At 59.3% G+C, this 115,343-nt stretch carries 102 protein-coding genes, 6 pseudogenes and 3 riboswitches (1 of these 111 running past the window's edge); of the genes and pseudogenes, 28 read left to right on the top strand and 80 right to left on the bottom strand.

Annotated elements, in window-relative coordinates; all coding sequences use genetic code 11:
* Positions 1 to 551 carry the 3' end of an HD domain-containing phosphohydrolase gene (locus H522_RS0101990; protein WP_026961021.1) on the top strand. Its footprint begins 910 nt before the window's first position, so 551 of the gene's 1,461 nt are visible here — the last part of the coding sequence; its start codon lies beyond the left edge, outside the window; it ends in the stop codon at positions 549 to 551.
* A 59-nt stretch (positions 552 to 610) separates the two neighbouring features.
* On the opposite strand, the gene H522_RS0101985 is transcribed toward H522_RS0101990, so the two are convergent.
* The 7 genes from H522_RS0101985 to ahlS form a co-directional block, all read right to left on the bottom strand.
* Complete coding sequence (locus H522_RS0101985; RefSeq protein WP_026961020.1) at positions 611 to 1,048, bottom strand: response regulator transcription factor; 438 nt, start codon at positions 1,046 to 1,048, stop codon at positions 611 to 613.
* Positions 1,041 to 2,408: a FapA family protein gene (locus H522_RS0101980; protein ID WP_081411786.1), complete on the bottom strand. Its 1,368-nt coding sequence runs from the start codon at positions 2,406 to 2,408 to the stop codon at positions 1,041 to 1,043. The genes H522_RS0101985 and H522_RS0101980 overlap by 8 nt, the downstream gene beginning before the upstream one ends.
* Positions 2,360 to 2,845, bottom strand: coding sequence for a hypothetical protein (locus H522_RS0101975; RefSeq protein WP_026961018.1), 486 nt, complete (start codon positions 2,843 to 2,845; stop codon positions 2,360 to 2,362). The genes H522_RS0101980 and H522_RS0101975 overlap by 49 nt, the downstream gene beginning before the upstream one ends.
* A 60-nt stretch (positions 2,846 to 2,905) precedes the next feature.
* Positions 2,906 to 3,832, bottom strand: coding sequence for an EAL domain-containing protein (locus H522_RS0101970; protein WP_051343671.1), 927 nt, complete (start codon positions 3,830 to 3,832; stop codon positions 2,906 to 2,908).
* A gap of 137 nt (positions 3,833 to 3,969) precedes the next feature.
* Positions 3,970 to 4,056, bottom strand: a riboswitch (cyclic di-GMP riboswitch).
* A gap of 134 nt (positions 4,057 to 4,190) precedes the next feature.
* Positions 4,191 to 5,636, bottom strand: a complete 1,446-nt coding sequence (locus tag H522_RS0101965; protein ID WP_026961016.1) for an NAD-dependent succinate-semialdehyde dehydrogenase — start codon at positions 5,634 to 5,636, stop codon at positions 4,191 to 4,193.
* A gap of 148 nt (positions 5,637 to 5,784) precedes the next feature.
* Positions 5,785 to 6,912, bottom strand: coding sequence for a zinc-dependent alcohol dehydrogenase family protein (locus H522_RS0101960; RefSeq protein ID WP_026961015.1), 1,128 nt, complete (start codon positions 6,910 to 6,912; stop codon positions 5,785 to 5,787).
* A gap of 135 nt (positions 6,913 to 7,047) precedes the next feature.
* The gene (gene ahlS / locus H522_RS0101955; RefSeq protein WP_026961014.1) at positions 7,048 to 7,893 is read right to left on the bottom strand and encodes an AhlS family quorum-quenching N-acyl homoserine lactonase; all 846 of its coding nucleotides are present in this window, start codon (positions 7,891 to 7,893) and stop codon (positions 7,048 to 7,050) included.
* Between the two features lie 371 nt (positions 7,894 to 8,264).
* On the opposite strand from ahlS, the gene H522_RS0101950 reads away from it, so the two are divergent.
* Complete coding sequence (locus H522_RS0101950) at positions 8,265 to 9,632, top strand: sigma-54 interaction domain-containing protein (protein ID WP_245577977.1); 1,368 nt, start codon at positions 8,265 to 8,267, stop codon at positions 9,630 to 9,632.
* Between the two features lie 137 nt (positions 9,633 to 9,769).
* Here H522_RS0101950 and H522_RS17025 read toward each other — a convergent pair whose 3' ends face one another.
* The 5 genes from H522_RS17025 to bcaP form a co-directional block, all read right to left on the bottom strand.
* The gene (locus H522_RS17025) at positions 9,770 to 10,120 is read right to left on the bottom strand and encodes an RpnC/YadD family protein (protein ID WP_155836125.1); all 351 of its coding nucleotides are present in this window, start codon (positions 10,118 to 10,120) and stop codon (positions 9,770 to 9,772) included.
* A gap of 273 nt (positions 10,121 to 10,393) precedes the next feature.
* On the bottom strand, positions 10,394 to 11,311 hold the full coding sequence (prpB, locus tag H522_RS0101940; RefSeq protein WP_026961012.1) for a methylisocitrate lyase: 918 nt from the start codon (positions 11,309 to 11,311) through the stop codon (positions 10,394 to 10,396).
* 14 nt (positions 11,312 to 11,325) lie between these two features.
* On the bottom strand, positions 11,326 to 12,738 hold the full coding sequence (locus H522_RS0101935; protein WP_026961011.1) for a bifunctional 2-methylcitrate dehydratase/aconitate hydratase: 1,413 nt from the start codon (positions 12,736 to 12,738) through the stop codon (positions 11,326 to 11,328).
* Between the two features lie 186 nt (positions 12,739 to 12,924).
* On the bottom strand, positions 12,925 to 14,040 hold the full coding sequence (gene mmgD, locus H522_RS0101930; protein ID WP_026961010.1) for a citrate synthase: 1,116 nt from the start codon (positions 14,038 to 14,040) through the stop codon (positions 12,925 to 12,927).
* A gap of 195 nt (positions 14,041 to 14,235) precedes the next feature.
* A complete protein-coding gene (gene bcaP, locus H522_RS17020) occupies positions 14,236 to 15,669 on the bottom strand; it encodes a branched-chain amino acid transporter BcaP (RefSeq protein ID WP_035452254.1) in 1,434 nt (477 codons plus the stop codon).
* A 198-nt stretch (positions 15,670 to 15,867) separates the two neighbouring features.
* On the opposite strand from bcaP, the gene H522_RS0101920 reads away from it, so the two are divergent.
* Positions 15,868 to 16,575, top strand: a complete 708-nt coding sequence (locus H522_RS0101920) for a pseudouridine synthase (RefSeq protein WP_035452251.1) — start codon at positions 15,868 to 15,870, stop codon at positions 16,573 to 16,575.
* Positions 16,576 to 16,692: 117 nt separating this feature from the next.
* On the opposite strand, the gene H522_RS0101915 is transcribed toward H522_RS0101920, so the two are convergent.
* The 9 genes from H522_RS0101915 to H522_RS16995 all read right to left on the bottom strand — a co-directional run bounded on the left by H522_RS0101915 (position 16,693) and on the right by H522_RS16995 (position 31,074).
* The gene (locus H522_RS0101915; protein WP_026961008.1) at positions 16,693 to 20,625 is read right to left on the bottom strand and encodes an AAA family ATPase; all 3,933 of its coding nucleotides are present in this window, start codon (positions 20,623 to 20,625) and stop codon (positions 16,693 to 16,695) included.
* On the bottom strand, positions 20,622 to 22,100 hold the full coding sequence (locus H522_RS17015) for an exonuclease SbcCD subunit D (protein WP_081411784.1): 1,479 nt from the start codon (positions 22,098 to 22,100) through the stop codon (positions 20,622 to 20,624). Before H522_RS17015 ends, H522_RS0101915 begins: the two co-directional genes overlap by 4 nt.
* A gap of 3 nt (positions 22,101 to 22,103) precedes the next feature.
* Positions 22,104 to 23,294: an acyl-CoA dehydrogenase family protein gene (locus H522_RS0101905; protein WP_026961007.1), complete on the bottom strand. Its 1,191-nt coding sequence runs from the start codon at positions 23,292 to 23,294 to the stop codon at positions 22,104 to 22,106.
* A gap of 19 nt (positions 23,295 to 23,313) precedes the next feature.
* Positions 23,314 to 25,152: a putative bifunctional diguanylate cyclase/phosphodiesterase gene (locus tag H522_RS17010; protein WP_051343665.1), complete on the bottom strand. Its 1,839-nt coding sequence runs from the start codon at positions 25,150 to 25,152 to the stop codon at positions 23,314 to 23,316.
* Between the two features lie 124 nt (positions 25,153 to 25,276).
* Positions 25,277 to 26,476, bottom strand: coding sequence for an MFS transporter (locus tag H522_RS20255; RefSeq protein WP_026961006.1), 1,200 nt, complete (start codon positions 26,474 to 26,476; stop codon positions 25,277 to 25,279).
* A gap of 179 nt (positions 26,477 to 26,655) precedes the next feature.
* The gene (locus H522_RS0101890) at positions 26,656 to 28,023 is read right to left on the bottom strand and encodes an MFS transporter (protein ID WP_026961005.1); all 1,368 of its coding nucleotides are present in this window, start codon (positions 28,021 to 28,023) and stop codon (positions 26,656 to 26,658) included.
* A gap of 59 nt (positions 28,024 to 28,082) precedes the next feature.
* Positions 28,083 to 29,012 (bottom strand): hydroxymethylglutaryl-CoA lyase, encoded by a 930-nt coding sequence (locus tag H522_RS17000; protein ID WP_081411783.1) that lies wholly within the window; start codon positions 29,010 to 29,012, stop codon positions 28,083 to 28,085.
* On the bottom strand, positions 29,009 to 30,265 hold the full coding sequence (locus tag H522_RS0101880) for a CaiB/BaiF CoA transferase family protein (RefSeq protein ID WP_245577976.1): 1,257 nt from the start codon (positions 30,263 to 30,265) through the stop codon (positions 29,009 to 29,011). Before H522_RS0101880 ends, H522_RS17000 begins: the two co-directional genes overlap by 4 nt.
* Positions 30,262 to 31,074 (bottom strand): IclR family transcriptional regulator, encoded by an 813-nt coding sequence (locus H522_RS16995; RefSeq protein WP_051343663.1) that lies wholly within the window; start codon positions 31,072 to 31,074, stop codon positions 30,262 to 30,264. The genes H522_RS0101880 and H522_RS16995 overlap by 4 nt, the downstream gene beginning before the upstream one ends.
* 239 nt (positions 31,075 to 31,313) lie before the next feature.
* On the opposite strand from H522_RS16995, the gene H522_RS0101870 reads away from it, so the two are divergent.
* The gene (locus H522_RS0101870) at positions 31,314 to 32,144 is read left to right on the top strand and encodes a TSUP family transporter (RefSeq protein ID WP_081411781.1); all 831 of its coding nucleotides are present in this window, start codon (positions 31,314 to 31,316) and stop codon (positions 32,142 to 32,144) included.
* A 7-nt stretch (positions 32,145 to 32,151) separates the two neighbouring features.
* Here the strand turns inward: H522_RS0101870 and H522_RS16990 are convergent, their stop codons facing one another.
* The 5 genes from H522_RS16990 to H522_RS16980 all read right to left on the bottom strand — a co-directional run bounded on the left by H522_RS16990 (position 32,152) and on the right by H522_RS16980 (position 36,633).
* Entirely contained in the window at positions 32,152 to 33,333 is a 1,182-nt protein-coding gene (locus H522_RS16990) for a M14 family zinc carboxypeptidase (RefSeq protein WP_162143467.1), read from the bottom strand.
* Between the two features lie 400 nt (positions 33,334 to 33,733).
* Positions 33,734 to 33,979, bottom strand: a complete 246-nt coding sequence (locus H522_RS16985) for an SDR family oxidoreductase (protein ID WP_026961002.1) — start codon at positions 33,977 to 33,979, stop codon at positions 33,734 to 33,736.
* Between the two features lie 131 nt (positions 33,980 to 34,110).
* Entirely contained in the window at positions 34,111 to 35,103 is a 993-nt protein-coding gene (gene lplA, locus H522_RS0101855) for a lipoate--protein ligase (protein WP_026961001.1), read from the bottom strand.
* A gap of 5 nt (positions 35,104 to 35,108) precedes the next feature.
* Complete coding sequence (locus H522_RS0101850) at positions 35,109 to 35,867, bottom strand: Cof-type HAD-IIB family hydrolase (RefSeq protein WP_026961000.1); 759 nt, start codon at positions 35,865 to 35,867, stop codon at positions 35,109 to 35,111.
* A 61-nt stretch (positions 35,868 to 35,928) separates the two neighbouring features.
* Positions 35,929 to 36,633, bottom strand: a complete 705-nt coding sequence (locus H522_RS16980) for an MOSC domain-containing protein (protein ID WP_051343659.1) — start codon at positions 36,631 to 36,633, stop codon at positions 35,929 to 35,931.
* 149 nt (positions 36,634 to 36,782) lie between these two features.
* Here H522_RS16980 and H522_RS21705 point away from each other — a divergent pair, with 149 nt between their 5' ends.
* From H522_RS21705 to H522_RS0101810, 6 genes are all read left to right on the top strand, one after another.
* On the top strand, positions 36,783 to 37,454 hold the full coding sequence (locus H522_RS21705; RefSeq protein WP_026960999.1) for a tetratricopeptide repeat protein: 672 nt from the start codon (positions 36,783 to 36,785) through the stop codon (positions 37,452 to 37,454).
* Positions 37,455 to 37,863: 409 nt separating this feature from the next.
* Positions 37,864 to 39,453 (top strand): spore germination protein, encoded by a 1,590-nt coding sequence (locus H522_RS16975; RefSeq protein ID WP_081411778.1) that lies wholly within the window; start codon positions 37,864 to 37,866, stop codon positions 39,451 to 39,453.
* A complete protein-coding gene (locus H522_RS0101825) occupies positions 39,450 to 40,670 on the top strand; it encodes a Ger(x)C family spore germination protein (RefSeq protein WP_081411777.1) in 1,221 nt (406 codons plus the stop codon). The genes H522_RS16975 and H522_RS0101825 overlap by 4 nt, the downstream gene beginning before the upstream one ends.
* Positions 40,667 to 40,891, top strand: a complete 225-nt coding sequence (locus tag H522_RS0101820; RefSeq protein ID WP_026960997.1) for a hypothetical protein — start codon at positions 40,667 to 40,669, stop codon at positions 40,889 to 40,891. The genes H522_RS0101825 and H522_RS0101820 overlap by 4 nt, the downstream gene beginning before the upstream one ends.
* A gap of 15 nt (positions 40,892 to 40,906) precedes the next feature.
* Complete coding sequence (locus H522_RS0101815) at positions 40,907 to 41,995, top strand: GerAB/ArcD/ProY family transporter (protein WP_035452165.1); 1,089 nt, start codon at positions 40,907 to 40,909, stop codon at positions 41,993 to 41,995.
* A gap of 249 nt (positions 41,996 to 42,244) precedes the next feature.
* A complete protein-coding gene (locus tag H522_RS0101810) occupies positions 42,245 to 42,721 on the top strand; it encodes a hypothetical protein (RefSeq protein ID WP_026960995.1) in 477 nt (158 codons plus the stop codon).
* A 227-nt stretch (positions 42,722 to 42,948) separates the two neighbouring features.
* Here H522_RS0101810 and H522_RS0101805 read toward each other — a convergent pair whose 3' ends face one another.
* The 12 genes from H522_RS0101805 to H522_RS0101750 all read right to left on the bottom strand — a co-directional run bounded on the left by H522_RS0101805 (position 42,949) and on the right by H522_RS0101750 (position 53,018).
* Entirely contained in the window at positions 42,949 to 43,155 is a 207-nt protein-coding gene (locus H522_RS0101805; RefSeq protein ID WP_026960994.1) for a DUF1657 domain-containing protein, read from the bottom strand.
* 115 nt (positions 43,156 to 43,270) lie between these two features.
* Complete coding sequence (locus H522_RS21380; RefSeq protein WP_211230631.1) at positions 43,271 to 43,447, bottom strand: CLC_0170 family protein; 177 nt, start codon at positions 43,445 to 43,447, stop codon at positions 43,271 to 43,273.
* Between the two features lie 41 nt (positions 43,448 to 43,488).
* Positions 43,489 to 44,793 (bottom strand): Ger(x)C family spore germination protein, encoded by a 1,305-nt coding sequence (locus tag H522_RS0101795; protein ID WP_081411776.1) that lies wholly within the window; start codon positions 44,791 to 44,793, stop codon positions 43,489 to 43,491.
* Positions 44,768 to 45,895 carry a GerAB/ArcD/ProY family transporter gene (locus tag H522_RS0101790; protein WP_026960992.1) on the bottom strand — a complete coding sequence of 376 codons (1,128 nt, stop codon included), beginning with the start codon at positions 45,893 to 45,895 and terminating at the stop codon, positions 44,768 to 44,770. The genes H522_RS0101795 and H522_RS0101790 overlap by 26 nt, the downstream gene beginning before the upstream one ends.
* A gap of 4 nt (positions 45,896 to 45,899) precedes the next feature.
* Positions 45,900 to 47,519: a spore germination protein gene (locus tag H522_RS0101785; RefSeq protein ID WP_026960991.1), complete on the bottom strand. Its 1,620-nt coding sequence runs from the start codon at positions 47,517 to 47,519 to the stop codon at positions 45,900 to 45,902.
* 141 nt (positions 47,520 to 47,660) lie between these two features.
* Positions 47,661 to 48,407: an ABC transporter permease gene (locus tag H522_RS0101780; RefSeq protein WP_026960990.1), complete on the bottom strand. Its 747-nt coding sequence runs from the start codon at positions 48,405 to 48,407 to the stop codon at positions 47,661 to 47,663.
* Positions 48,404 to 49,324, bottom strand: a complete 921-nt coding sequence (locus H522_RS16970; protein WP_081411775.1) for an ABC transporter ATP-binding protein — start codon at positions 49,322 to 49,324, stop codon at positions 48,404 to 48,406. Before H522_RS16970 ends, H522_RS0101780 begins: the two co-directional genes overlap by 4 nt.
* Before the next feature lie 6 nt (positions 49,325 to 49,330).
* Positions 49,331 to 50,071: an MBL fold metallo-hydrolase gene (locus H522_RS0101770; RefSeq protein WP_026960989.1), complete on the bottom strand. Its 741-nt coding sequence runs from the start codon at positions 50,069 to 50,071 to the stop codon at positions 49,331 to 49,333.
* A 77-nt stretch (positions 50,072 to 50,148) separates the two neighbouring features.
* Positions 50,149 to 50,715 (bottom strand): hypothetical protein, encoded by a 567-nt coding sequence (locus H522_RS0101765; RefSeq protein WP_026960988.1) that lies wholly within the window; start codon positions 50,713 to 50,715, stop codon positions 50,149 to 50,151.
* Between the two features lie 30 nt (positions 50,716 to 50,745).
* On the bottom strand, positions 50,746 to 51,060 hold the full coding sequence (locus tag H522_RS16965) for a GIY-YIG nuclease family protein (protein ID WP_081411773.1): 315 nt from the start codon (positions 51,058 to 51,060) through the stop codon (positions 50,746 to 50,748).
* Entirely contained in the window at positions 51,057 to 51,797 is a 741-nt protein-coding gene (locus tag H522_RS0101755; protein WP_245577974.1) for a biosynthetic peptidoglycan transglycosylase, read from the bottom strand. Before H522_RS0101755 ends, H522_RS16965 begins: the two co-directional genes overlap by 4 nt.
* A gap of 9 nt (positions 51,798 to 51,806) precedes the next feature.
* The gene (locus H522_RS0101750) at positions 51,807 to 53,018 is read right to left on the bottom strand and encodes a D-alanine--D-alanine ligase family protein (RefSeq protein WP_026960986.1); all 1,212 of its coding nucleotides are present in this window, start codon (positions 53,016 to 53,018) and stop codon (positions 51,807 to 51,809) included.
* A 231-nt stretch (positions 53,019 to 53,249) separates the two neighbouring features.
* Here H522_RS0101750 and H522_RS0101745 point away from each other — a divergent pair, with 231 nt between their 5' ends.
* Together H522_RS0101745 and H522_RS0101740 are read left to right on the top strand one after the other, a co-directional pair.
* Positions 53,250 to 54,674, top strand: a complete 1,425-nt coding sequence (locus H522_RS0101745; protein WP_026960985.1) for a UDP-N-acetylmuramoyl-tripeptide--D-alanyl-D-alanine ligase — start codon at positions 53,250 to 53,252, stop codon at positions 54,672 to 54,674.
* Positions 54,675 to 54,696: 22 nt separating this feature from the next.
* Entirely contained in the window at positions 54,697 to 55,803 is a 1,107-nt protein-coding gene (locus H522_RS0101740; RefSeq protein ID WP_026960984.1) for a 5-methyltetrahydropteroyltriglutamate--homocysteine S-methyltransferase, read from the top strand.
* Between the two features lie 105 nt (positions 55,804 to 55,908).
* Here the strand turns inward: H522_RS0101740 and H522_RS20250 are convergent, their stop codons facing one another.
* The 6 genes from H522_RS20250 to H522_RS0101710 form a co-directional block, all read right to left on the bottom strand.
* Positions 55,909 to 56,535, bottom strand: a complete 627-nt coding sequence (locus H522_RS20250) for a J domain-containing protein (protein ID WP_081411772.1) — start codon at positions 56,533 to 56,535, stop codon at positions 55,909 to 55,911.
* Between the two features lie 10 nt (positions 56,536 to 56,545).
* Complete coding sequence (locus tag H522_RS0101730) at positions 56,546 to 57,136, bottom strand: hypothetical protein (RefSeq protein ID WP_026960983.1); 591 nt, start codon at positions 57,134 to 57,136, stop codon at positions 56,546 to 56,548.
* A gap of 45 nt (positions 57,137 to 57,181) precedes the next feature.
* A complete protein-coding gene (locus H522_RS0101725; RefSeq protein WP_026960982.1) occupies positions 57,182 to 57,721 on the bottom strand; it encodes an NAD(P)H-dependent oxidoreductase in 540 nt (179 codons plus the stop codon).
* Positions 57,722 to 57,909: 188 nt separating this feature from the next.
* Positions 57,910 to 59,487 (bottom strand): APC family permease, encoded by a 1,578-nt coding sequence (locus tag H522_RS0101720; protein WP_026960981.1) that lies wholly within the window; start codon positions 59,485 to 59,487, stop codon positions 57,910 to 57,912.
* Between the two features lie 151 nt (positions 59,488 to 59,638).
* Positions 59,639 to 61,186 carry an L-glutamate gamma-semialdehyde dehydrogenase gene (gene pruA / locus H522_RS0101715; RefSeq protein ID WP_026960980.1) on the bottom strand — a complete coding sequence of 516 codons (1,548 nt, stop codon included), beginning with the start codon at positions 61,184 to 61,186 and terminating at the stop codon, positions 59,639 to 59,641.
* A 59-nt stretch (positions 61,187 to 61,245) separates the two neighbouring features.
* Positions 61,246 to 61,914 (bottom strand): type 1 glutamine amidotransferase domain-containing protein, encoded by a 669-nt coding sequence (locus tag H522_RS0101710; protein ID WP_026960979.1) that lies wholly within the window; start codon positions 61,912 to 61,914, stop codon positions 61,246 to 61,248.
* A 312-nt stretch (positions 61,915 to 62,226) separates the two neighbouring features.
* Between H522_RS0101710 and H522_RS20855 the strand changes: the two are divergent.
* Both H522_RS20855 and H522_RS0101695 read left to right on the top strand, forming a co-directional pair.
* Positions 62,227 to 62,594, top strand: a pseudogene (locus H522_RS20855) (transposase); the annotation flags it as partial.
* A 451-nt stretch (positions 62,595 to 63,045) separates the two neighbouring features.
* On the top strand, positions 63,046 to 63,921 hold the full coding sequence (locus H522_RS0101695) for a PhzF family phenazine biosynthesis protein (protein WP_026960976.1): 876 nt from the start codon (positions 63,046 to 63,048) through the stop codon (positions 63,919 to 63,921).
* A gap of 234 nt (positions 63,922 to 64,155) precedes the next feature.
* Here H522_RS0101695 and H522_RS22435 read toward each other — a convergent pair.
* Positions 64,156 to 64,416 (bottom strand): annotated as a pseudogene (locus tag H522_RS22435) (recombinase family protein); the annotation flags it as partial.
* A 233-nt stretch (positions 64,417 to 64,649) separates the two neighbouring features.
* Between H522_RS22435 and H522_RS22000 the strand changes: the two are divergent.
* The 8 genes and pseudogenes from H522_RS22000 to H522_RS0101650 form a co-directional block, all read left to right on the top strand.
* Positions 64,650 to 64,913: pseudogene (locus tag H522_RS22000) on the top strand (ArsR/SmtB family transcription factor); the annotation flags it as partial.
* 93 nt (positions 64,914 to 65,006) lie between these two features.
* A complete protein-coding gene (locus H522_RS21995) occupies positions 65,007 to 65,411 on the top strand; it encodes an SRPBCC family protein (RefSeq protein ID WP_026961080.1) in 405 nt (134 codons plus the stop codon).
* Positions 65,412 to 65,600: 189 nt separating this feature from the next.
* Positions 65,601 to 67,868 carry an ATP-binding cassette domain-containing protein gene (locus H522_RS0101675; protein WP_026960974.1) on the top strand — a complete coding sequence of 756 codons (2,268 nt, stop codon included), beginning with the start codon at positions 65,601 to 65,603 and terminating at the stop codon, positions 67,866 to 67,868.
* A 322-nt stretch (positions 67,869 to 68,190) separates the two neighbouring features.
* Positions 68,191 to 68,356: riboswitch (SAM riboswitch) on the top strand.
* A gap of 122 nt (positions 68,357 to 68,478) precedes the next feature.
* The gene (locus H522_RS0101670) at positions 68,479 to 69,645 is read left to right on the top strand and encodes a trans-sulfuration enzyme family protein (protein WP_026960973.1); all 1,167 of its coding nucleotides are present in this window, start codon (positions 68,479 to 68,481) and stop codon (positions 69,643 to 69,645) included.
* On the top strand, positions 69,642 to 73,073 hold the full coding sequence (gene metH / locus H522_RS0101665; RefSeq protein ID WP_026960972.1) for a methionine synthase: 3,432 nt from the start codon (positions 69,642 to 69,644) through the stop codon (positions 73,071 to 73,073). The genes H522_RS0101670 and metH overlap by 4 nt, the downstream gene beginning before the upstream one ends.
* A gap of 135 nt (positions 73,074 to 73,208) precedes the next feature.
* Positions 73,209 to 75,257, top strand: coding sequence for a bifunctional homocysteine S-methyltransferase/methylenetetrahydrofolate reductase (locus H522_RS0101660; RefSeq protein WP_026960971.1), 2,049 nt, complete (start codon positions 73,209 to 73,211; stop codon positions 75,255 to 75,257).
* Positions 75,258 to 75,377: 120 nt separating this feature from the next.
* Positions 75,378 to 75,593 (top strand): type VII toxin-antitoxin system HepT family RNase toxin, encoded by a 216-nt coding sequence (gene hepT / locus H522_RS0101655; RefSeq protein WP_026960970.1) that lies wholly within the window; start codon positions 75,378 to 75,380, stop codon positions 75,591 to 75,593.
* An 86-nt stretch (positions 75,594 to 75,679) separates the two neighbouring features.
* Positions 75,680 to 76,468, top strand: coding sequence for a pirin family protein (locus H522_RS0101650; protein WP_245577972.1), 789 nt, complete (start codon positions 75,680 to 75,682; stop codon positions 76,466 to 76,468).
* Between the two features lie 40 nt (positions 76,469 to 76,508).
* Here the strand turns inward: H522_RS0101650 and rfbD are convergent, their stop codons facing one another.
* The 8 genes from rfbD to H522_RS0101610 all read right to left on the bottom strand — a co-directional run bounded on the left by rfbD (position 76,509) and on the right by H522_RS0101610 (position 82,142).
* Positions 76,509 to 77,450, bottom strand: a complete 942-nt coding sequence (gene rfbD, locus H522_RS0101645) for a dTDP-4-dehydrorhamnose reductase (protein WP_026960968.1) — start codon at positions 77,448 to 77,450, stop codon at positions 76,509 to 76,511.
* Between the two features lie 62 nt (positions 77,451 to 77,512).
* Positions 77,513 to 78,487 carry a dTDP-glucose 4,6-dehydratase gene (gene rfbB, locus H522_RS0101640; RefSeq protein WP_245577971.1) on the bottom strand — a complete coding sequence of 325 codons (975 nt, stop codon included), beginning with the start codon at positions 78,485 to 78,487 and terminating at the stop codon, positions 77,513 to 77,515.
* Positions 78,488 to 78,493: 6 nt separating this feature from the next.
* A complete protein-coding gene (locus H522_RS0101635; RefSeq protein ID WP_026960966.1) occupies positions 78,494 to 78,868 on the bottom strand; it encodes a sugar phosphate nucleotidyltransferase in 375 nt (124 codons plus the stop codon).
* Positions 78,869 to 79,030: 162 nt separating this feature from the next.
* A complete protein-coding gene (locus H522_RS21375) occupies positions 79,031 to 79,327 on the bottom strand; it encodes a hypothetical protein (RefSeq protein ID WP_155836118.1) in 297 nt (98 codons plus the stop codon).
* Entirely contained in the window at positions 79,324 to 80,148 is an 825-nt protein-coding gene (locus H522_RS0101625; RefSeq protein ID WP_035452162.1) for an ABC transporter permease, read from the bottom strand. Before H522_RS0101625 ends, H522_RS21375 begins: the two co-directional genes overlap by 4 nt.
* Entirely contained in the window at positions 80,132 to 81,043 is a 912-nt protein-coding gene (locus tag H522_RS16945) for an ABC transporter ATP-binding protein (protein WP_211230630.1), read from the bottom strand. Before H522_RS16945 ends, H522_RS0101625 begins: the two co-directional genes overlap by 17 nt.
* A gap of 145 nt (positions 81,044 to 81,188) precedes the next feature.
* Positions 81,189 to 81,359, bottom strand: coding sequence for a hypothetical protein (locus H522_RS21370; protein WP_155836116.1), 171 nt, complete (start codon positions 81,357 to 81,359; stop codon positions 81,189 to 81,191).
* A 255-nt stretch (positions 81,360 to 81,614) separates the two neighbouring features.
* The gene (locus H522_RS0101610; RefSeq protein ID WP_026960963.1) at positions 81,615 to 82,142 is read right to left on the bottom strand and encodes a type 1 glutamine amidotransferase domain-containing protein; all 528 of its coding nucleotides are present in this window, start codon (positions 82,140 to 82,142) and stop codon (positions 81,615 to 81,617) included.
* 88 nt (positions 82,143 to 82,230) lie between these two features.
* Between H522_RS0101610 and H522_RS16940 the strand changes: the two genes are divergently transcribed.
* Positions 82,231 to 83,022, top strand: coding sequence for a glycosyl hydrolase family 18 protein (locus tag H522_RS16940; protein ID WP_081411769.1), 792 nt, complete (start codon positions 82,231 to 82,233; stop codon positions 83,020 to 83,022).
* Between the two features lie 112 nt (positions 83,023 to 83,134).
* Here H522_RS16940 and H522_RS0101600 read toward each other — a convergent pair whose 3' ends face one another.
* The 8 genes from H522_RS0101600 to H522_RS0101565 all read right to left on the bottom strand — a co-directional run bounded on the left by H522_RS0101600 (position 83,135) and on the right by H522_RS0101565 (position 93,734).
* Entirely contained in the window at positions 83,135 to 84,172 is a 1,038-nt protein-coding gene (locus tag H522_RS0101600; RefSeq protein ID WP_035452159.1) for a ribonucleotide-diphosphate reductase subunit beta, read from the bottom strand.
* Positions 84,173 to 84,324: 152 nt separating this feature from the next.
* A complete protein-coding gene (locus tag H522_RS0101595) occupies positions 84,325 to 86,598 on the bottom strand; it encodes a ribonucleoside-diphosphate reductase subunit alpha (protein WP_081411768.1) in 2,274 nt (757 codons plus the stop codon).
* Between the two features lie 485 nt (positions 86,599 to 87,083).
* Positions 87,084 to 87,284: riboswitch (cobalamin riboswitch) on the bottom strand.
* Positions 87,285 to 87,681: 397 nt separating this feature from the next.
* Positions 87,682 to 88,992, bottom strand: a complete 1,311-nt coding sequence (locus tag H522_RS0101590; RefSeq protein WP_026960960.1) for an acetyl-CoA hydrolase/transferase family protein — start codon at positions 88,990 to 88,992, stop codon at positions 87,682 to 87,684.
* A gap of 105 nt (positions 88,993 to 89,097) precedes the next feature.
* Positions 89,098 to 89,832, bottom strand: a complete 735-nt coding sequence (gene nagB, locus H522_RS0101585) for a glucosamine-6-phosphate deaminase (protein ID WP_026960959.1) — start codon at positions 89,830 to 89,832, stop codon at positions 89,098 to 89,100.
* A gap of 24 nt (positions 89,833 to 89,856) precedes the next feature.
* Positions 89,857 to 90,270, bottom strand: coding sequence for a FixH family protein (locus H522_RS20245; protein ID WP_162143465.1), 414 nt, complete (start codon positions 90,268 to 90,270; stop codon positions 89,857 to 89,859).
* A 45-nt stretch (positions 90,271 to 90,315) separates the two neighbouring features.
* The gene (locus H522_RS0101575) at positions 90,316 to 90,948 is read right to left on the bottom strand and encodes an SCO family protein (protein ID WP_026960958.1); all 633 of its coding nucleotides are present in this window, start codon (positions 90,946 to 90,948) and stop codon (positions 90,316 to 90,318) included.
* A gap of 48 nt (positions 90,949 to 90,996) precedes the next feature.
* Positions 90,997 to 91,728, bottom strand: a complete 732-nt coding sequence (locus H522_RS0101570; protein ID WP_051343647.1) for a YcnI family copper-binding membrane protein — start codon at positions 91,726 to 91,728, stop codon at positions 90,997 to 90,999.
* A 155-nt stretch (positions 91,729 to 91,883) separates the two neighbouring features.
* Positions 91,884 to 93,734, bottom strand: a complete 1,851-nt coding sequence (locus H522_RS0101565) for a copper resistance protein CopC (RefSeq protein ID WP_026960956.1) — start codon at positions 93,732 to 93,734, stop codon at positions 91,884 to 91,886.
* A 268-nt stretch (positions 93,735 to 94,002) separates the two neighbouring features.
* On the opposite strand from H522_RS0101565, the gene H522_RS16930 reads away from it, so the two are divergent.
* On the top strand, positions 94,003 to 94,578 hold the full coding sequence (locus H522_RS16930; protein WP_051343645.1) for a TlpA family protein disulfide reductase: 576 nt from the start codon (positions 94,003 to 94,005) through the stop codon (positions 94,576 to 94,578).
* A 118-nt stretch (positions 94,579 to 94,696) separates the two neighbouring features.
* On the opposite strand, the gene H522_RS0101555 is transcribed toward H522_RS16930, so the two are convergent.
* The 5 genes from H522_RS0101555 to H522_RS0101535 all read right to left on the bottom strand — a co-directional run bounded on the left by H522_RS0101555 (position 94,697) and on the right by H522_RS0101535 (position 100,016).
* A complete protein-coding gene (locus H522_RS0101555; protein WP_245577969.1) occupies positions 94,697 to 95,719 on the bottom strand; it encodes a Gfo/Idh/MocA family protein in 1,023 nt (340 codons plus the stop codon).
* Between the two features lie 20 nt (positions 95,720 to 95,739).
* The gene (locus H522_RS0101550; RefSeq protein ID WP_026960954.1) at positions 95,740 to 96,609 is read right to left on the bottom strand and encodes a sugar phosphate isomerase/epimerase family protein; all 870 of its coding nucleotides are present in this window, start codon (positions 96,607 to 96,609) and stop codon (positions 95,740 to 95,742) included.
* A gap of 17 nt (positions 96,610 to 96,626) precedes the next feature.
* A complete protein-coding gene (locus H522_RS0101545) occupies positions 96,627 to 97,460 on the bottom strand; it encodes a carbohydrate ABC transporter permease (protein ID WP_026960953.1) in 834 nt (277 codons plus the stop codon).
* Positions 97,461 to 97,524: 64 nt separating this feature from the next.
* Positions 97,525 to 98,403: a carbohydrate ABC transporter permease gene (locus H522_RS0101540; protein WP_026960952.1), complete on the bottom strand. Its 879-nt coding sequence runs from the start codon at positions 98,401 to 98,403 to the stop codon at positions 97,525 to 97,527.
* A 182-nt stretch (positions 98,404 to 98,585) separates the two neighbouring features.
* Positions 98,586 to 100,016, bottom strand: a complete 1,431-nt coding sequence (locus tag H522_RS0101535) for an extracellular solute-binding protein (RefSeq protein WP_245577968.1) — start codon at positions 100,014 to 100,016, stop codon at positions 98,586 to 98,588.
* 305 nt (positions 100,017 to 100,321) lie between these two features.
* Here H522_RS0101535 and H522_RS0101530 point away from each other — a divergent pair, with 305 nt between their 5' ends.
* Positions 100,322 to 101,452, top strand: a complete 1,131-nt coding sequence (locus H522_RS0101530) for a GntR family transcriptional regulator (RefSeq protein WP_026960950.1) — start codon at positions 100,322 to 100,324, stop codon at positions 101,450 to 101,452.
* Positions 101,453 to 101,611: 159 nt separating this feature from the next.
* On the opposite strand, the gene cimA is transcribed toward H522_RS0101530, so the two are convergent.
* Positions 101,612 to 103,216: a citramalate synthase gene (cimA, locus tag H522_RS16925; protein ID WP_035452157.1), complete on the bottom strand. Its 1,605-nt coding sequence runs from the start codon at positions 103,214 to 103,216 to the stop codon at positions 101,612 to 101,614.
* A 384-nt stretch (positions 103,217 to 103,600) separates the two neighbouring features.
* Here cimA and H522_RS0101520 point away from each other — a divergent pair, with 384 nt between their 5' ends.
* Entirely contained in the window at positions 103,601 to 104,440 is an 840-nt protein-coding gene (locus H522_RS0101520) for a ZIP family metal transporter (RefSeq protein ID WP_155836115.1), read from the top strand.
* On the opposite strand, the gene H522_RS16920 is transcribed toward H522_RS0101520, so the two are convergent.
* The 10 genes and pseudogenes from H522_RS16920 to H522_RS0101475 all read right to left on the bottom strand — a co-directional run bounded on the left by H522_RS16920 (position 104,415) and on the right by H522_RS0101475 (position 112,431).
* Positions 104,415 to 106,136, bottom strand: a complete 1,722-nt coding sequence (locus tag H522_RS16920) for a glycerol-3-phosphate dehydrogenase/oxidase (RefSeq protein WP_051343643.1) — start codon at positions 106,134 to 106,136, stop codon at positions 104,415 to 104,417. The genes H522_RS0101520 and H522_RS16920 overlap by 26 nt on opposite strands.
* A 291-nt stretch (positions 106,137 to 106,427) precedes the next feature.
* On the bottom strand, positions 106,428 to 107,006 hold the full coding sequence (locus H522_RS0101510; RefSeq protein WP_026960948.1) for a glycerol-3-phosphate responsive antiterminator: 579 nt from the start codon (positions 107,004 to 107,006) through the stop codon (positions 106,428 to 106,430).
* A 185-nt stretch (positions 107,007 to 107,191) separates the two neighbouring features.
* Complete coding sequence (locus H522_RS0101505) at positions 107,192 to 107,386, bottom strand: DAK2 domain-containing protein (protein WP_026960947.1); 195 nt, start codon at positions 107,384 to 107,386, stop codon at positions 107,192 to 107,194.
* 56 nt (positions 107,387 to 107,442) lie between these two features.
* Positions 107,443 to 107,684: pseudogene (locus H522_RS22400) on the bottom strand (dihydroxyacetone kinase subunit DhaK).
* A complete protein-coding gene (locus H522_RS21990; RefSeq protein WP_026960946.1) occupies positions 107,669 to 107,866 on the bottom strand; it encodes a hypothetical protein in 198 nt (65 codons plus the stop codon). Before H522_RS21990 ends, H522_RS22400 begins: the two are co-directional and overlap by 16 nt.
* 13 nt (positions 107,867 to 107,879) lie before the next feature.
* Positions 107,880 to 109,391, bottom strand: a complete 1,512-nt coding sequence (glpK, locus tag H522_RS0101495) for a glycerol kinase GlpK (protein ID WP_026960945.1) — start codon at positions 109,389 to 109,391, stop codon at positions 107,880 to 107,882.
* A gap of 53 nt (positions 109,392 to 109,444) precedes the next feature.
* Complete coding sequence (locus H522_RS0101490; protein ID WP_026960944.1) at positions 109,445 to 110,347, bottom strand: MIP/aquaporin family protein; 903 nt, start codon at positions 110,345 to 110,347, stop codon at positions 109,445 to 109,447.
* Positions 110,348 to 110,818: 471 nt separating this feature from the next.
* On the bottom strand, positions 110,819 to 111,148 hold the full coding sequence (locus H522_RS0101485; protein ID WP_026960943.1) for a hypothetical protein: 330 nt from the start codon (positions 111,146 to 111,148) through the stop codon (positions 110,819 to 110,821).
* Between the two features lie 170 nt (positions 111,149 to 111,318).
* Positions 111,319 to 112,125 carry an AzlC family ABC transporter permease gene (locus tag H522_RS16915; protein WP_051343641.1) on the bottom strand — a complete coding sequence of 269 codons (807 nt, stop codon included), beginning with the start codon at positions 112,123 to 112,125 and terminating at the stop codon, positions 111,319 to 111,321.
* Between the two features lie 12 nt (positions 112,126 to 112,137).
* A complete protein-coding gene (locus H522_RS0101475; RefSeq protein WP_245577967.1) occupies positions 112,138 to 112,431 on the bottom strand; it encodes an AzlD domain-containing protein in 294 nt (97 codons plus the stop codon).
* 109 nt (positions 112,432 to 112,540) lie between these two features.
* Here H522_RS0101475 and H522_RS0101470 point away from each other — a divergent pair, with 109 nt between their 5' ends.
* On the top strand, positions 112,541 to 113,134 hold the full coding sequence (locus H522_RS0101470) for a helix-turn-helix domain-containing protein (RefSeq protein ID WP_026960941.1): 594 nt from the start codon (positions 112,541 to 112,543) through the stop codon (positions 113,132 to 113,134).
* 42 nt (positions 113,135 to 113,176) lie between these two features.
* On the opposite strand, the pseudogene msrA reads toward H522_RS0101470, so the two are convergent.
* Positions 113,177 to 113,710 (bottom strand): annotated as a pseudogene (msrA, locus tag H522_RS16910) (peptide-methionine (S)-S-oxide reductase MsrA); the annotation flags it as partial.
* Between the two features lie 146 nt (positions 113,711 to 113,856).
* On the opposite strand from msrA, the gene H522_RS20240 reads away from it, so the two are divergent.
* Positions 113,857 to 114,333, top strand: a complete 477-nt coding sequence (locus H522_RS20240) for a YqzG/YhdC family protein (RefSeq protein WP_051343639.1) — start codon at positions 113,857 to 113,859, stop codon at positions 114,331 to 114,333.
* 129 nt (positions 114,334 to 114,462) lie between these two features.
* Here the strand turns inward: H522_RS20240 and H522_RS16905 are convergent, their stop codons facing one another.
* Positions 114,463 to 114,834, bottom strand: a complete 372-nt coding sequence (locus tag H522_RS16905; protein WP_281173063.1) for a PTS sugar transporter subunit IIA — start codon at positions 114,832 to 114,834, stop codon at positions 114,463 to 114,465.
* 51 nt (positions 114,835 to 114,885) lie between these two features.
* Positions 114,886 to 115,269: pseudogene (locus H522_RS16900) on the bottom strand (RNA-guided endonuclease TnpB family protein); the annotation flags it as partial.
* Positions 115,270 to 115,343: the final 74 nt, after the last annotated feature.

The following is a 115,343-nucleotide window of genomic DNA, read 5'->3' as shown; positions in this document are numbered from 1 at the left end:
TCGATGAGATACAACACTTTCTGCAGTGCTTGGATGCTATCAATTCACAAGAGCTGATTCACAAGCAAGTGATGAAATTGCTGGACTTGCGGGCACATTATGTGGAACTCATGGCCGAAGAATTAGAGTTGCCGGAGCCGCAGCGGAGAGACTTGGTGCTAGCATCCAGATTCGCCGACTATGGGTGGACGGCGTTGGAAAACGAGGTCGTCCTGAATCCACAACGTTCCGAGCAGGCGTTCGAGAAATATAAATTGCACCCTTCGTTGAGTGTGCAAATGGCGCAAACCTTAGGTCTGTCCTGTGAAATCACGAACATTATCCAAGATCATCATGAATGTTATGACGGCTCCGGGTTCCCAAACGGAAAAACAGCCAACGACATTGATTACCTGGCCCGTGTGTTGGCTGTAGTCGACCACTATTGTACCCAAATTGTGCTTGGCGGAAAAGACCACTTTTCGGCTCTGAACGAGCTGATTGAAAATCGCCGCATAGCGTTTGATCCGGACGTGGTTCAGGCGTTTGTTCGGATGCATGCCGTTGACTAACTGCACACCGTTGACGAACCGGGTACAGTCCGACAGGCTGTGCTGTGGCTTTGTTTCTGTTACTTGAACTCACTGTCTAGGAGCCGCAATAAATCGTCCGCCTCCTGCTCGGTCAATGAATCTTCCCCGCCATGCCATTTCAAGCAACTGGAGACGGCATGGTTAATCTCATTCATGCCAATCGGCTTGGCGAGAAAGTACGAGGCTCCTGCATCTATGGCCGATTTTTGCATTCGGTCAGATGCCTCGACGGAGCACATGACAACAAAGATTTTAGGGTATTTTTTTCGGATTTGTCGACACAGCTCAAGGCCGCTTTCGGCTCCCAATTGGATATCTAATGAAACGTAATCGACTTGCTGTTGCCCCAGGATGTCCCACATTTCCTCCGCGTTATGTGCGCGTCCGACGACCTGGACGTCTGGATGAAAGCCATATACCAGTTCCAGCGATTCCAACGTTTCATCGAAGTCGTCAACAAGTAAGACTTTAACCATCTTTTTGTTCACCTCCAAACCGGAAATCCCACATCGTATGATACAACCGAACTCTCCTCTGCCCTACCTGCAACAAGGTGTTCTCGTACGCCAGTCGGCCTCGAATAAATCCATCCGGGTTGACGACTAAGACGCTCCCTTCTGTGGCGGCCGGTGTTCCAATCTGTCCAATGTATGCGGATTTCTGGGCGACAACGAATCCACCTTTCATGGACCCTAGGATAGATAGGGTATTCCCACTCTCTATCGCGCTCGACACACTTCGCTTCTGCACCAGGATGTTCCCCGTGCTGTGAAGGGTACTCGATTGGCAGGTGGCAACGCGCACGAACGACTTACGCGCCTGTATCGAAGCAATCTTTTGGCTATACTTCTCCATGTTACTCATCAAGGAGTCGATTTCTCTCTGGGATATCGAGTCACTCTGTTCTCCTTTCCATTTCCTAACAATCGAATCTTTCAGCATACGATAAGACACATCCACCTGCGCCAGGTCATCGGCGTATTTGGTGACAAACGTAGTCAACAGCCGCGTCAACTCGTCATGCCGTTTCTCTAAAAGTAATGCTGGAATTTTCGGTATGATAACATGGGCGTCTGAACGTCGCAACGCATGTCCGACCATAATGAGATATTCGTCCCGAAACCGGTTTAATTCAATCAACATGGCTTCAATCAGACCGGCAAGGGTTCCGTAAATCATCTGTTGATACCCGCCAACCACTTTCGCTCGGTTGGCCTCGCCTGTGATAATCACGCCCCGTTCTCCCATGACCTCTGAATCACGTACGGATCCATAAACAATAATATACCCTGTCGCTTTGATGAAAGCGCCGTTTTCCACATTTCCTCTCACAATTACATTTCCGTCGAAGCGGATGGCGCCGTCTTTTCCACTCACATCGTGTGCGATGGTCATCTCGGGAACGACATCAATGTGGTCTTTCGTGACACAAATCCTTCCATTCCGTGACGCGACAAGATGGTTCTTGACCAGGACGACTCCATCTCCCAGCGACAAGGACGGCTCCTTCGGTTCGACAACGATTTCCTGTCCATAAACATTCTTCCCCGGGATGTTGCCGTGCCCACGCTCCACGACCCCCACCGTGGTCCCAATAGGAACACACCCCGGACGTTTGGTCCGTAAGAAATCATCCGCTTCCGTCGGGAAGTGCGGGAATTTCCACTTGTCACGGCCTGCACACTGGGGGCGGATGCCTCGTAAAACGACTTCTTGGGTGGTTTCCTTCGCCTGACAAATGCGCCGTAGGCCTTGCGAATCAATAGCTCCCTTAAATCCGTTGGCATTCAACAGCTCCAATATCGTACTCGGAGAAGTCTCTTCCGGCGGATACATCGTTTTCTCGACCTGGAGTACCAACCTCTCCTTGGATCGCTATCCTTCAACGCAGGCATCATGCCGAGCACAACCGTGGCCTTTACGGAAACGCTGAGCTTATCGTCCGAGACAAACAGCTCATAGGCTACCGACGGCTTCCGCGCGATGAGTTCCACTTGGATATTGTGTGACTCACTCACCACCACTTCCCCGACAACCGGCTCGCCGTCTATCGTCACCTTCAGGCACGAATCATCCGGAACCACAATCGTCGCATAGGCTCCGTAGTTCTTGGGGTCCGAGACGTGGATTTTACCGGCAACAACCCAAGCTGTCCCGTTCACAGGTGGGGGCATATGGGGAACCGGCTTGCGTGTTGTTTCCGATACATCCGGTGCCTTCCGTCTTCTCAATCTACTGAGGAAGATCTTTCGGGAAAGTGTCTTGATCTCCATATGCTCCTCCAAATCCTATGAACATCGTGGCAATGTGGCGACGTAATTCGTAGGATGATTTCAAAGCCGACACATGGCTCGTTGGTACAAGACCAATAATCGGTCCCAATGTTGACTCTCAACTGGAACCGTCATGTCATCCACCTGTTCTTCACGTTCCTGTCCGAGTCTCGTCGGTGGCTCGCGCACCCCCTCGACGCGCTCGAACAACTTTTTTAGGACTTCGTCCGGAAACGGAGGAGCCCAGTAATACCCTTGGCTGAGATGGACCCCCGCCTCTTGAGCGGCCAGTAGGTCGTCCAGGGTTTCAATCCCTTCCACAATCACAGCAGTCCCAGAGGTCATAAATTGTACGAATGACTCCAACAGCCGCTGGCGGTTCCTGGATGTTGCCACACCCTGCACCAGCGACCGGTCCAGCTTGATGAAGTCCGGTTCCAAATCCACCATCGCCCGCAGGTCGGCATACCCTGCTCCAACGTCGTCCAGAGCAATATGGATGCCCCAAGACCGAAGGGGCTTAAGCTGTTCTGCCAGACGCTTCGTATCATAGGCAATGTTTTCTGTGACTTCGAATACGAGACCGTTCGGGGATTGGTCGTAGGTGAGTAGGAGGGATTCCAATTCGACGAGAAAACACGGTTCAGCTAAAGTCGTGGGAAGGACATTCACGAACAGGTATCCACCTGTCCGGACGTCCCCCGGACACACACGATGTTTGAGCGCTGATTGGATAGCCAACAAGTCTGCCTCCAACGACCGGCCACACTTGTACGCAGTATAGAACCAACAATCTGGAGCCATCATCACACTGGGCGTGTTCAACCAGGGACGGCTGAGCGCCTCGTGCGCGAACACGTAAGACCCCTGGTGATTGATAATGGGTTGATAATAGCTGAACAACGTCCCTTCAGCGAGGATTTGCTGGATATGCTCTGCTGTAACTTCGCGTATCATGGATGAGACAAACGCGGTTGACAGATGCATACCCCGTGTGTTTGGGGAGCTTCTATCTTTCCCCTCAGCGTTTGGTTTTCTCTGTTGATTCACCATGCCTCACCCCATATTACAAAAAGGACGACCCTCAGGGTCGTCCCTCCCACGTGACCAATATCGTGACATTTCGTGGCAACCCGGCTGTCCTAGACGATATCGCCCGTAGACCCGTGGCTTTGCGTCCCAGCGTTTCCACTGGTTTGCCCTGAGCACATTCCACATTATGTGTTTTCGTCTTCTTCCGTGCAAAAGCTTTGACGATTTATTGACATCATACGACAAAATTCTACAAAGCGCAATCACAAAAGAAGGAGGCATTCTACCTCCTCCTTCTGCCGAGAACGACCTGTCAGCTCAGGATGCCACCCAATGACACGTACTTGATGTCCAGGTACTCGGCGATGCCGTACTTGCTGCCTTCACGGCCGATGCCTGATTCCTTCACGCCGCCAAACGGGGCTTGCGCGGTGGACGGGATACCGTCGTTGGCGCCAAGGATGCCGTACTGCAGGCGCTCCGCCAGGCGAAAGACACGACCCACGTCGCGGGTAAAGTAGTAGGCAGCCAGGCCATACACCGTGTCGTTGGCGTAGCGGACGACTTCCTCCTCGGTGTCGAACGGCAAGACCGCCGCCACCGGACCAAACGTCTCCTCCTTGGTGATGAGCATCGAGTGATTGACGTCCGCGAGCACCGTGGGGGTATAGAACCAGCCCGGGCCTTCCTTAGCCTTGCCGCCGACGACGAGGCGTGCACCTTTGGCCAGGGCGTCCTCCACGTGACGCTTCACCTTCTCAATCGCCGCCGACTCAATCAGCGGCCCTACCGTCACGCCCTCCTCCAGGCCGTTGCCGACCCGCATGCTGCCCATACGGTCCGCCAGCTTGCGGACAAACTCGTCGTAAACCGGGCGCTGGACATAGATGCGGTTGGCGGAGACGCAGGTTTCGCCCATACCGCGCATCTTGCAGCTGACCGCGTTGTCGACCGCCGCGTCCAGGTCGGCGTCCGCGAAGACGAGGAACGGCGCGTGCCCGCCCAGCTCCATCGACACCCGCTTAACCGTGTCGGCCGCCTGGCGCATGAGGATTTTCCCGACCTCGGTCGATCCGGTAAACGACACTTTGCGTACCCGGAAGTCCTCCATGATGACCTTGGCGAGGGCTGGGGCGTCGGTGCCCACAACGACCGAGAGGACGCCCTTTGGCAGCCCGACCTCCTCGAAGATGCGGGCCATCTCGAACGCGGACAGAGGCGTCAACTCCGACGGTTTGATGATCATCGTGCAGCCGGCCGCGAGCGCGGGACCGAGCTTACGGGTAATCATGGCCGCCGGGAAGTTCCAGGGCGTAATCGCTGCCGTGATGCCGACCGGCCGCTTGATGACCAACAAACGCTTGTCCGGCGAACTGCTGGGGATGGTATCCCCGTAGATGCGCAGCCCCTCCTCGGCAAACCAGTCGAGGAACGAGGCCGCGTAGTTGACTTCGCCGCGCGCCTCGGCCAAGGGCTTCCCTTCTTCTATCGTCATAATGCGCGCGAGCCGATCCGCCTCGGCGTGCATCTTGGCCGCTGCTGCGTGCAGGATGCGGGCCCGCTCGCTGGCCAAGGTATCTGCCCACTCATCTTGAACGGCGGCCGCCTTGTCGATGGCCGCCCGCATATCTTCCGGCGTGGCGTTGGGCACGGTGGCCACGACCTGTTCCGTGGCTGGGTTGACCACGTCAAACGTCTCTTTGGCCGATCCGTTCGTCCACTCTCCACCGATGTAATTCTGGTAAGCTCCGAGTTCCATGGCTGGCCGTCACTCCCTTGACAAGTTGTCCGAAGCAATGTCCCTCGGCGCACCCACACCGCCGGGGAACGGCTTCGGACCGGCGCATGTCCACACGCCGGTGGCGGGTTGATGGCGCGCGAACTCTTTGCGCCTTCCGCATCGAGGCTTAGTCCATGCGGACGACTAACCGGGAGGCTTCACCCCGGTTGAGTCGATCAAACCCACTGTTAATGTCCTCCAACGATAGGGTGTCTGTCAACAATTTGTCCACGGGCAGCCGACCCTGCTTAAACAAGTCGATAAAGCGCGGGATGTCCCTTTGGGGCACACAGCTGCCCACATAGGAGCCTTTAAGGGTGCGCTCTTCGGCCGTCAGGGTCACCTGCGGGAAGGAGAACTGGTGGTCTGGGTGTGGCAGGCCGCTGGTGACCGTGGTTCCGCCGCGGCGCGTGATGGCGTAGGCGGTTTGCAGCGCCGGCACGGCACCCGCCGTTTCAAACGCGTACTCCACCCCGCCCTGCGTGGCCTCACGAATGCGACGAATCACGTCCGGATCGCGCGCGTCAAACGTATCCGTGGCGCCCAGGCTTTCCGCCAGGCGGAGCTTGTCGGGATTCACATCGACGGCGACGATGCGGGCGGCCCCGGCCACCCGCGCGCCGAGCAATGCCGACAGGCCGACCCCGCCGAGACCGACGATGGCGACACTCGCGCCCACCGGGACGCGGGCGGTGTTGACCACGGCGCCGACTCCGGTGATGACGGCGCAGCCAAACAGCGCCACCTGATGAAACGGAACTTCCGGGTCCACCGGGATGAGCGAATTGCGGGCGATGACGGCGTACTCGCTGAACCCGGAGACGCCGAGGTGGTGGTGCACCGGCTGCCCGTCCAAGTGCAGGCGACGGGCGCCCGAGAGGAGCGTGCCCTCGGTGTTGGCGGCGGCGCCCGGTTCACAGAGCGCAGGTCGGCCCTCCTGGCAGGGCAGGCAGTGGCCGCAGCTCGGGACAAAGGCGCAGACCACGTGATCCCCGGGACGCAGGTCGGTCACGCCGGGGCCGACTTCCACCACCTCGCCCGCCGCCTCGTGGCCCAGAGCCATAGGCGTAGGGCGCGGGCGCGATCCGTTGATGACCGACAAATCGGAGTGGCACAGGCCGGCAGCCCGGATGCGCACTAACACCTCACCAGGGCCGGGCGAGTCGAGGTCCAAGGTCTCTATCTTGAGGGGCTTGCTGTCGGCGTACGGGGCGGGCAGCCCCATCTCGTACAACACGGCGGCTTTGGTCTTCATGTGGGTATCTCCTCCTTGGTCGTTAGGCCGCTGGGTTTGGCTTGGTTTGTCGTGGGTTTTATCCATTTATGGCCCGTCGTGGATGGTCCTTCATCGACTGCCCTGAGGTCATGGCGAGTCCTTCATGGACAACCGTTATTCGTAATACCCTTCGTCCGATTTGCGGAACGTGGCAAACTGCTCGGCGTCGTGGCCAAACCAGACGTCCGCTTTGTACTCGTGCGCCAGGGTGCGGATGCGTTCGACGGTACGGACGAAGCCGACCGAGTCGTAGATAATTCCGGGCGGTTTCACCGGCGGTCCATAGCTCTCCTTGGTGTAGATGGCGTCGGAGGCGAGGATGAGATTCCCTTTTTCGGGCAGTTCCACGTACAGCCCCAGCATGCCCCAAGCGTGGCCGCTGCCGAAGTTGAGCACGCGCACGCCGTCTGCGAGTAAGAGGTTGTCCTCATGGCGCTTCACGGTCCGCCACTGGAGATTGTTGCGAATCCAGGCGTCGATGTCGGCCCAGATGTAGGCGCCCGCCTTTTGGTTGCGGGCATAGGCTTCCAACGCCCCGTGCAACTCGTCCTCGTGCACGAGGATGGTGGCGTTCGTGAACATCTCGAGACAACCGGCGTGATCGAGATGCAGGTGAGACGCAATGACGTAGCGGATGTCCTCCGGACGCACGCGCAGCTGCTCGAGTCGGTTATGCAGGTAGCACTCCTCGCTGGCGGTCCAAGGAAACTGGGACTGGGTGATTTCCGCCCAGCGGCCGGATGGCCCCATGGAGTTCGGATTGCACGAGGTGTCGAAGAGAATCTTGCCTTCTGGGTGGTCAATCAGCACCGTGTAGATGGGGAACTCGACCATCTCGTTCGGCCGGTTGGGCTCCTCCGCGGTAGCGGGATTGTGCATGGCAATCATCCAGTTTTTGTCCATTCGCATGCGCCCGTTGTCCATCACGTACAGCTTTGGATGCGGTTTCACGAGGTTCACTTGGCTTCAACTCCTTTGGTTGACGTGGTTACTCGCGTGCCGGGTGTGGACGATCCGTCCGTGATTCGACGATGCGTCCATGATTTTCGATAATGCAATTTTCGTGCCAATAGATCCTGTCGCCCTTGTGTCGGGTTTTTGAGCGTGGTTTTGACCGGGGTTTTGCCCGAGTTGGGCCGGGGTTTCGCCGGGTTTGGCCCAGGTATTGACCGGAATTTTGGCCGCAGTTTTGGCCCAGGTGGAATCCGCATTGATCGCGTCGTGGTGAATGTTTTCACCATGCGTGGACGCAAAGTCGGTCTTGTCGATTCAACCAGGTGGTGATACGCTTCACCTATGGTGAACGCTTTCACCAGAAAGGAGACATGGCGGTGCTGGTCATCGACGCGTCTCTCAAGTCGCGACTCCCCGAAGTCATCGAATGGTTTCCAGACGGCGTGTACGTTGTGGATGGCAAGGGATATACCCTGCTGGTGAACTCGGCGTATGAGGCCTTGTCCGGCGCGCGCCGGGACGAGCTTATCGGTCGACACATGGCGGAATTGATTGAAAGTGGGTTCATCAACTGCTCGGTGTCGCTGGTTGTCTTGGAAACGAAACGCACGGAATCGCTGATGCAAAACCTGCGCAACGGGCGCGAGGTGATTGTAACAGGAACGCCGGTGTTCAACGAAGATGGAGGCATCGAGCTGGTCGTGACCAGCGTGCGCGACATTACGGAACTCAACCGCGTGAGCGCAGAACTGGAACGAGTGCGCGGGCTGTCGGAGCTGCACCGCCACCGCTACCGGGTCGGTGATGACCAAGAGCCCAACGTAATTGCCAAAAGCCCGGCGATGCGGCGGATTGTCGAGCAGGTGCGGCAGGTCGCGCCGTATCCGACCAGCGTGCTGTTGACGGGGCCCTCCGGGTGCGGCAAGGAGGTCATGGCTAACCTCATCCACCAGCTCAGCGACAGGCGCAATCAGCCATTCATCAAGGTGAACTGTGCGGCCATCCCCGAAAACCTCCTTGAGTCCGAGCTGATGGGCTATGAGGATGGAGCTTTTACCGGCGCGCGCCGTGGCGGCAAACCGGGGCTGTTGGAGCTAGCGGACAAAGGCACCATCCTACTCGACGAAATTGGCGATATGCCGTTGTCGCTGCAAGCAAAGTTGCTGCGCGTGCTGCAGGATATGCGAGTGCAGCGGGTGGGCGGCACGAAGGCCCGGCCGATTGACGTACGCATCATCTCCGCCACCAACCAAGATTTGCGCCAGTTGGTGCGGGACGGACGTTTCCGCGAAGACCTGTTCTATCGGCTGCAGGTCGTCGAAATCCGGATTCCGCCTTTAGCAGAGCGGCCCGAGGATGTGGAGGCGTTTATCGACTTCTTTTTTTCCTATTACAAATCGGCCTACCGCATGGACAAGCGACTGGCCGCGAAGACGCGCGTCCTGCTGACGCAGTATCCATGGCCGGGGAATGTGCGCGAAGTGAAGAATTTCATGGAGAGCCTTGTAGTGTCTGTACCTTCGCTGTTGGTTGAACCGCACCACCTCCCACCCCATATCCAGCAGGTGAACCCGACAATTGCAAACGAGACCAAACCGCTGCGCCAACGCCTGGAGTCAATCGAAAAGGAGTGGGTACGCGAGGCGCTGCGTCAACACGGAACCTATCGGCAAGCCGCCCGGGCGCTGGGTATCGACCACTCGACGCTGGTCAAAAAGGTGAAGCGCTGGGGACTTCATCTATAGGCGTGACATATCGGCTGGCGGGGATGAATTGGGTTGAAAAATGGACGGCACAAAGCCTGTTGATGCCTGCTCGCAAGCGAATTACTTTCCCGTCTCGACCGGCGACGAAGTTCGTCGGGCCCGTCGAGGGGGGAGATTCAATTCAAGTTGCGGCGCAGTGTATCGAGTTCCTTGCGGGATAGTCCCGTAATTTTCATGACCACTTCCGGGTCCATGCCCTCCATCAACATCTTAAAGGCAACGTGTGCAGAGGTCTCCTTACGGCCTTCCTTGCGACCTTGCTCCAGACCTTGCTGCAAGCCTCGCTCCAGACCCTTTTGCCAGCCTTCGCGTTCCGCCTTGGCCCACAACTCACGCACGATGTCCGTCATCTTCATCGCCTCCTCGAGCAACTGCTTTTGCGACTCGGTGAGATTCCGCCCGCTTAAGCCAAGGATTAGCGCAGTCACATAGTTTTGCTCGTGCTTATCGGGTATTTTTTCAGTCAAATCGACAACCTTTTGAAACACCTGCTCTTGGGACCGCTTTTGATAGCGCATATGCAGAGCGAAAGCCAAACGTACTCGGTCGGTTTTGATACCGACGCGGGGCCCAGTCTGGACCAGGGCCCGCCGCATCTCGGCGAGGCCTGGATTCAGACTGGGCCCCTGGGAGACAACGCGTGCGGTGTTTGGATGGGCTCAAATCGTAGTCACGGTGAGTCCCTCTCGCGGTGAGCCCCTCGCATCCGTCACGCCCGGATTTTCGGCAGCAACCGGACGTCAGCTGCCTATCTCCGGCAGCACCGTTTTTGCGATGTGGTTATCCAGGTCTTCGTAGTCGTAGTAGCGAATGGTCTCGTACAGCTCCTTGCGAGTCTGCATGTCCTCGAGGGATTTTACCTGAGTCCCTTCCGTGAAAATCTGTTGGAACACGCGCTCGTACGCCTTGGCCGCAACGCGCAGAGAAGTGACGGGGTAGATGACCATTTTGAATCCCCAGGAAGCGAACTGGTCGGCCGTGAAGTAGGGTGTTTTGCCAAACTCGGTCATGTTGGCCAACAGCGGCACGTCGCGGCCCAGCTCCTGCCCGACCCGGGCAAACTCTTCCTCGCTGGAGAGGGCTTCTGGGAACAGTCCGTCCGCGCCGGCTGCCACGTACTTACGCATCCGTGCCAGGGCGGCATCAAGGCCTTCCACCGACTTCGCGTCCGTGCGGGCGATGACCACCAGAGTCGGGGCCACCTCCTTGAGGATGCGGATTTTCTGCACCATTTCCTCTGCGGGGACGAGTTTCTTGCCGTTTAAGTGGCCGCACTTTTTCGGCATCTCCTGGTCCTCAATCTGCACCGCGGCGACGCCCGCCTCCACCATCTCCCGCGCGGTCCGCGCCACGTTCAAGACCCCGCCGTAACCGGTGTCGATGTCCACCAGGACCGGCAGGCCCGTCGCCCGGACTAAGTCACGGGCGCGATCGGCCATTTCCGTGGACGTGACGATGCCCAAATCGGGCAGGCCGCGACTGGCGGTGTACGCCGCGCCGGAGAGATACAGCGCCTGAAAGCCCACCTGCTGCGCTACCAGGGCAGCCATGGCGTCATGGGCTCCCGGTATCTTGAGCAGCTCCGGGCCTTGAATAAGGTTCCGAAAACGGTTGGCCAGTTGTGCTTGGTCTGTGTGTTCTCGAATCAGCCAGGACAAAGCTCGTTCCTCCTTCACACCACAAACAGGTCCATGAAATCCTCTACGTCGGTCTCCATCAGGCGTTCCTCGTCCTGGACAAGCCGGACAATCTGCTCCACCTGCTTGCTGGCGAAGTGGGTCTCCAGGTTGGCAAGGAACTTCTGCTCCAACTTGGGCATCGCCTCGGCGCGGCGGAAGCGGTGGCCGAGCGGATAGTGTTGCTCCACCTTCTCCGTCTGGCTGCCGTCGCGAAAGTGAATCTGAATCGCGTTCGCAATCGAACGTTTGTCCGGATCGAGATAATCGCGGCTGTACTGCTTGTCTTCCACGACCGTCATCTTCTCCCGCAACCAGTCGATGCGTGGATTGGCCGCGACGTCGTCCTCGTAGTGATCCGCCGTCAGGTCGCCGAACAAAAGCCCGATGGCGACCACGTACTGGATACAGTGATCCCTATCGGCCGGGTTGTGCAGCGGCCCGGTCTTGTCAATAATGCGCACCGCCGACTCCTGCGTGTAAATCGTGATGCGGTCAATCTCGTCCAGGCGGTCTTTGACCTGCTCGTGCAGGGCAATCGCGCACTCGGCGGCCGTCTGGGCGTGAAACTCGGCCGGATAGGAAACCTTAAACAGCACGTTTTCCATGACGTACGAGCCGAGCGGCCGCTGCAAGGTCAGCTTTTTCCCGTGCATCACCACGTCCTCAAAGCCCCAGACCGGCGCGGACAATGCGCTCGGGTAGCCCATCTCGCCTTTGATGGCCATCAGGGCCAGGCGTACGGCGCGACTGGCGGCGTCCCCTGCTGCCCAGGACTTGCGCGATCCGGTATTCGGCGCGTGCCGGTAGGTGCGCAGGCTGCCGTTGTCGATAAACGCGTTGGATAGGGCGCGCTCGACTTCCTCGCGGCTGCCGCCAAGCAGCGCCGTGGCCACAGCCGTCGAGGCCACCTTGACGAATAAGACGTGATCAAGCCCGACGCGGTTGAGGCTGTTTTCGAGCGCCAAAACGCCCTGAATCTCGTGCGCCTTAATCATCGCCGTCAAAACCGTTTTCATGTCGATCCCGGGTTTGCCGCGCCGGGTGCGCTGGCGGCTGAGGTAGTCGGCCGTGGCCAGGATGGCGGCCAGGTTATCCGACGGGTGGCCCCACTCGGCGGCCAGGAAGGTGTCGTTGTAGTCCAGCCAGCGGTTCATCGCGCCGATGTTGAACGCGGCCTGGACCGGATCAAGCTCAAAACTGGTGCCCGGTACGCGCGCGCCCCCAGGCAGGGTGGCGCCGGGCACCAGCGGCCCCAGGAGCTTGGTGCATTCCGGGAAAGAAAGGGCGAGGATGCCGCAGCCGAGGGCATCCATCAGGACGTAGCGGGCAGTGGTGTACGCCTCCGCGCTGGTAATGGGCGTATCCACGACATAGTTGGCGATCTCGGTGAGGAGTGGGTCATACACCTGTGTCTCGCGGTTCTGGTTGGTTGCCAAGTGTGTGTCTCCCTTTCTGTCATTTCTTTTCCTAGGTCTATCATAGCAGACCTCCGCCGGTTCAGCCGCTGTCCTCTCGCGCACCGTGGTGAGTGCACGACGACGACACAGGGCGCGTAGGTTACGGGTTCAGACTCCCGACACTTGCGGCAGGGGTTACGGGTGCAAGCCGCGCGGGCCCGTATAGTGCACACGGGGCCGGAACAGGCGATTGTTCGCGTGCTGCTCCATCACGTGCGCCACCAGGCCGGCCGTCCGGGCGGCGAAAAAGACGGGCGTGTAAAGCGGAATCGGAATGCCGAGCAGATAGTAGACCGGCGCGGCGTAGTAGTCGAGGTTCGGGTACAGGCCTTTCTCCTCGCGCATCACGTCCTCGCCCCGCTCGCACATCGCGAGCAGCTCCTCGTTCCCCTTTTCCGCCACTAGGCGCTTTAGCGCCTCTTTCATGAGAAGGGCACGGGGATCCGGTTTTTTCATGTAGACCCGGTGGCCAAAGCCCATAATCCGCTCCTTGCGCAGCAACTTGCTACGGATGAGCTGCTCGAACTCGTCGGCGGTCTTGACCTGCGCCAGCATCAGCATCACCGCCTCATTGGCGCCCCCGTGCAGGTTGCCTTTGAGTGAGGCGACAGCCCCGGTCAGGGCGCCGTAGATGTCCGCTTGCGTGGAAGCGATTACACGCGCGGTAAACGTCGAATTCGGCATCTCGTGTTCAATGTAGGCAATCAGGGACTGATCAAACGTCGCGGCTTCCAGCGGACTTGGCTCCCGGCCAGTAATCATATAGAGAAAGTTGGCGGAAAACGACAGGTCCGAGCGCGGCAGAATGGGACTTTCACCTTGCAGGATGTGATAGCTGTTGGCAACCAGGTGCGGCATCTTCGCCAAGATGCGGGTTCCCTTTTCGCGATTGGCCGCGGGTGAACGGTCGTCCAGTTGGGCGTCGAAGCCCGCCAGGGCGGACAGCCCGGTGCGCAGGGCGTCCATGGGGTGGGTCTGTTTCGTCAGGGATTGCAACAACGTAAAAATGCCTTCCGGCAAGCCCCCCTCAGCCCTGAGAGACTGCCCAAAGGCCTGCGCCTCGGCCGTGTCCGGCAGGCGCCCTTCCCAAAGCAAGTACGCCACATCCAAGTACGGTCTCGTCTGCGCCAGTTCGATGAGATTGTAGCCGCGAATGACGATTTCCTCATGCTCCACATCCAGGTATGAAAGCGCTGTCTCTGCGGCGATAACGCCTTCCAAACCTGGACGATACGCCTCAATGGTCGCCATCTGACACACATCCCCTCTCAGGTGATTGAAGCGCGTGGCCGGACGGGGTTAAGCCGGGCGAGAGCCCTGAAACCCCTTCCCGGACCACCTCTGAAAGCCCAAGTCCTCTCCTCCATTGTAGCGCAGAAACGAAATGTCTCAACGGGATCTCCCGGATATTCCCATAGAAAACGGACGACAGTGACATGCCGACAGCTAGGCGTGGATGCGATCCGGATCGACCACGGACGCCGGGGCGCCGCTGGCCAGGCGGCTGTGCTTGTGGCCAAACGCGAAGTAGACGACCAGCCCGAACGCCAGCCATACCGCAAAACAAATCCAGGTGACACGGGAGAGGTGAACCAACAGATAGCCGCAGAACAACACCGACAGGGCCGGCAAGACCGGCGCGAAGGGCGCCCGGAACGGGCGCGGCTGGTTGGGGTGTGTCCGGCGCAGAACCAGCACCCCGATGGACACGGTGATGAACGCGAACAAGGTGCCAATGTTGACCAGTTCCGCCAGCGTATCCAAAGGCACAAAACCGGCGAACGCGCAGACGACAATGCCGGTCGTCCAATTCGAAAACACCGGGGTTTGCCGCTTGTCCACAGCGGAGAAGGGGCTCGGCAACAGGCCGTCACGGCTGATGGAATACAAGAGCCGTGTCTGCCCATAGCTCATCACGATGAGCACGGTGGTGATGCCGATGATGGCGGCTAGCGAAATCAGTCCGGCAATCCAGTTGAGGTGCACCACCTGCACCGCGTAAGCGACCGGGTCCTTCACGTCGAGGCGGACGTACGGGACCATCCCGGTGAGGACGAGGGACACCGTCATATATAGTACGGTCGCGACCACGAGCGATCCGAGGATGCCAATGGGCAGGTGCTTCTGTGGGTTTTTCACTTCCTCGGCGGCGGTGGACACGGCGTCAAAACCGATGTACGCGTAGAAAATGGTGGCCGCCCCGGCCGTGACACCGGAGAAGCCAAATGGCATAAACGGGCTCCAGTTAGCCGGTTTGACGTAAAACGCACCGACGACGATGAACAGCAGAACGATGCCGACTTTCAGCAGCACCATAGCGGCGTTGACGCGCGCCGACGCACGGATGCCGCGCGACAAGAGCGTAGTGACGGCCAGCATAATCAGAACCGCTGGTAAATCCACGAGCGTGTGATGGATTGGGTTATAGGCACTGCTGATGGCTTGTGGAAGGTGAATGCCAAATCCGGCCAGCAGCCCCTGGAAGTAGCCGGACCAGCCACTGGCCACGGACGCGCAGGCCAAGCCGTACTCGAGCATCAAATCCCAACCCAAGACCCAGGCGACAATCTCGCCGAAAGCACTGTAGCTGTACGTATACGCACTGCCGGAACCGGGCACCATCGACGCGAGTTCGGCGTAGCACATGGCGGCGAAGGCACAGGCCAAGCCGGCGAGGATGAACGATAAGACCAGCGCTGGCCCGGTTTTTTCCGCAGCCACAATCCCGGTCAGAACGAAAATTCCGGTGCCGATGATGGCGCCGACACCAAACAGAATCAGGTCAAACGGCCCCAGAACCCGTTTGAGGGCGGAGGTTTGTGTTTGTCCCTCCGTCGCAGTCGGTGCAAGAATCGGTTTTTTCCGAAACAAGGTATGCATCATGCTGTCGTCTCCTTATGCTTGACCGCTCTCTGTATCTTGCAATGAATACACATTTATAACCATAGTTCTGCAAACATTGGTTGTCAATTGTCATCTATCGGAAATCTCGATTAGGCGGACCGACTCGATGCGTGTACACTGGATTCGTACATCGAGAGGGGAGTGGTCGAGGTGGACAAGCTGCGCCTGGATAGGATGTTAACCCATATGCGGGTAGCCACTCGCAAACAGGTGAAAAAGCTGATTCGCGCCGAACGCATCTTTGTCAACGGCCTGCCCGCGCATGATCCGGGCATGTACGTCAACCCGGAGACGGATACGGTCGAGGTGGACGGCGAAGTCATCGCGTACCGCGAGCATCTCTACTTGATGCTGAACAAACCGCAAGGGGTGCTCTCCGCCACGGAGGACGCATCCCAGCGCACCGTGCTTGACCTGATTGAACCCGAGTTGCGGATGTTCCAGCCGTTTCCGGTCGGGCGCCTGGACAAGGACACGGAGGGGCTGTTGCTCCTGACCACCGACGGCAAACTGGCGCACCAGTTGATCTCCCCCAACCGGCACGTCCCCAAGCGCTACTTCGCGCGTGTGGAAGGCCGGGTAACGGAGGCCGACGGACAGGCGTTTGCGGCCGGAGTGGTACTCGATGACGGGTACAAGACAATGCCGGGAGAACTGACAATTCTCACGCAAGGCCCGGAATCAGAGGTCGAATTGACCATCTATGAAGGGAAGTTTCATCAAGTGAAACGCATGTTTGCCGCCGTCGGCAAGCGAGTCGTCTACCTGAAGCGCCTGGCGATGGGGCCGCTGGAACTCGACGCGTCCTTGGCTCCCGGAGAGTACCGAGAACTCTCGCGAACCGAACTCGCCCTTCTGCGTCAGGCTGGTGAGCGGAATTGAGGCTGTTGCCCGACTCCCCCGCTCGCCTGCTCGGTTCTTGGCCCACCCTTGTGACGGTTTCTCCATCACGTAGCGCCCCATCGGACTCCCAGCCCGCCAGCTGCGGGAACCGCGCTACTAGGCGAACTCCAACCGCACTCGGCTGCCGCGTCCGCTCGGTTCGGCCGGCTCTACCAACAAACGCCGCGGCATGCGTGCTCGCATTTCCGGCACGTGGCTGATGACGCCAATCGTCAGGCGCTCCAGGCGCAGCCGCTCAAGCGTGGACATAACCACGTCTAGGAGTTCCGGATCGAGCGTGCCGAACCCTTCGTCGAGGAAGAAAAACTCGAGCGGATGCCGGCCGCGCAGCTGAATCTGGGTGGACAAAGAGAGGGCCAAAGCCAGCGACGTCAGGAACGTCTCTCCGCCGGAGAGCGAGGTCACGGGCCGCCGCACGCCCCCGTTGAAGTCGTCGCGCATGACAAAGCGGCCATCCGCCGCGACCTCCAGGGCGTAACGATTGCGGGTGAGCTGCTTTAACCGGTCGGACGCCAGGCGGGCCACCAACTCCAGCTGCTCCTGGGCGACAAACTCGACGAACTTGTTGCCGCTAAAGAGCTGCCGCAGGGTCTGCAGGTTGTCCAACTCGGCCTTTAGCTTCCTCCGCTCTTGCTCCAGCTCCTGCCACTCGCCGTGACGGCGCTCCAAGTCGCGCACCACTTCCTCAGTGCGCCCCAGTTCACGGATGGCGGCACTGTGCGCCGCCTCCGCCTGGCTGCGGGCGGTCGACAGTTTGTCCCACGTATCATCGTCCACAAAACGCCCCGCCAGCATCTGGACGATACGCTGCCGCTCGGCTCGCAGGCGTCGGTCTTCTTCTTCATAGGCCTGGATGCGCGATTTCGCCTCGGCCCGTTCCGCTTCCGTCTGGCGCGCGTCCGCCACGTCGCCCACGGAGACAAAGCCGGCGTCCGTCAAGGCTTGCCGAAGCGCCGTCTCAGCCTTCTCCAGGCTCTGCTCCGCCGCCTCCACGCGGGCCCGCCAGAGAGCCGCTTCGCGGTCGAGATGCGCCACCTGCTGACGGGCTTGCTCCAGCCTCTCCGCCGTCTCCTGCACCGCTTCCGTCAGCTGCCGGCGCCGCTCGTCGAGGGCCGCCAACGCCTCGGCGATGGGCACGCCGCCCGTCTCCGCCGCCAAGGCGAAAGCTTTTTGGTTCACCTCAGCCTCACACTGCTCCATCTGCCACTGAATGTGCGTCCGCGCGTCCGCCAGCGCCTGGAGCTCGGCGGTCAGCTGCGCCAACACCGGCTGGTTCTGCTGCTGCACTCGCCGCGCGTCCTCCCGCCGCCGGTTGGCCGCTTCCACCTGGCGATCCCGCTCGTCCACCGCGGCCAGGGCTTGGTCCAACCAAGCCTCGGCGGCTCGTGCCCGGGCCTGGATGTCGGCCGCATCGGCTACATCCGCCGCATCGGCCCCGACCGTTTCCGTGCCGGCGGTGCCTAAAGCGGCTGCAGCTGCGCCGTCCGGCATCTGGGCGCCGTCTGACATCTGGGCGCCGGCGGCCGTCAGCGTCTCTTGCCACGCGATCCAGGCGGCGTGGAGCCGCCGCTGGGCCTCGGCGCAGTCCGCCTCAACCCGCTGGTGCTCCTTGTTCGCCGCAGCCAGCGCCGTCTCCGCCCGTACTCGCTCCGCTTGCGCGCGCTGCCGCTCGTCGTTTTGGCGCGCCAGCTGCTCTTCCAACTCGCGCCGTTTCTGGCGCCACCCCTCAAGCCGCTGCTGAAGAACCGCCAGCCGCTCCTGCTCTGCCTTCAGGAACTGTGCGAACGCCCGACAGGCCGCAACGCTCAGGTGCGGACCTTGATTTCCGTCCTGGTCCCCGTCACTGAGCGGAGCGGATTCTGGTGTTGAGTGGGGTGCTGCCTCGGCCGGGGGCGCCCACTCGGGCCAGGCGGCAACGATTTGCTGATAGACCTGGGCCAGCAAAGCCGCCTCCTCGGCCAACGCTTGCCTGGCGCTCTCCCACTGATAGGAGGCTTTGGTGAGAGCCTGTCCTTCCGCCTGTACCCGCGCCTGCGCCCCTGCGGCGTTTTCCTCCGCCTGGCGCAGTACGGCCTCGGCTGCCTTAAGCCCCGTGGCGTGGCCATCTTCCGACGCGGGCCTAGGGGATGTGCCGAAAGCGTCGGCAGAGCCTTCCGCAAAAGAGTCTCCTGTGGCAGTGCCGGCTCCAGAGGATTGTTTTGCGGAAAGGCCCCCTTCGGACGGGACGAGTGCTGGGTGATGCGGGCTGCCGCAGACCGGGCACGCTTCCCCCTCTTGCAACCCTTCCCGAAGGCGCGCCGCAAGCGCAAGATTGTCCGCCCACAAGGCGGCCTCCCGCTGCTGCTTCGCCGCATCCAATTGGGCCATGGCCTGCTCGAGCGCCCGCTCGGCCGCCGTCACCTGCTCTTGGGCCGCAGCATAGGCCGCTTCCGCCGCTTGGCAACGCGCCAGCCGCTCCTGCCAGCGACTCAGCCCGTTTCGCCACGCCTCCCACAGAGGTTTGCCCGAGACCTTGATGTGGGTCAGCGCCTGCTGCAAATCCTCTTCCACGATGGGGGGCGTGGCGGATTCGTCCCACTTAATACGCAGATCCGCCCAGGCTTGTTCTGCCGCCTCGTGTTCGGCGCCAATACGCATCGCCAGAGCGTGGGCCTCGGCCTTGGCTTGATCCCGCTCGCGCAGCTCTGCACGCAGTCGCTGCCACTCGTCCGCGGCCTGCTGGTAACGCACCTGGGCATCCTTGGCCGCCTGCAGGGCCTGCCGTAGGGGCATCGGCACCCGGTTGGCCGCGAGCTCTGCCTCCGTCTCGGCAAGCGCTGTTTCGGCGTCCTGCAGCTGCTCCTGGAGACGCTCTTGTGCCGACGCCTTCTCGGCCGCCTCCGCATCCAGCCCCTGCCGCTTCGTCTCAAGTTCCGCCAGACGCCTCCGTAAACCAGCAAGCTCCCGCTCCGTCTGCTCTAGCTCAAGGAGACGCTGGCGACGGCCGAGCAGCGTCTCCTGCTCGGCGTCCAACTGCTGGCGGGCGGCTTCGTGAGCGGTTTGTGCCGTCTGCTCCTCCTCCTTGGCACGGCCTCGGGCGTCCTCCGTCTCGCGCTGCTTGACCCGGACGATTTCCGCCTCGCGCAGGGCCTTTGCGCGCGCCTCGGCGAGCGGCCAGACACGCTCCGCCGCCTCCGCCCGCTCAAGCCGCTTTCTCCACTCGACCACGGCGGAAGCCGCTTGTTCATGCCCGGCGAGGGCTTGTTCCACCTTCGCCAACTCGCCCTGGCGCTCGCGCACGGCACGAGCCTCATCAAACGCCGCCTGCGCTGCGGCCAAGGCCTTGCGGGTCTCCTCCTCCGCCTGCAGCGCCGCTTTCAGGGCTTCGCGTGCCGCCGTCAAGGCCTCGGGCGAGGCGTCACCCAGTCCCTGCTGCCGGCTGACCACCCCTTTGAGGCCAAGCTGACACCCGTCCAGGCGTTCGCGCAGCCGCTGCATCAAGCCGTCCCCGTACCGCTCAAGGGCGAATAACCGCTGTAACATCCGGTTTCTATCGGCCCCACGCAGGTTGAGGAATTCGGCAAAGCGTCCTTGCGGCAGGACGACGGCGCGGGTGAAGTCGTCCAGCTCAAGACCGAGGATCTCCTTGATTCGGGCTGTCACTTCCGAATCCTTGTCAGCCAAGACCACACCTTCGCCGGCGGTTAGGTCAATCAGCCGACTGCGCACGTTCTGTACCGCAATCTCGTCCCGTCGCCGATACGTGCGTTCGACGCGAAAGCGGCGTCGCTCGCCCGGGCTGCCGATGGCAAACTCAAACACCACCGCCAATCGGTCCTCCGCGTGGTTGAGAATGCCCCGGGTGTTGTGATCCGCTCGGCCCACGGTCCCATACAGCGCCAAGGTCATGGCATCGAGAATGGTCGACTTGCCGCTGCCGGTGGGGCCGAAGATGCCAAACACCCCGTCCTCGGCCAATTCGGCGAACGGAATCACCTGTTCCTCCCGAAAACTGTGCAAGCCGCGGATGCGCAGTTCAATCGGCTTCACGAGCCTTGCCCTCCTTTTCCATCCAGCTCCAGGGCGGCGCTGGCTTCCTCGTTCCCGGACAGGACATCCGTGGCGCGAGCGTAGGGTGCGGAGGCCAGCCCATCGTCCGCTTCCGCGTCCGGATCATCCCCCGCGTCTGTCCCCTCGGCGGTCAGCTCGAGAAACAACCGCACCAGCCCTTCGTCCGGTTTACCCCCACGTTGCCGTTCATAAAACCGGACAAACAGTTCGTCGATGGAGAGGTTTTCGCGTTCTTCCTGCGTCGTGGCCTCGCCGCTCTGGACAAACACCGGGCGGATGCTGACAAAGCCGGGGTGAAGCTGGCGCAGGCGCTGGGCGTCCTGGATAGACAGCGCGTCGGTCAGGTGAATTTCGAGGTCTATCCAAGCCTGCTTGTCGCGGCCTTCCTCTACCCAGCGCATGACCTCCGGCAGACCTCCCCGGGCCTGCCAGCGGACGAGCGGGCGTCCGGCGGAAAGGTGGATTTCCTGGACCTTGGCCGGTTGGCCTGGCAACACGTCCACCAGGGTCACCGACTTGGCGTAGCCGACTTCGGAAAAGCTGTAGGCCAAGGGCGAGCCGGCATACCGCACCGGCACAGGGCCGCTGGCCATGACCTGCGGCCGGTGCAGGTGCCCAAGGGCCACGTATTGGGCGGTTTTGGGAAACGCATCGGGTGCGACGGCATACGTACCGCCTACCTGAATCGGGATCTCGGACTCCGACTCGATGCCTCCTTGGACAAACAGGTGACTCATGGCCAGGTTGACCGTATCCGGTCGGTAATGGGAGGCCAGGTGTGAGAACAGGCGTGCGATGCGCTCGCTGTAGCTTTTCTGTAAGTCGGCTTCGTCAAGGCTCTGCGTCAACCATTCACGGAGCCGCGCCTCGGACGGATAGGGCAAAGCCGCGATGACTGCGGTGTGCGGGCACTCGGGGATGGCCAGCTCCAACCAGGAGGGGCCAGCGGCCACGCGCTGGACACGCCGGGAGGCTATACGCTCGCCACGGCGGGCGTGGCCGTATGCGGTCTCGGGGAACGCGGTGGCCGACGATCCTTCCCCGGACGGTCCTCCCCCGGACGGTGCCTCCCGGGACGGTGCTTCCCCGCCCGCCACCCAGCGCGGGCTTGGCGTCAGTTCATCGTGCGGCCGGCCAATGAGGGTGATGCCGAGCCTGTCCGCCAATGGTGTGGGCGCCGCGATGCGTTCTGGGTTGTCGTGGTTGCCGGCGATGACCACCACCGCCCGCCGTCCTCCTGCCGCCAACCGGTCCAAGGCTTCGTAAAACAACTCCTCCGCCTCGGCGCTCGGGTTGACCGTCTGGAACACGTCGCCCGCCATCAACACCAACTGGACAGCTTCCTCGTCACAGATGCGCACCAATTCGTCGACAAACTCCGCCTGCTCGGGCAGACGGTCGCGGCCTTCGAGAGTCTTGCCGAAGTGCCAGTCCGCCGTGTGCAGGATTCGCATGAACTATCTCTCCTCCCATTTCGGCAGCATCCGGGAAAGGGGTTTGTCTTGGCGGTAGCCGAGCACGTAGTCTGCCTGCATCAAGGTGTGGATTTCCCGCGTGCCCTCATAGATGACCAGCGCCTTGGCGTTGCGCAAAAACCGTTCCACGGGATACTCGTTCGAGTAGCCGTAGGCGCCGTGAATCTGCACCGCGTCGCTGGCGCTCTGGAACGCGACATCGGCGGCCACCCACTTAGCCAGCGACGTCTCGCGCGTGTTGCGCAGGCCTTGGTTTTTCAACCAGCCGGCCCGATACACGAGTAGCCGCGCGCTTTGGTACCCCGCCTCCATCTTCGCAATCATCTGCTTGACCAGCTGGTGCTGACCGATTTCCACCCCAAACGTCTTGCGCGTCTTGGCGTACGCCACCGAAGCGTCCAGGCACGCCCGGGTCAATCCGACCGCCCCGGCGGCGACACTGAAGCGGCCGTTGTCCAAAGCCGACATGGCGATTTTGAAGCCCTCTCCCTCTTCGCCCACACGGTTGGCCAGGGGAACGCGCACATCCTCGAGCACCACCTCGCCGGTGTCGCCCGCGTGAATGCCCAGCTTGCCGCGGAACGGCCGCGTCGTCACGCCCGGGAAGGTGCGCTCGACGATGAACGCGGTAATACCTCGGTGCCCGAGTTCTGGATTCACGTTGGCGAAGATGAGAAAGTTGTCCGCGTAGTCAGCCATCGAGATCCACACTTTCGATCCGTTCAGCACATACGCATCGCCGTCCCGCCGGGCGCGTGTTTTCAGCGCCCCCGCGTCAGAGCCTGCGTCTGGCTCGGTCAGGCCGAACGCCCCGAGCTGTTTGCCCTGCGCCTGCGGCACCAGATACTTTTGCTTCTGCTCTTCTGTCCCCCACTGCAGCAGAGTCATGCTGTTGAGCGCCGTGTGCACGGAAACGGCGGTTCGGTAGGCGGTGTCCCCGTACTCCAACTCCTCGCAGACAATCGCTAGGGAGTTGTAGTCCATCCCTGCGCCCCCGTACTTTTCTGGGATGCAGACGCCCATCAGGCCCAAATCCGCCAGTTTGCGGACGACTTCCAGCTCAAAGTGGTGCTCCTGGTCCCAGCGCTGAATGTGCGGGAGGATTTCCGACGCGGTAAAACGGCGCACCATCTGTTCGAGTTCCACCTGTTCACGGCTCAGCGAGAAATCCATCTCGCATCCCTCCTGGTTTTCACTTCGGCTTGCGACAGAACGCTGCAAACTCTGCCTCTGGCTCGGGCGGACAAAACAGGTACCCCTGAGCCTCATCGCACCCGACGTTCTTAAGCAGCCGCAGCTGCTCGGACCGCTCCACACCCTCTGCCACCACGCGCATCCCGAGCGCATGGGCCATCTGGACAATAGCAGAGACAATATGGATGACTTTTGGGTTGCTCTCCAGGCTGTAGATGAACGACTTGTCGATTTTCAAGGTATCGGCGTGCATGTGCGCCAAGTACTGCAGGGAGGAATAGCCGACCCCGAAATCGTCGACCGCCACCGAGACTCCAAGCCCCCGCACCTGTTCAATGACCTCTGCCGCGTGTTCCAGGCGATTGACCAAGGCCGACTCTGTAATCTCCAATTCCAGCCAGCGCGGGTTTAGACCGGTCTGCTCCAGCACCCGCTGCACCAGGTCCAGAAAGCCGGGGTGTTCAAGCTGCACCATCGAGACGTTGACCGAGACCCGAATGGGTGGCAGGCCCTGTGTCTGCCAGGCCTGGTTTTGCCGACACGCGGCCGCAAGCGCCCAATTGCCAATCTCCCAAATCAGTCCCGATTGTTCGGCGAAGGGAATAAAACCGTCCGGGGAAACCAGGCCTTGCGTGGGGGACTGCCAGCGAATCAGAGCCTCCGCTCCCAGCAGCTGCTGCGTCGCCGCATCAATCTGGGGTTGGAAGTAAAGCTTAAATTCCTGTCTCTGCAGAGCCTCCACCAGGGCATCGTGCAAGAATAGACTGCCCTTCGTCCGGCCAGCCAGCTTGGGCGAATACAGCACAGATTTCTGTCCGCCCGTGTCTTTGGCAAAATACATGGCCACGTCCGCATGCCGCAGCAGTGTGTCCGCGTCCTGACCGTGCTGAGGATAGACCGCAGCTCCGATACTGCAGTGAATATTCATTAGCTCTTGATTGCCCAGCCACAACGGTGAGCGAAACTTGTGCGAGATGTCCTCGGCCAGAGTGACCACGTCCTGCTCTGTCGCAATGCCACGGACAATCGCGGTGAACTCGTCCCCGCCCATTCGGTAGACTTGCACGGACTCGGAGACACACTCGTGGAGCAAGGAGCCGATACGCTGCAAAACCTTGTCGCCAAATTCATGACCGAAGGTATCGTTGACGCCTTTAAAGCCGTCAAAGTCGATAAACAAGACGCCAAACGGTCTTCCACCCTGAGCGGCATGGGTAATCGCCGCGTTCAAATCTTCATTGAACTTGGTCTGGTTGGGCAAGGCGGTCAACAAATCGGTGTAGGCCATCGCCTGCAGGCGTTCCTGATACAGCTTGCGTTCGGTGATGTCGACGGCAATGCCGTCCACGACCGTCACGGTATTCCCCTCGCCAAGGCGCGGATAAAGACTCACCTCCAGCCAGCGCAGCTCTCCATCCTTGCGGAAGATGCGGTACTCCAACTTAAGCGGCTCGTTGCTCGGTAACGACCCTTCGACCAACGCTCGGTCGTCTGGATGAATTACCTTTCGCCATAGATCCGGATCGTCCGCAAACTCCTGTTCACTGTATCCGTACACCCGCTTGGTTCCGGTGCCAAAGATCTGCCGCTTGTGGATTCGGTCATAAGAGAAGATGGCGATGCCCGCCAACTCTCCAATCCGCTTGATGGTCGATTGCGCATACTGGAAATCCTTGTGCAACTGGGTTCTTTCGCAGTTGTCCAGCCCATGCTCGTCCTGACCAGCGCAGGCACCGGAAGTGTTCTCCGCCAACGACGCCTGGTAAGAATGACTGCGGTCCTGTTTCTCCGTCCCACCCTCAGAGGGTGGGATGTGTGCACGCCCTTCTGCTGCCATGAGCTTCCCCCTCTTCCCCAAACGTGTATCTCCGCCGAACCCGGCCGAGCTTGTCCCGTCTCACGCGTACGCTATCTCACGCTCTTGCGCTGATTTCATCTCGCGCTCGTAGCAGCCGGCTCCCTTACTGAGCCCCTGGTGCTGATTGGGCGGACGCACAGCCGGCTGCCCGCTGCGATTTCGTGGTCACAATGACGAACAACATACTGCAGACGACGATGATTAGATACACCCACAGTAGCGAGAAACCGGCGGCCACACCCCAGACTGTGGCAACCCCGCCAATCAAGGCGTTGGTGACGAGGCTGCCAATGCCGGCGGCGGTGAACAACAGGCCGAGCACCTTACCCGCGTAGGCCGCAAAGGTGTGACTGGCGACCGCCGTAATGGTCGGAAAGATGATGGAATACCCGAGACCAGCCAGCCAAAACCCAAGGAGAGACCAGTTTCCGGGCAGCCAAGCCAGGCCGAGCGAGAACAAACTGAGAACGAGTCCAGCGAGAATCGCCTGGTGATGCCCAAAGCGGCGCAGCAACAGGGGAGCAGCCAAGCGCCCAATGGTAAACGTCAGGAAGAACCCTGATAGACAGACGGAGGCCAGGGAAAGCGGTACCCCGCGCGCCTTGACCAGGTAGGTGGTCAACCAGGTGCCAAGACCGACTTCAGCCATCACATACGCCATGATGGCGACGAGCAGTCCATAGAGGGCTTTTTCCCGCCACAGGCCAACGTGTGGCGATGCGATAGGCTGTTCCGTTGGGCTCGCCAGAGAGACGGGTTGTTTCGCCACAGCGGCCGCCGCGGCCAGGAGGCCGACCGCCAACAGGAGTAGCCCGTAGATCCACCGCCAGCCGACCTCCATCCGCAGGAGCCAGGCGATGAGCAGGGGAAACCCACAGGCGCCGATGCCATAAAAACCGTGCAGCCAGTTGAAATAGCGGGATTGCCCGGAAGCCGACTTGGCCATCGCCGGAACCACGGCGTTGACGCCGATTTCGAGCATGCCGCCCCCCATACCGTTGACGAAAAAACTGACACAGGCCGGCAGGTATGAAGGGCTGAGAATGACGCCGGTCGTACCCACAACCAGCGTCAACGCTCCGGCCACGACCACAAAGCGCACGCCCAGCGACTCAATGACGAATCCCGTGACAAAGGTTGCCACCAGGTACCCGAACGATCCGATGGCAAACACGGTGCCCAGTTCCCCGTAGTCCATTCGCCAAGCCGTTTGCATGAAGGGCGCGGCGACCCCTTTGAGCATGTCGAACCCGCCGAACAACAGCATCGTAAATAGGCAAAGTGGGAACCAAAACCGCTTCAACCCGCGCCCTCCCTGGTGCCTGCCTGGTCTGCCTGGTCTGCCTGGCGCACCCTAATCTTGAGGTAGGCCGGAAAGGGGTCTCCCCTTTCCGGACACGTATTTAAGGTCATTGTATACTTCTATCTGGGCCGCAGGAAGTGACTCTGCCCACGGTAGAACCATTCACAGTACGTTTTTCTTCACGATCCGTATGTTTTCTCCATAAGTTGCCGTTCATTGACGTCCTCCAGCGGTCTCCCGGTCGTCCGCGGGCCAAAGATGCCGATGTCGAGCATGATGACCACCATCGCCGCCGCGACCACGCTGAACATCGCGGTCGCGCCGTCTTGGTTGAGCACCGGCAGCAGGATGAACGGAATCAAGCCGCTCATCAGCCGGCTTAGGCTGTAGCCAGCTCCGGACGCAGTGGCGCGGATGGCGGTCGGGTAAATCTCCACCTGAAAGATGTGATAGGCGTTGGAGAACACGTTGCTGACCAAGGTGTACAAAAAGCCAAAGACGACCACCAGCGCCACACTGTTGGAAAGCCCGAACAAAATCCCAAACACGGCCATGGCCAACGCAGACAGGACAATCATCCACTTGCGCTCGAGTCTTTGCAAAAGCGGCAGGGAGATGAGGGAGCCAATCGGGTACCCGAAGAACGACAAGGCGGTGTACTCCAGGGAGTGAATCACCGTATATCCTTTCGCCGCCAAAATGAGTGGCACCAAGGTGCCAAAGCCGTAGTACCCGAGGGTCTGGAGAATCTGGAAGACCCACAGCATGGTCGTGCGCCCGCGGTATTGACGGTGAAACAGCGTGGACACGGGTAGGCGTGGCGGCTTGACCGCTTCTACGTCGGCCACGGCATGGTCCCCCACGGCGCCGACCGAGGCCTCGATGTGGCGGACGATGGCCTCGGCCTCGTTGTGCCGGCCCATCGCCTCCAACCAGCGCGGCGACTCAGGGAGCCGCTGCTGCAATGCCCAGACAAACACCGCCCCGAGCGATCCGATAATAAACAGCCACCGCCAGCCGGCCATGCCGGGGTGCAGCGGCACCAACCAGCGGGCGAGAAAGCCTTCCACCGGCATCGAGCAGAACTGCAGGGTATACGCCCAGCCCATCAGCCGGCCGCGGTCTTTAGCCGGCAGCAACTCACTCAAATACGTATCAGATAAGGGCGGCTGAGCACCGATGCCGATGCCAGCCAGAAACCGGCAGACGATGAGAAACGCGACGCCCGGGCTGAACGCGCCGATAAACGTGAACACAGAGTAAATCAACAAGTTCATCATGAATGCCTTTTTCCGGCCAATCACGTCGGCCATCCGGTTGAGCAGGATGGCCCCCAGGAACATCCCTAAAAAGGCGGATCCCAATAATAATGGCTGAACCGCTTTGCTCACGTGGAACTGCTCTGTGAGCACCGTCCCCAGCACGCCGGCGAGAAACACATCGTACAGTTCAAAGAACAACCCCAGTCCGATGACCAAGGCGATTTGCCGGTGCACGCGGCCCAGCGGCATGTGATTGAGCCGCGCCACCACCGTCGACGACTGCATGGGCGTTCCCTCCTTTCAGGCTCAAGCGCAGATTTCCCGGATTACCAACAGCCCCTACTTCACAATCCCAACGCCGAGACCAACTCCGCCCGTACCCGCGCCAAAGCGTCCGCATCGATGCCGATGGCGATGCCGTGTTCGGCACACCACGCAACCAGCCGCTCGGTGTCCAGGTTACGAGGGGCATTCGGGGCAAACGGACAGCCGCCAAGCCCGGCCAATGCGCTCTCCACCGTCCGCACGCCACAGTCAATCGCCGCTTCGACATTCGCGATGGCCCGGCCGCCCGCGTCGTGCAAGTGAATCGCCAGGGGGATATCCGGCACCAGTTGACGGACGACGCCGATGGTCGCCCGCACCCCCTCCGGGGTCGCCACGCCCGTGGTATCGGCCAAGCTGATTTCCGAGACCCCCCGCTCGACCAACGTCGCCGCAATCTCCGCCACCGCTTCCGGATGCACCTTTTCCCCAGCGAAGGGCGAGCCAAAGGCGCACGAAATCGCGCCCCTTACCCGCACCCGTCCGCTCCGTTCGGCCGAGATGGCCGTGAGTTCAGCCAGCGAGGCGGCCAGGGGCATGCCGAGATTTGCCTGTTGGTGGCGGGGACTGGCGGACACGACAAACGTCACCGCGGGTACCTTGGCCGCCACGGCGCGGGCAAACCCTTTCCGATTCGGAATGAGGGCAATGGCACCCGCGAGCCCCCGGACGGCCCGCGCCACGTCTTCCGCATCAGCGAGCTTCGGGACAAAGCGCGGCGAGACGAACGAGGTAATCTCCACCTGCGGCACCCCGGCTGCGAAGAGGCCGCGAATCAACCTCACCTTCTCGGCGGTCGTCAACTCGCCCGCTGCGTCCTGCAGTCCGTCCCGTGGCGTCACATCGACGATGGTCAGCCTCTCGACCGCAGGTGGGACGTCGACCGAGGACGCAGTATCGCCCGTCGGCCGCACATCCCCGGCCGCACGCGATTGTTGCGCCTGCTTCATTGAATCACCCCCTTTTCACGCAGTTCCTTGAGTTCATCATCCGACAGGCCAACGAGTCGTCGCAGCACCTCATCTGTATCGCGGCCGATACGTCCGCCCGTCGCCCGCAGGCGGCCCGGGCGGTGTTTTAACTTCGGGACAATTCCAGGCATCACCACCTCTCCCAAGTCATCGGAAGGCACCTTGGCTATCATGCCGCGCGCCTGGTACTGGACGTCGGCGGCGATGTCCGCCACGTTCATCACCGGTCCCGCCGGCACCGCGTGCACGTTCAAGCAGGCCATCAGGTCGTCGAGCGTATGCTGTGAGGTCCAGTCGCTGATGACGGCGTCCAGCTCGTCCGCGTGCGCCACCCGCCCCGGATTGTCTTGGAACCGCGCATCCGCCGCTAGCTCCGGGCGTCCCATGGCCGCCGCCAGGCGGGGAAACACCGCGTCCGTGTTGGCGCCAATCGCCAGCCAACGCCCATCCCGCGTGGGGTAGATGTTGGAAGGCGCGGTGCGCAGAAGCTGATTGCCGCGGCGCTCCTGAATCACCCCCAGGTGGGCGTACTCCGTCAAAGTGCTTTCCGTCAGGCTAAACACCGCCTCCGTCAGCGCCACGTCCACGTGCTCCCCTCGCTCAAAGGCCTGCCCGCCCGGCGTCTCACTCGCCCCATCCGCTTGGCGATCCGCCCGTTCCCGCTGGAACAGGCTGAGCAGGGCGCCAATCACGGCGTACAACGCGGCGATCTCGTCGCCAATTGAAAAGCCCACCCGCACCGGCGGCCGGTCGGGAAACCCGGTGACATAGCGCATGCCGCTCATCGATTCGGCGATGTTGCCGAACCCAGCCCGCGTTCGGTACGGCCCGGTCTGTCCGAAGCCCGATACGCTGACATAGATGAGCCCCGGATTCACCGCTTTCATTTGCTCGTAGCCGAGCCCCCACTTTTCCATCTGGCCAGGACGAAAGTTTTCAATCAGCACGTCGACCTTTTCCGCCATACGGCGGACCAGCTCCTGCCCGGCCGGGTAATGGACATCGACGACGATGTGTTTTTTGTTGCGCGACTGCACGTACCACCACCAGGAATCCCCAGTTGGTGAGAGGCGTCCCCACTTGCGAATCGGATCGCCCTTAGGGGGCTCAATCTTGATGACCTCGGCTCCAAAGTCGGCCAGGACGCGGGCTGCAAACGGCCCCGCGATAAGCGATCCCATCTCCAGCACGCGCACCCCGGCGAGTGGTCCAGACTGCGACGGAACGGTCACGACCATTCCCCCCTTTGTGTCAAACCGCGCCGGACAACCTCTTTAGCCACACCGAGACTCGTCTGCACCCTCTCCGCCGCTTCCGCCAGGGCGGCCACCAAATCCGCCAGCGAACGGCGTTCGAACTGCCAACGCGCCGCCGACAGGCTGAGGGCCGCCGTGGGCGGGCCCTGGCCCGTGAACAGCGGATAGGCCAACGAAGCCAGGTCCGGATCGCGCTCGCCTAGGCTCAGCGCATACCCTCGCTCACGCACCGTGCGCCACCAGTCGGTTGGGCGCGCCACCTGCGTTTGCGGCCAGCGACGCTCGGACGCTTGCTGGAGTTCCTCCCGTTCGATGTCCGGCAGCCAGGCTAGCAGCACTTGCCCGCTCGATCCGGCGTGCAACGGCAGCCATTCACCGACCTGGATGGCGGGGCGGATGAGCGAACGGCTCTCGACGCGGTGGATGCATACCCGTGCCGCGTCCACGCGCACGTAGAGGGAAGCGCAGAGGTTAAAGGACGTGGCGATCCGTTCGAGCCACGGGTGCGCGGCTTCGGTCACGCGCACGGGCCCGTTTTGCCAAGCACTCGCCCAGACCAGAAGACGCGGGCCTGGACGGTAACTGCCGTCCTCGCCGCGGGTAAGCACCTCTTCCCCGGTCAAGGTGTCGAGCAGCCGATACAAGGTCCCGCGCGGAAGCCCCAGTTCTTCGGCCATCCGCGAGACGTTGTCCACCGTTTGCCGTTCACACACGTAGTCGAGCACGCAAATCGCCTTTTTCAGCACTCTGCCGCCGTCTCTGCCACCCGGTGTCTCTGTCCGCATGCTGAACACCCCCGCCCACATTCCGAACACTATGCGGTGGCAAGCCGAAATATCCCGACCGGTTCCAGTTGCTCGTGGGCGAAGGCATGAGACCCCCGGCATACCCCGGGTCACCCGCGTGACACGGGCCAGATAACTTTTCATTGAGCCAACAGGGAGAGTAGCGGTATCATGGGGCCGGTAAGGTATTGGCGACGCAAGGTTATCGCCACACATAGGTTCTGGAGATGTATAACAGGATGAACCTGGTCAAGGCCGGGTTCTCATTGGGACTTCACGGTTTGAACAAGGGAGACTTGTGTGTGGACCACTTACACCTGACGATTGGACTCATCAGCTTCCTGTTTGTCGCTGGTTTTATCGCCTCTTTCATCGATTCGACGGTGGGCGGTGGTGGGCTGGTCACGCTGCCGTCCCTGCTCCTCGCGGGCTTGCCGCCGGCGCTGGCGCTGGGGACCAACAAGCTGGCGGGCACGATGTCGTCGCTGACCAGCACCCTCAGCTACCTACGCAGCGGCAAGGTCGACTTTCGCCTGACGCGTTGGCTGTTTCCGTTGTCCCTGGCGGGTTCCGTCCTGGGAGCAGACTTGGCGCGGCACCTTCCGTCCGCGTTCCTCAAGCCGCTGGTGGTCGTGTTGTTGATTGCGGTCACCGTGTACACGCTGGTGAAAAAGGATTTCGGCCTGCGTAAAGAGCGGCGGACCCTGACGCCGCAGCTCATCCTGGCAGCGGCCGCCCTGGCGCTCATCATCGGCTTTTATGACGGGTTTTTCGGACCGGGGACGGGGTCGTTTCTGATTTTCGTGTTCCTGTTTCTCGGCTACGATTATGTGGAGGCTTCGGGGAACGCCAAGGTGCTCAACTTTGGCAGCAACATCGGCGCCTTGGCCACGTTCGCCGGGCTGCACGCGGTCGACTGGCGTATCGGGCTCATCATGGGCGTCGGCATGGTGCTCGGGGCGGTGGCCGGATCGCAAATGGCGATTCGCAAAGGCGCGGCCTACGTCCGCCCGATTTTCATCGTGGTCACGGTGATTCTGATTGGCAAGCAGGTGTGGAGTTGGCTGTGACTCATGCTTAATAGTGGACGTGCACAACGCTGCCCGGGTGCTGATGATAAAGGTTCACCGCCTGTTGCGCCATAAACAAGCCGACAGCTTTGTTTTGACTCCAGATGGTCGAAAATTGATTGACCGGGACGGGCTGATCCCCTTCGTAAGTTCCCACTTCGACCGTCAGTCCAGGGCGACCCATGTTGTGCGTCCACCAATCCGTCAGTCCGCCCCCGGAAGGATTGGCTCCCATGTGTTGAATGGAATACCCTGTCATGCTTCGAACTTTCGTCGCGAACCAATAGTTGGTGTTCGCTGGAGCGCCGGTCAGTTTATACCCCCAGTAAATGGTTCTGCCTGACGAATGATACGCGATTTCGTCCTGCGGATTGACTTGATTGATTAACTTCAGCACAGCTTTGACTTCATTGATGTAAAACGGTGCGGGTCCTTTGTAATCTTCGTACCACGGATGGTGTACGGGATCGTACCAAATATACGCCCAGCCTCCGTCGTATTGGCGGTTCGGGTCGATACCTTGCGCGTTGGCTTTCCAGCGTTTGAAATTGCGGCTTCCGCCGTTCCAACGCGTCAGGTTTGCCCAACTGCTTCGCGGGAAGGCAGATAAACCGAATTGTTCAAGCGTGACACCGTCCGGGTTGACCATCGGGATAAACCAGATTGTCGCGTTGTTCAACACATTCCGCACGTTATATCCGCCGATAGATTGACCCTTCTTGTACGCCTGCGCGTATTGATCGATCATGTACATGTTTAAAATGGTCGTTATCCATTCCCGCGCGTGGTGGGCCCCGTTGATGAACGCCGTTGGTTTTCCTTTGCCAATCGACACGGCGTAAATGTCGCGACCGTAAACGGTCCGCCCGACCACCTCGGAATGTACCAAATCGGGGTACATACGGGTAAGGGAGCGGATATCCTGAATCATTTTATTATATGTATAGGTTTGATAGGGGTTCACGACGATCGGCTTCGGCGTCGTGGAAGCTCCAGTGGAGGATCCAAACAAGGCGTTCCACGTCTGCTGTCCAACCACTCCGTCTACTGCCAAGTGGTGCGCTTTCTGGAAAGCCTTCACTGCACTCAAGGTGTGGGAGCCGAAAACCCCATCCGGCGTCCCGCAAGAATATCCAAGCTTGTTGAGTTGTTGCTGTACTTCTTTTACGTATGTACCCCGACTTCCCATCTTGACTAGGTGCCCTGGATATTTGATAGTTGTCGTACGGTGCGACGAGGTCGCTGCATATGCCGTTATGGGAAGAACGCCAATGGAACCTACTGACAAAACGCCCAGAGCCGAGAGTACCAACATCGTCCTTTTCGTAAAAATTCCCCCTTTACGCTGATATGAAGTTACCATGTGAGGTTCATATCAACCAGGTATAATATGAATAATATACCAATAAGTCCAATCGTCCTTGTCCACGTGAAATGGGATATGCGATAGCCCAAAGTCGCGGTAGACGGTTTCCAAATCACGGGCAATGCGTTGGGGGATTTCCAGGTAGCTGAGGACTCGGGCCCCCGAGCTCATACGTGCGTTGTTTAGGGGGTTGGACGGCGCGGACGAACGCGTCGGCCACGGTCTAGACGGACACGGGCTGGAGAAGAAAGCGCCCGTCGCCAATGATGGGGACAAGCGGAGACCTTTCTACCAGTTGAGCCAGTTGCTGGACGAAGTTGGGCCCTGGGCCGCCGGCGCCAAAGGTGACGGACGGTCGGAAGATGGTGTAGGGGATCTCGTTGCTTCGGACCAGCTCCTCCGACTCCCGCTTGCTGCGGTGATAGGCGGACAGCGCGCCCGGGCGGGCTCCCGTGACGAATACCTTCATAACACTCGCCCTCCCATTTCAGGCGCAGCGGATCGTCCCAGCCCGTCTCCTATCCGAAAGGTTGAACGCGAGCCTATTCCAAACGCAACGGTTCGTGCCAGCCTGACTCGAGATCCGTTCGCACCCCCGCGTCAATACAGCAAGTGCAACAACTGCGGCTTCTCCAGCTTGCCGAAATAGGGAAACAGGTTGGTATCCGCTAGCGCCTGGGCTAGGTCGTCCGCATCGTAGCGAACCCCGATGAGGCGCTGCTCCAATTCGGCGATGTCCCGCTCGCCAAAAAAGTCGCCAAAGATGCGACAGTGCTCTATCCGACCGGCGACCACGTGCAAGCGTACGTCAATCAGGCCAACACCGGGGAAATACGCGCTGTTCTGTACGTTGAATGGCGGCGACTGGCCGTACACCCAATCCCAATTGCGGTAGCGGCGATTGGCCAAATCTTCCACCGCCCGCCAGTCGGCATCCGTCAAGGGCCGCACGGGAATCTCAGGCTGACCCGTGAAGATGCGCTCCAACAGCACCTGGCGAAACTCACGAATGTCCATGTCCCGCTTCAGATAGGGACGGATGTTGGTGACGCGGCTGCGCACCGACTTGATGCCCTTAGACTCCATCTTCTCACGGCGGACGTTGAGGGCCTTAGCCACGTTGTCCAGATTGACGTCAAACATCAATGTCCCATGGCTAAACATGCGGCCGCGGCTGGCGAACTGGGCGTTGCCAGACACCTTCTTGCCTTCCACGAGGATGTCGTTTCGCCCGGACAGTTCCGCCGGGACCCCCAGGTCGCGCAGCGCAGCCACGACCGGATCGGTAAAACGGCGGTAGTTGTGAAAGCTGTTGCCGTCGTTTTTGGTGATGAAGCTGAAACTCAAGTCGCCCTCGTCATTGTAGACCGCGCCACCCCCGGACAGGCGGCGCGTAACGGTAACGCCATGCTCGCGTACGTAATCCGTGTTGATTTCCTCAAGGGTATTCTGGTTCTTGCCCACGATGACTGTAGGGTGCATGGAGTAAAACAAAAGGTACGTCTCATTGATGTCAAACGTGGTGAGGGCGTACTCCTCAAGCGCCAGGTTGAGAGTGGCATCCATGATGTGCTGGTTGTCGATAAAGAGCATGTCTCTCACCTCGCCACAATCCGGCCGGCCAACAGGTGTTCGATGGCCTGCGCCACCCCGTGCGCCTCACACACCCCGGTGACAAAGTCGGCCTCTGCCTGTACCTGCGGCTGCGCATTCCCCATGGCGATGCCAAGACCGGCCCAGCGCATCATCGGGATGTCATTGAGACTGTCGCCCATCACGACCACTTCCTCGGGCCTGATGCCGAGCTCGCGGCACACCGTCGTCAGTCCGCTGGCCTTGGTCACCCCGTACGGGTTCACTTCGATATTGTGGGGATTGGAGTTGGACAGAGCGTACCGCCCGCGTTCCTCAAGTCGCTGCCAGATGCGCGCCACGGTGTACAACTCGTCCGCATAAAAGCCAAACTTGAGCCACGTCTTGCCCGCCATCGTCTCGTCCGTTAACGCAGTATCGCTGACGACCCCGTCGATGGTGGTAGCCCACCAGTGTACGCCAAACTCTCTCGCCAGGTCATAGAGGAAACGGATGTCCTCCGGGTCGAGTGGATGCCGTTCCAACAGCCGACCATCAGCGGTCCAGACCTCGCCCCCATTCAGAGTGACGACCGGGCTTTTCATCTGCAACTCCCGCATAAACGTCTGTACCGGCCCTGCGACGTGCCGCCCCGTCGCAAAGGTGACCGCAATCCCCTCTTTCATCGCCCTTTTTATCCAACGCCGATTCTCCTCGGAGATGTCGAGCCCCAGATCCAAACTGGTCCCGTCCATATCGAGGGCAATCAGCTTCCAATCGGGCATATTTCTCTCCTCCTAGCTGTTTCTCTCTCGATTTATCACCCATGCCTTTCCGGACAACCTCTCACGGCTGGCCGACCGCCCGCAGCCGCCGCTCCACGTGCTCGCGCACAGCCGCCGCCAAAGCCGGGACGTTGAGCAGTGCAGCCAACGATGCCCTCGACACATCGCGACCATGAATCAGGTCATTGACCCGGGCCACCGTCCACTCCGGACAGGGGCGCCGGCACAGCTCCACCGCCTGCCCGGCCGCAATCCAGCCAGGCCTCAGCACACGCAGGTACCAGCCGCTGCGGCCGCTTGTACGCACCCGCTCGGTCAAGCCAGGCAATCCCCAGAAACGCTCAATCTTCCAACACGGGACGCGCGGCTGCGCCACTTCCACCTCCGCCTCGCCGACCCGATATACGTCGCCGATACAGACTGTGGTCTCGTCCAGCCCTGCTATCGTAAAGTTTTCCGCGAACGATCCGTATGGCAGCGCCCGACCGAGCTCTCCCTGCCAAACTGGGTAGTGGCTGGCCGCATAGGCGAGAACCGCCTTATCTGGACCGCCGTGATTTTGCCGATCCGCCTGTTCGTCCCCTTCCAATTGCTCGCTCCCGAGCCACACCGGACCCTCTACGGGGGTTTTGGCAAACCCGGACAACCAGGTGCCCTCGACCTCTGCCCCCACATCCGCCAAGCGTCCCGGTTCATTCACTGGAGAATCGACCCGATACGCCCGCGCCGGGCCGACCTGTACCGAGACCAACCGTGCCTCCTGCATCCTTATTCCTCCTGCTCCTCAGTCACCCCCAGTATAGCAGGCCGGCGCGGCACAGTCCCGCGCGCGTTTTCATTGTATACTGGGAGGGCAACAAGCCAGATGATTCCCGATGGTTGGGAAAGGGGCGGGGGACACTGAAGTTTTTGTTCGTGTTTCTGATATGGCGGATGTTGTCTGTGGTGCTCGGCAATCCATGGCTGGCCGTGTTGGTTCTTGTGGTTGCCTATTACATACTCGATAGGCGATATATCGGTCTTTTGCCGAGTGTGCGCAAACCGTTCCGGCGCTGGCGGCGCAGGGCGGAACTGAAACGAATCATCGCCGACAACCCGCACCACGCAGACGCTCGCCTGGAACTGGCCGAATTATATATGGAGAAAAAACAATGGTCCCCCGCGCAGAGGCTCCTCACGGAACTGCCGGAATCGCTGCGGCAAACCCCGGACGTGCAGTACGACGAAGGCGTATGCGCCATCGGGTTGAGAGAGGCCCTGAAGGGCGAGCAGCTGATTCGCATGGCACTCGCACAAGTCCCGAACCTGCGCTATGGCGATCCGTACCTGCGCCTGGCCCGACTGCACCTCGATGACCGACCGGAGCAAGCGCTCGCCGACCTGGAGGAGGCGCAGAAATACAACCAATCCTCTTGCCAGGCGCTTTACCAAATGGCTGGCTTATACGAACGCCTAAACCGCCCTGAAGAAGCCCGCCGGGCTCTCGAGCGGTGCCTCGAGACCTACCGCTGGCTACCCCGGTTTCGGCGCAAATCCGAGCGGCGCTTTGCCCTGTTGGCGCGCTGGCGGTTGTTTCTACACCGCTGACTGTTTCTACGTTCCCGACATGGGAACACTCACCTCGCCTTCCACCTGCGGATGCGCCGCTCATATGCCTCTAGACGCGCCTCCTATGCCTTTACGTCGGCGAGAGATTTTTTATTGGTTGGCTGTCATGGTGACGTTATCGTCTTGGTGATTTATTTGACCTGGACGCGCCGCGATGTTCAAAGCCCGATTGAGCCCGCCCGCGAGGAGACGATACGCGAGACCGGACTGCGTCGCGCCCCCGGCGAATCGTCCGGAACGTGACTCATCCGGATCGTTATAACAGGATGCATTGTCAGCGTTAAGGAGACTATCCGTGTGACGGTCATCCGGCTCGGGTGTACATGTTTTGGACTTACCCGGTAAAAACTAACAATCAAGTAGCACATACAGTCTCGGGGAGTATACGATGATTTTCGACAAGCTTCGGCGTACGAAGAGAAAAGGCCTTGGGAATGATCCCGGAAGGATAGCCAGCCTCGTCGACACTTCGCTGTCTCAGCCGGATGAACCGCTCCCCACTTCTGTAGAACGATTGCGGAGTTGGGTTCAGGAAGACTGGCAACATTGCGACGATTTCCAGCTCCGTGACGTCGACGTACACGGTACGCGCGTACTTTTGATCTGGCTGCAGGGTTTGGTGGATCTTGCGCGCATCGAAGAGGGGGTTCTCGAGCCCCTTGAGAAGTTGCCGAAACGGCCACCAGACATACGGCAGATAGGGTCCGTCCTGCACACGGTGCGCATCCGTTGGATCCAGACACGGCACGAATTGAACACCGCTGTGTCGGACGGCCAGATGGTGCTTTATGCAGACGGTTCCAAATTGGCCCTCGTCCTTGATATTAGCAAGCCCCCGGTGCGGGCCATCGAAAAAGCGGAGAACGAGCCCACTCTCCAGGGCCCGCAGGAGGCGTTCGTCGAGCATCTGGCGCTCAACATCGCGCTCCTGCGCAAGCGGATCCGCAGTCCTCATCTCAAGGTCGAATCGATGCGCATCGGCGTGTACTCCAAGACCACCGTGTGCATCATTTATCTCGAAGGCATCGTCAAACCAACTCTGGTGGAAGAAGCGCGCCAACGGCTGCGCAAGATTTCCGTCGACGGACTGAATGACATCAACAAGTTGCGTGAACTGATCGGCGACGCGCCGTACACCCTGTTTCCGACAACCGAAGAGACCGAACGGCCGGATCGGGTGACGGGCAGTCTGTTGCAGGGGCGCATTGCCATCATGCTCGACGGTGCACCAACCTGTATGATGGTGCCGGCGCAGTTCATCTATTTCCTGGCATCCGCTGAAGATTATTACATAAACTACACGCTAGCGTTGTTCATTCGCATTTTGCGCCATATCGCATACTGGTCTTCCCTCTTGTTGCCGTCTCTGTACGTGGCGCTGTTGTCTTACAACCAAGACCTGGTACCGACACCGCTGCTCGTCACCGTGGCGGCCCAACACCGCGGCATTCCCTTTCCGACCATCTTGGAAGCAACCGTGATGATGTGCGCCTTTGAAGCCCTGCGTGAAGCCGGGACGCGGCTGCCAAGGGCGGTTGGGCAATCGGTCAGTATTGTGGGTACGCTTATTGTCGGTGATGCCGCAGTGCGTGCGGGCTTGGTGTCTCCGGGCATGGTGATTGTGGTGGCAGGAACCGGAGTCGCGTCATTTGCTCTGCCAGCGTATGGGTTTGTGAATTCAAGCCGGATTATTCAATTCGCATTTGTCACCGTGGCGGGAGTTTTCGGGCTGGTCGGAATCGCCATCCTCGGAGTAGTCCTTGTGACGCATCTCGTCTCTCTGCGTTCTTTCGGAGTTCCCTACATGGCCCCCATCGCGCCGTTGACTTGGTCGGACATGAAGGATATGTTCATACGGGCTCCCTGGTTTGAGACCAGACGACGCCCTAACCAGCTTGAACCGATCAACCGTGTCAGCAACCGCAGCCCGACACCGCGGCCCCCCAGAAAGTCTCCCTCTGGCGAGGGGCAGCGATGAGGTCATACCTATTTCGCAAGCTTGCCTTCCTCTTCCTGGCAAGCGTTGGTTCGTTGTTGTTGCCAGGGTGCTTTGATCTTCAGGAGGTCGATGACATGAATATCGTCATAGCCCTCGGCATCGACCGGACCGCCAACGGATTGGTGCGGGTAACGGCCCAGCTCGTCAATCCGGAGGCCGTTCCTACAGCAGGTGGGGGCGACTCAGGTTCAGCAGGCGGCGTTCGGTCCTTCCTCATCCGTGAAGAGACGGGCAGGTTTATCGAAGAAGCGGTCGAAAAATTCAAGGCAGACGTACCGCACGGCATGTACCTGGCGCACAACACCCTGGTGGTGTTCGGAAGTGACTACGCAAAGCAAGGTATTGACCGGGGGCTTGACTACTTCGAGCGAACCCGGTACTTTCGCCGCAATCAACTACTCGTCGCGACATCGGGACAGGCCCGGGACGTTCTTTCGGCATCGTCCGACCCTGAGCCGCTGAACGCGCTGGGCGTTCGTGCTGTAGTGGAGCAGATTGGCGAGATGTTCCGCGTTGTCAACAGCGCGCAACTACAGGTCATGAAGGAATACCTGTCGCCGTCGCAAGCCCCCGTCTTGTCGTTGGTGGACAGAGACGCTTCAGGCCATTTGTTCATGAAAGGGGTTGCTTTGTTTCGCGGTGCAAAGATGGTGGACGTCCTGACGGTGGATGAGACAAAGGGGTTAGCGTGGCTCATGATGGACACCCGCCAAGTGGTCATCCCCCTGCCGTGCGACGGCAAGGGCGACGGCGTTGGAAGGGCCGTGCGACTGCTCGGTTCCCGTACCAAGGTCATTCCACAGTTTGGCAACGATGGAGTGAGCTTTCTCGTTAAGGTTCAAGCACGAGGGGAGATCGACCGGCTTTGTCCGTATGATCGGTTGACCGAGAAAACCTACCACCAACTTGAGCAGAAAACTGCCGAGTACATGGAACGGCAGATGCAGGCGGTGGTGACAAAGCTCCAATCCGACGGCGTGGACGCCTGCCAGTTCGGCACGCGATTGTTTATCAAAGACCCACGCAGGTGGCGGAAGATCAGCCAGCAGTGGCCAGATTACTTTGCGCACGCGAAGGTCAAGTGCAATGTACGCGTGCACATTACCCGGACCGCCCTTTCTTCCAATACACCCGAATCCGCGGCCTCGCGCAGTGGCTTGGCTCCGTTGGCAGGGCGGGGAGTGACCACACCGTGATCTGGGTCGCGCTGTTCACTGCCATTGCCGTTGCAGTCCTAGACAGACATGCCCTTCGCCGGTCATGCCGCCGCGAAGTCGGAGTGTACGGGTCACTCATGATTGCGACACTCGCCATGTCCGCGTTGGTCTCTTGGCATTTGTGGCCCAATCTGCATCTGCTGGCTCCGTTCGACGCCATGTTTGGTCCAGTTACAAAATGGATATACGGGATTCTTTAGAAGGAGATCCGCGCCTTGTCGAACGTACAGGTTTCCCGATTTCAAATCGTCATCGTACTCATTTGGAGCATCCTCGCTACCGCTATGGTCACAATCCCGTTCGTCATTGCCCAGTTCACCGTCCGCGATAGCTGGATTACAGGCCTCCTGTTTGCGGCCGGGGGCATGTTGTCCGCCGGTATCGCGGCGGTGTTCCTCCATACATTGCCAAACCGGAATCTGACCAGCGGCTTGATTGACGCGTTTGGACCATGGCTGGGACGCATCGTGTGTCTCTGGTTTCTTGTCTGGCTGTACCTGATTAACTGCACCACCCTCCGGGAAGCAGAATCGTTTGTGAGCATCACCATCCTGCCAAAGACACCGGAGTACATAATCGGGCTACTCGGCATGGCTGCGATCTCATACATGGTGTACATGGGCGTGGAGGTCCTTGTACGGGACGCCGAGTTCATTACACCGCTCGCGCTCGTTGTGGCGCCTATTCTCTTTGCCTTGGCCCTGCAACACATGGATGTTGACCAACTGATGCCTGTTCTCGCCGACGGCTGGCAGCCGGTGTTGCGCGGCGCCATCACACCGGATCTGACCTACGCATTGGAGATTTTGATTAGCCTACAGTTCGTACGGGCCTTGCGCGACAGCCGGACCCTTCCCAAAGACATGATCACGGCTACGGCCATCCTGACAGTTGTCTTAACCATCATCCTGATAATCACGACAGGCGTAGTGGGGCAATCCACTAATTATCTGTCGTATCCGGTGCTCGAAACCGTCCGCAGCATTCGCGTCGGCCGCTTTCTAGAGCGTCTGGACACACTGTACGTGATGGCGGTAATGTCCACCGTATGCATAAAACTGGGCGTATTTCACTACGCCTGGTGTGAAGGCATGAAGGACGTATTCAAGCTGTCGTCGCACCGGATTTTGGCGTTTTCCGGCGGCTTGTTCGTGTGGGCTGGCAGCCTTGCACTCTTTCGAAGCACGCAGGAAATGCAGCACTTCATCGCTGGTGTGGCACCAGCGTACTTTGTGGTAACGTTGATCTGTATTCCCCTTTTAGCTGCCATGGTGATGAATTTTCGGAGGAAAGCAAAACGTTAGGCTCGGCGCGGGTATCGGGGATGACTGTAGAAAAGCTATGGCCGCTAGATGAGTGAAATGTCACTGGTGAGATAATCCACCTGTCCGTCAGTGTACCCACGGCCTTATCGTCTGGAACGTGATTCATCCGGATTGAAATCATATCCCTCCTCCAGCACACCCCCCGACAAACAACCATATGCTGCATCGACAGCGGGCGCGGCAAAACCCGTGACGACGGTGAATCGCTGGAGGCAAGGAGGAACGACGATGGCGGAAAAAATGGCAAGCTTCCTTTGGGAACGGCTTTCTCGACGAATTCAATCTGCGATTTACGCAGAACAGGTGTTTTGTTCGATAACGACCGAGATGAAGTTTCTGCCCGGATTCGAAAATCAACTGGAACTGCGTAGCCTGCATAGGGAAAATTACGAGACCAGCTATCACCTCAACACAGCGGCCGGAAACCTGGCGCGCATCCTGGCCGGGGCGCACGACCGTCATCAGGAGCGGCAACTGATTCTGATGACCGTCGAGTGTTTCATTGAAGCCCGCGAGCACATGGATAAGGCCGAAGGCTACCTAGGCCGTCTGAAACCTGGCAACGCCAAAGAACGGGTTTGGCTGCGCGCGGCGGGACACTGGCATCAAGAACGGGTACGTTGGCTCAATCAGGCGATGCGCCGCCTCAAGACCAGCATTCCGGAGTCGGTCTGGCAAGAGGGCGTCAGCCTGGTGGAAAGATAACCGAATTCGAGAAGACGAGACAGAAGTCGGGGATGGAATGCGGCTTTGCCCAAACCGTAAGCGCGGGTCAGTGCCCATCTGCCGCCTGTACGGCTGGCGGCGCGCCGAGCACGCCGCCCCCGCTTATGGCGTTTTCCCCTCGGATGCCGACGTAGAGGTGCCCCCCGTATTACGGGACGGATGGGACATCCAGCATGGAATCCAAGCCGGGGAAAACAACGTCTCCATCAGAACCCTTTATACTGCGGCTCCTCCTGTTCGAGCACCTGCACCCGCTGTTCCAGCGTCTGAACCAGCGTCTTGGTCTGGTTGGCAGCATCCGTGTACAGCTGTTTGGCCTGCTGATTCTGCGTCTGTAAAGCAAACTGCTCAAAGCTGGCCTGTGCGCTCTTCAAACCGGCAAGGGTCTGTTTGACTTGGGTCGCGACGGTCATGGCGGAAACCTCCTTAGGCATGTTCTGATGGGGACGTGATTCATTATGTCTCGCGTGTCCTGGGCTATGCGCCAGACCCGCAAGGCGAATCCTGGCAGACGGCATGGCCAGCGGTTTATAACACGTACCAGTACAAGATATAGCCGACGATGAGCCCAACGCCAATCACCATCTGTACCCAACCGCAAATCCAGCTGAGCCGCGCTTCATACATATGTTCGATTTGCTTGTACCGCCACGTCTCAAAAAAGATCAAAAACAGACCACATAAGACAAACATCACCCCGCCCATCAGCGGATACCCCTGTGTCCAATCAAAGCGAATCATCGAGATCACCGAGCCCGCATGCCGAATTCGTGCAGACGGACATCTACATGAAGATGGACAGGCAGGGTTTTGTAGATTTCCTGCCACCGGTCTTTAGTGCGGACATGCTGGTTCCACCAATCCGGTTGAAGACCGCGTACAAACTCGCCGAATCCGACAATATCACTGCCTGCCCGCTGCGTGTTCTGAATCAGTCGCCTCTGCACACCGATAATTTGCCGTGCCTGCACGCGTTCAATCATGGCAATGGTTCGAGGGTCCCGCATGTTCAATGGACCACCCGATGTCTGTTTCACTTTCGAATCGATATGCACATAGACGTCAAACTGGGGTTTGTTGTGGATGATACGCAAACGGACACTGCGGCGCCGGCGGTACCCCTGTGCCACGACCCATGAGCCGTCTGGCAATGTGCTCCGGCCAGCAAACCCGGCCCGTCGGATTCCGGCCAGCTCCATGTAAGCGTAAATTCCCTTGGTATCCGTGGCACCGACCATCCGGTAATCTCGAAAGTAGGCAAGTCCCTGCACCAACAGGTTTTCTTGGTTTCTCACATCGACGTAGGGTAACACCATCTCGCGCCCCTTCATGACCGCTTTGCTCTCGGCGGTGCCGAGAAATTCGTTCGGGAATTTCCCCATGCGAATGGCCTGGTCCATGGTGGAAATGAGATACAAAGTCGGCACGCGCTCGAGGGGTGGAGCGGTTGCCATCAACGTAGACGCTAAGTGTTGGGATACGACAATCCAAAGCGTCCGCCGCACCTGCGGATTGCGACGTAGATAATCCATCAGATCTGAGAGTCCACGCCTTTCTGCGAACGCCCGGGAAACGACAATCACACGCAGATGACCGTAGAAAAGCGGATCGGCCACTTGCAGCTGCAGGTGTTGCAACGCTTCCGTCACATTTGGGCCGAAGGACGACACCACCCAGACGGCCTGCCGTGGGTTCGTTCCAGCTCCCCCGCCTCCTTCTTGGCCCGGCCCGAGTGGAATCCGTCCGGGTACGGCAATCTGAGCGGTCAAACGAATCTGCCCTTGCTTGCCGCCTTCTTGCGGCTCTGAAGCGGCGGCCTCCGCGGTCAAATTCCCTTGCATCAACCTTTGCTGTGGACTTTGTGTGTCAGGACCCCCTTGCCCATTCGCGCCTTGCCCCGCTTGCCCTGATTCATTCTCGGGCTGTATATCAAATGACAACCCCAAGACGGTCGCCCGTTGCTCAATTTCTAACCGGTCCCAACACCCGGTTGTGCATAGACAAACCCACAGGGACAAAAACACCTTACATGCGGCCATCCACTTCTTCACGAATGCCACGCTCCTCTCTCACCCCGCGCACCCAGGCGAGTAGAAGGATGATGAGTGGATAACCGATGGTCAGTGATAATCCACCCCATCCAACGCGTTCAATCACGCGGTAGAGCTGAACGACGTTGGGGGGCAGCATCGCGACCATAAAGATAAATGGCAATAAGGCAAACGATAAAAAGGAGTGGTCTTCAAATCGCAAGACATCCTTAATCGCCAAGACGGCTATAAAATACGTGGAGTACAAGGTCGTGAATACAGCCGTCACCCAAATGGCCAAGAACGCTGCATCCAGTCGTTCCAAGATTTCCCCGGGTATCAAGGTCGTCTTGGCCAACTCCAGGGTCGGCCACATCAGGTTGTGTATTTCCATGCTGCCAAACACGGCCAGTGAGGCGATGACCATAGTCAGATACAGGCTGCCGGTGACGAGGCCGCTGTAGAGCAGTACTTGCGGCATCCGTCTGGGTTCAACCATAGCGGGGCCCAGAAAGCCGAGGATAAACCCACCCTGGAGGAGGGCGGAGACCGTAACCGTACCAGCCAGCCAGTGGACGGGTTCGTTGCCAAGTAACGGTAAAAGATTCATGGGCTGGGCGTTTTTGAGGGCGAAAATGGCAATCAGAAAGCTCGGGATGTGAATAGACGGCTGATAAAATGTGTGGATGTAGCCAAACGAGGTGATGTTGTTGCGAACGGAAAGCGCGGCCAATAAGAGCATGACCAGCGTTGTCACCTCAATCGGCGTACGGGGGAGAACGGCCGTGGTGACGACCGCGGAAAACTCACGCGCACCAAGGGCTGTGAGAACGATGAAAAAGAGTGCAATGGCGGCGCCCCAGACACGCCCCAACCACACCCCGACCACCCGCTCCGCCACACGCACGACAGTGTCATTGGGAAAGCGACGGGCGAGCAGCGTGAGGATAAACGCCCCAAAGAATGCCAAACCAAGGCCGCATACGGTGATTAAAGGTGCGCCCGTATCGGCCGCCTCAACCGCAATGCGGGGCAGAGCGAGTACGCCGACGCCGATTGTCGAGCTGGCGAAAATACATACGGCCTCTAAGACCGTAATCGTGCGGTAAACCGCCTTGTGCATCAAGTTACTTCAACCTCCGCGGCTTGACCGGATCGAGTGTATGGCTGCGCGGCTCCATCATTTTCTGCAGGGTATCCGGCGACAAGCGGCGATGGTCGACCGGATTGAGCTGCTTCGGACGGCGCCACATCGACCACAGCGGAGCACGAATCAAGGCGTCCTTAAGGCCCTCCCAGTTAAGCGGGACGACGGGGCTGAGGTACGGGATACCAAAAGAGCGGAGCGACAGCATGTGGTTGGAAACCAGAATCAGCCCCACGACGACGCCGTAAAGACCGAATAGGCCGGCAAGAATGGTCAACACAAAACGCAGGATGCGCAGGGCGATAGCCGCGTTGTAAGCCGGCGTCGCGAACGATCCGATGGTCGTCAAGGCGATGATGACGACGGTAATCGGACTGGCAAAACCGGCTGCGACGGCCGCTTGGCCAATGATGAGCACGCCGACGATGGAGAGGGCGCCACCGACCTGCTGCGGCAGACGTAAGGTGGCTTCACGCAGGACCTCCATCGAGACTTCCATCAAAAGCACCTCGATGACAGCTGGAAACGGCACACCCGCCCGCCCACCGGCGACAGCTACGGCAAACTTTGTCGGAATCAGTTCTGGGTTGAAGGCGATGATGGCCACATAGAGACTTGGGAAAATGAAGGAAAAGATGAGTGCTACCAGGCGAACGAACCGGATAAGGCTGGACATCAGCCAACGTTCCGAATAGTCGTCCATGGTCTGGTTGAACTGGACGAAGACCGCCGGCACTATCAGACTGAAAGGCGTAGCATCGGTCAGAATCACGACACGCCCCTCGAGCAGACTGGCGACACACTTGTCCGGACGCTCCGAGTTTTGCACCTGCGGGAACGGGCTCCAATGGTTGTCTTCGATAAACTGTTCCAAGGTGCCGGCGTCCAGCACGCTGTCAGTCTCAATCGATTTGAGTCGGTCCAGTACCTCCTGAACGAGTACCGGACGGGCCACGCCCTCAATATAGCAGACGGCCACTTTGGTCTTCGTCAGTTGGCCAATCGTCATCATCTTGACACGTAGGTTGGGTGTCTGCAGACGATAACGTAAGAGTGTGATGTTGGTTGAAAGCTGTTCGACAAAGCCATCGCGGGCACCACGGATGACCTGCTCGGTCTCTGGCTGATCTGGGTTGCGCTGCGGAACCCTTCGCGTGGCGATGACAATCACTTCGTCGCAATGTTGCACCAGAACGACCGTATTGCCGCGCAAAATGTCCTCGACCACTTTTATCAAGTCCTTGCGCAGATAGACCTCTTCGTGATGAAGGACTTCTTTGACGATGACCTCGCGCAGGGCGCGCCCGCGCAACCGGCTGCGCGCCGCAGTCGAAGGTGGCTTCATCAGGGGACGAAAGATGGCTTCGTTGCTTATTTCGCGGTTGACGATGTTGGCAAAATAGATGGCCACCGCGTCGTATACATGGAAAATGCGAAAGGAACGAATGACCAGGTCGTCGTTTTCGCCCAGCATCTCCTCAATGAACCGAACCGACTTTTGCACTTGCCCATCAAACTTTCGGTTCCGGTGCTGGCGCAGCGCCTCCTCGGGCGGCAATGGATTCGTCAACGTTTTTTTCGCCCGGCGCCAGATGGTCATGTGGCTCCTCCACTCCGTTTCCGATGGTCATCTTCCATTTACGGTAGTTTAAATCCAATGATTGGAACATATTCATCGAAACCGGAGAGGGTGAGGGGTTTGCGTGTCATCAACATCCCAACCGCGGGAAGCAGGCGACGCCTAGACCGTGGGCTGCCAATGACGGTTAAACAGGCGCGAATAGGTGAGAAAACCGAGCACGATGCTCGTGATGGCGGCAGAGGCGATGATCGCGAAAACGATGAGCAATTGGTAACGCACTGCCTGAATCGGGTCCGCCCCCGCGATGATTTGGCCGGTCATCATCCCGGGCAGCTGGACGAGCCCCATTGTTTTGGCGCTGTCAATGGTGGGAATCATGCTGGCTTTGGTGGCGGCCTTGAGCACGCGCCGCGAAGCCTGCTTCGGATTGGCACCGAGCGCGAGCAACGCCAATACCTCCGGACGGCGAGACTTTGCCTCATCGCGCAGGCGGTTGAGAAACAGCCCCGAAGCGACCATCGAATTGCCGATAATCATGCCACTGATGGGGATGATGTATGACGGCTTAGGAGGAATGACGTGCGCCACGAGGAGGAACCCCTGTGTCAGGACCTCGGTCGCGGCGATGGCGGCGAACGGACGCCAAAAGCGGCCCGCCAGGCCGCGGCCGCGCCGCCCAGCGTTGTCAGCGGCGACGCAGGTCATGAGCGTCACCATGGCCGCGGTCAAGGCGATATTGTCCACGTGGAAAACGAACTTTAGAATGTAGCCGATGATGAGCAGCTGGATGGTGGCCCGAACCGTCGCCACCACCATGTCCCGTTCCAGGCCCAGGCGTTGCCAGAGTGAAACCAGCATCGCCCCGACCACAAACGCCAGGGTGAGTGAGAGTGTCCATAAACTCATGGCTCATCCCCCTCGTCGGCCTCCGATACCACCCTCGACTCCGGGACCAACCCAGACGCACCATGCGCATCGGCGGCGGTTTGGTCGGCGACTTCGCGGGCGGCTTGGTCAGCCGTTTGGCCGGAGACTTCGCCGGAGCTTGGGTCGGCCTTTTGTCCGGCCGCGCCGAATTCGAGAAAGCGCCGGCCTTCCTCTGTCGTCGGGGCTTGGAAAAACGCCCTAGTCGGCGCTTGCTCAACCAGGCGGCCGTCTACGAGTAACCACGTCTCGTCCCCAACCCGCTCGGCCTGTGCGAGGTCGTGCGTCACCCAAAGTACGGTCAACTGGCGCTTGGCCACCCACTCACGAATGTTCTGTTCAATCACCGCTGCCGAGCCCCTGTCCAGGGCCGAGGTCACCTCGTCCAAGAGCAAGACCTGCGGCTGGTTCGCCAAGGTGCGGGCCAATGCCACCCGCTGCTGCTGTCCCCCGGAGAGCTCGGACGCTGCCCGGGAGAGTAAGTCTGCCGGTAGCCCAACCTGCTCGAGTAGCTCTTTCCCATTCGGCGCGGGACGCCCCTGCAACTGATAGGGGACTGCCAGGTTGTCCGCGACGGTGCCGGGCAGCATAACCGGCTGCTGCATCACCAAGCCAACGTGCCGACGTAACTGGGGCAGCGGCCACTCCCGCACCTCACGGCCGGACACGAAGACCTGCCCTTCATCCGGGGTGGCGAACAGGTTACAAAGAGCGAGCAAAGTACTCTTGCCGGCCCCGGAGGGACCGACAAGAGTGACCACACGCCCCGGAGCGATGCGGCCGCTAATCCCCTGCAGGACAGTACGCGATCCGTCATCCGTTTGGACAACTCGCCCCACGTCGCGAAACTCCAGCGCCCATGCCGGATTCCCCGTCTCATTCCCCGATGTGGATGGCATGGCGCCTCAGACCTCGAGCACCTGGCGCGTGGACAACCGTTCGACGGGACGACCAAAGGCAGCCTCCGCCTGCTGGAAAAGCAGGTCCAAATCGCCCTCGTGCGGGTAGTGGGTTAAGGCGAGCCGGGCACACTCGGCCTCGCGAGCCAACTGCCCAGCCTGCCTGGCGGTCAGGTGCCCGGCCTGCACCGCCATTCGTTCCTGTCCGTCAAACATGCTCGCCTCGCAGATGAACAGGTCCGCTCCCCGGGCGACGCGAAGGAGTTCCGGCGCCAGCGATGAGTCGGCCGAGAACGCGAACACGCGGCCTGCGGCCTCGGCGCGGACGGCGAGGCAGGGTACGGGGTGCTGGGTCTGGGCAAAGGAGAAGGAAATGCCACCCAGTGTAACCTTCGCCTCAGGCGTCAAGGTGTGCAGGCGAATGAACGGTTCCTTACGCAAATCCTCCATCAAGGCTTTCGGGCCCGGGAGCATGTACATAGGAACCGGGGGGGTGCGCCGTCCGCTCTTGCGAGCGACCAGGAGCGCGTAGGACAGCACCCCCAGGTCGGCGTTATGGTCGTGGTGATGGTGCGTCACCACGACGCCCGTCAAGCGCTCTACCGGGCAGATGTGCAACAGCTGCGCCAGCACGCCGGATCCACAGTCGAGCAGGATGCGCTCCTCACCCGATTCAATGAGAAAACCGGTAGTCGCCTCACCCGCTTCTGGATACGTACCCCAGAAACCAAGGACGTGAATTTTCACGATTGTCATCTCCTTTCGACCGTGTTTGCCGAGGGCGCTTACTCATACGTGCTCCTTTCTCGGAAAACCTCGGGGCTTCAGATCCACATCAAGACCTGGAGCAGCCAGCCAACCAGCAAGAACCCCCAGGCGGTCGGACTGGTCTTGTGCCGCGGACGAATTCGAGCCCCGGCCCACGTATGTTCCCCTTCGTCAAAAACCTGCCACTGGACGTGAAAGCTGGCGCCTCCGTAGCTGCGGTGCAACTGGCCCATGCGCCCCTCCGGCCACAGCCTGCGCAGGAAGTGGAACAACCACACAAAAAGCGCGAGACTCAACGTCACCCCGATAAAGAACCAGTCCACGACGCCGGCAACGGTGGGGTGAGCCAGCCAGCGGAAGCCGGGCCAGGTCGGCCAGACGCCGTGCCACACCCCGATGCCGCGCAACACCGTGAGCACAACCTGCACCAAGCCGTCGACCAGCTCAACCACAAACGCCAGGGCCAGTATCAAGGCGGCGGCCAGAAAGCCGTAGTCGTACAAGGTCAGCCGCTCAAACATGTATTCGAAGGCCTTGTCCATCAAATAGGCCGTTGGACTGAAGCTGCGCACGAACGTGTAAAATTCCCATGCGCGCAAAAGCTTGCCGATACGACGAAACATCTGGCGCCTCCTTATACCCTGCGTATGTGCTCAGTTGCCTGCATCCGCTGGCTCCGCTCCAGGCTCAGGCAGGTCCCCGAACGCCGGGTCTCGCTCGAAAGTCGGCCCCTCCGCCAGCAAGGCCAACTTGTCCGCCCGGTTCAGGCGTTTGATCTCCCGTTCGCGCCGGAGGGCGGCCGACTTGTCCGCGTAGACCTCGACGCGCCGGACAATCAAGGGCCCGCGGCCGCGGGTGTAGCGGGCGCCGCGCCCAGCCCGGTGAGCGGCCAGGCGCCGGGCCAAATCGGTCGTCCAGCCGGTGTAAATCGTGCCGTCGCCGCATTCGAGCATGTATACGTAGTTCATGTCCCAGGCGCCCCCTTCAAGCGGAGGGGCTGGTGATAAATCGCTTCGGCCTCGGCTTTGCTGAGACGGCCGGCGTCAACCATGTTCTCGAGCACCACCCACTGGCGGCTGCGCGCCAGTTTCAGAGAGACGAGCGGATCGTACAACGAAGGACCGTTGGGGAGCCCGGCCAGCAGGCTCAATTCCCCTTCATTGAGCGCCGCCGGCGGTAGACCGAAGTACGTCTCCGCCGCGTTATACAATCCGTACGCCCCGTGCCCGAAGTAGATGACGTTGACATAGTCGGTCAGCGTCTGGCACTTGCTCATCGTGTCATAGATGCCGATGGCATAGACCGCCTGCCGCAGCTTGCGGACGATGGACTTGCGCTTGGAGAGCAAGGTGTTATCCACCAGCTGCTGGGTAATGGTCGATCCGCCCTCCACATACCCGTCGGCTTCGATATCGACGTATAGCGACCGGAGAATGCCAACCGGGTCTATCCCAGGGTCCCACCAAAAGCGGCGGTCTTCCGTCGAGATGATGGCCTCGCGAAAGAAGCTGGGAATCTGCTCGTAATTCAGCGGATGCACGTGATACGCGAGAATGCGGTTGGCCACTGCAGCCTCGACCTCTCGGTCAATGTGCCGGACGCGGGTGAAGTATACGTACAGCACCCCGTAGATCATCACCAACAGGACGCAGATGGCCAAGGCCAGCCTCACCGCGACGCGCAACGCAAACGAGAGCAGACGCATACGAGGCCATCACCCGAGCGTGAACTCGGTCTGGTTGCGGCGTTTGTCGGCGTGCCGCTCCATCGCCAGTTGGATGAGCCGGTCAATCAGTTCGCGGTAGGAAATACCAGTCGCCTCCCACAGCTTCGGATACATGCTGAACTCGGTGAATCCGGGCATCGTGTTGATTTCGTTAATCAAGATATTACCCGTCTTCCGCTCGATGAAGAAGTCGACCCGCGCCAATCCGCTGCCGTCAATCGTCTGAAACGCGCGTATCGCCAATTGCTGCAGCTTGGCGGTAGTGTCTTCGGGCAGTTCAGCCGGGATGATGAGCATCGATTTGCCGTCGATGTACTTCGCCCTGTAATCATAGAATTCGTTGCACGGCACGATTTCCCCTGGCACCGAGGCGATGGGATCATCGTTGCCCAGGACCGCCACCTCCACCTCGCGCGCATCGACCCCGGCCTCGACGATGATTTTGCGGTCGTACTTCGCCGCTTCCCGCAGCGCCTGTTCGAGACTGGTCCGGTCCTTCGCCTTGCTGATGCCAACGCTCGAACCTAGATTGGCCGGCTTGACGAAACAAGGATAGCCCAACTCCTGTTCCACGTCGGCCAGCACCTCGTCTGGTTTTTGCTCCCACTGGGCACGTAGGTAGTGGCGATAGCGCACCTGCGGCAGACCGGCCGCCGCAAACAAGGCCTTCATCACGACCTTATCCATGCCCACCGCGCTGGCGAGGACGCCATCGCCCACGTACGGGAGGTCCAACATTTCCAGCATGCCCTGAATGGTGCCATCTTCCCCATACGACCCGTGCAGAACCGGAAACACGACGTCAATCTCGCCGACGACCGTCTGCGGCACCCGTTCACCGGGTTCGGTACGGACCACCTCCTGGCCGACACCCTGACCGCGAGAGCGATCCGCCGAAACGGCGAGGCCTGCCGGCACGCTGGAGTCACCCTTGTCTGCGAACGCGGCCTCGCCAGCGGCTTCTCCGGCCAAGGCTTTGGTCCCCGACTGCGATGCCGGCAAGAATCCCGCCTCCCCGCGCATCAGCGCCAGGGCCTGCTCGCCGCCGTGCCAACGCCCGCTCTTGTCTATCGCGATGGGCACCAGTTCATAGCGCTCCTTGTCCAACGCCGCCATCACCGACCGGGCGGACTGCAACGACACCTCATGTTCGCCCGATTTTCCGCCAAACACGACACCGACTCGAATTCGTTTTGTCACGTTGCCACCCCTTTAGACTACGGTCACATTTTACTGCCCATGTTTCCACCTTGTGAAGCAAGTTGTGAAAAGTTGCACGTGGTGCCACACAGAAAAGGGAGACTCGTGATAGGATAGAACGCAGGGAAACCGCAGATTGACGAAAGCTGCAAGCAGACAAGCTGCAGATAGACCGGAGCTACGGTCGACCATCTTGAACGGTCAACCATTTTGAAAGGATGGTGCCTCCCCTTGACCCCCCTCTCTGTCTCTGAACTGGCCGCCGTGGTGGGTGGACGCATCCTCCAAGGAAATCGGGAAGCGGTCGTGCGTGGCATCACCATCGACAGTCGGCGCGTCACACCGGGCGACCTGTTTGCCGCCTTCCCCGGCGAAAGGGTCGATGGCCATTCGTTTGTCCGCCAGGCGGCAGACGCAGGAGCCGTGGCGGCCCTGGTGGAGCGGCCGCTCAGTACAGAGGAGCGTCCCCACGGGGATGCGCTGGCCGTCATCCAGGTGAATCAGGTGCTGACCGCCGTGCAGCGTTTGGCGGCTTGGGAACGGTCGCAATTCGCTGGGCCGGTCATTGGCGTCACCGGCAGCAATGGAAAGACGACGACGAAAGAAATGCTGGCCGCCGTCTTTGCGGTACGAGGTCCAGTTCTGTATACCGAAGGCAACTTGAACAATGAGCTGGGCCTGCCCTTGACACTCTTGCGTCGAAAAACGGAGCACAAGACTTTTGTGCTGGAGATGGGGATGCGCGGGTTTGGCCAGATTGCCGAGTTATGCCGAATTGCCCAACCGACCAGCGGGATCATCACCAACATCGGCCAGAGCCACCTGGAGCTATTAGGAACTCAGGAGAACATCGCCAAGGCGAAGGCGGAGCTGTTGGACGCCGTGCCGGAGGATGGGTATGGCTTTTTGCTCAAGACGGACGCATGGCTGCCGAAGGTGGCCGAGCGCTGCCGCGGCCGGGTGTACTGGTATGGCCTCGACGAATCGGCCGACGCGTGGGCGGAAGACCTGCGTGTGGTCGAAGGGGGTATGCGCTTCACCGCCCATGTCCTCGGTGAGACCATCTCTGTCCGCCTCCCCACGTATGGCGAGCACAATGTCAACAACGCCCTGGGGGCGCTCCTGGTTGGCGCGGTACACGGATTGCCCCTGGCTGACATGGCGGAAAGCCTGGCCCGCTTTACGCCCACCAGCGGTCGCTTGCACATCGTCCCTGGCCGTGCCGCCCGCACCGTCATCGACGATTGCTACAACGCCAGTCCTCTGTCCACAGAGGCCAGCCTGCGCGTACTGCGGGACCTTAGCCGAGGCAGCGTAACGGCCGCGGTGCTAGGCGATATGTATGAGCTTGGGACATACGCGGAGGCCGGTCACCGACACGTGGGGACGACCGCCGCAAACCTCGGGGTCGACGTTCTGGTGGCCATCGGCCCCATGAGCCGCTGGATAGCGGAGGCGGCCGAGGTCGCATCGGCGGCTGGCGCGGGTTATCAAGGGGCCGACGTTGCTGCAGGCATCAAGGTCCATTGGTTCCCAGACAAGGACACCGCCATTCCCCAACTCGAGGCACTGATTCCGTCGGAAGCTTTCGTCTTGGTCAAGGCATCGCGCGGGATGCACTTAGAAGAGGTCGTGGAGCACTTGACAAAATCGTGAGTTGAGAAAGAGGGAGATAGGATTGACAGAACAGACTACCGTACGCCCCCCATTCCGCGGCGACATGGTCGGTAGCTTGCTGCGGCCGGATCGGCTCAAACAGGCGCGTACCGCCTACGCCGCCGGCAGCCTGGATGCAGCCGGTCTGAAGGCTGTGGAAGATGAGGAGATTCGACGCGTCGTTGCCAAGCAGAAGGAGATCGGGCTGAAGGCGGTAACCGACGGAGAGTTCCGGCGTGCATATTGGCACTTTGACTTTCTCGAAGGTCTGGACGGCGTCACCGGTTACGAGGCGGAACAAGGGATTCAGTTTCATCAGCAAACCAGCAAGGCGCACGGCGTCCGAGTGGTCGGGAAGCTGGGATTCAGCCAGCACCCGATGCTGGAGCACTTCCGCTACCTGCAGAGCATCGCAGGGGAGTATACGGCAAAACTCACGATTCCCAGTCCCAGCATGCTACACTTTCGCGGCACGGGCATCGAGGACGTATACCCAGATGAAGACGAGTTTTTCCACGACCTCGCGCAGGCCTATAAGCGAGCCATTCAGGCGTTTTACGACCTGGGCTGCCGCTACCTGCAGCTGGACGACACGGCGTGGGCATACCTTTGCTCGGACGAGCAGCGGGCGCAGATGAGAGCCCGCGGTTGGGATCCGGATCGCCTACAGGACCGGTATGCGGCCACCATCAATGAAGCGGTGACAGACCGGCCACAGGATCTCGCGTTGACGATGCACATCTGCCGCGGCAACTTCCGCTCCACCTGGATTTCCTCCGGGGGGTATGAACCGGTCGCCGAGACGCTCTTTGAGCGGCTGAACATCGACGGATTCTTCCTGGAGTACGACAGTGACCGGGCGGGCGGGTTTGAACCCTTGCGCTTTGTCAACCGTAAGGACCTGAAGATTGTACTCGGATTGGTCACGTCGAAGTTTGGCGATCTCGAAGCCAAAGACGATTTGAAGCGCCGGATTCAAGAGGCCACCCGCTATGTACCGTTGGAGCAGCTCTGCCTCAGCCCGCAGTGTGGTTTTGCGTCGACGGAGGAAGGCAATCTCCTGACCGAGGAACAGCAGTGGGACAAACTGCGCCTGGTGGTGGAAACGGCGCAGGAAGTGTGGCGCTGACGCTCGCCGTGATGGGGACGTGATAGGCCTCACCATGACCACCGGAGGCGGTCGCCCGGCCGATGAGAAATTTTAACCGTGCGAAGCATGCTACTCATGGAGTCTTCATGTACGGCTGATGAGAATCCCCACGATGATAGACACGGCGATAGCGCAGACAATGAGGGCGTTCAGAAACACCTGCAGTACGGTGTCCATGGCCCCGTCTGGATGTGATTGGTCGGGTGCCGGTTTTGTCGTACCTTCATCCGATGCAGCCCAATACGTTGGCGCCCCGAGCGGCGATTCCTGGTGAGTGCCGTCCCCAGCCGCCGGGCGCCGCCCCGGTGCGGGCTGCTGGGGTTGCTCAGCCTTCTGACCATTGACAGCCTTCTCGCTGGGATTAGCGCGTTGCGCGCGCAGAGCCAGCATCGCGTCGTAAGCCTGGCGCTTTTCCGGGTTGGACAGCGTCCGATAGGCCGTCAGTACAGCCTGAAACAGGCGGGCCGTCTCCTTCTTCTGGATGCCCGCCTTATCCGGGTGCCACACCTGCACCAAGCGACGGAACTGGCGCCGAATCTCTGCCGCCGAGGCGTCGGGTGCCACCCCCAAGACATCATAGAACGTGAGGGATAGTGGCCGCTTGCAGTTGCCACACACCACCTGCTTCGCCTTTCCCAGCTCAACCCGATTTGCAGTTTGACAAAACGGACAGGTTGTCAAGCGTTGATTCGCCTCAGACACAATAGCCATTTCCTAGACCCTAGTCCCGTTTCTGGTTCATCATGGAGCGCAGCGCTCTGCGGTATTGTTCATCCGGACTACTCGGTTCCTCACCCTCATCGGCGGGCGGAAGTTTGGCTGATTCTGGCTTGTTCAACGCTGACCACTGCCGCAAGGCCTGACGGTACGCGTCGTCGGTCAGTTCCTCCGTCTCCGAAGCTGGCAAATCGGGTTTGCCTGCTGACTTGGGAGGGGCGTCTTGGGTCAAACGGGCCGTGCGGCGGAAGATGGAACCGCGCTCGTCCTGTCGGCGCTCGTCCTGTCTGTACTCGTCCTGACCGGGCACGCCAGCCGCGCCGCCAATCGAATCCCGCGCGGCATCCTGCTCCACGTTCTGCACCGCCCCGCCCACCGCGGCATCCCGCGTCTCGTCACCCGCCGGTGCGCGCGCGGCCTCAGGCGCCGCAGGGGCGGAAGAAACCCGCGCCGGTGTAGTCAACCCAGTCGTCGGCCGTTCGGCGGTCCTTTTTCCCGGGTCCGACTTGTCGTTGCGCATCATCCGCAGGTTAATGGCCACAACGATGCCGCCTAAAACGATAATCGCCACCGCATACACAAGCAACAGGTCCACAAACCCACCCCTTTTGCATGCACACTTTCTCCGCCGGATACACCACTATCGCCGGGTCAGTTTTGCCGTGACCTCGGCCACACGCCGCCCGAGCGCCCGGCCGAGCGCCAAATCCTGCTCATTTGGTAGGTTCAATGGGGCATCCGGGGAGAGTTCCACCGGGCAAGTGATACCCACCCCGTAGTACGATCCGTACAGTACATTTTCGGGTATGTTCCCGGGCAGACCGACAATAATCATCCCGTTGTGCAGCATGGGGGTAATGAGATTCCATAAGGTCATCTCAATGCCGCCGTGAACCGTGGCCGTGGTGCAAAATACCGCGCCCACCTTGCCGACCAGGGCGCCCTTGGCCCACAAATAGCCCAGCTTGTCAATCCACTGCTTGAGTCCCGAGCTGATGGTGCCAAAGTGGCCGGGGCAGCCCCAGATAATGGCGTCTACATCCACCAGGTCGCGGACATTGGCCTCACGTACATGGCGCAGAGAAACCTCCGCGTCGTCGACGGCAGCGCCTTCTGCCACCGCCTTGGCCAACGCTTCCGTATGCCCATTCTCACTGTCGTATACCACGTAGATTTTCATGTTGCCATCAAAACCTTTCGTCAGGGAACGTTTTGCTTACGAAAACAATGGTACGCATCCCCCTACGCGGTGTCCAGTCGAAATCTTCCTACGCGTGAATACTTCTCCTGCAAAGGCCCAGGTCAACCCCGATGCTCCGTTCTACCCGGTGCCCTGTACCCGGTGCCCTGTTCAAACCATTGCCTGGTTCAGCCCTCGACTTCGTCCTCGTCGAACATGGCTCTCGAGAGTCCCGTGTGACCGCCCCAGTAGTATGTGATAACGGCGATGACCGCCACCAGCAGGTGGTCCCAATACGCTGACAGGGCCCCCGCGCCGCCAAAGGAGCCGAACTTCGAGACCACGAGAATCGCCGCGTAGTAGAACACCAACCACCAGGAGCAGCGCACCTGCTCGGCAAACGGGACTTTGTCCGTGGGCACAAACCGGCGCGCTAGCAGGTAGATGACAAACATCACCAACTGCGACCCCAACAACCAAGAGTCCACCTGCCAACCGGTCCAGTACACAATGAGGCTGGCGATGATAAAGGCCACGGGGCCAATCATCGCCATCCCGGGCAGGCGGAACGGCCGCGGTAAGTCGGACGCGTTGCGACGAAACGCGTACGCCGAAATCGGAGCCAGCGCGTAAGTCAAAACCAGCGCGTCCGACACCACCCCAATCAGGGTTCCCCAGGAAGGAAAGGGTAATGTCCAGAAGATAGAGAGGAGAAACGACAGCCACACCGCAGGCCGGGGAATCCCCGACTCCGGGTGGATGCGCGCAAACACCTTGAACAAGGTGCCGTTCTTGGCCCAGCCATAGACGATGCGCGACGAGGAGTTCATAAAGATGTTGGCCGATCCGCTTGGGCTCACGATGGCATCGAGGACGATGAGCACCGCCAGCCAACCGGTGCCCAGGGTAACAGCGAGATCGTGAAACGGGAGCTGAAACTCGTGCACGATGGGCGCCCACCCGTGCGCCAGCTTGTCGGCAGGAATGGCGCCGATAAACGATACCTGCAGCAGCACGTAGACGACGGCCGAGAGCAGGACGGACAGAATGAGCGCCAACGGCACCGTCTTTTGCGGCCGCTTTGCCTCACTGGCGACAGAGACGATGGGCTGCAGCCCCAGGTAGGCAAACATCACGCCGCCAGCAGAGATGGCCGTCTCCACCCCGGAGACGCCGAACGGAGCAAACCCGTGCATGGTGAAGTTTGTAGGCCGCAGGTAGCACAACAGGACAATGAAGGTTAGCGTTGGCACGACAAACTTGAGGATGGTCATAACCGTATTCGTCTTGGCGAACGTGCGTACGCTCCAGTAGTTGAGCAGGAAAAACACAAATAAGAGCGCCACCTGCATCCACCAGCCGAGCAGGGTCGGCGACTGGCTATGCGGCTGGGACAGCGCCGGCCACCAGGAAGACGCGTACTGGCGCGCCGCCTCCACCTCAATGCTGCACAGGCTCGAGTAGGCGATGAGCGTGGCAAAGCCCATCAGGTAGCCGAGCAGGGGCCCATGCGAGTATACCGGGTAACGGACGATGCCGCCCGCGCGGGGAATCGCCCCGCCCAGTTCCGCGTACACCAGTCCTAGGAGAATGACCGCAATGCCGCCAACAAGCCACGAAATCCAGCCCGCCGGTCCCGCTTGGGAAGCCACCGTACTGGCCGCAAACAACCATCCGGATCCAAAAATCGCGCCAAATCCTACGAAGATTAAATCGGATAAGGTCAGTTGCCGTTTCAGTTTGCCGTTTTGCTCACCCGCGGCCACGACTTCCCCTCCTTGGGCGGTTGGTATGTCCACTGGGCACACCCACCCGCCAGGTTCCACCTTACGGGCGGGGGCCGACCGGGGGCAGGGCTATCCGTGCACCCGTTGTCGTGTCGCTATACCATGATTTCCGCCGCCGATTGCCCGTGTGTCAAAACCGCTCCGTCACCGTCTTCGGCTGGACGAAGTTCAACAGGTACTCTTTCGATCCCGCCTTGGCATCCGTGCCGGACATGTCGAACCCGCCAAACGGCTGCACCCCGACCAAAGACCCAGTGCACTTGCGGTTGAAGTACAGGTTGCCGCAGTGCATGTGCCAGCGTGCGTATTCGAGGCGATCGCGCCGACGGCTGTAGACCGAGCCAGTCAACCCGTACTCAGTGTGGTTGAATACCTCAATGCCTTGCTCAAAGCTGTCCACCCGGCAGACGGCGAGCACCGGTCCGAAGATCTCCTCCTGCATGATGCGCGCATCCGGCGCCACGTCCGCGAAGATGGTCGGCTGAATGAAATAGCCGCGGGAGTCGTCGTACGTGCCGCCCAAGACCAGTCGGCCTTCCTGTTTACCAATCTCGATGTATTTGGTGATTTTCGCGAACGCCTTCTCATCGATGACCGGGCCCACGTCCGGGTTCTCCTCGGCTGGGCCCAGGGTCAGCTGCTTGGTCAGGGCAATCACCTTTTCCAGCACGGTGTCGTAGACCGCCTCGTGGACAATCGCGCGCGATCCGGCCGAGCACTTCTGGCCCTGGAAGCCGAACGCGGAAGCCACAATTCCGGCCGCGGCGGCATCGAGATCGGCCGTCTCATCGACGACAATGCCGTCCTTACCGCCCATCTCGGCCACCACCCGCTTTATCCAACGTTGGCCCTCGGAGCGCCGGTGGGCGACTTCGTCGATGTGCAGTCCTACCGCCTTAGATCCGGTGAACGAGACAAAGCGGACATCGCGGTGACCTGTCATATAGTCGCCGATTTCCTCCGGAGGCCCGGGGACAAAGTTGAGCACCCCGGGCGGGAGGTTCAACTCGCGCATGATTTCGACAAACTTGGCGGCCATCACGGACGCCAGCGGCGACGGTTTCAGCAGCACCGTATTGCCGGTGACCAGCGCGGAGACGGTAGTGCCGGTAAGAATGGCGAGCGGGAAGTTCCACGGCGGGATGACCACCCCCACCCCGAGCGGCAGGTACATCATACGGTTGTCTTCGCCCGGATACGGCACGAGTTCCACGCCTTTACCCAGCTCAATGGCCGCGCGACCGTAAAACTCGAGAAAGTCGATGGCCTCGTTGACGTCCCCGTCCGCCTCGGCCCAGTTCTTGCCGGATTCGAGAATCTGCCACGCCATCAGCTCGGCCTTGCGTCGGCGCATGATGGCGGCCGCCTGAAACAGGTACATCGCCCGCTCCTCAAACGTGGTCAACTTCCACGTCTCAAACGCCTTCTGGGCCGCCTCTATCGCCTCGTCAATCACCCGTTGGTTCGCTTGGCATACGTAGCCGACCACCTCCTGATGGTTGGAGGGATTGAGCGAAGCTAAGGTATCGTCGGTGCGCAGCTCGCGTCCGTTGACGTAGAGTGGATACGTCTGCCCAAACTGACTGCGGACCGAGACTAAGTTGCGTTTTAATTCCTCCGCCCGCTCGGGCTTCGTCCAATCGATGACCGGTTCATTCCGATAGGGCATCACCGTCATCCGCCATCTCCCCTTTGATTAGCTGACCTTGGACGGACTGATACTGCACCCTCCGGTGTTTAAGCCGGATTTTCAAGTGCCTCGACCACTTTCTCCGCCGTGCTTCGACTTGACTGCGGATTTTGTCCCGTCACCAGATTACCATCCCGAACCGAGAAGTCTGTCCAATTATCCCCAGAGACGAATACGGCTCCCCTTTCGCGGAGCTTGGACTCCAGCAGGAACGGCATGTACCTGTCCAACTGCATCTCCTTTTCTTCCGCGTCCGTGAAGGAGCTGACCTTCTTGCCTTTCACCAGCGGTGTCCCGTCCCTGTACGTGACATTGACAAGCCCAGAGGGCCCGTGGCATACCGCGCCGATTACCTTCCCATTCTCAGCAAACTGCTGCAGCACGTATTGCAGCGTTTGGTTGTCTGGAAAATCAAACATCGTCCCGTGCCCACCGGGCAAAAACACCGCATCAAATCCCTGCGCGTCCTCTCGGCTCAACTTGGCCGTATGCTTTAATTCTTCCTCCGCTTCAGCCCACTCCGCGCGTTTCTCCGTCGGGACGCTGTTCGGATCAAGCGGGACTTCGCCGCCTTGAATGCTGGTCACTTTGACCTCATAACCCTTTTGTTTGAAGACGTTATACGGAACCGCAAACTCCTCGAGCCAGAGCCCAGTCTTGTGATCATCCGTAATGGTTGTGTGGTTTGTCACCACCATGAGGATCCGTTTGGACATCCTCCATGACCTCCCCACTGTAAAGTCGCTTAGATGTCAGCCTGCACGCTGTGACCTGCATGCCATTAAATTTACCCAGTCATGTTTTTGCATGCGCCTTCCGGCCGCCTTATCCCCTATATCAAACCCCATTAAGCTTGCTCGATTTCCCTTGCCATCATGCTCAACTCCTTCTCCCTTGTTAGTTAAGTCCATATCATTGTGTAAAAACGGATCGTTATCGCTCGCTATCATGAGTAGCAAAATGAGCCATCTCGTCCCTTCGGTAGAATGGAATTTGGCGCAACCCATTCACGAGGAGAAGAACGAACAATGGCTCTTTATCAGACTAACCTAGATGATGCGCTTTTGCACGGACTCTTTCAACAGGATGGAGGTGTAGCCCGACTTCTTGAACAGGTTTTGAACCACGGGTTCCCCGAATTCGCGGCGGAGAATTCTCGACAGAACTCTTCTTTCGCTATCAACGTAGTGAACAAGCCCTGGTACTGGCTCTCATGGAGATGGTTGTCCAAGGTGTCTCTACGCGCAAGGTAGCGCAAATCACGGAGGAGCTGTGTGGGACGGAGTTATCCAAGTCCACCGTCTCCACGCTTTGCAAACGCCTGGATGCCATCGTACAAGCCTGGTATGAGCGGCAACTCAAAGAGCACTGCTACCCTTTTCTGCTGGTGGATGCACCGTCAATATGGTACCAACAACGGTGAATATGGTGAATAAAGAAATGTTGATAAAGAGACGAGTTTTGGTCCTGGTTAGGACGGGATTTCTCGTAGAATGACTCTATGAGCAGAGATAGTTTCAAAAACGGTCGTGTTTAGAACTAGAGATATCAATTGAGACCAGCCACTGTAGACAGAAGATGTAGGGAATTAATTTAATGTATTACAATAACACTAATTTTGGATGGGTTATTTATGGGTTCCGTTGGGTCAGTCGCAGGTGTAGATATATGCTATTGATTTCGGTGATCCTCCTAACGGAAACTCACTTGAGTGTTGATTATCCCGCTCAAACTGAACCCGAAAGATGTAAAATCCAAAGATGGAATGATGTTTTCACAGTGGTTGGCTACGAATAACCTGTAAAGGTGGTCACCAATCGGTCAGATTTGATTGGAGGGAATAAGTTTTGAGCACGATGCCATTTTACATTGTCGATGTATTTTCGCAAGGGAAATATACGGGGAATCAACTTGCGGTTTTTATAAATGCATCAAGCTTGTCCGAACAGGATATGCAGCAAATAGCCAAAGAAATGAATTACTCGGAGACGGCTTTTGTCTTGTCAAGTCAGGAGACAAACAAGGGGTATGACGTAGCATTTTTTACGCCAAACGAAGAGGTCCCATTTGCTGGTCATCCAACTTTAGGAACAGCGTTCGTGATTCAAGAAACGATATTGAAGAAAAGAACCGATACGCTGGTACTAAATCTCAAAGCTGGCCAGGTTCCTGTCGCCTGCATGGATAACGTAGTTTGGATGAAACAACCTTCACCTACGTTTGGGCGGGTGCTCAATGTACGTCAAGTTGCGGAAGTTTTGAGCCTTTCAACGGATGCCATCGACGACCGGGTGCCCATCCAAGAGGTCTCAACAGGCCTGCCAGTTATCATTGTCCCACTCAGGAATTTGAGTGCGGTTAAATCTGTTAAGATCAACAAAGATCGGTATTATCACCTGATTAACAAGACGGAAGCCAAGGCTATTTTGGTCTTTTCTCTAGAAACCTATGATGCTGAGAACGACGTAAATGTACGTGACTTCGCTGATTATTATGGAATACCAGAAGATGCAGCAACAGGAAGTTCGAATGGTTGTTTGGCAGCCTATTTAGTCCATCACAAGTATTTCGGAAGTGAAACGATTGATCTGCGCTCAGAGCAAGGTTATGAAATACAAAGGCCTTCACTGCTTTATCTGAAAGCTAGCAAGACGGAAGGTGAATACAAGGTATGGGTCGGTGGTCAAGTTGAAAAAATTGCGAAGGGGGAATGGGAGATTTGAAACTGTGACGACAAACTGATTGGTGGCGTTCGCCTACCAAAATACCCTCGTTCAGAATCAGGAGAAGAGGGACAATATACAGTTTCTAAAATTTTCGTTTATGGAACCTGATAGGTATGATGTTAATGTAGGAAATACGGTGAACGCCAATTTACTTTGTCCTCAGCCTTGTGTGGTTTGCACCTTTCCGACCATGTGCCATTGCATTGTCTAATCCCGACTTGGTGGGTCGAATCATGTCACGCTCGAATTCTGCCAGGGCAGCGAACATGGTATGAACATCGGTTTTCCGGTTGGCGTCGAGGTATCAATGCTCTCTTTCAGAGAGACAAAGTGGATGCTTTTCTCTCCGAACTCAGACACCAAATCGATCAGATGTTTCGTACTGCGCCCTGTGCGATCAATCTTCCACATGACAACTGTATCCCCAGGACGCACGTATTTGAGCATTTTCATCAAGTTGTGGGCGCTCACGACGTGCCGCTTACTTTCTCCTGAAACGTCCGTTTCAGCTTAATATTGCCATGTTCTCATCGCATCTCCGGGTGATGTGCCGGAAGAACGAAAAAAGTGTTCCTGATGTTCTTCCCACACAAGGTGTGTCATCCTGATACCCGTTGCTTCACTCCTCCGAATGAAGGTAGTTATACAGGGTGATATTAACAAACACCCAACGATTGACAGGACACTGATTAGTGTCCTAAAATAGGACACAAATCAGTTCCCTTATGGAAATTATGGTTTTGGAAAGGGTGATATTAACATTTAAAAGTCAAATGTGGGATGTTTATCACGCCATTGCCGATCCAACTCGGCGCAAACTACTTCGTCTCTTGGCAGATGCAGAAGAATTGCCTCTCCATGCGTTAACGGTTCACTTTCAAATGGGGCGTACAGCGGTTTCCAAGCATTTGGCGGTCCTCAAAGATGCCGGTCTCGTCACCGAGCGAAGAGTCGGCAGGGAAACGTTGTACCGGCTGAATGCCGCTCCGTTAAGGCAAATTCAAGATTGGGTATCTTATTACGAGAAATTCTGGAAAGAAAGAATGATCGTTTTAAATCATTTACTACAGGAGGGACAAAAAATGAAATCCCTGTCACTGGATTTTCACTTTAAGAGTCCAATCGAGAAGGTGTGGTTCGCTTTAACGGATTCAAATACTCTTTCGAAATGGATGTTTTTCAAAGAGAATGATTTTAAACCGGTCGTTGGACATAAATTTCAGTTTCGGACGGAGCCGGCAGAATGGTGGGATGGAATTGTAAATTGTGAAGTACTCGAAGTGGACGAGCCTCATCGGTTATCGTACACATGGGTAAGCGGCGGGGAAAGCAATAAGGTTACTTGGACGTTGAAACAGGATGAGGATGGAACTACTCATGTGCATCTCGATCAAACCGATATCAGTTCGGAGCAAGCATTCAATGGAGCGAAATATGGTTGGCAGAGCATGGCTAAACAGCTCGAAAACGTGTTAGCAGAACTGTAACACGAATTTTCTACATGTAGGTCAATCTCTTTTCCGACGGGGTAGGCAGTACCATCCGCGTTCCCTTTAATCCTAACTGGCCGAGGCCGTTTCAGTCGGCAGACATTATCAGACAGAAAACGCCGTTTTGTGCGGCGTTTTCGTTATGTAAGGGAGTCACATATGCAGGAGATAAGAAAGGAAGGTACCATGAACCAGCCTTATCAAGAGTTTATCGAAATTCGCGGGGCCAGGGAGAACAATCTTAAGAACGTATCCTTGCGCATTCCCAAGCGCAAAATCACCATTTTTACCGGTGTATCCGGTTCCGGCAAATCGTCGATCGTTTTCGATACCATCGCCGCCGAATCCCAGCGTCTGCTGAACGAAAACTTCAGTATGTTCGTCCGCAACTTTCTGCCGCGGATTCCGAAACCGGATGTAGACGCAATCGAAAATTTGAGCATGGCGGTTGTCGTCGACCAGAAACCTCTGGGCGGTGGATCGCACTCGACGGTAGGCACCATTACCGATATTTCCCCACTGCTCCGCCTGCTGTTTTCCCGTTTGGGAGAACCGCATGTCGAACCGCCCAATTTGTTTTCCTTCAACGATCCGAACGGGATGTGCCCGGAATGCAACGGCATCGGCCGCAGGCTCGGCGTCGACCTCGACAAGGCGCTGGACAAGTCGAAGTCGTTGAATGAAGGGGCAATCCTGCTGCCGGGCTATACGGTGAACAGCATGGATTGGACGTATATCGTGCAGTCAGGGTTCTTCGATCCCGACAAGAAGCTGAGCGATTATTCGGATGAGGAGCTGGAGCAACTGCTGTACGGCAAGGCGAGGAAAGTGAAGATGCAGTTCGCCGGGAAGGCAGTGAATATTACAGTGGAAGGCATCATCGAGAAGTTCACCAACAAGTACATCAAGCGGGATGTGAAGACGCTGTCCGAGCGCACACAACGAGCTGTTACGCCGTACATCTCCGAGGGTCCCTGCCCCAGCTGCCGTGGCGCGAGACTCAATCAGGCCGCGCTCAGCTGCAGGATCAATGGACTCAACATTGCGGAGATGTCCTCCATGGAGGTCGGACAACTCATCCGCGTCATTCGAGAGATTGACGATCCGGTCGTCGCGCCAATCGTCAAGTCGCTGACGGAGCGGCTGCAGCATCTGGTGGATATCGGACTTGACTACTTGACGCTGGACCGTGAGACGGATACATTGTCCGGCGGCGAGTCGCAGCGCGTCAAGATGGTGAAGCACCTGAGCGGCAGTCTGGTGGACGTAACCTACATTTTTGACGAACCGAGTGTCGGGCTGCATCCCCGCGACGTGCACCGGCTCAACGAATTATTGCGCAAGCTGCGCGACAAGGGCAATACCGTCATCGTCGTCGAACACGACCCGGACGTCATTCAAGTGGCGGATCATATCGTCGATGTCGGCCCACATGCTGGCAGCCACGGCGGCACAATCGTCTACGAAGGCAGTTATGAGGGCTTGCTCGAGGCCGATACCCTTACCGGCAACCATTTGAGGAAGCCGCTCCCGTTCAAGGAGATATATCGCCAGCCGTGCGGCAAATTGTCCATCGTGGACGCCCATCTGCACAATTTGCGCAATGTCAGCGTCGACATTCCCGCGGGTGTACTGACGGTGGTGACAGGCGTCTCCGGCTCGGGCAAGAGCACTTTGATGGAGGCGTTCCTGCGCCAACACCCCGAGGCGATTTCCATCGACCAATCGGCCGTCGGCGTCTCGACACGTTCGAATCCGGCTACGTACACCGGCATTATGGACGACGTGCGCAAGTTGTTCGCGACGGCGAACAAGGTGAGCCCGAGTCTGTTCAGCTTCAACTCCAAAGGCGCCTGCGAAAATTGCCAGGGTCTCGGCGTCACTTATACCGACCTGGCGTTCCTGGACAGCGTCAAGCTGCCTTGCGAAGTTTGCGAGGGCAAACGGTTCAAGGAGGAAGTGCTGGCATATAAGCTCAACGGCAAATCGATCGCCGACGTGCTGACGATGACCGTTGAGCAAGCGCTCGCCTTCTTCGAAAACAAGGACGTGATCCGCAAACTTCAGGCATTAAGCGATGTGGGGCTTGATTATTTGACCCTCGGCCAGCCGCTCAGCACGCTATCGGGCGGTGAATGCCAGCGCATCAAACTGGCCAGCGAGCTGCACAAGAAAGGCAGCATCTACGTGATGGACGAACCGACGACCGGCTTGCACATGTCCGATATCGGCCATCTGCTGGCGATCATGAACCGGTTGGTCGATGCCGGCAACACCGTCATTGTGATCGAACACAATCTGGACGTGATACGCAACGCCGACTGGATTATCGAAATGGGACCGGACGGCGGCACCCGGGGCGGGCAAGTGATCTTCGAAGGCACGCCTGGGCAAATCGTCGACGCCGAACATTCGATTACGGGCAAGTATTTGCGGGCAACGGCCGGTCGGTGAATAGACGGGAGGCCGACAGGGCCTGGTCTTGTCCCGGGCGTGGTCCCAGGCATGGCCCAGGCCTTGTTCCTCGTCACTCTCCCATAAATACACCAGTATACGGTGACTCCTCCGTCCCTCGTTTGAGGTCAGACCCTCAATTTTCACTGTAACGCATTAATTTTAAAGTCGTAAGTACGCACGTTCATGGACGAAGAAGCGTGCAGCGATCCCCGTGCCCGTTGACGGATCGGCGGAAACGTTGTAAATTATTGATTAAGCTCCGTTCTATGGACGGCCAAATTCACGGAAACGTTTACCATACACAACTGAATCGAGAGTTCTCTTATCAAGAGTAGGCGGAGGGACTGGCCCGATGAAGCCCGGCAACCAGAAACGTCCTGCCCACCGACTGTCCGGCGATGCACGCGCTCGCGGCTTCCCGGTCGGCGACAAGGGGTACGTTTCCCGGTGCTAACTCCTGCAGAAGCAATTCTGAGAGATGAGAGACTTGAAAGCGAGGTTTTCAAGGTCCTTCTCATCCGGGAGGGGCCTTTTTTCATGGCCCGGTCCCAGCGGGCACGCCCGCCCAAATCCATTTCCAAACTGCCCACTGGAGGTGCGCATCACGATGAACATCGAGACTTTACTCGTGCAGGCCGGCAACCGCCGCGATGCGTCGACCGGCGCAGTCGCTGCGCCGATTCACCTGTCCACCACGTATTCGCACCCGGCCGCCGGCCAATCGACCGGGTACGACTACTCGCGCCTAGCCAACCCTACCCGCACGGTGCTAGAAGACACCATCGCAAAGCTCGAAGGCGGGGTGCGCGGGTTTGCGTTCGCCTCCGGGATGGCAGCGATACACGCCGTCTGCTCCTTACTCTCTCCGGGCGATCACGTCATTGCTAGCGACGATTTGTACGGCGGCACCTACCGCTTGTTTGAGGAAATTTTGCGCCCGCTGGGCATCACTGTCAGCTATCTGAGCGAGGGCCGTACCGACGCACTCCGGTCGCTTTTGACGGAACGCACCAAGGCCATCTTCCTCGAGACCCCAACCAACCCGACGATGAAAATCTACGACATCCAAGCCTTGGCTGACGTGGCTCGGGCGCATGGCGCCCTGACGGTGGTCGACAACACGTTCATGACCCCCTACTACCAACGGCCGCTGGAACTGGGCGCAGACATCGTCCTGCACTCAGGCACCAAGTACCTGGGCGGGCATAACGACGTCGTCTGCGGCCTAGTGGCCGTGCGCGACGAAACACTGGCGGAACGGATCGCGTTCTATCAAAACGCCATCGGGGCAGTGCTCGGGCCGCACGACAGCTACCTGATGGTGCGCGGACTGAAGACCTTAGCCCTGCGCATGGAGCGGCATAACGAGAACGCCCGCGCGATTGCCGAGTGGCTGCTGCAGCACCCGCTGGTCACCCGCGTCTACTACCCGGGCCTCGAACACCACCCTGGCCGAGACGTGCATGAACGCCAGGCCAGCGGCTACAGCGGCATGGTCTCGTTCGAGGTCAAGGACGTGCGCATGGTGGAACCGATTCTCAACCACGTACGCATCATCACGTTTGCCGAAAGCCTGGGCGGGGTTGAGTCGCTCATCACCTACCCGTCCGTGCAGACTCACCACGACATCCCGCCGGAGGTGCGACAGGCCATCGGCGTCACCGATACCCTGCTCCGCCTGTCGGTGGGTATCGAACACAGAGACGACCTGATTGCTGACTTGGCCCAGGCGTTCGATCACGCCCGCCGCGCGCTGGAGGCGGTAGAGGTATGACCGACATCCGCCAGGCGCTCACGGAGCGCATCCTCGTCCTCGACGGCGCCATGGGGACGATGATTCAGGCCCTGAACCTCGGCGAGGACGATTTTGGCGGGAAAGCGTACGACGGGTGCAACGAATACCTGACCCTCACCCGCCCGGACGTCATCCTCGCCATCCACCGCCAGTACCTTGAGGCGGGTGCGGACATCATCGAGACCAACACGTTTGGCGGTACGCCGCTGGTGTTGGGGGAGTACGGGCTGGCCGAGCGGGCGCTGGAAATCAACCGGCGCGCTGCGGAGCTCGCCCGCCAGGCGGCGGACGAGTTCTCGACCGGGGCGTGGCCGCGTTTTGTGGCCGGCAGCATGGGCCCGACCACGAAAAGCCTGTCGGTGACCGGGGGCCTCACGTTTGACGAGCTGACCGCCCACTACCGCGTGCAGGCACAGGGGCTGATTGAGGGCGGGGCGGACGTTTTACTGCTCGAAACCTCGCAAGATTTGCTCAACGTCAAGGCGGCGAGCCTCGGCATCGAGCAGGCGTTTGCGGATACCGGCAAACGGCTGCCCATCATGATCTCCGGCACCATCGAGCCGATGGGCACGACCTTGGCTGGCCAGACCATCGACGCCTTGTACCTGGCCGTCGAGCACCTAAAGCCCATCACGGTGGGCCTTAACTGCGCCACCGGGCCCGAATTCATGCGCGATCACGTCCGCGTCCTAGCCGGCCTGGCGGCCTGCGGGGTGAGCTGCTACCCGAACGCTGGCCTGCCGGACGAGGACGGCCACTACCACGAGACTCCAGACAGCTTCGCGAAAAAAGTGGCCGACTTCGTCGAGCAGGGCTGGCTGAACGTGGTCGGCGGCTGCTGCGGGACCACGCCGGCGCACATCGCCGCGGTGCGTAAGGTCATTGAGGGCCGGCCGCCGCGCCGGTTTGCCCCGCGCCACGGCCACGCCGTCTCCGGCCTGGAGGCGGTCTTCTATGAGGAAGACAACCGGCCCATTCTCGTCGGCGAGCGGACGAATGTCATCGGTTCGCGCAAATTCCGGCGTTTGATTGCCGAAGGCCAGTATGAAGCGGCGGCCGAAATTGCCCGTGCCCAGGTCAAGTCAGGCGCCCAGGTCATCGACATCTGCCTAGCCGATCCGGACCGCGACGAGGCGGCTGACATGGCCGCGTTCTTACCGCACGCAGTGCGCAAGGTGAAAGTGCCCTTGATGATTGACTCGACCGACGCCGCGGTGGTCGAACTCGGGCTGAAACACTCCCAGGGCAAAGCCATCATCAACTCCACCAACCTGGAGGACGGCGAGCCGCGGCTGGCCCGCTTCGCGGAGCTGGCGCGGCGTTACGGGGCCGCACTGGTGGTGGGCACCATCGACGAACAAGGCATGGCCGTCTCGCGCGAGCGAAAGTTGGAAGTCGCCCTGCGCGAGGTGGACCTGTTGGTCAACAAATACGGCCTTTCCCCCTCCGACATCATCATCGATCCGCTCACCTTCCCGGTCGGCACAGGGGATGAGAAGTACATCGGATCGGCCTTGGAGACGGTGGAAGGGATTCGCCTCATTCGCGAGCGCCTGCCGGAGTGCCCGACCATCCTCGGCGTCAGCAACGTCTCCTTCGGCCTGCCCCCGGCAGGGCGCGAGGTGCTCAACTCGGTGTTTCTGTACGAGTGTACCAAGGCGGGGCTATCCTACGCCATCGTCAACGCCGAGAAGCTGGAGCGCTACGCCTCCATCCCGGAGGAGGAAAAACGCCTGGCGGAGCGGCTCTTGTTTGAGACGAGCGATGAACTGGTGGCCGAATTTACGGCCTTCTATCGCGAAAAAAAGGTCACCGCCAAGGTCGACACCGCCAGCCTGCCACTGGAGGAGCGGCTGGCCCGCTATATCGTTGAAGGTACCAAGGAGGGCCTCATCCCGGACCTCGACGAGGCGCTCAAGCGGTACAAGCCGCTCGACATCATCAACGGCCCCTTGATGGACGGGATGAACGAGGTGGGGCGGCTGTTCAACAACAACGAGCTGATTGTCGCCGAGGTACTGCAGAGCGCCGAGGTGATGAAGGCGGCGGTGGCGTACCTCGAGCCGTTCATGGAACGGGCGGACGCGGCCAACAAAGGCACCGTGCTCCTCGCGACTGTCAAGGGTGACGTACACGACATCGGCAAAAACCTGGTGGAAATCATCCTCGCCAACAACGGCTTTGGTGTCGTCAACCTGGGCATCAAAGTGCCGCCGGAGCAGTTGATTCAGGCATACCGGGAGGTCAAACCAGACATCATCGGCCTCTCCGGGCTGCTCGTCAAATCGGCCCAGCAGATGGTGGTGACGGCGGAAGACTTTCGCCAGGCCGGGATTACGGCACCGCTGTTGGTGGGCGGCGCGGCGTTGACGAAAAAGTTCACCTTTACCCGCATCAAGCCAAAGTACGACGGACCGGTGATTTACGCCAAGGACGCGATGGAGGGGCTCGACTACGCCAACCGGCTGGTCGACGATGAGGCCAGACCCGACCTGCTGATGGAACTGGACGCGGTGCAGAAAGAGATGGAAGGGCGTGGCGTGGTGGAGGCCGCCCCCACCAAGGCGCCGGAGGGCCCCTGGGTCTCGCCCATCCGCCGCGACGCGCCCGTGTTCATGCCGCCGGATACGGACAGGCACGTCCTGCGCGACGTACCGCTGACCCAGATTCGCCCGTACCTGAACCTGCAGATGCTGCTCGGCAAACACCTGGGGCTGACGGGAAACGTCGAAAAACGGATTGCCGAGCGAGACGAAAAAGCGCTGGAGCTCTTAGACCTGATTGACGATCTCGTCCGTCAATGCAGCCAGGACCGTCTGCTGCAGCTTAACGCGGTGTACCGTTTCTTCCCGGCGCAGGCGGAGGGGAACGCTATGCACGTGTACCACCCGTCCGACCCAACGCAGGTGTTGGAGACGTTCGTCTTTCCGCGTCAATCGAAACCGCCCTACCTGTGCCTGGCCGACTTCTTACGCCCGGTTGATGCGGGCGTCATGGACTACGTGGCGTTCTTCTCGGTGACGGCCGGCCGCGGCGTGCGCGAACTGGCCGAGCGCTGGAAGCAGGCCGGCGACTACCTGCGGTCTCATGCCCTGCAGGCGCTGGCCTTGGAATTGGCTGAGGCGTTGGCCGAACGGTTGCACCAGATCATCCGCGATAGGTGGGGGTTCCCGGACCCGCCGGAAATGACCATGCGGGAACGGTTTATCGCCCGCTACCAGGGCATCCGCGTGTCCTTCGGCTACCCGGCCTGCCCCAACCTCGAGGACCAGGCCAAACTGTTCCGGTTGATTCACCCCGAGGACATCGGAGTTGAGCTGACGGACGGGTTCATGATGGACCCGGAGGCGAGTGTTTCGGCTTTGGTGTTTGCCCACCCCGAAGCGAAGTACTTCAGCGCGGAGTAGAACACAAAACGCGGCGCAAGTTGATTGACGAGTCGCTGTCTGACGATTGATAAGTCCGGGGCGCGGCCCCTCGCACACACCCCCGCATCCGGCCATCGGGTTGCGGTGAGCCGGCGGGAGATGGGAGATGAGACCATGAGCCAGCCCACTCTGCACGCATTTCTCCAAGCCCTGCGCCAGCGGCCTCTCATCGGGGATGGCGCCATGGCGACCCTCCTGCACCAGGCGGGGGCGCCCATCCGCACCTGCTGTGAGGCGCTCTGCCTGACCCATGCGCATTGGGTGGAAAAGGTTCACCGCGCCTACCTGGAGGCGGGCGCAGACGTGATTCAAACGAATACGTTCAGCGGCCACCGGATTGGCCTGGCCCGGCACGGGCTGGCAGATGCGGTGAAGGAGGTCAACCAAGCGGCGGTGCGCGCCGCAAAGTCTGCCGTGGCTTCTGTCGGCGCGAATGGCGCCGGTGTGCACGGCGTCAGGCAAAACGCCGCTTCGGCCGACGAGTCAAAGAGCGATGCTTCGCATGGCGTTGCTTGGCACGGCGAGCGGCAGGTGTTTATCCTTGGCACCATCGGATCGACCGCGGATTTGGGACACAGCCATGGCCACGCCGCCGCGGCGCCCCTGGCAGCGTCCGATTTGGCCCTGGTCTACGAGGAGCAGGCCAGCGCCCTGCTAGCGGCGGGAGTCGACGGCATTTTGCTCGAAACCTTCCCAGACCTAGAGGAAATGCTGCTGGCTATCGAAGCGGTGCGCAAGCTGACATCGCTTCCCATCGTGGCCAACCTGTCCCCCGACGCCATCGGCGTCACCCGCGATGGCCACGCCCTGGCGGACGCGTTTATGGCCATGCAGGAGGCGGGCGCCGATGTGGTAGGGCTCAACTGCCGCCTTGGTCTGTCTGGGATTCTGCGCAGCTATGAGAGCCTGAGCCTGAATCCGACCAGTCTGTACGCGGCGGTGCCCAACGGCGGCATGCTGCAACTGGAAGACGGCGACTACTCGTTTACCGGGAGCACCGCGTACTTTGCCGACATCCTCAGCCAACTGGCGGCCTATGGCGTGCGCTTTCTGGGCGGTTGCTGCGGCACGACGCCAGAGCACATCCGCGCCTTGGCCGAGCACCTCAAGGATTGGCAGCCGACGACCGAGTCCCCAACCGGTACGGCCCGCGCGACCGAATCATGCCCACGAGTCTTGACCCGCTCCGCCCGAGGAACGACGGACGCCCCAGCAGCGCCTGCTCCCGCCTCAGCTGGGCATGAGGAACCCACAGCCCCCACTGAGTCCCTTGTGGAACGCGTTCAGCGCCAGGTGACGGTGATTGTCGAGCTCGATCCGCCCCGCACCCCCTCCTTAGGCCGCTATCTGGAAGGGGCGCGCGCCCTGCACCAGGCCGGCGCGGACGCCATCACCATCGCCGACAACTCGCTCGGAACCGTGCGTGTCAGCAACATGGCCGTCGCCAGCCTGCTCAAGGCGGAAGGCATCGAACCCCTGGTGCACGTGACCTGCCGCGACAGAAACCTCATCGGTCAGCAGTCGCACCTGATGGGCCTGCACGTGCTCGACATTCATCACATCCTCCTGGTCACGGGCGATCCGTCCCGCTTCGGCGACCTGCCGGGCGCCACGTCGGTCTACGACGTCTCGTCCACCGAGTTGACCAAGATGGTGCGGCGGCTCAACCAAGGCGTGGCGTTCTCCGGCCAGCCACTCAAGCACCCAGTCCATTTCGTGGTCGGCACGTCGTTTAACCCGCACGTGCGCAACTTCGACAAAGCCATCGAACGCCTGCAGCGAAAGCTGGACGCCGGCGCCGACTTCGTGATGACACAGCCGGTGTACGACGTACGCCTTATGGAGCGGATCGCCCGGGCGGTGGAGCCGTTTGCCGCCCCGGTGTTCATCGGTATCATGCCTTTGACCAGCGCACGCAACGCCCAGTTCCTGCACAACGAGGTACCGGGCATCGACATCCCGGATGCGGTGCTGACACGCATGACAGCCGCCCCCGCCGAGACTGCGGCCGAGGAAGGGCTGGCCATCGCGCGGACGCTCATCGTCGAGGCGTTGCACCACTTCCGTGGCATCTATCTAGTGACCCCGTTCCTGCGCTATGAATTGACCGTGCAACTGACCCAGTTTATCCGCAGCGCCACCGCCGCCAAGCAGTACGCGTAAGGCAGCGGCGGAGTGCGTTGCTAGACGGCATGGAGCTTTCTATACTGAGAAAAACGGGACACTCCACGGAGGTATACGCATGAATACGTTGTCCGACACGGCCCTGCAGCAGATTGTCACATATCCCAATCGAGCCGCCAGGCATTCGATATTCTAGAACAGCAGGGCATCCTGTCGGAAGAATTGGCTGTGCGCCTCAAGTCGATGGGTGGATTTCGGAATATCGCTGTCCACGATTACCAGCGTCTCAGTATGGAGGTCGTCCGAAGCATCATCTCTTATCACTTGGACGATTTTCGCGCCTTTTGCGAGATCATCCTGCAGCTTGGACCCTAAGGCTTGCCCTTGCAGCTCAAATCCATCCCGTGTATTCTCATTCTAACGAAAGGTAAGTACCTACCCTGAGGAATGAAGGTGAGACCATGACGAGCTTGCAAAAGATTACCCGCGCCACCAATCCAGAGGCCATGGGCCGAACGCCGCAGCGGGTGTTCCCCACGCGGCGGCTGTTGTATCCAGATCCGTTCATCCTCCTGGATCACTTCGCGATGACGAAGCCGGACGGGTTTCCCAATCACCCGCACCGCGGGTTTGAAATCATCTCCTATGTGCTGGGCGGAGCGATGGCCCACGAGGACAGCTACGGGCACGCCAGCGTTATCCCCACCGGCGGCGTACAGACCGTCACCGCCGGCCGCGGCTTGGTGCACTCGGAGATGCCCCACGGCGAAGAGACGGCCACCGGGCTGCAGCTGTGGATCAACCTGCCGCGGGCCGACAAGCAGCTGGACCCGTCGTATGCCGAATTCGCCCCGGATAACCTGCCCGTGACCCGAGATGAAGGCGTCACGGTAACGACGATTGTCGGCCCCGAATCCCCGGTGAAGATTCACCGTGACCTCCGCTATGTCGATGTTCAGTTGGAGGCTGGGGCTCGGTACCAGGGACAGCTGCCGGCTGGTTACCAGGGATTTATGTACATCTTGGCAGGACGAGGTCGGTTCTCCCTGGTGCCGGAGGGAGAAACGCCGGTCACTCTGCAGGCCGGCGACGCGGTGGAAGCTGAGAAGGGCGACCTGTTATTCATCCCAGCCCTGGCCGAGGAAAACCGGTTGTGGACGAGCGCCATCGACACGCGCCTGCGCTTTGTCTACGCCGTCGGCCCCCCGATTGGGGAGCAACCCATCTATAACGGCCCGTTCGTCGATTGAGCATCTAACGATTGAGGAACACACCGGCCAACTGGGGAGGTCAGGCCATCGACAAGCATGGGCTGAGAAACGCCTCCAGGGTTTCCCGCCAGTGCGGCAGAGGAGAGACCCCGGCATCCGCGAGACCAGCCTGGGACAAGACCGAGTAGCGGGGACGCCGGGCGGGCAGCTGTAAGTCGGCGGTGGCGACCGCCTCCACCTGCACGCGGTCGGCGAGACCTGCAGCCGTGAAGATGGCGCACGCAAACTCATGCCAAGAGCAGGCGCCGGCGCCGGCGATGTGGTGAATGGTTGGCGCCGTAGGGGTATCGGCCAATACCAACTGCCAGATGGCCCGCGCGAGTTCGGCGCAGCAAGTGGGGCTGCCGACCTGGTCACGCACGACCGCGAGCCGCGCACGGCCGTTCCGGCGCGCGGCGATTTGCGCCCTGGCAGCCGCCAGCATGGTGCGGACAAAGTCCCTCCGCTCGGGATGGCCGCCGTACAGCCAGGACGTACGGACGATGTCACAGTGCGGCGTCAATTCGCATATCCAGCGCTCCCCCAGCCACTTGCTGCGTCCGTACTCATTGATGGGGTGCGGCGTATCCGTCGGCAGGTAGGGGGCGCGTTTCTCGCCGTCAAACACATAGTCGGTGCTGACATAGACCAGGCGCGCACCGGTCTGGGCGCAGGCCAAAGCGAGAACGGCAGAGCCAAAGCTGTTGGTTTGAAACGCCTCCGCTTTCCCTTCCCGCTCGGCCAGATCCACCTTCGTGTAGGCGGCGGCGTGAATAACGACGTCCGGCCTGACCTCCGACAGACACGCGTACACCTGCCGGGCGTCACTCACGTTCAACTGCGTTCGCACAAACGCGCGGACCTCGACCGGATGGAGTCCCCCAGCCACGCCATTGACCGAAAGCCCCTGTTCCAACCGCGCGCCCAGGCGCAACAGGTCATACCCCAACAATCCGCCAGCACCCGTGATGACGACACGCACACAGCGCACCTCCCACAATACCCTCTGGTTTGTTCCAGTGTACGGGGTCCCCGGCCGCCCACTTACATGGGCGATTCCTCCAACCGCGCCCGCCACCAAGCTTCGTGATCGACATACCAGCGCACCGTGTCCGCCAGCCCCTGACGGAAATCATAGCTCGGGCGCCAGCCCAACTGCTGCCGCAGCTTGCTCGCATCGAGGGCATAGCGAAAATCGTGGCCTGGCCGGTCGGAGACAAACTCGATGCGCGATTCGTCCAGGCCGAGCAACGACAAAATGTGTTCAGCGATGGACAAGTTGGTCTGCTCGTTGTTCGCGCCGACGTTATACACCTCGCCCGGAACCCCGCGGTATAGGACCCGTTCCAGGGCCCGACAGTGATCCCGCACGTGAATCCAATCCCGCACGTTCAGCCCGTTTCCGTAAATGGGAAGGGTACGGCCCGTGAGCGCGTGGATGATGAGACGCGGAATCAACTTCTCCGGGTGTTGGTAGGGTCCGTAGTTGTTCGAACAACGAGTGATGCACACCGGCACCCCGTAGGTCTTGAAATAGGCCCGGGCCAACAGGTCCGCCGCCGCTTTGGAGGCGGAATATGGGCTGTTCGGCATAAGAGGGCTCTGCTCCGTGAACTGCCCGTCGTCACCCAGACTGCCATACACTTCATCGGTGGAAACCTGTACAAACTTCTCGACCCTAAGTTGGCGGGCGCACTCTAACAGCACCCGCGTACCTTCGACGTTGGTGCGGACAAACTGCCCACTGGCTGCAATTGACCTGTCGACATGCGACTCGGCCGCAAAGTGCACCACCGCGTCCACCCCGGCCATGGCGCGGTATACCACCCGATGGTCACAGATGTCCCCGTGGACAAACTGGTGCCTATCGTCCAACCCCTTAAGGTTTTCCAAGCTGCCGGCGTACGTCAGCGCGTCCAGGTTGACAATCTCCACGCGCGCGTCGGAGGCCAGCATATGGCGACAGAAGTGGCTGCCGATGAACCCGGCTCCGCCGGTCACCAGAATGCGTATCCTCATCGCCCCCTAACGGTTCTCGGTCGTCCAATCCGTCCATCGACTGTACACAGGATTCTCTTTATCTATAATTACTGGGTATTCCATGTTAAAAAACCATTCGTTGGCCAGGGCCAAAGCGGAAAACGTGCCCGCATCCAGCCAGAGATCGGGCCACACCCGATAGTCCAACAACCCGTCTTCCAGATAGGCACGGTTGACGTCAGTAATTTCGTATTCACCACGCCCGGAAGGTGTGAGTGAATCAATATAGTCGAAAACCCGTTCGTCGTACAGATACACGCCATGTTCGAAAACCTGGATTTCGTCCTCATTAATGATGAAATTCTGTGGAGCGCAGGCGGATCGTGGGATAATCCCCCCACCCGCGAAAGTATTCTGCAAGTGGAGGTAAATTGACGGGCAACCCCTTGGCCAGCGGATGGCGTCATTTTTGGAACACGCGCGTAGGCCGGCCTGGGGTGTGAAAGACCCCCGGCTCCTCTTGACGTTCGACCTGTGGCGGCCCTATTTCGAGGCATTGCCGCAAACCACGTACGTATTTATTCACCGCCCGTTTGCCGCGTCCGTGCGGTCCTTGCCGTTTCGGGACGGCTTTTGGACAATCCGCTCCCATACGTGGCCGCACTCAACGCCCGGCTGGGCCAGGAAAGCAACCACAATGTGGAACTGGTGATGAACTGGTTGATAAAAAGCCTGAAACGCTTTGAGAACGGCAAGCCGTAAAAAGACAAACACTGAGAAGACAGACGGTCCGAGGCGCCCACCCGTGCCGTGTGGTCGAGCGGAGTGATTGCCAGAGCATTCCGTTTGCAGCCGAGCTGCGGCGCGCGTTCTGCTCACCCGTTTCGCTTGAGGCGGCCCGTGCGCATCGCCCAGCGTTCGGCAATGACAAAAATCCCGAGCCCAACCGGAATGAGCAGCACGCCGATGACCGCCAACTTGAGCAGCGACAGCCACAAATCTCCAAGCCCCGCGTCGTTTAGGAGCGCCGCCCGCGCCATCTCCAACGAATAGGTGGCCGGCGACAGCCAGGACAGCCACTGCACCCAGTGCGGCAACACCGTGACCGGATAGTACACGCCGGAGATGAGCAAGATGACCCCCTGGATGATGTGCGTCGCCTGCGATCCGCGCTCGGTCGACAACAGCGGCAACACGGCGGCAATCAGCCCGAGCCCCATGAAGCTAAGACTCGATACCAACAGGACCACCACCGCCGCCCACAAGTTGGCGTGCTGCAGCGGCAGGTGGAAGAACAGCGCCACCGCGGCCAACACCACCAAAGTGCGCGCGATCCCGTACGTCACTCCGTACAGGCAGGTCCCGAGCAGGTGGGTCAGGCGGCGAATCGGCGCCATGAACGTGTACTCAATGGTCCCCTCCCAGCGTTCATAGCTGATGGAGTTGGCCACCTCGTCAAACAGGATGGACAGGTACCCCCAAAGCAGCGCCCCGATGACCAGGTACAAAATCGTGGTGCTGCGCTGGCTGGCCGGCACCTGGTAGCCAATCAGTCCGATGGTGAGCGCATTGATGATGTTGTAGAACAAAAACACGATTTCCCAAGACAGATACCGCTTGACCAAGCGAAAGTTGCGCTCGACAAAGGCGTACAGGGTGCCCGTCTCGCGCGCAATCGACCCCTCAAGCCAAATCCTCATCCATCATCGCCTCCTCAAAGTCTCGACCGACAAACGCAAAGAACACGTCCTCAAACGTCTTCGTGTCCGATCCCGCCTGACGTTTGAGCGCCTGCGGCGTGTCGAGGGCCACCAACCGACCGCCGTCCAGAATCGCCACGCGGTCGCACAACCGCTCCGCCTCCGCCATGTCGTGCGTGGTCAGGATGATGGTCGTCTCGCGGGTCGCCTTAATCTCTTCCACAAAGTCCTGCACGTCGCGGCGCGACTTCGGATCGAGCCCGGTCGTAGGCTCATCCAGCAGCAACAACTCCGGCGTCGTCATGAAGGCGCGCGCAATCGCCACCTTCTGCTGTTGACCGCGGGACATGCTCTCGAGCGTCGCATTTACCTTCGCCGCGGAAAAGCCCAGGCGGCCAAGGATGTAGTGCACCCGCTCTTTCGTCTCCTGGCTTGATAACCCGTACAGTCGGCCTGTGAACATCAGGTTTTCTAGCGCCGACAGCTTCTTGAAGAACGATGCCTCCACCGACACCCGGTTGATGCGCCGGCGGATTTCCCGGGCGTGCCGGGTCACATCCAGGCCAAAGACCTCAATCGTGCCTTCATCCGGCAAGAGCAGCGTGGAAATGAGTCGTATCAACGTCGACTTGCCTGATCCGTTTGCGCCCAAGACCCCGAGCACCTCGCCTGGGTAGGCGTCCAGCGAAATGCCTGCGACGGCCGTGACCTCCCGTTTGCGACGCCGCCACAGCCCGCGCCGCACCACACCCGCGTCGCCCGGCTGCGCGTCCTCGTAGAAGCGCTTGACCACGTTCTCACAGTGAATGACCGGATTCTTGGTGTCGACCGGATTGGCCGTATGGACCGGGTTAGCTGTATGACCCGGATTGGTCATGTTCGCCGTGTTTCGCAACTTTATCCCTCCGTTTCCCACAACTCGCTGCCTTTCTACACGGCCTTTCCAACTCAAAAAGCCACGGGCAGTCCCGTGGCTGTGGCTACGTAAGGTTAATGTTCCTGTTCCGCCACGGGAACCGGGCCCGCGGCGCAGAGAGACGCTAGTCGGCGTCTCGCCGAGGATGGAAAGACAGTCGCAGGCCGAAGTATGGAGTTGTCCGCGTGATGACGCCAACAGACGCACGAATCCCCCGGGTCCTACCGCCGATGAGCTGCACCCCGACGGTTTGCTGCCGTACCCCGAGTGGGGCTCCGTAGCGAATTTGCGACATCACACGTCCTCCTCTCCGACCGCGTCCATGCTTGTTGGTGCTAACAATCAAATGCACGCATGCCATTCGGCACATCGCGAATTGAATTGCCAGTATCATCATACTACCAGCAAATGTAGTGGTCGTCAAGAGACAAGATGATACGGAGCACCCGTTTTGTCCGCGGTTTCAGCATCCAAATACTCACACCAAAACAAGGGGATGTCCCTCAGCGCACTTGGCACTTTTGAGACAGCCCCTTTTACGATGTTCGTATTAAAATTGAGCGACGGGCGTTCCTAGTTTGTTCAGTGTTTCCCGAATGAACGCCGGTTCGTCGGCCGGCATACGCGACGAAACGTAGTTGCCGTCGACGACCACTTCTTGATCGACATAGTTCGCACCCGCGTTGATAAGGTCATCTTTCAGAGGAGGGAAACACGTCAACGTCTTGCCTTTGGCGAGACCTGCGCTAATCAGAATTTGAGGCCCATGGCAGATGGCCGAAATCAGTTTGCCCTGACTATCCATGTCCTTGACGAATTGCTGTACTTGTTTGTTAATACGCAGGTTTTCTGGTGACGATCCGCCTGGAATGACGACCGCGTCAAACTGATCCGCCTTCACTTCGTCAATGGAAGCATCGGTCATATACGTTGCCTGTTTGTTCTTGCCTGTCAGCTGTTCACCTTTTTTCAGCCCGACAATGACCGCTTCGTGGCCCGCTCCTTTGATGGCTTCGTACGGTTTTTGCATCTCAGAATCCTCGAATTCGTTGGCCAGTAGGAAAGCAACTTTCTTCATATCTGCTTAACTCCTTTTAACATGATGATTGGGTGCCCGTACTTTACGATGCCCTTTTTTGGATCTTCCAACCAACGACATCTGAAGTATGCATCACGAGAACAAACCGGCGTGTGCCGACGAGAAACACAGATTGATCGGGGCGAGCACCGTGTTTTTGGCGACAACTGTATCATCCGCTGAGACCGCCAACCAACAAATCAGCAACCCGCTCCGTGGCGTCAATGTAGATTTTGAACACATGAATCCGGGAGACCGTCAACCCTACAATGAATTCATCCATGACCTCGGAAGCGCTGTGCGTAGAGAAGGATTCATGATGTCAATCGCGCTTGGCCCTAAAACGAGTGACATGCCCGAGGCCGCCTGGATGGGAGCATTCGATTACAGGACGCTGGGCGCAGAAGTCGATTTTCTGATGCTCATGACCTATGAGTGGGGTTGGGTCGGCGGACCTCCGATGCCAGTCGCCCCAATCAATCAAGTGAGAGCCGTTCTTGAATACGCCACGTCTGTTATCCCAAGCAACAAAATCCTTATGGGCATTCCCTTATACGGGTACGACTGGCGGCTCCCTCATCAACCGGGGCGGCTAGCTTCCGGACTCTCCGCAAATGCCGCTCAAAATCTCGCCTTGGAGCGACAGGTGCCCATCCAATGGGATCATGATGCCGCCTCTCCGTATTTCCACTATACAGTGGAGAATGAACGCCACATCGTTTGGTTTGAGGATGCGATGAGTGTGGCCGCTAAGTTTAACCTCGTCTTCGAGTTTGACCTTCGAGGCGTCAGCTATTGGGTTCTCCCCAATTCATTTCCACAAAATTGGAATCTGTTGAATGATGTCTTCGAGATCCAGAAACCCGCACTCGCCCGGTGAGGATGGAAGCAGTGCATTCATTTGAAGCATCGCAAACTGAGTCTAGCCGGCCGAGCATACAACATCTCGGCCGGCTGCGTTATGTAAGGTGAAGCCTATCAAAACTCGCCTATCACAGCTCGTCCCAATTGAGGTTGGCCGCCTTGGTGTAGCTGGTGACCTTCTGCTCGAAGAAGTCCGTCTTGGTCGAGTTGATGGCGGCGTACTGATCGACCCAGCGCATGGGATGATCCGTAACCTCTGGGTACAACGGTTCCAGTCCGAGGGATTTGAGCCGCTGGTTAGCCAGGTACTTGATGTAGCGGTCAATCAAATAGTCGCTGAGGCCGGCAATTTCCCCCGCCGTCACGTACTGTCCCCAGGCGATTTCATGTTCCACGGCCTGCGCCATCATGGCCCGCAGCTCCTCAATCAACGCGTCCGTCACCAAATCCGGGTTTTCCCGCCGAATCTCCTCGAAAATGTGCCGGAACAAGGCCAGGTGCGTCAGTTCATCCCGCTGAATGTACTTGATCTCGGACACCGTGCCGAGCATCTTGCCCTGACGACCGAGGGCGAAGAAGAAGCTAAACCCGGAGTAGAAGTAGACGCCCTCAAGGATAAAGTTGGCCATCACCGTCTTGACCAGGTTGCGATCGGTCGGGTCGGCGATGAATTCCTCATAACGGTCAGTGATGAACTGGTTGCGGCGCAAGAGGTGTTCGTCGTTTCGCCACTCGTTGTAGATTTGATCCCGCACCTGAGCGGACACCACCGAGTCGAGGATGTACCCGTACGACTGGGAGTGTACCGCCTCCTGGAAGGCGTGGACGGTCAGGCACAGGTTGACCTCGGGCGCGGTGATGTATTCGTTGATGTTGGGCAAATTGTGCGTCTGGATGCTGTCCAGGAAGATGAGAAAGGACAGGATTTTGTTGAACGCCCGCTGCTCTCCAGGGCTGAGCTGCGCATACTGGCGGGCGTCATCAGCCAGGGCAATCTCCTCGGGAATCCAGAAGTTGCTCATCATCGCCCGGTACATCCGGTATGCCCACTCGTACTTGACGTTGTTCAGCTCAATCAGGTTGGTGGTGTTGCCGCCGATGATGCGTCGCTTGCCCCAGTCCCGCTCACCCGCTTCGTTGAACAGTTTCGTCCGTTCCAATTGCATGGTTTGTCTGGTCCCTCCACTCCGTCTCTTTGTATCAAAAATTCACGAGCTGACGCGCCGGCGCGCCGCGCGGACGATGGCCGCACCGCTCACGCCGAACGGTCGCCGAACTTAGACCTATGGGTAGCGGAGCCACGCCCAGCACCGGGTACTTACGCCGAGCATGCGGCGCAATCTTCCACTTCCAGCGACTTGTTGCGGACGTAGTAGATGGTCTTGAGGCCCAACCTCCACGCCTTAAGGTACAGGTCGAGAAAGTCGCGGACGTGGATGTCGGGCGTGATGTACAGGTTGAACGACTGTGATTGGTCGATGTGGCGCTGGCGCACCGCCGCCGCCCGAATGCTCCAAGTTTGGTCGATGGTGTGTGCCTCCTTGTAGTACCAGAACGTCCGCTCGTTCAGGTTGGGCGCGGTCTGAGGGACGACACCGTTCTTCTTCTCTTCGAGGAAGAAGCGGGCGAAGACCGGATCTATCCCGGCGGTGCTCCCGGCAATCAGGCTGGTGCTGCTAGTCGGCGCGACGGCAAACAGGTACCCGTTGCGCAGGCCGAAGCGAGCCACGTCCTGACGCAGGCCGTCCCAGTCCGGGCCGCCCGGGCGCGAGTGGTAGCCGCGCAAGTCAAAGTAGGCCCCCGTCTGCCAGTCTGACCCCGCAAACAGCGGGTACGCCCCCTTCTCCTGAGCCAGGCGCATAGACGTGCGGATCGCAAAGAAGTTGATCCACTCGAACAGCTCGTCCACCGCCTTCAGGTGTTCCTCCGACTCCCACTGGATTCCCCGCTCGGCCAGGTACTGATGGTAGCCACTGATGCCGAGTCCCACGGCGCGGTAGCGCTGGTTGGTGATTTTCGCCTGCGGCACCGGGTATTCGTTCTGGTCAATGACGTTATCGAGCATCCGCACCTGGCGTTCCACCACCCGCTCGATGTCGGCCAAATCCTCGCAGCGCCCGAGGTTGAGCGAAGACAGGTTGCAGACGACAAAGTCGCCGGCATGGTAGCGGATGACGATGTCGCCGTCTTCGGTCGTCTCCTCGACCACCTGCATGGGGCTCATGTTCTGGACAATCTCGGTGCACAGGTTGCTGCAATAGACCATGCCGGCATGCTTGTTGGGGTTCATCCGGTTGGCGGTGTCGCGGAAAAACACAAACGGTGTGCCGGTCTCAAAGGCGGACTGGAGGATGCGGCGCATCACGTCGATGGCCGGGACCTCTACTCGGTCCAGTTGCGAATTGTCAATGCACGCCTGGTAGCGGCGTTCAAACTCCTCGCCCCAGCTGTCTTCGAGGCGGAAACCCATCACCTGTTCCACCTCGTGCGGACAGAACAGGTACCAAGCCTCGCGCCGCTCCACCCGGCGCATGAATTCGTCCGGGACGCAGACCGCAGGGAAGATGTCGTGCGCCTTCATCCGCTCGTCACCGTTGTTGGTGCGCAGCTGTAAAAAGTCGAGGATGTCCTTGTGCCACACGTCCAGGTAAATGGCCGCCGCTCCCTGGCGCATGCCCAGCTGATTGCAGCTGACGGCGGTGTTGTTGTAGTTCTTAATCCACGGAATGACGCCCCCGCTGGCCCCTTTGTAGCCGCGGATGGCGGCGCCGCGGGAGCGGATTTTTCCGACGTAGATGCCCATCCCGCCGCCGTGTTTGGAAACGCGAGCAAACGCCTTGTCCGTCTCGTAGATGCTGATTAAATCGTCCTCTGGCATGTCGATGAAGCACGAGCTGAGCTGGTGGTGCCGCTTGCGCGCGTTGCTCAGGGTCGGGGTAGCGACTGTCATTTTCAGGCTGGAGAGGACGTCGTAGAACTCCTTGGCCCGCCGCACCCTGTCTACTTCGCCCAAGGCCAGGTGCATGGCGACGCCCATAAACAATTCCTGCGGCAGCTCGAGCAGCTCCCCATCCAGGCCGCGAATCACGTACCTATCCAGCAGCTGTTTCAAGCCGACATACGTAAACAAAAAGTCCCGCTCCGGCTTGATGTACGCCTCCAGCTCGGCAATCTCGGCTTCTGCGTACGTCTCGCGGATGTACGCGCCGTAACGGCCCAAGTGCTCGAGGTGTCGAATCAGCCCGGCAAAGTTTTCGTAGGCCTCACCGGGGATGCCAGCACGTTCGCGGTTTTCGCGCACCTGGCGCCGACTCCGGTAGAGGAGCAGGCGGGCGGCCACGTACTGCCAGTCCGGCTCCTCGACCGACGTCTGCTCGACCGCGGTTTGTGTGGCGACCGCCAACCAGGCATCGAGAGACCCCTGAATAGGCGCCTGGGCGCGCAAAAGCGGCCATAACGCCTGCGGTTGGCAAGCAGGACACGCATCGCAGGCAGCGTGAACAAGCGTGACCAGCTCGGCCGGAATCCCCTCGATTGCTTCGATGGCAGCGTCAGTATGGACGGGACGCGGCAGGGTCGTATTTTGCGGCATCGAACATCCTCTCCCTCAACGTGATGTGTGGCTTGATTTCGGTGTTTTCTCGAAGTATTCGATCCCGCCGGCTGACTCCACCTGGCGTCTCGTCCGAACACGCTGCCTTTGCTGCGCCTGCCTTTGCAGAGCATGCCGGCCCGCTCCCAGCCACGCGAAAAACCCCCGTCTCCCACGCGGGAGAGGGGGATAGTGACACAGTCATACGGGGGCGTTCGGCTTTGCAGGCACAGATGACCCCCTCGCGTCGAGGCGTGTTTCGTCCGTGCGCGTTATCTGTACGGCAGCTCGGAGGGTGCCAACCGTTACCAGAATCCAACCGAGCGGCCTCTTTCGGCCAAAGGTGCAAGCAACAGGTCAGACGACCTGCCGCCAGACGACCAAACTCGAGCCGGTTCGATCCGTTCAAGCCTGTTGACCCCCGGCTCGCAAGCTGCACGGCCTATCGTCACGTTTCCGCCCTCTCCCATCCGCGTGAGAGATTTCGCTGGGCACGAGCCCTGGCAGGTCTTCGGACTTGGGTTTCATGGACCAGGACCTGCCTTCCCCGACTCCTGTCGAGTGGCCGGAGCGGCTGTGCGCTCCGCATCGGCCATCGCCTCCACCCTCACCGCGGCGGGACCGTTCCGGATTTGCACCGGATTCCCTTTTCAGCCCAAGTGGGCACCAGAGACTCAGTATGCTATATAATTTTGCAGTCCGAGTATACCACTAGATATAGTGCCGCGCAAGCTGTCGTTGAGAATATAGACACTACATGCACAGACATAGGAACGGGCGGAGCAGCCATGAGCGTTCGACCCACTCAACAGCTGCTAAACCGTACCTCGCGGGCACTCCTTACGCGTTAACGTCCACAACGGTCCGTCCACGTACCTCTCCCTTAAGAATGGCTTCGCTGAGTGGAAAAAGCCCCTCGAGAGGAACAATGCGGGTAATCTGTTGATAAACTTCTTCAGCAATTTCTGTCGCTACCTTCCATGCTTGATCTTAAATACTCGTGCTTATCAAGAATAAGGGCTTATACCCATTCACTCGTCATGCATACACTCCTTTGAAGTGGAAACGTCCTGTCTTTAAACTTTAATTAACCATGTAAAAGTTTTTTCGCGGGAGGTATCCCATTTTGATGGCATCGAAGGTAAGCTGTTCTCGAAATTTGGGATGGGCGATGTTGATCAGCGCTTCTGTACGTTCTTGAACGGTTTTGCCCTTGAGTTCGGCTTTGCCATACTCGGTTACAATGATGTCAACATCATTTTTGGATGTGGTAACCGCTGCCCCGGGACATAGCGTCGGAACAATTTTCGTAATTGTGTCGTTCTTTGCCGTTGAGTAAAGGCAAATGATCCCACGACCGTTTTGGGCTAATCTCACTCCCTTGGCAAAGTCGCTTTGTCCGCCGGTGGATGAATAATATTTTCCGTTGACCATTTCCGAGTTGCACTGACCAAGGAAGTCGACCTCAATGGCAGAATTCACGGATACGAGGTTATTAATTTGAGCGATCCGACGGAGGTCGTTGCTTACATTGCACGGTAACATCAGAATGTCTTCATTTTCATTCATAAAATCGTATAATCGTTGTGTACCAAAGGCGAAAGTAGCCGTCGTTTTACCTTTGTAAAACGGTTTGTTTTGGTTACTAATCGCACCGGACTCATATAAATCAATGATTTTATCCGGTAACATTTCCGTATCAATCCCCAAGTCGCGGTGATCCTTCAGAAATTCCATCGCCGCGTTCGGCATTGCCCCAAACCCGATTTGCAGCGTATCTCCGTTTTGGATAATATCCGCTATCGTTTGCCCTATTTTAAAGTCCTTTTCACTTAATACCGGATTCGGAGCAGTGGGAAGCTTTACATGGTTTTCAATCAACCCCGTAACCCGGCTAATATGGATGTTGTTCTGCTCACCGAATGTGCGGGGCATGTTTACATTGACTTCCAATATGATCTTTTTTGCTTCCTGTAGCAAAAAGCCAACGTAGGATACACTTGTTCCAAGCGAGAAGTATCCGTTTTCATCCATGGGAGAAACGGCTGCCATAATCACAGGGTGATTGGATCTTTGTTTTAAGAGATACGGTATGTCGGAAAAATGATTGGGAAGCAAATCGATTTGTCCTTGCTGAAAGCGCAGACGATCCTGGCCAGATAAAAAGATAGACACCTGCTGCAAGCGGTCTACTTCAACATCTAGTACCGGATAGCCTGGAAGCATCCGATAAAGCCAGTTGCTCGACAGTTGTGGATGACTCCTCAACGCATTTAGCAACGCGGGTGTTTCCCCGGGGTTAATTGGAGTCACAATATGGTCGCCAGGTTCAATGAATCGTACCGCTTCCTCTGCTGTGAAACGTTTGGACTGATATTCTGTATAAAAATTCATTCGTTACCCCCCTCTGTCTCGCTTTATGCACGATTGCCGACCTCAATTCGCGCAACTGGCCAACCTGCCAATTTGCTCAATTTGCCCCCTCATCAATTTGCTCTCTCAGGTGTTGCCAAGTCGCACCTCGCGCGCGCTCTCCTGGTCCAAGACAAATGTTACGTCGCGGTGCAGCTGCAGGATGCTGGCCGGAACATCGGTGCGCACCTCACCGTGAATCGCCTGGGCGACAATCTGCGCCTTTTCCGGCCCAAAGGCGAGCAGCACAATCTGCCGTGCCTGCAGGATGGCCTGCACCCCCATCGTGATGGCCTGGCGCGGTACTTCTGCCTCATTCTGGAAGAAGCGAGCGTTACTGCGGATGGTTTGCTCGCTCAGCTGCACCACGTGTGTGCGCGAGACGAGCAAATCGTCCGGCTCATTAAAGCCGATGTGGCCGTTGATGCCGATGCCAAGAATTTGTAGGTCTATCGGGTGCCGACGAAGCAGGTCGTCGTACGCCTCACATTCCGCCTCCAGGTCCTCAGCGTTGCCGTTAGGAATGTGAATCTGGCTCAGCGGTACCTGGATATGCGAAAACAGGTGCGTCTGCATGAAGTGGTGGTAGCTCTGCGGATGGCTCGCGGGGAGCCCTATGTATTCGTCCAGATTGATGGTGACCACGTGCGAAAAATCGAGTCCACAGCGGTGCAGGCGAATCAGTTCTTGATACAGCGGGATGACCGTACTCCCAGTGGCTAAACCGAGCACCGGCTGCGGGATTTCAAGGACGATCCGCTCAATCAATGAAGCCGCATACAATCCGGCCTGTTCTGGAGTGTCAAAGACACGAATCTTCATTTATTTCTCCCACTCCCTCCATTGTTACCCGTGTGACGCGCCTTCCTTTATCTGGACCCGCGTCGGTTCCATCACGTGCGTCCCACGGGCGGTGACGTGATACATCACGTTCCAAGCTCCGCCTGTGGACGGCGTCCACTCTGCAGAATAGACACCGTTTCCAGTATGCTTGGCGGTCAGAAAGTGGTGTTTGTTCGCGGGTGCCCCTTGCTGCCAGACCTCGAACTCGACCATGTCTGCATCGTTGATTGGCTTTCCGTCCTGAGTCACCGTGACTGAAAGGGTTACCTTCTGTCCCGCCTGCAGGCCGTGTTTCCCCTGCAGATGGAGTGCGACCTCGGGCAAGGATTGCATCTGCTCCATGTGTTGTTTCGCCTGGGATTGGCTCACGGTCTGGACCTGCCCACAACCGGTCAGGAGGGTCATAGTCACCATCATCCATCCAATCCACCCAACCGTCCGTCTCCCTGCCTGCATGCGTGGTTATATCCCCCACTTTTCGCGTTGAATCAGGCTGTCCACGTCCCTGACCACCTCGTCCACGTTCAAATTGGCGGTATTGTACGTCTTACGGATGTTTCCGTCTTCATCAACGAGAACCGTTTTGATGGTGTGAGACACGTAGACACTGCCAGGAATAAGCTTACGCTGTATCCCCCACTCTTTTAAAATACGCTTCGTGTGCTCGGGGTTAGTCCGCAAGAAGTACCAGCCATGGTAGTCGGGATTGAAGTGGCTGGACCAGACGCGAACGTCATGGAGGGTATCGCTTTCTGGATCTAAATCGAGGGAGACAATGTCTACTTTACTCGCGAACACGCCTTGCGCCTGCAACTGCTGTTGAATCTGCTGCAACCGGTGGGCGGTGAGTGGACAGACGTCGGGGCAGTGGGTATAAAACCAAGTGACCAAGCGAATCTTGCCATTGAGGGAAGAGAGACGAATCGTCTGCCCATTCACGTCGACGGCCGTAAAATCGGACGCCTGCCCTGCAATCGGCAGCGTACCAGCAGCGGCCCGGACCATGTAGACCAGGCCGCCGACGATAGCGACAACCAAGACCGCCACCATACCCACAAATCCGAAGTTCCACCAGCGCCTCCGCCTCTGTCTCATCCACACCGCCCCCTTGGAACGTACATCCTCGTCCAATCCGTCAGGGCCTCAGGAGCGACGACGCAGGCTTAAAGCCGACACGAAGAGGCTGATGACACCGAGCACCAGTGCCACAATCGAAACCGGTGCCAGCCAGCCGGGAGTCGAGGTGTTAGCTGCCGCTGCCGCCTGTTGCGCAGAGTGAGTCTTTGCCGCAGAATCGGTGGTTTCGTTGGCCTGCTCGCCGTGAGCGCCCGTGGCCGTCGTCGCAGTCCCAGTCGCCTGCTGAGTGATGGTCGTTATCGAATGCGGCGTATCGCTGCCGGGCTTGCCGGTCCACTCCACAATCGTCCCATCTTTATAGTACTGATAGGCATTCCAGGCAATCTGGCCGGCGTGATTCGGGTTTTTCGCCACAAACGGAAACTCGAGAAACTGCCCCGGCAGGATACCGCTCCCCGTCGCCGTCCAGATGGCCGTGGTCGCCTCACCACTCGCGTTTTTCTGCTCGCTGAACTTCCACCCTGGGACCGGTTCGTACTGCTCCAGCTCAACGCCGGACGGAATCTTCAGCACCACTTTGACGGTAGGATTCTCCCGCTCCGTCGGCACACGCATCGTGTACTTTTCCCACGCGCCGGGTGTGGAACTCTGGGGCCACACCGTGACGTGCGCGCTGGCCACGCCAATCCACAATGCCATGACGGCCGCGCCGGAAACGATGGATGCAGCCGTCTTTCCAATTCGCCTCTGCGCCCTGCGCCCCTGACTCTGTCTCCAGTATGCCATATTTCTGACCATTCGGTCACCCCTCCTTGCGATTCGCAGTCGAAGCCGCCCTGACCGTATAAGTGCCTCCGATTGAGGCCTCATCGCCAATGGCGACCGTGTAGGCCGGTTATAGCCCGGACACCGTTCAGGCCGGGAGATAGTCCCCCTTTCCGAACACCCTCTTTTTAGCCTCCCACCAGAGTACCCACGACCATGCGCAAATCCCCATTTTCGTCCGCAAACGCGCTGGTCAAGACGTGCACCCGCACTCGCCAGTGACCAGCCATTGACAACCAATTGCCGATGGCGGTGTATACGCCTGGGGCCGTCTGCCTGAGGCGTACGGTCTCCGACGGCATGGACATATCAAGCATCGTAAATGTTACGGTCACTTGTTGAACATCGGTTTCCGGCTCTCCCGCCTTGTACAGCCGCACCACCACCTGATTGCGGCCGATGACATTGGGTTGAATCTCGATTTGCGCCTCTGCTCCCTTGGTCAGCGCCAGGGTTTGGTTGACCGGTCCCGGGGCCGCCATGGCGGTAGGCAGGTTGGTCAACACCGCGGTGAGGCCGAGCACACACACGCCGACGATTGCCTCCAGCCAGAGACTCCTCTTTGGCCGCTGGCGCGCCTGAGCGTCCGTCCGTCCGCCTCTGCGTACCAGCCAAAAATGAAGCACGCCCAGCCCCATCATGAGCGCAACCAGTACCAGCTTCAGCAAGAGCGTGCGGCCATAGCGGGTGTGTCCTAAGGCGTACCAGGTCGGGATGTGCAGCAGCGAAGCATAGACTCCCGTACCCACGACCACGACCAAACTGGCGCCGGCCCAGGGTCCGAATCGGCGCAGAGCGGTCAACCACACGTCCTTGTCCGGGAAAAACGCGAGCATCGCAAGGCTGACGACACCGCCAAGCCAGATGGAGGCGGCTAACATGTGCGCCACGTCGCCCATCACCGGCCAGGCCGGCTCCGTCTCGGCTCCTGCGTGCCCGATGAGCGATTGGCACAACAGGATGGCTATACCCGCCGTAGACGCGAACGTCTCCAACAGCCCGACATACACCCGGGTCAAGACATAGGTATCTTCGCTGACTGCGCCGCCAGTGTCCTCCCCCATGTTGTTCGCATCCTCATCTAGCCGCTGACGATCCGTCCGCAGACGCGTGAGTTGCGCCAAACGCTCACTCGCCGGGAGCACGAATGCGGACAACGCCAGGAGAAGCAACCCCACACCGAACTGCCAGGGCCAGACCTGGCCAAACCGAGTCTCCTTTAGCATCGTCCCCCAGAGGCTGAGCGAGAAGGCCTGCCCCCAGCCGATGTCGGCGTCAATGCGGGTTTGCAATGGAAGACTAAGGAGAATACCGAGCACTAAGCTGATACTCGCCAGTAACCGCAGCTGCCGCACACGCCGTTTGGCCATGTAGGCACCCGGTATGCCAGCCAGCACACCGACGACCAAAAACGTTGACCCCAGGGCCACGACCACGCCCAGGTAGGTCAAGGTGCGTATCACGACCATATCCACGCCTGGCAGGTAACCTTGTGTAACCGACGAGGGCGCTTGTGCCCCTCTGGCAGACTCCGGCGCCTGGGCCCCTTCGTCCGCAGAGCCACGGCCGCTGGCTTGTCCACCCGCCTCAGTCACCTGAAACGTGAGCACGCCGTTAACCGGGTGTCCGTCCGCGGATACCACCCGCCACTCGACACTGTAAAACCCAGACGGCAGGTTCGGTGTCAGTGTGCATACCAATTCGTGGAGGTTGTGTGGATTGATGTGGGCGTTGTGGGCGTCCACCCGCTGTCCGCTGGCATTGACCACCTTAACGGCATCAAACACCGCCTGCACCGACTCGTCAAACCATATCTCAACTTGATGCGGCGATTTTGTCAGCACAGCCCCTTGGGTGGGGTTGGACCGAACAATATAGGCGTGGGCAAAAGCAGGGACGGCCTGCACCCAAACCAGAAAACCGAGAACGAGAGCAAGGCCCCATGTTACGCTTCTTGAATGCGCACCGCGTCCACGCATGTTTCCGCCTCCATCTAGGACCACGCCACCGAGCGCTCGGGCCACCCTAAGTGTGAGCGCTCACGCCACCGTAACTGAGCGCGTCCACCTCCAACATAGCACGCCCGGATCCGTCTATCAGGCCCGTCCCGACGCACAAATATGACAAACTCCAGACAATCTGTCATCCATCTGCAACATTCTTCCGCCTGTTGGTCAATCTACGCGCCCCTTGGCCACTATAATGAGGGACGGACTACTCCACGAATCTCTATTGGAGGCGTTACGAATGAGGCGAACCCGTTGGCGATGGTCGGCAATCGCAGTGACGCTGGCAAGCGTTTTCCTCACCGTCGGCTGCCAACCGGTCTACAAATCACAAACCGTCAGTCCGACCACCTTCACCAATCGGCTGAATGACGAAAAGGCTACGCCCATTAAGAAATTCGACGCCACCCGAAAAGGGGCTTCCCTATACGCAAAAGTGACGGTCTACGATGCGAACGGACGTAAAGTAACACTGGATGCTAAGAAGCAGCCGCTGTTGTTCGAAGCGTACTGGTGCCCGCACTGTCAGCGGACGATTGTCCTGCTCCACAAGCACGCCAACCAGTTAGCCGAGATGCCCGTGCTGGTCAGCGTCGGGTACGCCAAAGGCACAACCTTGACGCAGGCAAAACGCATCAGCGACGAGGAAGTGCGGGCGTTTGGCCTCAAAAACATGAAGGTGTACTACCTGCTGGATGGAGACCATGGGCAGTATTCATTTCCAACGTTGGCGTTCAACCACAACGGCCAGGTCGAACTGCTGAAAGGGGAACACACGCTGGCGGTCTGGAAACAAGCCCTGGGCACACGTGGCTGAGGAAAATGCCCGGAACGCAGACGGACGCCGGACTGATCTTCCTCGCCTTGGTACGCAATCCGGAGACCCGTCGTCCCCATTCTGCGCTGGCTCGCCCAGCCCGACGCCCTGAATGAATTTACCTGCTAACCCGCTCCTCCACCACAAACGGCACCCACGCCTGGCGTTTTGCGCTCTGCCAGGCGGCTTCGGTCAAACGGGCCACCTGGTAGCCGCACTCGGCCGGCGCCGCCGCACTGGCGACGCGCCCCTGGATGAGGTCGATAAAGTCGGCGTCCGGGTTACTGCCCTGGGGCAGGTCTTCCGTCTCCACGCGCCAAAGCGGCTGGTTGTGCCCGATGGAGACAAACAGTTCCCCGTTGCGGTAGAGAGCGCTGCCTTTGTTGCCGTGAATCGAGACGTCTTCCCACCACCCGATGTTCGCGCTTCCAACTATGCTGAAGGTAGCCATCGCACCCCCGACAAACTGGACGGTCAGGGCACTGTCGATATCCACCTCCGTGCCGCGGTTGTCTACCTGGGCCAAGACCGCCTGCGGCGTCAGCCCGGTCAGCCACAACACCACGTCCAACAGGTGCGATCCGGAGTCGTTCAGCTGCCCCCCGCAGGAGAGCGCCTTGTTCTGGCGCCAAGTACCGCGCGTCGACTCCAACCAAGACTGCGCCTGGTAGGCGGAGATAAAGCGGATCTCGCCCAGCTCCCCTTGCGCAATCAACCGCTTCAGGTACAAGTACGGGCCTTCCGTGTGCCGCTGGTAGCTGACCGCCATGTGCCGCCCCCGCTCCTTCGCCGCTTCAATCAAGCGGCGAGCGTTTTCGCTGCCGGCGACAAACGGCTTTTCCATCAATACGTGCAGGCCGCGGTCCAAACACGCCATTCCCTGCTCAAAGTGTTGGCTGTGTGGCGTGACGATGACCGCGGCATCCGCTTCCACCGTCGCCAAGGCCGACTCCAGCGAAGTAAATCCGGGTACATCCGCCAACTGGGGAGCCAACGACCGAGCAGCCCGGATAGCAGGTTCGGACGGATCGACCAAGGCGACAATCTCCGCCTCCGGCACCGCCAGCAGACGCTGGATGTGCGCCCGCCCCATCCCGCCTACACCAATCATCACAAATCGAACACTCGCCATCTTAACCATCCTTTCTTTCTCCTTGCGAGTTACGCGAAACAGGTCGCCAAGTGGGTGAACGCCTTCTGTATCCCTTGCAGCTCCTGCCCCAGGCTGCCCCAATAACGGGCATCCTCCAGTTCAATCGACACGCAGCCCCGATAGCCAATACGTTGCAGCCGATACGCAATGCGGTGCCAGTCAACCTCCCCACTACCAGGAATGGTGTAGCGCCAGGAGCCTTCAGAGAACGGGGGCATCGGGTCGAGTTTGGCCGACAGAAATCCGTACAGGTACCGCTGTTCGGGCAGGAGCTCGGTGTCCTTCCCGTGAACATGGACGATCCGGTCCGCAAACTCCTCGAGCACCCGCAGGTAATCGATGCCCAGTCGCACCAGGTGGGACGGATCGAAACACAGACCGATGGCAGTCGAAGGAACCCGGGCAAACATCGCACGCCAGACCTCGGGCGTGTAGCCGAGGGTCGGGTAGTAAGGCCCCGGTCCGGGCCAACCCTCCAGCGCCACGCGCACCCCGGTCTGTTCACAGACATCGGCGATGGTGGGAAATCCGGCGGCGAAGTACTCCAGCGACTCGGAGATGGGCTGGGCCAGGTTCTCCGGCACCAGGCACATAAACACCGCCTTCCCGCCCAAGGCGGCGACGGCTTGAATCTGCTGACAGACGGACTCGACCGCCTGGCGGCGGACATCGGGATTGGGATTCAAGAGCTGCGGTACGTTCTGCACATCAGACGTGCCGAGGACGAGGCCGTATTGGCGTGCGGCCTGTGCGGCGTCCGGTGTGAGCTGCGGCACATCGATGGCCGTCAGGCCGATTTCGTGCAGCAGTCGGGCGGCTTCCGCGATGCCTTGCTGCATCACCTGGGATGGGATACGGGCTCCGATTGGGGTTGTCATCGTCTCAAATGCCTCCTTTAACCTTTCGTAGCGCCACTAAAGTTGAATCCGGCCGACATGTAGCGTTGGCCAAGGATGTATAGGAGCACCGCCGGTATCGTGTACAGCATCGAAAACGCAGCCAGCTGCCCGTACGCGACGGATCCATACTGACCGAAAAACTGAAAAATGGTGACGGAGGCCGGCAGTTTGGCCGGGCTCTGAATGAGGATGAACGGGACGAAAAAGTTGCCCCAGCTGCCGGCAAATGTAAAGATGCCGACGGTGAAGATGCCGGGCACCATCAAGGGTGCGACGACCCGACGCAGGCTGGTGAGGGTCGACGCACCGTCCGTCCAGGCGGCCTCCTCCAGCTCTAGGGGAACCGAGTCCATGAAGTTTTTCATAATCCAAATCGCGTACGGCAGCCCGGACGCGGACAGAAACAGCATCGTCCACCAGAGGGAATCGGTCATGTGCAGAAATACAAACAACTCATAGACCGGCACCATGACGGCCGTAATCGGCAATGTGGTAGAAAACAGCACTACGTACATGAACGGCCGCTTGTACTTCAGTTGGTACCGAGACAATGGGTATGCAGCCAGCCCGGCGACGATAACCACGACGATGGACTGACCCAGCGACAACAACAGTCCATTCAAGAACGCCCGCTGGTTAGCCGGTTGAGTGAGAATTTGGCCAAAGTTGGTGAAGGACCACTGCTTTGGAAAGGTGATTGAGAGGGTAGCGTCCGGCTCAAAGGACGCGAAGATCATCCATAAGAGCGGTACGAGAAAGACCAGGCCGATGAGGGCGAGCACCCCGTACGCGAGCATTTTGTCTAGAGTAAATCGGTTGACGTGCGGCATTGCGGCCGTGACCTCCCTTGGCATACGCCAGGTCTCGGCATACGCCCGTATTTCCGGTTCATTCCTACAGCTCAATCTTCAACGTGCGCATGTAAAGCAGGCTGGCGAGGATACCAATCACAAGCAGGATCAAGGAGATGGCAGTACCATAGCCGAGCTGATAGTCGGCGAACGCCTGCTGATACATGTAAATGGGTAGCGTCTCCGTCTTGTTGCCCGGCCCCCCGCCAGTTAACGAATAGATGAGCGTAAATAGGCCCAGGGTCTGGAGGGTGATGAGCACCATGTTGGTAGCAATCGATCCCTTGATGACCGGCAGGGTGACACGCAGCAGCCGCTGGAACCGTCCCGCCCCATCGATTTGCGCCGATTCGAGAATCTCTTTCGGGACATCGCCGAGAGCGGCTTGATAGACCAGCATCGAAAAGGCGGTTCCGTGCCAGATGTTGGCAACGATCACGGCGGTCATGGGGAACGTGTACAGCCAGGCAATCGGCTTAACATGGAACCAGCCGAGCACCGTGTTCAGGGTGCCCTGGTCGCTAAAAAACGCGTAAAAGATGAATGCGACCACGATTTCTGGGGTTACCCATCCGGCCAGTACGAGCACGCCAATCACACTGCGAAACACCCGCTGGCGTTCGTTCATCAACAGCGCCAGCAAGAGCCCCAATACCTGCTGGCCGATGATGGCCGAGAAGACGAGGAACGTGATGGTACGTAGAATGCTGACACGGAACGTCGGATCGGAAAACATATTCGCGAAGTTACGGAAACCGACAAAGGTGACCGCGGAGCTGGAACTGCCGGTCAAGGATAAATTCGTAAACGCGAAATAAAACGTGAGCAAAATCGGGACAAAGAAGAAGACGAGCAACAGAACCCAAGACGGAAGCATGAACAGGGCGGCCCGCCAGCCGTTTCCAGACGACTTGAAAGCCATGCCAGCCCTGGTACGGGTGCGAACGTTGGGCACGGAACTTGGGTTCACCGCCATGATGGACATCCCCCCCTTGATTGCACAACGGCAGCTGAAAGAGGTTGTCCGGAAAGGCTTACCCGCCCCCTTTCCGGACAATGTAAGGGCGCCGACAGGTTCTAGCCGCCCTCGCAACGCCGTACGTGTCACTTTTTCGTCTCGACGTGGCTTGCGCCAACAATCCGTGCGACGTTGTTGGCGTACTGTTGCATCGCCTGTTCCGGCGTTGCCGATCCGGTGGCCACCGCTTCAACGGCGGTCTGAATCTGTGTCGAGACGCTGGGGTACTGAGCGTTCGCCGGCCGGAAGTGGCTGAATTTCTCAAACGACGTCGCGACTTTGAAGAACTGCCCGGGTGCGTTCTGATAGCTGGGGTCTTGAGCGATGTCTTCACGTGGAGACAGATTCCCCTGGTGCACGTCGTACCACTCCATATTCGCTTTGTTGGCCGCGATTTTGATGAAGTCCCAAGCTAGGTCTTTGTGGGACGACTTTTTCGCAATCGAAAGCGCCCAACCGCCGGACATGGAGGTATAACCCGGCGCCTGGCCATGCTCGGTCGGCATGGCCGTCAACTGGTAGGCCTTGGTCCCATTCGGCCACGGCGAGGGCCCGCTTTTCAACCAGTTTCCGGGCAACCAGTTTCCGTCGAGGGCAATACCAATTTTCTGCTGCGGCATCAACTCCTGCGACTCCGTGTTTCCAGCCTGAGCGTTCAAAATCTGTGAGAGACTCGGCCCGAGGTTCTGAGAATACACATCGTGAATGAACTTTAAGGAGTCCAAAAAGCCGGGACTCTGCACAATCCATTTGTTCGATTTCGCGTCGTACAAGGTATCATTAGTCCCGTAGAGGAGCATTTCAAAGGTCTGCATAGTGGTTGCTTCACCGGTAGCCTTGCCCACCTGCATCCACAGTGGCACAACGCTCGGCACCTTAGCCTTGATGGCTTTAGCGGCACTGAGTATATCGTTCCAGTTTTTCGGGTGCCAGGGCACCGGTAAGCCTGCTTGCTTGAAGATTTTCACATCGTAGTACAGGCCGCGGGTGTCGGTGCTGAACGGAACGCCATAGACCGTTCCATCATTAGAGGTTGACCCCGTTTTTATGGCACTACTGAAATTCGACCAGTCGCTCCAATTGTTCACGTAATGATTCAGGGGCTCTAAGTACCCGGCCGATCCGTCCGCATTAATTAAAAATGTATCTTCTGTAACAACGTCTGGCGCCGTACTGGCCGATTTCATCATCAGGTCAATTTTGGTATAAAAATCGTTTTCAGAGGCCTCAATCGGCTCCAATTTGACCTTGGCGCCCGGGTGTTCCTTTTCAAACTGATTGGCCGCCTTTTGCAGCCACTCCGCGTTATAGTAGGGCGGCTTCCCAAACTGTTGGTACGCGACCGTAATCGTTTGTTGACTGGAACCCGCGCTGCCATTCGAAGACGTGTTGTTGCTGGCGTTGTTGCCACTGCCAGATCCGGTGCTTCCGCACCCAGCCACCACCGCACCGGTAAGGGCAACCCCCGACATGACCGCCCAAATGTGTATGGTCGAGATGCGTCTGGTTCTGTACATTTTCCTTCCTCCTTTACGCTTGTGCCCGCGCCGACCCAAGTCGTCATCCTCCGACAATTTTCAGTAAGCGTTTACATTTATCTCATTCATCACTCCTTCGGATCACTTCCAACCGTCTTTGTATAACCCCCTCAAACTGTATCTGAATTCACTGCAATTATATCGTTTATATCCACCTGCATCAATAGATAAGTAGGATTATTGACTTCTGTATGACTAGTTGCAATTACAAAACGAAAGTTGTATTGTATCAATTGTATAAATACAAAGGGATATAAAATCTGTGTTGGGGAGAGGGACTGCGATTGAAGCCGGAAACACCCCTGCAGCGCCTGGTCTACGACTTTATCCGTCAGCAGATCATTACGCACGAACTTGCACCAGGCGCCCAGTTGCCAACTGAACAGGAGTTAAGCGAGCGCTTCCACGTTAGTCGCATCACGGCTCATCGAGCCCTGCAGCGTCTGGCGGACGAAGGACTGATTCAACGATTCCCAGGCAAAGGGTCGTTTGTTGCAGAGGCGTTTACGCCAGTTGAAGAGACAGCCGTGTCGGTATCCTCCCCCACCCCACGACTGCTCGGGTTTATCTGCCCAGCGGTTTCTGACGACTTTGGACTCTCCATCCTGACGAGTGCAATTGCCACTGCGGAGCGACAGGGATGGTCGGTGCTGGTGAGCTTTACCAATCAATCTCAAGAAGAGGAAGAACAGGCGATTCAACGGGCCGTGAAGGCGGGCGTTCAGGGCTTGTTGGTCAATCCGGTGTACGGCGAGTACTACAGTGATGAGTTGCTGAGTCTGCACCTGCGTCAATTTCCACTGGTGCTGGTTGATAAACGCTTGAACAAAATTCCCATTCCATATGTGAGTACAGACAATCAGGCGGCTGCGTACCAGTTGACCCAGCACCTGATTGACCTTGGACATGAAAAAATCGGTTTCATCTCCCCAGGGGTCACCGCCACATCAACCCTGGAAGATCGGTTTGCCGGGTATTTGGCCGCGCTGGAGGACCATCGGATTCTGGTCGACCATTCCTTGAACCTGTCGTCCCTGCCCACGGGCGGCGGTATGCAGCAACCGGCACAGCAGGACGTGTACCAGGTCATCCGCCACTATTTGCAGGAGCATGCAGAGTTAACGGCTGTTTTGACCACAGAGTACGTCTACGCCACAATTGTGTTTGAATTGTGCCGAGAACTGGGGAAGTCGATTCCGAACGACCTGTCACTGGTTTCCTTTGACTGCCCTCCTTTCGTCCCCGGAATTAAGTTTACACATATCCAGCAGGACCAGACGCAAATCGGTGAAACTGCGGTCGATATGCTGCTATCCATCATCCAGCGACAGCCACTGGATAATCCGTTTGTCCAACTCTCCGGTCGCCTCATCACAGGCCAATCAAGCGGTCCGGCACCATCACGAGTGCCTTAAACAGAGCCGTCGCGGGCGACTTGAGCCGGACGTTATCGGAGGGCGCTGGGCGGCCGCTTGGGCAATCTGTATAAGGCGCCCTGACCGCGGCCACCCGACTGACCTGCCCTCGCCTCTGGAAGGCATCGGGCAGGCCAGCCATCATCGAAGGGGACCTTTTCAGTACGTCAGCACACCTTCCGGCGCCGGGCCAGACTTGTTTACGCACAGCAAGAAATACCGCACGCTGTCGGCCAACGCCTCCCAACTCGCCTCGACCACGTTACGCGAGACCCCCACCGTCCGCCACACCTGCCTGCCGTTGGTGGATTCAATCAACACCCGCACCTTGGCGGCCGTACCGTCCTTGCCGTCCAAAACGCGCACCTTATAATCAGCCAAGTGCATTTCGTCAATCGCCGGGTAAAACGGACGCAGGGCTTTGCGCAGGGCGTTGTCGAGGGCGTTGACCGGGCCGTCTCCTTCCGCCACCGCGTGCACAACCTGGTCGGACACGGACAGCTTGAGCACCGCCTCCGCGATAAGGTTTGCGCCCGGCTGCTGAGCCACGTGGATGCGGAGCGACTCCACCGTCAACACATCCGTGAAGTCGCCGAAGGTGCGCAAGAGCATCAATTCCTGCGACGCCTCCGCGCTCTCAAACTGGTAACCGAGGTGTTCCAGCTCCTTGATTTCCTCCAGCAGCCGCCGCGTCTCCGCCGGGCGATCCTTCAGGTTCAGGCCCAGCCGCTCCGCCTGATGCAAGAGGTTCGAAACCCCCGCTAGTTCCGACACCAGTACGCGCCGCACGTTACCCACCCGCTCCGGTTCAATGTGCTCATACGTGCGCGGGTTGCGCAGGATGGCACTGACGTGGATGCCGCCTTTGTGGGCAAAGGCGCTGTGGCCGACAAACGGCTGATAACTCTGCGGCACCAGGTTGGCCACCTCCGAAACAAACCGCGACACCTCGGTCAGGCGCCGGACGTGATGCGGGGTCGGCAAACAACGCAAATCCAGCTTCAACTCCAGGTTGGCGATGATGGAGGTCAGGTTGGCGTTGCCGCACCGTTCGCCAATCCCGTTCATGGTGCCGTGCACCATCGTCGCCCCGGCCTCAATCGCGGCCAGCGTATTGGCCACCGCCAGCTCACAGTCGTTGTGGGCGTGGATGCCGACTGGAATCCGCAAGGCCGCGCAGACCGCCGCCACCGTCTTGCGAATATGATCCGGAAGGCTGCCGCCGTTGGTATCGCACAGGGTGACCCAGTCCGCGCCCGCCGCCTCCGCTGTGCGCAAGACCAAGAGGGCATACTCCGGATTCTCGCGAAAGCCATCGAAAAAGTGCTCCGCATCAAAGATGACCTCGCGGCCGTGCTGCTTCAGCCAATGGACCGAGTCGCGAATCATGTCCAGATTTTGTTCCAGGCTGACCTGCAGCGCCTCCCGCACGTGCAGGTCCCAGCTCTTGCCGACAATCGTCAACACCGGCGCACCCGAGTCCAAGAGTGCCCGCAGCCCCTCGTCCCCACTCGCCGTGGAAGACGGGCGCCGCGTGCTGCCAAAGGCGGTCAAACGGGCGTGCTGTAGGTTTAACTCCGTACCCGCACGGGCGAAGAACTCCTGGTCCTTCGGGTTTGCCGCCGGAAAACCGCCCTCAATGTACGTGATGCCCAATTCATCCAGCTTGGCCGCAATACGCAGCTTATCCTCGACCGAAAGGCTGACACCCTCCGCCTGGGTGCCGTCACGCAATGTGGTATCCAACAGGGCGATGCGTTCCATTCGATTTGCTCTCCTCTCCCAAACCGTACCTATCGGACAACTCTGTCTGTTCCTATTCCTATCATAGTACCGGAAGTCTGCGAGTTCTGGCAACCGACAAGTTGAGAGTTCAGAGGCAAACCAACACGTATCGACGCGCACGCACCTGCACGCACCTTTTCGAGACTGTCACCTTTTCGAGACTGTCACCTTTTCGAGACTGTCACCTTTTCGAGACTGTCACCTTTTCGGGGGTGTCTAACCGTACTTCTTTCTGGACGCGCGCTGTTGCGGCACCCGGCCAAGGGCACCCTAGCCAATATGGTTTACACATCCGCCCATTCCTGATATGATGGGTTCGCTTTGTTGAAAATCATTTTCGATAATCCAGGGGTGGAACTGTACATGTGGTTTGTATTTTTGCTGTGCGTCATCGCCGCGTTTGCCGACGTCATCGGTGGAGCGCTGACCGTCATCTGGCCGCTCAATGAGCGCCAAGCGATGCTGATTACCAGCCTTGGGGCGGGTTTTCTCCTCGGGGCGACTGTTCTGGACCGGCTGCCGGACGCGATGCACGCAGCCCCGTCCACCGCTCCTGTATATATGCTCATCGGGTATTTAGGCCTTCTCCTCATGGAACGCTATGGCGCCAGTCGGCACGTGCACACGCACACTCACTTGCATGCAGCCGGCCGCGGCCATTCGGGCCTCGCCATGGCGATCACGCCCGAGTTGCAGACCGAACGTGACATGGCTGCCGAAACGAGCGCCCACCCCGGCAACCGGCAGATGATTCATCCGCGCGCCGCGCTGATCTCGTTTGTGGGGCTGTTGTTTCACACGTTCATGGATGGCGTAGTCATCGCCGGATCGTTCGCCGTCAGCGAATCCACGGGCATCCTCATCTTTATCGCCATCACGCTGCACAAAATCCCGGAGGGATTCAGCATGGCCAGCATTAGCCTGGCGGCGGGCACCTCGCGCCAGCGCGCCTTCCTGACCGCTTTCGGGTTGGCGTTCTCGACGCTTGTCGGTGCCGCCGTCACGCTTAGCCTCGGTTCTATCGGCGAATCATCGGTCGCCGTCCTGATGGCACTGGCTACGGGTACGTTTTTGTACGTGTCCACCACCGACATGATACCCGCCATCCGCGACCGCGGCACCGCCGCCATCCTGCCCATCATCATCGGTGTCGCACTGTTTTACGTCTCACTGCAGCTCATCCAGCGTGTGGGCTTGCATTAGCCCAGACGCGCCCCTGGCTTGCGCCTGCGCGCTCTGCCGCCTCCGGGATGGGTGCCGTATCGGCGAGGCTCCTCTCGAGCTCCGCCGCCATCTCGTCCCGCGTGGCCGTGTCCCAGCCCAGCCGGTCGGCCATGGCGGCCAGTACCCCCGCTCGGTACCGGCGCACACCGGCGATGTCGAAATACAACATGCCGGTGCGGCGCACGAAAAAGTCGCTCGGTGTGACTACCATCTCCTCCGCCAAGCCGTACAGGAGGCGAGCGTACAACGCCGGCGGCAATCCGTGCGCCTCTGCCTTGTCGCCTGTTTCCGCCAGTACCTCCCACACCTTTTCCGTGTTCGATCCGTACGTCCGCGCGACCTGTTCGGCGCTGACTCGGTCCAGTCCCAGGCGCACGCCTTCCTCGGTCATGCGGCGGACAAACGCAGGATATCCGGCAGACCCGCCCACGTCTCCGCCTGAATATGAAATGTGGGCGGTCGTACACGGGGTGAACTGGCGGCCTTCCAACGCGGTCAAATCACGAGCCACCAGGCTGACCACTTTGTCCGCCATCTTGCGGTAGCCGGTCAGCTTTCCACCCGCAATCGAGATCAGGCCCGATGGGGAAACAAACACCTCATCCCGGCGCGAAATCTCGGACGGGCTCTTGCCCGCTTCATGAATCAGCGGCCTCACCCCCGCCCAGCCGGACTCGACGTCGGCCGGCGTCAGGTTGACGCTGGGGAACATGAAGTTCACACAATCGCACAGATACGAAACGTCCGACGTGGTCATACGCGGCCGTACCAAATCGCCCGTGTAGTTGGTGTCGGTGGTGCCAATATAGGTCTTGCCGTCGCGCGGGATGGCGAACACCATCCGCCCGTCCGGCACGTCAAAATAGACCGCGTTGTGGAGCGGAAAACGATTCCCGTCGACCACGATGTGCACACCTTTGGTATGGTGTAGGGTTTTTCCGGTCTTCGACTTGTCCCATTCGCGCAGTTCGTCCACCCACGGTCCCGCCGCGTTGACCACTTTTTTCGCCCGCACCTCCCAAGCCTGACCGGTCAGCTGGTCACGGACCCTGGCCCCAGTCACGCGACCATCTGCGTAGAGTAGCTGCTCTGCCCGGGCGTAGTTCACCGCGACACCCCCTCTTGCCACCGCCGCCTTGAGAATTTCCAAGGTCAAGCGGGCGTCATCCGTACGATACTCCACGTAATACCCGGCTCCCCGAATGTCCGGTCGCAAGAGCGGCTCCTTAGCCAGTGCATCCTCCCGGTGCAGCATCTTTCGCCGCTCGCTATGCTTGACTCCGGCCAATCGGTCATACAGATAGATGCCAAAGGAAGTGGCCCACCACCCGTATGTACCGCCGGGAATCATCGGCAGGAGCATCCACGTCGGCGTGGTGATATGCGGCCCATTCTCATACACAATGGCCCGCTCTTTACCCACCTCAGCCACCAAGCCGACCTCCAGCTGCTTCAGGTATCGCAAACCACCATGCACCAGCTTCGTGGAGCGGTTGGAAGTACCCGCCGCGAAGTCCTGCATCTCGACCACTGCCGCCCGCATCCCGCGGGCTGTCGCATCGAGCAGGATGCCAGCGCCGGTAATCCCGCCGCCGATAATCAACAGGTCGAGCGGAGAGGCGGAAAGTTCCTTGAGAAGAGCGGATCGGGAAGAAGCGGAAAAGGAAATCGACACCCTGCATCACTCCTTATCGAAAATGGGCTGAAAGACAATAAACCACGGTGCCTCACGCAACCTGCGCAAAGCCCGTGGTTTTCTCCGAAATCTCCACCCAGGGTATGAACTTGTTCGAAGTTAGCAATTCGTCCACGGCCGGGCACAAACGTCCGCATGGCCGGAATAACCTTCTGTCCCTATTATACCGCTCGACTTGCCAAGTGTCATCCATCTGCGCCGCTCGACTTGCCAAGTGTCATCCATCTGCGGGAAAACGAGTCATCCGCGCCCCATAACGTGGTCATCGGCTCAGGCGTCCCGTGTGCTCCAATCTCGGTCCCAGAGCTCCTTGCGCGAAGTCGTCACCGCCGTCGCGCCGGCCTCTAGGGCTTTGTGAACGTCCTCCGGCGTGCGGATGAACCCCCCGGCCAAGAGCGGAACCTGCGTTTTGGTCTTGATTTCGGCAATTACGTCGGTCAGTACGCCCGGAATGACCTCGATGAAGTCTGGCATCGCGCTCGTCAGCAGCCGAAGGCTGGTCGAAAGCGACTGGGAGTCGAGCAGAAACATCCGCTGAATGGTCACGAGACGGTGCTTTTTTGCCACGGACAGCACGCTGGCGTGCGTCGAAATCAACCCGTACGGTCGCATGTATTGGCATAGAAACTGAGCGGCCGCCTCGTCGTGCTTGAGGCCCTGAATCATGTCCGCGTGCAGGAGGACCTTTTTCCCCTGCCTCCGCGCCAATTTGAGGAGCGGATCTAACTGCGCGAGGTGCGTCTGTAGGAGAATAATGAAAGGATGCGGGCTGTCCAGGAGTTGCTCGTATTCCTTGATGGTTTTGGCCGCGGGAATGACTCGCTGCCCGTCGAACAGCGCCGCTGTCATATCCGTTTCCCTCCAGTCATCCGTAAATTCTCGGTCAAGGCGATTCGAGTTTTCGCATCTGCCAGGCCGCCGTGGCCGCGGCTAACACGGATTCCTGATTGCCGCCCAGGCTCGCCTCCATGGCAGCCGCAATGGATACGCGCCGCCCGAGTCTGGCGGCAAAAGTTCGAGCGCCATTTCGCAATTCAGTTTGGCGCTGTTGCTGTATCAGCGTCCGCCAATTCTCGGCACTTCTCCCACGCAGCTTGGAACCCGCGTGTCACGTTGGTTCCGTGATCGCCATCGCCGATTTGGTTATCGAGTTGGTCCAACAAGTCTTTGTATTGTTCGATCCGGTGCGCATAAGCTTCGAAAAAGCTGATGAACTGGTCTGGGTTCATGAGCGCACCCCCGTATCTCGGATTCAGAGTGGATGGCCTCCCGACCTGCCTCGCGGTTACACAGCCCTTAAGTCCCAACTCGGTGCAAGCGTAGGCGTGTCCAGCAACTGTGTTAACTCGTCATCCAATTCCAGAATGCTCATTGAGAAGCCAGACATATCCAGCGCCGTTATGTACTCGCCCACCAGGGCGCGATGGACTGTATACCGAGTTCGGTGAGCGCCTGCGCAAGCCGGCGGTAGCAGACGTAGAGTTCACTCACAGGAGTTCCGCCCAGGCCGTTTAGAATGACCGCCACCTTGGTTCCAGCCTGCAGTTTCTTTTCCGCGTGAATCCGTGCAAAACGGCCACCTTCGGCGTTTTTTCGGCACGGACCACGACCCGATTCCCAGGCAGGCGTTTTAAGGCGGGGTAAGCGGCTACAAATCCGTCAAGAACCTCGCCCACGACCTGGTCCGGATGGTTGATGAGCTTTTTCATAGCTCCTCCTTGTTCACACTGTCGTCTTTACGCTCCCGTCGGCCCAGCCCATGACGCGGCTGACCGCGTTTTTCCAGCCGGCGTACAGCGCGTTGCGCGTTTCAGGAGGCATGCACGGGTCAAACCGGCGCTCGATGGCACCACCCGTTAGGTCCGCTTCGGTCCAGAACCCTACCGCCAGCCCGGCTAGGTACGCGGCGCCCAAAGCAGTCGATTCGATGACCGCCGGGCGTACCACGGGCACTCCGAGGATGTCGGCCTGAAACTGCATCAGCAGGTTGTTGGCCGAAGCGCCCCCGTCGACCCGCAGTTGCTGCAACTCAATGCCAGAATCCTTCTGCATCGCATCGAGGATATCCTTCGTCTGATAGGCCAGAGATTCCAGTGTCGCACGAATGATGTGCTCCTTTCTCGTACCCCGCGTCAGACCAAAGATGGCCCCACGGGCGTACATGTCCCAGTATGGAGCGCCAAGTCCCGCAAAGGCCGGAACCACGTACACCCCGTCAGTGTCTCGGACCTTGGCGGCAAAGTACTCGGAGTCAGGGGCAGCGTCCAGGAACCGCAGCCCGTCCCGCAGCCACTGAATCGCCGCGCCCGCGATGAACACGCTGCCCTCCAGGGCGTATGTCACTCTCCCGTCCAATCCCCAGGCAATCGTGGTCAACAGCCCCGAATGAGAATCCACCGGAGTCTGACCGGTGTTCATCAGCATGAAGCAGCCGGTTCCGTAGGTGTTTTTGACCATGCCCGGGTTCCGGCAGGCCTGACCAAAGAGGGCCGCCTGTTGATCGCCTGCGATGCCCGCAATCGGGATTTCGGCCCCACCGAAGGTTCTTTCATCCGTATATCCGTACACTTCGCTGCAACTGCGTACCTCGGGCAACATCGCCCGCGGAATGTCGAGGATGCGCAGCAGCTCATTGTCCCAATCGAGGGTGTGGATGTTGAACAGCATGGTCCGCGAGGCATTCGTGTAGTCGGTGACATGCACCCGCCCCCGCGTTAAGTGCCAAATCAGCCAAGTATCGACTGTGCCAAATAGGAGTTCCCCGCGTCGCGCCCTCTCACGCGCGCCTTCGACGTGGTCCAGAATCCACTTTACCTTCGTCCCCGAGAAATAAGCGTCCACCACGAGGCCGGTGACTTGACGAATCTTATCCGCCAGTCCCTGGGCGACCAGGTCGTCACAGATGGGTGCGGTGCGTCGATCCTGCCAGACGATGGCGTTGTATATCGGTCGGCCGGTGTCCCGCTCCCAGACCACGGTGGTCTCCCGCTGATTGGTGATGCCGATGGCCGCCACCTCGTCCACCGAGACGCCCGCTTTGTCCAACACCTCGCGCGCCACGCCACTCTGCGTGCCCCAGATCTCCATCGGATCGTGCTCGACCCAGCCCGGCTGGGGATAGATTTGCGCAAACTCTTTCTGTGCTACACTGTGGATTTGACCTTCACGGGTGAACAGAATCGCGCGAGAACTGGTGGTGCCTTGGTCGAACGCCAATACGTACTTTTTCTCCATGAGGGGAATCACCTACCCAGATTAAAATTTTGATAGAAACTACAGTCCTGCCTTCAGCGCCCGATGGAAACCTCGTCTTGACTGGCGACAGAATGTTCCTCATTAACTGTCCCCAGGCGCTCCGCGAGCGTCCGCTCAATCAACCACCGATATACAAACGCGGCGATGCCACCGCCAAGGAGTGGCCCCACAATCGGAACCCACCAGTATCCCATCGGCCCCGGGAAAGCATTAGCTCCCCATCCGGCCAACCACGTGAACAAGCGTGGGCCGAAATCGCGAGCCGGATTGATGGCGTAACCCGATCCAACCCCGAACGACATGCCGACGGCAGCCACTACAATACCCACAATGAACGGTCCAAGATTGGCTTGCACGTTAAGATTTTTTGTATCGTTGATAGCGAGAATTGCGAGTACCAGAAAGAATGTGCCCAGTATTTCGTCGAGCAGCGGCCCACTCAGGCCGGTGTAGTACTTGGCTGGGAACGTAGCAAAGATGCTGAACGTCGTCAAACCATTTGGCGCACTCCTCACTACGACATGGTTTGCCTGATTGTATGCGTCAATGGCGCGGTAGTAATTCCAATAGACGATGGCAGCACCGGTAAAGCATCCGGCGACCTGGGACACCCAGTACGGAATCAGCTTCTTCCACGGAAGCTCGCCTCGCAGGGCCATAGCGAATGATACCGCCGGATTCAAGTGCGCTCCGGATACGCCGCCAGCCACATAGACGCCAAGGACCACGGCGAACGCCCAGCCCCAGGTAATGAGTAACCAATCCCCTGCCGCGTGGAAGATGGACACCGTCCTTCCTGAGGCAGGAAGCCCGACAACGGCCACCGCGACGACACCAGCTCCAAACGCGATGAGGACCAAAGAACCGAGATACTCAGCAAGCAACTCACCCCACAATCGGGATCGCCAACCCCGTCGTGCTGGAAGTTGAGCCATCAGTAACCCCCCTGTACCTATGTGTTAATGCTCATGACTCAAACCGATATACCTCGGCCGAGTACTCTCTGCACCAGAAATAGGCGCCGGAGTTGTAACGTCCAACGACAGCAAAGGAAATCGAACGACAGTCCACCCCAATAAAGTCACAACCTCCCCCCTTGTCGAAGCTTGAAAAGAAAAAGACGGCCTCCTCGCGAAGAAGGGATTTCCCAACTTCACAGGTGCCGTCTCCAACATCTCCGTGGCATCGTATCAACTTGCTATGGATTGATTATACGGGTGTTCCTAGAAGAAGTAAAGCGCTTGCAAACGGAAAGAGCCCGGTTATGGGGTTCGAGTGGGAGTGAGGCTAGCCCTCGTCCTCTCGCATGCCGGGCACACAAACCGAGAGCCGCTGGCGGATGCGGCTCTCGAAAACGTATGGCGTATTTTTCTCGTTCAGCGGGAAAGTGATCTTAAGCCGGGGAACTACCACCAAAATCCGAGTCCGAACAACGCGTAAATGATAAGGAAAGATACGGCCCAACGGCCCCAGAAAGCGCCCGGATATCCCCGTCCGTAACCCCCGGCGTAAGGGCCGTAAGGGCCATACCCGGCGGCGAGAACGGCATCGATTCGCTTGACGTCCTCCGCAGGAAGCGTCTCTGTGGCGAACTGCGCCGGGATGTATCGACGAGGTGACAGGACAATAGCATGCCGCGGCGTCACCCGTTCCACGATGCCGCGGTGCACACCGTACGGGGTCTGAAACTGCACCCACTGTCCAACATACCGCTCACAGTCGTGCCTGGTGCACATGGAATCACCCCCCATCTCGTGTTCCTTCAGGGTACGCGACGCGCCGCACAGACGGGGCGGTGGATGTCCATGAGACAGGGGTCCAGATTGAGATGGCATGGGGTTTCTCACGTGCGTCGCAGGCAGCCATTAAGCAACAAGCCATCGAAAAAGCGGAAATATGCAGCCGGTCAATGCTGGGATTCGGCGTTCGGCTGGGATTCCAGGGTCGTATGAGATTCCGTAAGCGTCGGTGCGCGCGAACGGGTCTCCTGCCAGACGGAGATTAGGCATCCGGCCAGCGCGCCCACCCCCGCGCCAAGCAAGACGGCAAAGCTGCCAAGATGGAGGTGGGTAGCGGCCACTGCCGCCAGCGCCCCAAACAGCGCAGCCAACAGGTGGGCAGGGGTCCGTTCCCCAAGCAGAATCAGCGCTAGGAACAAGGCGGGCAGCGCGAAGCCGAGAACGTCAGCCACGGGGCTCGGCACAATCGCCCCCACCTCCAGGCCGACTGCGGTCCCCGCCAGCCAGGATGCGTAGCAGGCGAAGGTCAGCGCCAGATGCCGAGGCGGCGTTGGGATTTCACTGCGGATGCGCCCCGAGGCCATGGCGAACACCTCGTCCGTCAACCCAAAGGCGGCAATCAAGCGCCATCGTTCTGGCCACCGGTTTAGCGACGGACCCAGGGCGGCACCGTAGAGGAAGTGACGCAGGTTGACCAACAACACGGTGGCGGTGGCTGGCAGCCACGGGACACCCGCGACGGCGAGACTAACCAACATAAACTGGGCTCCACCGGCGTAGACAAGGACAGAGATGAGAAAGCCGAGCAACCGCGGCAGTCCGCTGGCGGAACAGACGACACCAAAGGTTACCGCCACCGGGAAATACGCGACGATAATGGGGACACCGTCGCGCACGCCAGCGGCTACCTGTTGACCCACAACCACAAGTCGATCTCGATACCCGCTATACGTGGGCACCGCGCCTCTCGCCATCACCACTCCCCCTTACCATAGCCCTGCCAGTCCGCGAGCCAGTGCATACGCAGCCACCCCGGCACCAATCGTCCAAAACAACTGCCGCGTCCACCAGGCCACAATGACGGTCGGTACGGCCGCCCACAAAGCCGGGCTTTCCCAGAATGCGAGACTGCTATCCGATGGAAACAGCATCGGCCCGACCAGTGCCCCGAGCACCGCCGGCGTGAGGTACGCCAGCACCCGCTTTAGCCAGCCTGGCCAGACCACGCGACTGCCCCAACTAAGCGACACCGCCCGAATCAAATAAGTCCCAAGGCCCACACACAAGACTTCCCAGGCCAGCGAATGCAAAGCCTTCCCCTCGCTTCGTATCATATATCATCCGTTCGTATGTTATAGTATACGCGAAGACGAAAACGGAGGGAATAACGTGGACGCGGAGAAACTGCCGCTGCGCATCGGACAGTCCCTGCGGCGCCTACGCCGGCAGCGGGGATGGTCCCTCGATGAGCTGGCCGCGGCCAGTGGCGTCAGCAAACCGATGCTCGGACAAATCGAACGCGGTGAATCGAACGCGACGGTGGTTACCTTGTGGAAGGTGGCGCAAGGGCTGCGCGTCCCGTTCTCGGCACTGCTGCAGGACGTCGAACGGCCAGCCGTGACCGTCGTCCGACGTGCGGATCAGCCCGTTGTCGCGGATGATGAGGGCCGATACACGGTGCAGAACGGGTTGACCGTCCCCGCTACGCACCCGCTGGAGCTGTACCAAGCCCGCCTCGCACCGCTCACCAGACACGTCGCGGAGAAACACGGGACGCACGTGCGCGAAGCGATTTGGGTGTTATCGGGCAAGCTGGTGCTCAGTCTGCTGGGGGATACGCTTCAATTGGAAGCCGGGGATGCCGCCCACTTTATCGCAGACGCCCCCCATACGTATCACAATCCAGCCGCCGATATGGACTGCACCTTCCTGATGGCCATGCTGTACGAACCGGCGCCCGGGCCGGAGACCTCGCCGCAGTAAGCGATGCCACAACGCGCGGTAGTCACACGGTTGCGGTTATTTGTTCCAGTGTTTCGCGAGGAATTCGTCGCGCCCGGAAGAAGACCGGTAGCGGTGGTAGTGCTCCGGATTTTTGCGGTAGAACCCCTGGTGGTAGTCCTCCGCCGGGTAGAACGGGCCGGCAGGCAAAATCGGCACCACAATCGGCTTCTCGAAGCGGCCGCTGGCTGCCAGTGCCTGCTTGGAAGCCTCCGCCTGCTGGCGTTGCTCTTCATTGTGGTAGAAGATGGCCGTCCGATACGAAGACCCCCTGTCGACAAATTGACCCCCTTCGTCGGTCGGATCAATCTGCTGCCAATACAGCTCAAGCAGCCGCTCGTAAGGAAATACGGACGGATCAAACGTAATCTGCACGGCCTCGACGTGTCCCGTAGTGCCGGAACAGACCTCTTCATACGTCGGGTTTTCCTTGTGGCCGCCGGTATATCCAGAGACAACCTTCAAGATGCCGGGCTGCTCCTCGAACGGCTTGACCATGCACCAAAAGCAACCGCCGGCAAAGGTCGCAAGCTGCGCATTATTTGTGCTTTCTGCCATGTCTGTCCCTCCCTGCTGCGCCCATTATGGCACAATCCAGACGTGTTTGCATTCCTGGCCCTTGCATAAACGTTCGATCCGCCCGGAACAATATCCATATTCAACCATATTGGCAGACCTCAGCAGTTCGAAGGAGAGATGCATCGTTGCTTCCGGTTTGGATGTCGGTACTTTGCAGCACCGTGTTAAGCGCGGTACCGCCAGTCGCCGCCTCGCCGGCGACGGCGGTCTGGATGGCTTCGCGGTCAGCGTCGGTAGCGGCTATGACAGAAACTCGCTCGGCGGAATCTAACGCAGAATCTTACTCCACAGCAACCCGCTGGCTGGATGAGGGGGCGCGTCCGGTGCCCGTCCATCGTGCCCCAGAGGGAGAGCGTGCCACGCCCGAGTATGCCCGCTGGGGCAAGATTGCGGTGGCCAAGACGGCAGCCCGTTACCCGGACGCGCGGGTGGTGGACTATCTCCATGTGGGGCGCAAGAGCCTTGGGTCCGACCGTGCCACCGAGCAGTTCAAGTTATGGCTGCGCGGAGAAGGGAAAGAATTTGGGGTCTACGTGGATGTGACCTTCAACCCGAAGACAGAGCAGCTCATTTCGGTGACATTTCGGGAGACGCCGCGTTAATCGGCAAGATGGTGCACGCTTTCGCGGTTGCGGCCGGGGAGATTACGGCCGGGGGGCATCCCCCGTACCATGATGTGTGCCTAGCGAGCGCTGTCTGTTCGCTATCTGTTAGGGTTGTGCGGGCGCGCATTAAGCCAACTCGGCCTGGACGTAGGCGGCCAATTCGCCAGCGTCCGACAGGGTGCGGACTTGTTCGACAAAATCTTTATGCATCAACCGCCGGGCGAGCTTGGCCAACATCTGCAGGTGCTCGTTGTGGCTTTGTTCGGGCACCAGAATCATGAACAGGACGCTGACCGGTTGATTGTCCATCGCCTTCCAATCCACCGCCTGTGCGAGCCGTCCGTAAATCAGCGTCGGTTGGCTGACCGCGCTTGATTTTCCGTGCGGGATGGCAATCCCGTGGCCAAACCCCGTCGTTCCTTCTTGCTCGCGCTGTAAAACCGCCTTGACCACTGCCTCGACATCCTGGACCCGGTCAAGGCTCCTCGCCTGTTCCACCAAATAACGGACAAATATCCACTCGTCGCTTCCTGCTTCGATGAGCCTTGACTAGCGGCGTGTCGCCGCCCCGCCAGAGGACTCTCCACAGGCGTGAATTCCCGCGGAACTCGCGGTACTGAACTTCAAAAGATTCCGATCCGCATTCACGTCACGGTCGTGGTGCGTGTTGCACCTCGGACACGTCCATTCGCGCACCGAAAGCGGCAACTCGTCCAACACATGCCCGCATACGGAGCATGTCTTACTGCTCGCGTAAAAGCGCGGCACGACCGTCAGCGTTGATCCATACCATGTGCACTTGTACGCGAGCATTCGGCGAAACTCGCCCCATCCGGTGTCCGAAATGGCGCGCGCCAGCTTCCGATTCCGATGCATCCCCTGCACATTCAGGTCTTCCACGACGATTTCTCGCTTGGTTTTCGTGAGCTCTGTCGTTACCTTGTGCGGACATCGCGGAGGCGGATGCGGTCATCATCGCTGCCGATAAAAAGGTCGATCTCGACCGA

This window comes from Alicyclobacillus herbarius DSM 13609 (genome assembly GCF_000430585.1).
In the GTDB taxonomy this organism is placed as follows: Bacteria; Bacillota; Bacilli; order Alicyclobacillales; family Alicyclobacillaceae; genus Alicyclobacillus_G; species Alicyclobacillus_G herbarius.
The sequence above is the reverse complement of the archived record's forward strand: the minus strand, read 5'-3'. Positions and strand labels throughout refer to the sequence as shown.

Coding starts and splice junctions, on each gene's coding strand:
- H522_RS0101985 (WP_026961020.1), bottom strand. CDS start 1,048: ATGGTTAAAGTCTTACTTGTTGACGACTTCGATGAAACGTTGGAATCG.
- H522_RS0101980 (WP_081411786.1), bottom strand. CDS start 2,408: ATGTATCCGCCGGAAGAGACTTCTCCGAGTACGATATTGGAGCTGTTG.
- H522_RS0101975 (WP_026961018.1), bottom strand. CDS start 2,845: ATGGAGATCAAGACACTTTCCCGAAAGATCTTCCTCAGTAGATTGAGA.
- H522_RS0101970 (WP_051343671.1), bottom strand. CDS start 3,832: ATGCATCTGTCAACCGCGTTTGTCTCATCCATGATACGCGAAGTTACA.
- H522_RS0101965 (WP_026961016.1), bottom strand. CDS start 5,636: ATGGAACTCGGAGCTTACCAGAATTACATCGGTGGAGAGTGGACGAAC.
- H522_RS0101960 (WP_026961015.1), bottom strand. CDS start 6,912: ATGAAGACCAAAGCCGCCGTGTTGTACGAGATGGGGCTGCCCGCCCCG.
- mmgD (WP_026961010.1), bottom strand. CDS start 14,040: ATGGCGACCATTGAGGCGTATCGTCCAGGTTTGGAAGGCGTTATCGCC.
- bcaP (WP_035452254.1), bottom strand. CDS start 15,669: ATGCATACCTTGTTTCGGAAAAAACCGATTCTTGCACCGACTGCGACG.
- H522_RS0101920 (WP_035452251.1), top strand. CDS start 15,868: ATGTTAACCCATATGCGGGTAGCCACTCGCAAACAGGTGAAAAAGCTG.
- H522_RS17015 (WP_081411784.1), bottom strand. CDS start 22,100: ATGCGAATCCTGCACACGGCGGACTGGCACTTCGGCAAGACTCTCGAA.
- H522_RS0101905 (WP_026961007.1), bottom strand. CDS start 23,294: ATGGATTTCTCGCTGAGCCGTGAACAGGTGGAACTCGAACAGATGGTG.
- H522_RS17010 (WP_051343665.1), bottom strand. CDS start 25,152: ATGGCAGCAGAAGGGCGTGCACACATCCCACCCTCTGAGGGTGGGACG.
- H522_RS0101890 (WP_026961005.1), bottom strand. CDS start 28,023: ATGCAGTCGTCGACGGTGGTGGCGCGGCTCAATCACATGCCGCTGGGC.
- H522_RS17000 (WP_081411783.1), bottom strand. CDS start 29,012: ATGAAGCAGGCGCAACAATCGCGTGCGGCCGGGGATGTGCGGCCGACG.
- H522_RS16995 (WP_051343663.1), bottom strand. CDS start 31,074: ATGCGGACAGAGACACCGGGTGGCAGAGACGGCGGCAGAGTGCTGAAA.
- H522_RS0101870 (WP_081411781.1), top strand. CDS start 31,314: ATGAACCTGGTCAAGGCCGGGTTCTCATTGGGACTTCACGGTTTGAAC.
- H522_RS16990 (WP_162143467.1), bottom strand. CDS start 33,333: ATGGGAAGTCGGGGTACATACGTAAAAGAAGTACAGCAACAACTCAAC.
- H522_RS16985 (WP_026961002.1), bottom strand. CDS start 33,979: ATGAAGGTATTCGTCACGGGAGCCCGCCCGGGCGCGCTGTCCGCCTAT.
- lplA (WP_026961001.1), bottom strand. CDS start 35,103: ATGCTCTTTATCGACAACCAGCACATCATGGATGCCACTCTCAACCTG.
- H522_RS0101850 (WP_026961000.1), bottom strand. CDS start 35,867: ATGCCCGATTGGAAGCTGATTGCCCTCGATATGGACGGGACCAGTTTG.
- H522_RS16980 (WP_051343659.1), bottom strand. CDS start 36,633: ATGCAGGAGGCACGGTTGGTCTCGGTACAGGTCGGCCCGGCGCGGGCG.
- H522_RS16975 (WP_081411778.1), top strand. CDS start 37,864: ATGATTTTCGACAAGCTTCGGCGTACGAAGAGAAAAGGCCTTGGGAAT.
- H522_RS0101825 (WP_081411777.1), top strand. CDS start 39,450: ATGAGGTCATACCTATTTCGCAAGCTTGCCTTCCTCTTCCTGGCAAGC.
- H522_RS0101810 (WP_026960995.1), top strand. CDS start 42,245: ATGGCGGAAAAAATGGCAAGCTTCCTTTGGGAACGGCTTTCTCGACGA.
- H522_RS0101805 (WP_026960994.1), bottom strand. CDS start 43,155: ATGACCGTCGCGACCCAAGTCAAACAGACCCTTGCCGGTTTGAAGAGC.
- H522_RS21380 (WP_211230631.1), bottom strand. CDS start 43,447: ATGGGCGGGGTGATGTTTGTCTTATGTGGTCTGTTTTTGATCTTTTTT.
- H522_RS0101790 (WP_026960992.1), bottom strand. CDS start 45,895: ATGCACAAGGCGGTTTACCGCACGATTACGGTCTTAGAGGCCGTATGT.
- H522_RS0101785 (WP_026960991.1), bottom strand. CDS start 47,519: ATGACCATCTGGCGCCGGGCGAAAAAAACGTTGACGAATCCATTGCCG.
- H522_RS0101780 (WP_026960990.1), bottom strand. CDS start 48,407: ATGAGTTTATGGACACTCTCACTCACCCTGGCGTTTGTGGTCGGGGCG.
- H522_RS16970 (WP_081411775.1), bottom strand. CDS start 49,324: ATGCCATCCACATCGGGGAATGAGACGGGGAATCCGGCATGGGCGCTG.
- H522_RS0101765 (WP_026960988.1), bottom strand. CDS start 50,715: ATGTTTCGTCGTATCGGCAAGCTTTTGCGCGCATGGGAATTTTACACG.
- H522_RS16965 (WP_081411773.1), bottom strand. CDS start 51,060: ATGAACTACGTATACATGCTCGAATGCGGCGACGGCACGATTTACACC.
- H522_RS0101755 (WP_245577974.1), bottom strand. CDS start 51,797: ATGCGTCTGCTCTCGTTTGCGTTGCGCGTCGCGGTGAGGCTGGCCTTG.
- H522_RS20250 (WP_081411772.1), bottom strand. CDS start 56,535: ATGGCTATTGTGTCTGAGGCGAATCAACGCTTGACAACCTGTCCGTTT.
- H522_RS0101725 (WP_026960982.1), bottom strand. CDS start 57,721: ATGAAAATCTACGTGGTATACGACAGTGAGAATGGGCATACGGAAGCG.
- pruA (WP_026960980.1), bottom strand. CDS start 61,186: ATGACGGTGATGCCCTATCGGAATGAACCGGTCATCGATTGGACGAAG.
- H522_RS0101710 (WP_026960979.1), bottom strand. CDS start 61,914: ATGTCCAAACGGATCCTCATGGTGGTGACAAACCACACAACCATTACG.
- H522_RS21995 (WP_026961080.1), top strand. CDS start 65,007: ATGAAATCCCTGTCACTGGATTTTCACTTTAAGAGTCCAATCGAGAAG.
- H522_RS0101675 (WP_026960974.1), top strand. CDS start 65,601: ATGAACCAGCCTTATCAAGAGTTTATCGAAATTCGCGGGGCCAGGGAG.
- H522_RS0101670 (WP_026960973.1), top strand. CDS start 68,479: ATGAACATCGAGACTTTACTCGTGCAGGCCGGCAACCGCCGCGATGCG.
- metH (WP_026960972.1), top strand. CDS start 69,642: ATGACCGACATCCGCCAGGCGCTCACGGAGCGCATCCTCGTCCTCGAC.
- H522_RS0101660 (WP_026960971.1), top strand. CDS start 73,209: ATGAGCCAGCCCACTCTGCACGCATTTCTCCAAGCCCTGCGCCAGCGG.
- H522_RS0101650 (WP_245577972.1), top strand. CDS start 75,680: ATGACGAGCTTGCAAAAGATTACCCGCGCCACCAATCCAGAGGCCATG.
- rfbB (WP_245577971.1), bottom strand. CDS start 78,487: ATGAGGATACGCATTCTGGTGACCGGCGGAGCCGGGTTCATCGGCAGC.
- H522_RS0101625 (WP_035452162.1), bottom strand. CDS start 80,148: ATGAGGATTTGGCTTGAGGGGTCGATTGCGCGCGAGACGGGCACCCTG.
- H522_RS21370 (WP_155836116.1), bottom strand. CDS start 81,359: ATGTCGCAAATTCGCTACGGAGCCCCACTCGGGGTACGGCAGCAAACC.
- H522_RS0101610 (WP_026960963.1), bottom strand. CDS start 82,142: ATGAAGAAAGTTGCTTTCCTACTGGCCAACGAATTCGAGGATTCTGAG.
- H522_RS16940 (WP_081411769.1), top strand. CDS start 82,231: ATGCATCACGAGAACAAACCGGCGTGTGCCGACGAGAAACACAGATTG.
- H522_RS0101600 (WP_035452159.1), bottom strand. CDS start 84,172: ATGCAATTGGAACGGACGAAACTGTTCAACGAAGCGGGTGAGCGGGAC.
- H522_RS0101595 (WP_081411768.1), bottom strand. CDS start 86,598: ATGCCGCAAAATACGACCCTGCCGCGTCCCGTCCATACTGACGCTGCC.
- H522_RS0101590 (WP_026960960.1), bottom strand. CDS start 88,992: ATGAATTTTTATACAGAATATCAGTCCAAACGTTTCACAGCAGAGGAA.
- nagB (WP_026960959.1), bottom strand. CDS start 89,832: ATGAAGATTCGTGTCTTTGACACTCCAGAACAGGCCGGATTGTATGCG.
- H522_RS20245 (WP_162143465.1), bottom strand. CDS start 90,270: ATGATGGTGACTATGACCCTCCTGACCGGTTGTGGGCAGGTCCAGACC.
- H522_RS0101575 (WP_026960958.1), bottom strand. CDS start 90,948: ATGAGACAGAGGCGGAGGCGCTGGTGGAACTTCGGATTTGTGGGTATG.
- H522_RS0101570 (WP_051343647.1), bottom strand. CDS start 91,728: ATGGTCAGAAATATGGCATACTGGAGACAGAGTCAGGGGCGCAGGGCG.
- H522_RS0101565 (WP_026960956.1), bottom strand. CDS start 93,734: ATGCGTGGACGCGGTGCGCATTCAAGAAGCGTAACATGGGGCCTTGCT.
- H522_RS16930 (WP_051343645.1), top strand. CDS start 94,003: ATGAGGCGAACCCGTTGGCGATGGTCGGCAATCGCAGTGACGCTGGCA.
- H522_RS0101555 (WP_245577969.1), bottom strand. CDS start 95,719: ATGGTTAAGATGGCGAGTGTTCGATTTGTGATGATTGGTGTAGGCGGG.
- H522_RS0101550 (WP_026960954.1), bottom strand. CDS start 96,609: ATGACAACCCCAATCGGAGCCCGTATCCCATCCCAGGTGATGCAGCAA.
- H522_RS0101545 (WP_026960953.1), bottom strand. CDS start 97,460: ATGCCGCACGTCAACCGATTTACTCTAGACAAAATGCTCGCGTACGGG.
- H522_RS0101540 (WP_026960952.1), bottom strand. CDS start 98,403: ATGGCTTTCAAGTCGTCTGGAAACGGCTGGCGGGCCGCCCTGTTCATG.
- H522_RS0101535 (WP_245577968.1), bottom strand. CDS start 100,016: ATGTACAGAACCAGACGCATCTCGACCATACACATTTGGGCGGTCATG.
- cimA (WP_035452157.1), bottom strand. CDS start 103,216: ATGGAACGCATCGCCCTGTTGGATACCACATTGCGTGACGGCACCCAG.
- H522_RS0101520 (WP_155836115.1), top strand. CDS start 103,601: ATGTGGTTTGTATTTTTGCTGTGCGTCATCGCCGCGTTTGCCGACGTC.
- H522_RS0101510 (WP_026960948.1), bottom strand. CDS start 107,006: ATGACAGCGGCGCTGTTCGACGGGCAGCGAGTCATTCCCGCGGCCAAA.
- H522_RS0101505 (WP_026960947.1), bottom strand. CDS start 107,386: ATGAACCCAGACCAGTTCATCAGCTTTTTCGAAGCTTATGCGCACCGG.
- H522_RS21990 (WP_026960946.1), bottom strand. CDS start 107,866: ATGAAAAAGCTCATCAACCATCCGGACCAGGTCGTGGGCGAGGTTCTT.
- glpK (WP_026960945.1), bottom strand. CDS start 109,391: ATGGAGAAAAAGTACGTATTGGCGTTCGACCAAGGCACCACCAGTTCT.
- H522_RS0101490 (WP_026960944.1), bottom strand. CDS start 110,347: ATGGCTCAACTTCCAGCACGACGGGGTTGGCGATCCCGATTGTGGGGT.
- H522_RS0101485 (WP_026960943.1), bottom strand. CDS start 111,148: ATGTGCACCAGGCACGACTGTGAGCGGTATGTTGGACAGTGGGTGCAG.
- H522_RS16915 (WP_051343641.1), bottom strand. CDS start 112,125: ATGGCGAGAGGCGCGGTGCCCACGTATAGCGGGTATCGAGATCGACTT.